The organism is Aeromonas sp. s3, assembly GCF_040907805.1.
Taxonomy (GTDB): domain Bacteria; phylum Pseudomonadota; class Gammaproteobacteria; order Enterobacterales; family Aeromonadaceae; genus Aeromonas; species Aeromonas dhakensis.
On the sequence record NZ_JBFOCQ010000033.1, the window covers coordinates 400898 to 516240 of the forward strand.

General features: G+C 62.1%; 89 protein-coding genes and 1 tRNA gene (2 of these 90 running past the window's edge). 43 read left to right on the top strand and 47 right to left on the bottom strand.

Translation table 11 applies throughout. The annotated features are described in order from the left end of the window. Window positions 1–409: the 5' portion of a lipoprotein-releasing ABC transporter permease subunit gene (locus tag AB5Y98_RS20065; protein ID WP_005301533.1), read on the bottom strand. 827 nt of this gene lie to the left of the window's left edge; only the first 409 of its 1236 coding nucleotides appear in the window; it begins with the start codon at window positions 407–409; its stop codon lies beyond the left edge, outside the window. Window positions 410–485: 76 nt separating this feature from the next. On the opposite strand from AB5Y98_RS20065, the gene AB5Y98_RS20070 reads away from it, so the two are divergent. Beyond that, window positions 486–1061 (top strand): PilZ domain-containing protein, encoded by a 576-nt coding sequence (locus AB5Y98_RS20070; protein WP_368232718.1) that lies wholly within the window; start codon window positions 486–488, stop codon window positions 1059–1061. A gap of 9 nt (window positions 1062–1070) precedes the next feature. Next, a complete protein-coding gene (gene mfd / locus AB5Y98_RS20075; RefSeq protein ID WP_368232720.1) occupies window positions 1071–4535 on the top strand; it encodes a transcription-repair coupling factor in 3465 nt (1154 codons plus the stop codon). Window positions 4536–4629: 94 nt separating this feature from the next. Here mfd and fbp read toward each other — a convergent pair whose 3' ends face one another. Beyond that, complete coding sequence (gene fbp, locus AB5Y98_RS20080) at window positions 4630–5658, bottom strand: class 1 fructose-bisphosphatase (RefSeq protein WP_005301538.1); 1029 nt, start codon at window positions 5656–5658, stop codon at window positions 4630–4632. Window positions 5659–6042: 384 nt separating this feature from the next. Between fbp and AB5Y98_RS20085 the strand changes: the two genes are divergently transcribed. Continuing rightward, complete coding sequence (locus AB5Y98_RS20085) at window positions 6043–7659, top strand: peptide ABC transporter substrate-binding protein (RefSeq protein WP_368232721.1); 1617 nt, start codon at window positions 6043–6045, stop codon at window positions 7657–7659. A 48-nt stretch (window positions 7660–7707) separates the two neighbouring features. Here AB5Y98_RS20085 and AB5Y98_RS20090 read toward each other — a convergent pair whose 3' ends face one another. The 3 genes from AB5Y98_RS20090 to sixA form a co-directional block, all read right to left on the bottom strand. Next, the gene (locus tag AB5Y98_RS20090; RefSeq protein ID WP_252600550.1) at window positions 7708–8625 is read right to left on the bottom strand and encodes a DMT family transporter; all 918 of its coding nucleotides are present in this window, start codon (window positions 8623–8625) and stop codon (window positions 7708–7710) included. Between the two features lie 201 nt (window positions 8626–8826). After that, window positions 8827–9033, bottom strand: coding sequence for a DUF1107 domain-containing protein (locus tag AB5Y98_RS20095; protein WP_005301545.1), 207 nt, complete (start codon window positions 9031–9033; stop codon window positions 8827–8829). A gap of 133 nt (window positions 9034–9166) precedes the next feature. Next, window positions 9167–9634 carry a phosphohistidine phosphatase SixA gene (gene sixA / locus AB5Y98_RS20100; protein WP_017764303.1) on the bottom strand — a complete coding sequence of 156 codons (468 nt, stop codon included), beginning with the start codon at window positions 9632–9634 and terminating at the stop codon, window positions 9167–9169. Between the two features lie 162 nt (window positions 9635–9796). Here sixA and AB5Y98_RS20105 point away from each other — a divergent pair, with 162 nt between their 5' ends. Next, on the top strand, window positions 9797–12571 hold the full coding sequence (locus tag AB5Y98_RS20105; RefSeq protein WP_368232722.1) for an insulinase family protein: 2775 nt from the start codon (window positions 9797–9799) through the stop codon (window positions 12569–12571). A 308-nt stretch (window positions 12572–12879) separates the two neighbouring features. Here AB5Y98_RS20105 and AB5Y98_RS20110 read toward each other — a convergent pair whose 3' ends face one another. Together AB5Y98_RS20110 and AB5Y98_RS20115 are read right to left on the bottom strand one after the other, a co-directional pair. Next, window positions 12880–13533 carry a thiopurine S-methyltransferase gene (locus AB5Y98_RS20110; RefSeq protein ID WP_017779648.1) on the bottom strand — a complete coding sequence of 218 codons (654 nt, stop codon included), beginning with the start codon at window positions 13531–13533 and terminating at the stop codon, window positions 12880–12882. Between the two features lie 216 nt (window positions 13534–13749). Further along, on the bottom strand, window positions 13750–15099 hold the full coding sequence (locus AB5Y98_RS20115) for a leucine-rich repeat-containing protein kinase family protein (RefSeq protein ID WP_368232723.1): 1350 nt from the start codon (window positions 15097–15099) through the stop codon (window positions 13750–13752). A gap of 315 nt (window positions 15100–15414) precedes the next feature. Between AB5Y98_RS20115 and AB5Y98_RS20120 the strand changes: the two genes are divergently transcribed. Next, a complete protein-coding gene (locus tag AB5Y98_RS20120) occupies window positions 15415–16179 on the top strand; it encodes an SDR family oxidoreductase (protein ID WP_368232725.1) in 765 nt (254 codons plus the stop codon). Between the two features lie 51 nt (window positions 16180–16230). Then, a complete protein-coding gene (locus AB5Y98_RS20125; RefSeq protein WP_368232726.1) occupies window positions 16231–17058 on the top strand; it encodes a bifunctional transcriptional activator/DNA repair enzyme AdaA in 828 nt (275 codons plus the stop codon). A gap of 109 nt (window positions 17059–17167) precedes the next feature. Here AB5Y98_RS20125 and AB5Y98_RS20130 read toward each other — a convergent pair whose 3' ends face one another. The 6 genes from AB5Y98_RS20130 to guaB all read right to left on the bottom strand — a co-directional run bounded on the left by AB5Y98_RS20130 (window position 17168) and on the right by guaB (window position 24132). Further along, entirely contained in the window at window positions 17168–18202 is a 1035-nt protein-coding gene (locus tag AB5Y98_RS20130) for a hypothetical protein (protein WP_158508566.1), read from the bottom strand. A gap of 28 nt (window positions 18203–18230) precedes the next feature. Continuing rightward, on the bottom strand, window positions 18231–18968 hold the full coding sequence (locus AB5Y98_RS20135) for a hypothetical protein (RefSeq protein ID WP_144439531.1): 738 nt from the start codon (window positions 18966–18968) through the stop codon (window positions 18231–18233). Window positions 18969–19041: 73 nt separating this feature from the next. Then, window positions 19042–19635, bottom strand: coding sequence for a YkgJ family cysteine cluster protein (locus AB5Y98_RS20140; RefSeq protein WP_368232728.1), 594 nt, complete (start codon window positions 19633–19635; stop codon window positions 19042–19044). A gap of 709 nt (window positions 19636–20344) precedes the next feature. Then, window positions 20345–20617 carry a hypothetical protein gene (locus AB5Y98_RS20145; protein ID WP_010633780.1) on the bottom strand — a complete coding sequence of 91 codons (273 nt, stop codon included), beginning with the start codon at window positions 20615–20617 and terminating at the stop codon, window positions 20345–20347. A 378-nt stretch (window positions 20618–20995) separates the two neighbouring features. Beyond that, on the bottom strand, window positions 20996–22585 hold the full coding sequence (gene guaA / locus AB5Y98_RS20150; protein WP_017781381.1) for a glutamine-hydrolyzing GMP synthase: 1590 nt from the start codon (window positions 22583–22585) through the stop codon (window positions 20996–20998). 83 nt (window positions 22586–22668) lie between these two features. Next, window positions 22669–24132: an IMP dehydrogenase gene (guaB, locus tag AB5Y98_RS20155; RefSeq protein WP_005301581.1), complete on the bottom strand. Its 1464-nt coding sequence runs from the start codon at window positions 24130–24132 to the stop codon at window positions 22669–22671. 465 nt (window positions 24133–24597) lie between these two features. Between guaB and AB5Y98_RS20160 the strand changes: the two genes are divergently transcribed. The 6 genes from AB5Y98_RS20160 (at window position 24598) to xseA (ending at window position 31221) form a co-directional block, all read left to right on the top strand. Continuing rightward, window positions 24598–26466 carry a potassium transporter Kup gene (locus AB5Y98_RS20160; RefSeq protein ID WP_368232827.1) on the top strand — a complete coding sequence of 623 codons (1869 nt, stop codon included), beginning with the start codon at window positions 24598–24600 and terminating at the stop codon, window positions 26464–26466. 235 nt (window positions 26467–26701) lie between these two features. Beyond that, window positions 26702–27505, top strand: a complete 804-nt coding sequence (locus tag AB5Y98_RS20165; RefSeq protein WP_368232729.1) for an energy transducer TonB — start codon at window positions 26702–26704, stop codon at window positions 27503–27505. Between the two features lie 2 nt (window positions 27506–27507). Next, window positions 27508–28263, top strand: coding sequence for a MotA/TolQ/ExbB proton channel family protein (locus AB5Y98_RS20170; protein WP_368232730.1), 756 nt, complete (start codon window positions 27508–27510; stop codon window positions 28261–28263). Beyond that, on the top strand, window positions 28263–28682 hold the full coding sequence (locus tag AB5Y98_RS20175) for an ExbD/TolR family protein (RefSeq protein ID WP_368232731.1): 420 nt from the start codon (window positions 28263–28265) through the stop codon (window positions 28680–28682). Before AB5Y98_RS20170 ends, AB5Y98_RS20175 begins: the two co-directional genes overlap by 1 nt. Window positions 28683–28820: 138 nt before the next feature. Then, the gene (locus tag AB5Y98_RS20180; RefSeq protein ID WP_368232732.1) at window positions 28821–29750 is read left to right on the top strand and encodes a DMT family transporter; all 930 of its coding nucleotides are present in this window, start codon (window positions 28821–28823) and stop codon (window positions 29748–29750) included. Window positions 29751–29856: 106 nt separating this feature from the next. Further along, entirely contained in the window at window positions 29857–31221 is a 1365-nt protein-coding gene (xseA, locus tag AB5Y98_RS20185; protein ID WP_368232733.1) for an exodeoxyribonuclease VII large subunit, read from the top strand. A 74-nt stretch (window positions 31222–31295) separates the two neighbouring features. On the opposite strand, the gene hutW is transcribed toward xseA, so the two are convergent. Next, complete coding sequence (gene hutW / locus AB5Y98_RS20190; protein ID WP_368232735.1) at window positions 31296–32666, bottom strand: heme anaerobic degradation radical SAM methyltransferase ChuW/HutW; 1371 nt, start codon at window positions 32664–32666, stop codon at window positions 31296–31298. A 261-nt stretch (window positions 32667–32927) separates the two neighbouring features. Here hutW and AB5Y98_RS20195 point away from each other — a divergent pair, with 261 nt between their 5' ends. Further along, entirely contained in the window at window positions 32928–34523 is a 1596-nt protein-coding gene (locus AB5Y98_RS20195; RefSeq protein ID WP_026080109.1) for a methyl-accepting chemotaxis protein, read from the top strand. A gap of 96 nt (window positions 34524–34619) precedes the next feature. Here AB5Y98_RS20195 and aroG read toward each other — a convergent pair whose 3' ends face one another. The 5 genes from aroG to AB5Y98_RS20220 all read right to left on the bottom strand — a co-directional run bounded on the left by aroG (window position 34620) and on the right by AB5Y98_RS20220 (window position 40433). Beyond that, complete coding sequence (gene aroG / locus AB5Y98_RS20200) at window positions 34620–35675, bottom strand: 3-deoxy-7-phosphoheptulonate synthase AroG (protein ID WP_279484257.1); 1056 nt, start codon at window positions 35673–35675, stop codon at window positions 34620–34622. A 213-nt stretch (window positions 35676–35888) separates the two neighbouring features. Then, complete coding sequence (gene aroA, locus AB5Y98_RS20205; RefSeq protein WP_010633771.1) at window positions 35889–37172, bottom strand: 3-phosphoshikimate 1-carboxyvinyltransferase; 1284 nt, start codon at window positions 37170–37172, stop codon at window positions 35889–35891. Window positions 37173–37344: 172 nt separating this feature from the next. Next, window positions 37345–38433 carry a 3-phosphoserine/phosphohydroxythreonine transaminase gene (gene serC / locus AB5Y98_RS20210; RefSeq protein ID WP_368232736.1) on the bottom strand — a complete coding sequence of 363 codons (1089 nt, stop codon included), beginning with the start codon at window positions 38431–38433 and terminating at the stop codon, window positions 37345–37347. A 223-nt stretch (window positions 38434–38656) separates the two neighbouring features. Then, window positions 38657–39583: an electron transfer flavoprotein subunit alpha/FixB family protein gene (locus tag AB5Y98_RS20215; protein ID WP_368232738.1), complete on the bottom strand. Its 927-nt coding sequence runs from the start codon at window positions 39581–39583 to the stop codon at window positions 38657–38659. Between the two features lie 100 nt (window positions 39584–39683). Beyond that, window positions 39684–40433 carry an electron transfer flavoprotein subunit beta/FixA family protein gene (locus AB5Y98_RS20220; RefSeq protein ID WP_042050562.1) on the bottom strand — a complete coding sequence of 250 codons (750 nt, stop codon included), beginning with the start codon at window positions 40431–40433 and terminating at the stop codon, window positions 39684–39686. 123 nt (window positions 40434–40556) lie between these two features. Here AB5Y98_RS20220 and AB5Y98_RS20225 point away from each other — a divergent pair, with 123 nt between their 5' ends. From AB5Y98_RS20225 to AB5Y98_RS20235, 3 genes are all read left to right on the top strand, one after another. Continuing rightward, window positions 40557–42200, top strand: coding sequence for an electron transfer flavoprotein-ubiquinone oxidoreductase (locus tag AB5Y98_RS20225; RefSeq protein WP_368232740.1), 1644 nt, complete (start codon window positions 40557–40559; stop codon window positions 42198–42200). Between the two features lie 550 nt (window positions 42201–42750). Further along, window positions 42751–43698 carry a magnesium/cobalt transporter CorA gene (gene corA, locus AB5Y98_RS20230; protein WP_005301617.1) on the top strand — a complete coding sequence of 316 codons (948 nt, stop codon included), beginning with the start codon at window positions 42751–42753 and terminating at the stop codon, window positions 43696–43698. Window positions 43699–43840: 142 nt separating this feature from the next. Beyond that, complete coding sequence (locus tag AB5Y98_RS20235; RefSeq protein WP_268000912.1) at window positions 43841–44302, top strand: DUF2919 domain-containing protein; 462 nt, start codon at window positions 43841–43843, stop codon at window positions 44300–44302. A 13-nt stretch (window positions 44303–44315) separates the two neighbouring features. Here AB5Y98_RS20235 and AB5Y98_RS20240 read toward each other — a convergent pair whose 3' ends face one another. Then, window positions 44316–45068: a hypothetical protein gene (locus tag AB5Y98_RS20240; RefSeq protein ID WP_368232742.1), complete on the bottom strand. Its 753-nt coding sequence runs from the start codon at window positions 45066–45068 to the stop codon at window positions 44316–44318. Window positions 45069–45319: 251 nt separating this feature from the next. On the opposite strand from AB5Y98_RS20240, the gene AB5Y98_RS20245 reads away from it, so the two are divergent. From AB5Y98_RS20245 to AB5Y98_RS20265, 5 genes are all read left to right on the top strand, one after another. Next, window positions 45320–46549 carry a siderophore amonabactin export MFS transporter gene (locus AB5Y98_RS20245; protein ID WP_054544764.1) on the top strand — a complete coding sequence of 410 codons (1230 nt, stop codon included), beginning with the start codon at window positions 45320–45322 and terminating at the stop codon, window positions 46547–46549. A 57-nt stretch (window positions 46550–46606) separates the two neighbouring features. Next, on the top strand, window positions 46607–48580 hold the full coding sequence (locus AB5Y98_RS20250; RefSeq protein ID WP_226008568.1) for a siderophore amonabactin TonB-dependent receptor: 1974 nt from the start codon (window positions 46607–46609) through the stop codon (window positions 48578–48580). 70 nt (window positions 48581–48650) lie between these two features. After that, window positions 48651–49667 carry an amonabactin ABC transporter permease subunit 2 gene (locus tag AB5Y98_RS20255; protein WP_005301628.1) on the top strand — a complete coding sequence of 339 codons (1017 nt, stop codon included), beginning with the start codon at window positions 48651–48653 and terminating at the stop codon, window positions 49665–49667. 13 nt (window positions 49668–49680) lie between these two features. Further along, a complete protein-coding gene (locus tag AB5Y98_RS20260; RefSeq protein WP_201891406.1) occupies window positions 49681–50748 on the top strand; it encodes an amonabactin ABC transporter permease subunit 1 in 1068 nt (355 codons plus the stop codon). A gap of 43 nt (window positions 50749–50791) precedes the next feature. Beyond that, window positions 50792–51595 (top strand): amonabactin ABC transporter ATP-binding protein, encoded by an 804-nt coding sequence (locus AB5Y98_RS20265; protein ID WP_016350955.1) that lies wholly within the window; start codon window positions 50792–50794, stop codon window positions 51593–51595. Between the two features lie 61 nt (window positions 51596–51656). Here AB5Y98_RS20265 and amoD read toward each other — a convergent pair whose 3' ends face one another. Then, window positions 51657–52442, bottom strand: coding sequence for an amonabactin biosynthesis phosphopantetheinyl transferase AmoD (amoD, locus tag AB5Y98_RS20270; RefSeq protein ID WP_368232744.1), 786 nt, complete (start codon window positions 52440–52442; stop codon window positions 51657–51659). A gap of 156 nt (window positions 52443–52598) precedes the next feature. On the opposite strand from amoD, the gene AB5Y98_RS20275 reads away from it, so the two are divergent. Next, entirely contained in the window at window positions 52599–53543 is a 945-nt protein-coding gene (locus AB5Y98_RS20275) for an amonabactin ABC transporter substrate-binding protein (protein WP_368232746.1), read from the top strand. A 68-nt stretch (window positions 53544–53611) separates the two neighbouring features. Here the strand turns inward: AB5Y98_RS20275 and amoH are convergent, their stop codons facing one another. The 7 genes from amoH to AB5Y98_RS20310 form a co-directional block, all read right to left on the bottom strand. After that, window positions 53612–55156: an amonabactin biosynthesis glycine adenylation protein AmoH gene (gene amoH, locus AB5Y98_RS20280; RefSeq protein WP_368232747.1), complete on the bottom strand. Its 1545-nt coding sequence runs from the start codon at window positions 55154–55156 to the stop codon at window positions 53612–53614. Beyond that, entirely contained in the window at window positions 55153–61455 is a 6303-nt protein-coding gene (gene amoG / locus AB5Y98_RS20285) for an amonabactin biosynthesis non-ribosomal peptide synthetase AmoG (RefSeq protein ID WP_368232748.1), read from the bottom strand. The genes amoH and amoG overlap by 4 nt, the downstream gene beginning before the upstream one ends. 135 nt (window positions 61456–61590) lie before the next feature. Then, on the bottom strand, window positions 61591–62340 hold the full coding sequence (amoA, locus tag AB5Y98_RS20290; protein WP_226009931.1) for an amonabactin biosynthesis protein AmoA: 750 nt from the start codon (window positions 62338–62340) through the stop codon (window positions 61591–61593). Window positions 62341–62360: 20 nt separating this feature from the next. Then, window positions 62361–65462: an amonabactin biosynthesis non-ribosomal peptide synthetase AmoF gene (amoF, locus tag AB5Y98_RS20295; RefSeq protein ID WP_368232750.1), complete on the bottom strand. Its 3102-nt coding sequence runs from the start codon at window positions 65460–65462 to the stop codon at window positions 62361–62363. Next, window positions 65459–66367 (bottom strand): amonabactin biosynthesis bifunctional protein AmoB, encoded by a 909-nt coding sequence (gene amoB, locus AB5Y98_RS20300; protein ID WP_368232752.1) that lies wholly within the window; start codon window positions 66365–66367, stop codon window positions 65459–65461. Before amoB ends, amoF begins: the two co-directional genes overlap by 4 nt. Before the next feature lie 23 nt (window positions 66368–66390). Next, entirely contained in the window at window positions 66391–68055 is a 1665-nt protein-coding gene (locus AB5Y98_RS20305) for a (2,3-dihydroxybenzoyl)adenylate synthase (protein WP_368232754.1), read from the bottom strand. A gap of 76 nt (window positions 68056–68131) precedes the next feature. Further along, the gene (locus AB5Y98_RS20310) at window positions 68132–69325 is read right to left on the bottom strand and encodes an isochorismate synthase MenF (RefSeq protein ID WP_017778916.1); all 1194 of its coding nucleotides are present in this window, start codon (window positions 69323–69325) and stop codon (window positions 68132–68134) included. A gap of 25 nt (window positions 69326–69350) precedes the next feature. On the opposite strand from AB5Y98_RS20310, the gene AB5Y98_RS20315 reads away from it, so the two are divergent. The 3 genes from AB5Y98_RS20315 (at window position 69351) to AB5Y98_RS20325 (ending at window position 72339) form a co-directional block, all read left to right on the top strand. Then, on the top strand, window positions 69351–69593 hold the full coding sequence (locus tag AB5Y98_RS20315; RefSeq protein WP_164673728.1) for a hypothetical protein: 243 nt from the start codon (window positions 69351–69353) through the stop codon (window positions 69591–69593). Between the two features lie 46 nt (window positions 69594–69639). Next, window positions 69640–70191, top strand: a complete 552-nt coding sequence (locus AB5Y98_RS20320; RefSeq protein WP_017778915.1) for a lipoprotein — start codon at window positions 69640–69642, stop codon at window positions 70189–70191. A gap of 147 nt (window positions 70192–70338) precedes the next feature. Continuing rightward, window positions 70339–72339, top strand: a complete 2001-nt coding sequence (locus AB5Y98_RS20325; RefSeq protein ID WP_368232756.1) for a hypothetical protein — start codon at window positions 70339–70341, stop codon at window positions 72337–72339. A gap of 78 nt (window positions 72340–72417) precedes the next feature. Here AB5Y98_RS20325 and glgC read toward each other — a convergent pair whose 3' ends face one another. Further along, window positions 72418–73692 carry a glucose-1-phosphate adenylyltransferase gene (gene glgC, locus AB5Y98_RS20330; protein WP_005301813.1) on the bottom strand — a complete coding sequence of 425 codons (1275 nt, stop codon included), beginning with the start codon at window positions 73690–73692 and terminating at the stop codon, window positions 72418–72420. Window positions 73693–73880: 188 nt separating this feature from the next. Here glgC and AB5Y98_RS20335 point away from each other — a divergent pair, with 188 nt between their 5' ends. Continuing rightward, window positions 73881–75521, top strand: a complete 1641-nt coding sequence (locus tag AB5Y98_RS20335) for an EAL domain-containing protein (protein WP_017765834.1) — start codon at window positions 73881–73883, stop codon at window positions 75519–75521. Here the strand turns inward: AB5Y98_RS20335 and AB5Y98_RS20340 are convergent. The 13 genes from AB5Y98_RS20340 to AB5Y98_RS20400 all read right to left on the bottom strand — a co-directional run bounded on the left by AB5Y98_RS20340 (window position 75484) and on the right by AB5Y98_RS20400 (window position 90121). Further along, window positions 75484–75978 carry a hypothetical protein gene (locus AB5Y98_RS20340; protein WP_010633746.1) on the bottom strand — a complete coding sequence of 165 codons (495 nt, stop codon included), beginning with the start codon at window positions 75976–75978 and terminating at the stop codon, window positions 75484–75486. The genes AB5Y98_RS20335 and AB5Y98_RS20340 overlap by 38 nt on opposite strands. 168 nt (window positions 75979–76146) lie before the next feature. Further along, window positions 76147–76509 (bottom strand): DUF2750 domain-containing protein, encoded by a 363-nt coding sequence (locus AB5Y98_RS20345; RefSeq protein ID WP_005301823.1) that lies wholly within the window; start codon window positions 76507–76509, stop codon window positions 76147–76149. A 188-nt stretch (window positions 76510–76697) separates the two neighbouring features. Continuing rightward, complete coding sequence (locus AB5Y98_RS20350) at window positions 76698–78002, bottom strand: inosine/guanosine kinase (protein ID WP_010633745.1); 1305 nt, start codon at window positions 78000–78002, stop codon at window positions 76698–76700. 179 nt (window positions 78003–78181) lie between these two features. Further along, window positions 78182–78574 carry an MAPEG family protein gene (locus AB5Y98_RS20355; protein WP_117403350.1) on the bottom strand — a complete coding sequence of 131 codons (393 nt, stop codon included), beginning with the start codon at window positions 78572–78574 and terminating at the stop codon, window positions 78182–78184. A 73-nt stretch (window positions 78575–78647) separates the two neighbouring features. Beyond that, window positions 78648–79622, bottom strand: a complete 975-nt coding sequence (hemH, locus tag AB5Y98_RS20360) for a ferrochelatase (RefSeq protein WP_005301832.1) — start codon at window positions 79620–79622, stop codon at window positions 78648–78650. A 114-nt stretch (window positions 79623–79736) separates the two neighbouring features. After that, window positions 79737–80381, bottom strand: a complete 645-nt coding sequence (gene adk / locus AB5Y98_RS20365; RefSeq protein ID WP_005301834.1) for an adenylate kinase — start codon at window positions 80379–80381, stop codon at window positions 79737–79739. A gap of 254 nt (window positions 80382–80635) precedes the next feature. Next, window positions 80636–82549, bottom strand: coding sequence for a molecular chaperone HtpG (htpG, locus tag AB5Y98_RS20370; protein ID WP_123246316.1), 1914 nt, complete (start codon window positions 82547–82549; stop codon window positions 80636–80638). Window positions 82550–82771: 222 nt separating this feature from the next. Beyond that, a complete protein-coding gene (gene recR, locus AB5Y98_RS20375) occupies window positions 82772–83374 on the bottom strand; it encodes a recombination mediator RecR (protein WP_010633741.1) in 603 nt (200 codons plus the stop codon). 125 nt (window positions 83375–83499) lie between these two features. Further along, complete coding sequence (gene fdhD / locus AB5Y98_RS20380) at window positions 83500–84357, bottom strand: formate dehydrogenase accessory sulfurtransferase FdhD (protein WP_368232758.1); 858 nt, start codon at window positions 84355–84357, stop codon at window positions 83500–83502. A 9-nt stretch (window positions 84358–84366) separates the two neighbouring features. Further along, window positions 84367–86496 (bottom strand): sigma 54-interacting transcriptional regulator, encoded by a 2130-nt coding sequence (locus tag AB5Y98_RS20385; protein WP_368232760.1) that lies wholly within the window; start codon window positions 86494–86496, stop codon window positions 84367–84369. A gap of 354 nt (window positions 86497–86850) precedes the next feature. Further along, window positions 86851–87249 carry a hypothetical protein gene (locus AB5Y98_RS20390; protein WP_005301849.1) on the bottom strand — a complete coding sequence of 133 codons (399 nt, stop codon included), beginning with the start codon at window positions 87247–87249 and terminating at the stop codon, window positions 86851–86853. Window positions 87250–87330: 81 nt separating this feature from the next. Then, complete coding sequence (gene fdhF, locus AB5Y98_RS20395; RefSeq protein ID WP_336291131.1) at window positions 87331–89475, bottom strand: formate dehydrogenase subunit alpha; 2145 nt, start codon at window positions 89473–89475, stop codon at window positions 87331–87333. A gap of 46 nt (window positions 89476–89521) precedes the next feature. Beyond that, on the bottom strand, window positions 89522–90121 hold the full coding sequence (locus AB5Y98_RS20400; protein ID WP_368232761.1) for a 4Fe-4S binding protein: 600 nt from the start codon (window positions 90119–90121) through the stop codon (window positions 89522–89524). 610 nt (window positions 90122–90731) lie between these two features. Between AB5Y98_RS20400 and AB5Y98_RS20405 the strand changes: the two genes are divergently transcribed. The 3 genes from AB5Y98_RS20405 (at window position 90732) to kup (ending at window position 94245) form a co-directional block, all read left to right on the top strand. Then, window positions 90732–91289: a phospholipase D family protein gene (locus AB5Y98_RS20405; RefSeq protein ID WP_368232762.1), complete on the top strand. Its 558-nt coding sequence runs from the start codon at window positions 90732–90734 to the stop codon at window positions 91287–91289. Further along, window positions 91214–91810: a hypothetical protein gene (locus AB5Y98_RS20410; protein WP_368232764.1), complete on the top strand. Its 597-nt coding sequence runs from the start codon at window positions 91214–91216 to the stop codon at window positions 91808–91810. The genes AB5Y98_RS20405 and AB5Y98_RS20410 overlap by 76 nt, the downstream gene beginning before the upstream one ends. Window positions 91811–92376: 566 nt before the next feature. After that, window positions 92377–94245, top strand: a complete 1869-nt coding sequence (gene kup / locus AB5Y98_RS20415; RefSeq protein ID WP_368232766.1) for a low affinity potassium transporter Kup — start codon at window positions 92377–92379, stop codon at window positions 94243–94245. 411 nt (window positions 94246–94656) lie between these two features. Here kup and AB5Y98_RS20420 read toward each other — a convergent pair whose 3' ends face one another. From AB5Y98_RS20420 to AB5Y98_RS20440, 5 genes are read right to left on the bottom strand one after another with little or no spacing between them, the layout of a single operon-like run. Continuing rightward, window positions 94657–95241 (bottom strand): DUF1349 domain-containing protein, encoded by a 585-nt coding sequence (locus tag AB5Y98_RS20420; RefSeq protein ID WP_368232767.1) that lies wholly within the window; start codon window positions 95239–95241, stop codon window positions 94657–94659. 21 nt (window positions 95242–95262) lie between these two features. Further along, window positions 95263–96420, bottom strand: coding sequence for an MFS transporter (locus AB5Y98_RS20425; RefSeq protein WP_368232768.1), 1158 nt, complete (start codon window positions 96418–96420; stop codon window positions 95263–95265). A gap of 43 nt (window positions 96421–96463) precedes the next feature. Continuing rightward, on the bottom strand, window positions 96464–97111 hold the full coding sequence (locus AB5Y98_RS20430) for an HAD family phosphatase (RefSeq protein WP_236660408.1): 648 nt from the start codon (window positions 97109–97111) through the stop codon (window positions 96464–96466). Window positions 97112–97113: 2 nt separating this feature from the next. After that, window positions 97114–98175: a zinc-binding dehydrogenase gene (locus AB5Y98_RS20435; RefSeq protein ID WP_368232769.1), complete on the bottom strand. Its 1062-nt coding sequence runs from the start codon at window positions 98173–98175 to the stop codon at window positions 97114–97116. Beyond that, on the bottom strand, window positions 98175–99419 hold the full coding sequence (locus AB5Y98_RS20440) for an aspartate aminotransferase family protein (protein WP_368232770.1): 1245 nt from the start codon (window positions 99417–99419) through the stop codon (window positions 98175–98177). The genes AB5Y98_RS20435 and AB5Y98_RS20440 overlap by 1 nt, the downstream gene beginning before the upstream one ends. A gap of 977 nt (window positions 99420–100396) precedes the next feature. Here AB5Y98_RS20440 and AB5Y98_RS20445 point away from each other — a divergent pair. The 14 genes from AB5Y98_RS20445 to hypD all read left to right on the top strand — a co-directional run. Continuing rightward, a complete protein-coding gene (locus AB5Y98_RS20445) occupies window positions 100397–101062 on the top strand; it encodes a 4Fe-4S dicluster domain-containing protein (protein WP_368232772.1) in 666 nt (221 codons plus the stop codon). Further along, complete coding sequence (hyfB, locus tag AB5Y98_RS20450) at window positions 101062–102945, top strand: hydrogenase 4 subunit B (protein WP_368232773.1); 1884 nt, start codon at window positions 101062–101064, stop codon at window positions 102943–102945. The genes AB5Y98_RS20445 and hyfB overlap by 1 nt, the downstream gene beginning before the upstream one ends. 1 nt (window position 102946) lies before the next feature. Beyond that, a complete protein-coding gene (locus AB5Y98_RS20455; protein ID WP_368232774.1) occupies window positions 102947–103900 on the top strand; it encodes a respiratory chain complex I subunit 1 family protein in 954 nt (317 codons plus the stop codon). 80 nt (window positions 103901–103980) lie between these two features. Then, window positions 103981–105699, top strand: a complete 1719-nt coding sequence (locus tag AB5Y98_RS20460) for an NADH-quinone oxidoreductase subunit C (protein ID WP_216972730.1) — start codon at window positions 103981–103983, stop codon at window positions 105697–105699. Between the two features lie 9 nt (window positions 105700–105708). Further along, entirely contained in the window at window positions 105709–106287 is a 579-nt protein-coding gene (locus tag AB5Y98_RS20465; protein ID WP_005333322.1) for a formate hydrogenlyase complex iron-sulfur subunit, read from the top strand. Beyond that, complete coding sequence (locus AB5Y98_RS20470) at window positions 106287–107102, top strand: NADH-quinone oxidoreductase subunit B family protein (RefSeq protein WP_010633727.1); 816 nt, start codon at window positions 106287–106289, stop codon at window positions 107100–107102. The genes AB5Y98_RS20465 and AB5Y98_RS20470 overlap by 1 nt, the downstream gene beginning before the upstream one ends. After that, complete coding sequence (locus AB5Y98_RS20475) at window positions 107095–107508, top strand: formate hydrogenlyase maturation HycH family protein (protein ID WP_011706331.1); 414 nt, start codon at window positions 107095–107097, stop codon at window positions 107506–107508. Before AB5Y98_RS20470 ends, AB5Y98_RS20475 begins: the two co-directional genes overlap by 8 nt. Beyond that, a complete protein-coding gene (gene hycI / locus AB5Y98_RS20480; protein ID WP_368232775.1) occupies window positions 107508–108017 on the top strand; it encodes a hydrogenase maturation peptidase HycI in 510 nt (169 codons plus the stop codon). Before AB5Y98_RS20475 ends, hycI begins: the two co-directional genes overlap by 1 nt. Window positions 108018–108210: 193 nt before the next feature. Beyond that, a tRNA-Sec gene (locus tag AB5Y98_RS20485) sits at window positions 108211–108302 on the top strand. Window positions 108303–108571: 269 nt separating this feature from the next. Next, on the top strand, window positions 108572–110008 hold the full coding sequence (gene selA, locus AB5Y98_RS20490) for an L-seryl-tRNA(Sec) selenium transferase (protein ID WP_368232777.1): 1437 nt from the start codon (window positions 108572–108574) through the stop codon (window positions 110006–110008). A gap of 4 nt (window positions 110009–110012) precedes the next feature. Further along, window positions 110013–111896, top strand: coding sequence for a selenocysteine-specific translation elongation factor (gene selB, locus AB5Y98_RS20495; RefSeq protein ID WP_368232779.1), 1884 nt, complete (start codon window positions 110013–110015; stop codon window positions 111894–111896). Beyond that, entirely contained in the window at window positions 111893–114331 is a 2439-nt protein-coding gene (hypF, locus tag AB5Y98_RS20500; RefSeq protein ID WP_368232780.1) for a carbamoyltransferase HypF, read from the top strand. The genes selB and hypF overlap by 4 nt, the downstream gene beginning before the upstream one ends. A gap of 5 nt (window positions 114332–114336) precedes the next feature. Then, window positions 114337–114588, top strand: coding sequence for a HypC/HybG/HupF family hydrogenase formation chaperone (locus tag AB5Y98_RS20505; protein WP_016350988.1), 252 nt, complete (start codon window positions 114337–114339; stop codon window positions 114586–114588). Next, window positions 114582–115343: the 5' portion of a hydrogenase formation protein HypD gene (hypD, locus tag AB5Y98_RS20510; RefSeq protein WP_201885960.1), read on the top strand. The gene runs 357 nt beyond the window's last position; 762 of the gene's 1119 nt are visible here — the first part of the coding sequence; its start codon is at window positions 114582–114584; its stop codon lies beyond the right edge, outside the window. Before AB5Y98_RS20505 ends, hypD begins: the two co-directional genes overlap by 7 nt.

Genomic DNA, 115343 nt, shown 5'->3' on the forward strand with positions numbered 1-115343 from the left:
TCTGGGCGTGCAGGATGTCATCCTTGGGCCACTGGGCGGGATCGATGCCCTGCACGCTCACACCGGTGAGCTGACCGGGGCTTTGCAACATGCCTTCGCTGTCGAGCATGGGGGCATGGGCGATCACGTGGGGCAACCTGGCCAAGTCCGGCAGCCCCTGCGGCGCGGCATCGATGCGCCCCGCCGGGCTGGTCACCACCACATGGGGGATCACCCCGAGGATGCGCCCCTTGAGCTGCCCTTCAAAACCGTTCATCACCGAGATGACCACCATCAGGGCTGCGACCCCGATGGCAATACCGAAAGTGGAAAACAGGGAGATAAATGACACGAAGCGATTGCTGCGTCGCGAGCCTGCGTAACGCAGGCCGATGGCCAGCGACAGTGGCTGAAAAAGTCCAGTCTTCAAGGATATCTACGTTGCCAACAAAATAAGATACCGGATAATAAAGGGAAACCGTCTATGACAACAAGGGATAGCCTCCATGCAGGAACAGTTCTTCAGTGTCACCCATGCCACGCCGGTCAATGTGATCCCCATGCCCGGCGATTTTCACCTGCCCTCACTGGAGGCACTGGAAGCCGAGCTGCCCGAACCCTTTCGCATCGCCTCCTCCATCACCTCCATCGACATGGTGACCAGTCGCCGGCTCCGCAACCAGAGTGAGTCGATGCACGATCTGGTGGAGATCATCAACCAACAGTCGCGCAAGATCGACATGATCATGGGCTATGTGCTGTCGGTGCAGGATCACCCGGAGCACCGCTTCCACACCCTGCGCTTTGGCGCCGGCCAGCTCACCTATCTGCACCCGCGCCAGGGCCACGGCGAGGCACCGCACCTGCACCAGATCGTGCGGCTCAAGATCTTCCTGCGCGAAGAGGCCTCCGCCATCTACTGCTACGGCCAGGTCAAGCAGCTGGAGCCGAGCGAGCACGGCATCCAGGTGGTGCTCGACTATGTGCGGATCCGCGAGGATGACCGCGAACTGCTGGTACGCGCCAGCCTGCATATCCAGTCCAAACAACTCAAACTTCGTGCGCAAGACCGTCAACGTTAAAAGAATCGAATGATGCCAATGAAGCTCCCCGCCTTGCCCGCCAAGGCGGGCCAAAAGTTAACGCTCGGCCAGCTGACAGGCAGCAGCCTCTCGCTGATGGCCGCCCGCCTCACCGAGGAGGCTCATCGCCCCGTCCTGCTGGTGACCGCCGATACCCCGAGTGCCCTGCGCCTCGAACAGGAACTGCAGTACCTCTTGGCCGACAAGGGCTGCCCGGTGCTGCTGTTCCCGGATTGGGAAACCCTGCCCTACGACACCTTCTCCCCCCATCAGGACATCATCTCCCAGCGGCTCGAGACCCTCTACAAGCTGCCGCAGATGAGCAGCGGCGTGTTGATCGTGCCCATCTCCACCCTGATGCTGCGCACGGCGCCCCGGGTCTATCTCGACAAATACAGCCTGATGGTGAAGAGCGGTCAGCGCCTCAACCTGCAGCAGCTGCGCGCGCGTCTCGCCGAGGCGGGCTATGTGGCGGTAGAACAGGTGCTGGAGCACGGCGAATTTGCCGCCCGCGGCTCCCTGCTCGATCTCTTCCCCATGGGCAGCAGCAGCCCCTATCGCATCGATTTTTTCGACGACGAGGTGGACTCCATCCGCCCGTTCGACCCCGAGACCCAGCGCTCCAGCGAGCCGGTCAAGAGCGTCAGCCTGTTGCCGGCCCGGGAGTTTCCCACCGATGAAGCGGCCATCGAGCTGTTTCGCGGCCAGTATCGCGAACAGTTCGAGATCTCCCGCGCCGAGGGCTCCATCTATCAGGAGGTGAGCAAGGGACGCTGGCCGGCAGGCATCGAGTACTATCTGCCGCTCTTCTTCCAGCAGACCGCCAGCCTGTTTGATCACCTGCCGGACAACACCCTGCTGCTGACCGTGGGGGAGATCTACCCTGCCGCCCAGCGCTTCTGGAACGACATCGGCCAGCGCTATGAAGACAGGCGCTGGGACAATACTCGTCCCCTGCTGCCACCCCAGCAGATCTACCTGCCGGTGGAGCAGCTGTTTGCGGCGCTCGGCCAGTACGGCGCCGTACGGCTGCAGGAGGCCCCCACCGCCGGTGATGCAGGCCAGCACGACCTGCCGATATCGGCGCTGCCGGATCTTCAGCTCGATCACAGCAAGGAGCAGCCGCTGCTGGCCCTCAGCCAGTTCCTGCAAGGTTTTACCGGCCGCACCCTGTTTGCGGTGGAGTCCGAAGGACGGCGCGAGGTGCTGGGGGATCTGCTGGCGCGCATCGCGCTGCAGCCCAAGGAGTTTGCGTCACTCGATGCCTTCATCACCAGCAAGGCTCGCCACGGCCTGCTGGTGGCACCGCTCGAGCGCGGCTTCTTGCTGCGAGAGCCGGGGCAAGAGGAGCTGGCGCTCATCACCGAGACCGAACTGCTGGGCGGCAAGATCCGCAGCAAACGGCAACGGGAGAAGAGCAAGAACTTAAGCTCGGATGCGGTGATCCGAAACTTGGGCGAGCTGACCCAGGGTCAGCCGGTGGTGCATCTCGATCACGGGGTCGGTCGCTATCTGGGGCTGGAAACCATAGACGCCGGTGGCCTGCCCACCGAGTTTCTGACCCTCGAATACGCCGGTGGCGACAAGCTGTTCGTGCCGGTCACCAGCTTGCACCTCATCAGCCGCTACACAGGATCCGACAATCCGCCCAGCCACAAGCTCGGCGGCGAGGCCTGGGTCAAGGCCCGGCGCAAGGCGGCCGAGAAGGTGCGCGACGTGGCGGCCGAGCTGCTGGATGTCTATGCCCACCGCGCGGCCCGCGCCGGCTTTGCCTTCAAGCACGACCGCGAGGCCTATCGCCAGTTTGCCGCCGGCTTCCCGTTCGAGGAGACCGACGATCAGCTCAACGCCATAAACGCCGTGCTCGGCGACATGTGCCAGGCCAAGAGCATGGACCGCCTGGTGTGCGGCGACGTGGGCTTTGGCAAGACCGAGGTGGCGATGCGGGCGGCGTTTGTGGCCGTGCACGGCGGCAAGCAGGTGGCCGTGCTGGTGCCCACCACCCTCTTGGCCCAGCAGCACTATGACAACTTCCGCGACCGCTTCGCCAACTGGCCGGTGCGGGTGGAGGTGCTGAGCCGCTTCCGCTCCGCCAAGGAGCAGAGCGCGGTGATGAAGGAGATGGCCGAGGGCAAGGTGGACATCATCATCGGCACCCACAAGCTGCTGGGCGCCGAGCTCACCTTTAAGGATCTCGGCCTGCTCATCGTCGACGAGGAGCATCGCTTCGGGGTGCGCCAGAAGGAGAAGATCAAGGCGCTGCGCGCCGACGTGGATATCCTCACCCTCACCGCGACCCCCATTCCGCGTACCCTCAACATGGCGATGTCGGGCATGCGGGATCTCTCCATCATCGCCACCCCGCCCGCCAAGCGCCTGGCCATCAAGACCTTCGTGCGCCAGCATGAGCCGGCAGTGGTGCGCGAGGCTGTGCTGCGGGAATTGAAGCGCGGCGGTCAGGTCTACTACCTGCACAACGACGTGGAGAGCATCGAGAAGTGTGCGGCGGATCTTGCCGAGCTGGTGCCGGAGGCGCGCATCGGCATAGCCCACGGCCAGATGCGCGAACGGGAGCTCGAGCGGGTGATGTCGGACTTCTACCACCAGCGCTTCAACCTGCTGGTCTGCACCACCATCATCGAGACCGGCATCGACGTGCCGAGCGCCAACACCATCATCATGGACCGGGCGGATCATCTGGGCCTGGCCCAGCTGCACCAGCTGCGGGGCCGGGTCGGCCGCTCTCACCACCAGGCCTATGCCTATCTGCTCACCCCCCATCCCAAGCTGATGACCAAGGACGCGGCCAAGCGGCTGGAGGCCATCGCGTCGCTCGAAGATCTCGGTGCCGGCTTTGCGCTGGCCACCCACGATCTGGAGATCCGCGGCGCCGGCGAGCTGCTGGGCGACGATCAAAGCGGCCAGATCGAATCGGTCGGCTTCACCCTCTACATGGAGATGCTGGAGCAGGCGGTGGAGGCGCTCAAACATGGCAAGGAGCCGTCGCTCGAACAGCTGATGAGCCAGCACACCGAGGTGGAGCTGCGCCTGCCCGCGCTTTTACCGGACGACTACATCCCGGACGTCAACATGCGGCTCTCCATGTACAAGCGGATCGCCAGCGCGGCGGACGAGCAGGAGCTGCGCGAACTCAAGGTGGAGCTCATCGACCGCTTCGGCCTGCTGCCGGAACCAACCAAGACCTTGATGGAGCTGGCCGCCTTCCGCCAGCGCGCCACGGCGCTGGGCATTCGCCGGGTGGAGATGAGCGAGCGCGGCGGCTATCTGGACTTTACCCAGGAGACCCGCGTCAACCCGGCCTATCTGGTCAAGCTGCTCTCCGAGCAGCCGCGCATCTACAAGATGGACGGGCCGACCCGGCTGCGCTTCCAGGTGCCGACCCAGGAGCGGGCCATGCGCCTCAAGCTGGTGGACGGTCTGCTGGCGGATCTCGCCAGCCACGCCAGCCCCTGAGGTGGTGGTGTGATCGAGCGGCTAGCCGCTCACCCAAATAAAACGGGAGCCATATTGGCTCCCGTTTTTTATCCCGTGATGCTGGCCGTCAAGACTACTCGGCCGGGTTCTCGTGCGCGGAGAACTCCCGCATGAAGGCCTCGGCCCGCTCCACCATCTTGGTGGACCCGACGAAGTAAGGGGTCCGTTGGTGCAGTGCGGTGGGCTGGATATCCATGATGCGGTTGAAGCCGTCGGAGGCTCTGCCACCCGCCTGCTCCACCAGAAACGCCATGGGGTTGCACTCATAGAGCAGGCGCAGCTTGCCGTTCGGCGAGTTGGTGCCGGACGGATAGATGTAGATGCCACCCTTGAGCAGGTTGCGATGGAAGTCGGAGACCAGAGAACCGATATAGCGGGAGGTGTAAGGACGGTGGGTCGCCTCGTCCCGCTCCTGGCAATATTTGAGGTACTTCTTCACCCCGTCCGGGAACTTGATGTAGTTGCCCTCGTTGATGGAGTAGATCTTGCCCTCCTCCGGAATGCGGATGTTCTCGTGGGAGAGGCAGAAACAGCCGATGGAGGGGTCGTAGGTAAAGCCGTTGACGCCAAAACCGGTGGTGTAGACCAGCATGGTGGAGGAGCCATAGACCACGTAACCGGCGGCGACCTGGCGGTTGCCCGGCTGCAGGAAGTCTTCCAGGGTGACGCCGGCACCCGGCTTGCTGACCCGGCGATAGATGGAGAAGATGGTCCCGACGGAGACGTTGACGTCGATGTTGGAGGAGCCGTCGAGGGGATCTATCAGCACCACGTACTTGGAGTGACGGGAGAGCTCGGAATCGAAGGAGACGAAATCCTCTTCTTCTTCGGAGGCCATGCCGCACACTTCGCCACGGGCTTCCAGCGCCGCCTTGAAGCGCTCGTTGGCGTAGACGTCCAGCTTCTGCTGCACCTCGCCCTGCACGTTTTCAGCACCCATGGAGCCGATGATGTCCGCCAGCCCCGCCTTGTTGATCTCCCGGTTCACCACCTTGGCAGCCAGGCGAATGGAGCTGAGCAGGGAGGTCAGCTCGCCGGTCGCAGTGGGATAATCCGCCTGCTTTTTGACGATGAACTCGCCCATGGTGATCATGTTTCGCATTATGGTTCCTTTAAGATCGTTTCCGTTGGCATTGAAAACGTTTGCAAGCATCAGCAAAAAAAGTGCCGATCCTCGGCAGCGTTGTTTTGTAACCTAATGTAACGTCTGTTTTTTGTTTTTGCAGCGAATTAAGCCGCTTGATAAATGCACATTCCCGCCATTTTTTCTGCCCGATGCTCGCCATAAACTGGTTTCAATCGGTAACTTTTCGAATGTTAATTCGTGGCAAAAAATCACGAAGATGTTGCCATGAAGGCGCCAAGATCCCCGCTCTGCCCCCTATCTGGGGCGCATGCCAAAGGAGACCGGCCTGCCTCTTGAGATCTCGCCATCAATCCCGCACACTGGCCAGGCTTTGGAAGCAAAAAAACATAAGGATATTCAATGAAAAGGACTCTCATTGCCGGCACGGTGGCCGCGCTGTTCGCACTCCCCGTCCTGGCGGCTCAGGTACCAGCCGGTACCAAGCTGTTACCCGCAGAACAGCAAACCTTCATCCGCAACATAGGTACCGAACCCGCCTCCATCGATCCCCAGATGGTGGAGGAGAGCGCGGGCAGCGAAATCGTCAACGATCTGTTCGAGGGGCTCTACACCCTGGACGGGGACGGCAAGCTGCAGCCTGCCGGCGCCCTGAGTTACCAGCTTGATCCCACCGGCACCGTCTACACCTTCAAGCTCAGACCCGATGCCAAGTGGTCCAACGGCGAGCCGGTGACGGCGGCAGACTATGTCTATGGCTGGCAGCGGGCGGCGGATCCCAAGAACGCCTCCAACTACGCCTGGTTCATCGAGCTGACCGGCGTCACCAATGCCGCCGAGGTCATCCAGGGCAAGCAGAGCCCGGATACGCTGGGCATCAAGGCGCTCGATGACCATACCCTGCAGATCACCTTGAAAAACCCGGTCCCCTTCTTCCTGAAGACCCTCTCCCACTACACCACCTTCCCGGCGCCGAAGGCGATCATCGAGAAGTTCGGTCATGAGTGGGTCAAGCCGGGCAACATCGTCTCCAACGGCGCCTTCGCGCTCAAGGAGTGGACCCCCAACGAACGCCTCATCGCCGAGCGCAACCCCCATTACTGGGACAACAAGAATACGGTGCTGAACAAGGTGTTCTATCTGGAGATCGTCTCCGACACCGCCGCCTACAACCGCTACCGCGCCGGCGAGCTGCACTACACCAGCTACCCGCTCGAGCAGTACAAGCAGCTCAAGCAGCAGAGCCCGCAGGAGCTGGTGAGCGTGCCGACCCTTGCCACCTACTACTACGTGTTCAACACCCAGCGCAAACCGTTCGATGACCCCAAGGTGCGCAAGGCGCTATCGCTTGCCATCGACCGAGACACCATCACCGAGAAGATCCTGGGACAGGGTCAGATCTCCGCCTTCAGTCTGACGCCGCCCATCGTCGACGGCTTCGAGCTCAAGCGACCGGCCAGCGAGCTGATGAGCAAGGAGGAGCGGATCAAGCAGGCCAAGGCGCTGCTCGGCGAGGCGGGCTACGGCCCGGACAAGCCGCTGACGGTGGACATCCTCTACAACACCAACGAGGGGCACAAGAAGATAGCGCTGGCCATCTCCTCCATGTGGAAGCACAACCTGGGTGTCCAGGCCAAGCTCAACAACATGGAGTGGAAAACCATGGTCTCGGCCCTCAACGAAGGGGATTTCGGGGTCAGTCGCTACTCCTGGAACGGGGACTACAACGACGCCTCCACCTTCCTCGATATCCTGACCTCCAGCAGCAGCGCCAACAGCGGCAAGTGGTTCAACAAGGAGTACGACGCCCTGCTGAGCAAGGCCCACGACTCGCAGGATGGCGCCGAGCGCAACCGCCTCTATCAACAGGCGGAAGCGGTGATCGAGGCCGACGCCCCCATCGCCCCGGTCTACTTCTACGTCAAGTCCCGCCTGCTCAAGCCCAACATCAAGGGCTACCCCTACCAGAATCCGCAGGATCTGGTCTACTCGAAGGACCTCTACCTCACCGCGCAGTGAGGCTAGCTATCCCGCATAAAAAAAGACCGCCGTTCGGCGGTCTTTTTTTCAATCCTCCCGGCAGGCGGCCAGCGCCACCCTGCGCCGGCGCAGCACCACAGGTTGCACCAGCAGCTGGGCCAGCAAGACCCCAAACAGGGTCATGCCACCGCCGATCAGGTGGTAGCTGGTGAGCCGCTCGCCGAGCCAGCTGATGGCAAGGCCCGCTGTCATCACCGGCAACAGGTTCATGAAGATGGCGGTGCGGCTTGCCCCCAGCAGGGCGATGCCCTGCATCCAGAGCCAGGGCGACAGAGCCGAGGTCGGGATCCCCGCGTAGAGGATCAGCCAGAGCGCCCGCCCGTCCGGCCAGTGCCCGTCCACCAGCAGATAAAACGGGGTGAGAAACAGCAGGCTGCAGAGCACCTGGCCGTAGAGCATGGACCAGTTGTCGAGCCCCAGATCCCACTTCTTGAGCAGCACGCTGTAGAGCGCATAGGTGCCCGCCGACAGCAGCATGTAGACGGAGCCGATGTGGATGCCCTGAGTAAAGAGGCGAGCGGGATCCCCCTGCCCCAGCAAAATGGCCAGTCCCAGAATGGAGATGACGCCGCCTAGCAGCGCCCCCCAGGTGGGACGCTCCCGCAGCAACCAGATGCTGAGCAGCACAGTCATCAACGGCGTCAGCCCCATCATCAGGCCGATCTCGGTGGCCCCCAGGGTCTGCGCCGCGTAGTAGCCGAAGGTCTGGTTGAGCACCATGCCGAGCAGGGCCAGCGCCGCCAGCTGATAGAAACCGGCTCGCAGTTTGGCCCGCACCCGCCAGGCCCGATGGGCCAGAAACGGGGTCAGCACAATGGCGGCCACCATCCAGCGTGACCAGGCCAGCGCCGCCGGCGAGAGCACCCCCACCGCCAATTTGCTGACGATGGCGTTGCCGGCCCAGATGGCCATGCAGGAGAAGGGAAACAAGAAGGCAAGGGGCATCGCTATATCCAGAAAAAGCCAGCGGGTATTTCAGGCGGGAGTATAGGGAGGCCGGCAGGATTAGCAAGCGCCACACCGTCTAGGGTAGATTGCCTGACAAAAAGGGGAACCGAACAGCGCCAAAGAGGCCGGAATGGCCCCAAAAACAATCATGCCCGCACGGTGGCGGGCATGATACGGATCAGCGAGGTGACGAAGCTATCACGCCGCATCCATGTGCAGTCTCGAGATCAACGCGTTGACCTCAACCACGGTCTGGCGGTGGGGAATGTCCGCCGACGTGGGCATCATCAGCAAGCCGGACTGGAAGTCGAAGCGTCCTCTGCCGTGGATGTAAATCCGCCCCTTGAAGAAGGTTTTGACATGTTTTGCCACCATCAGTGGCAGGTACTTCTTGAATACTCTCATCGTTTGCAACCTCTTGCAGTTGTATCCGTATGACAGCAGCTTCTGCGAAATAATTCCGTCAAATCTGTATAAAAATCCGGAAAAATCGCAACTCTCTTCCCCAAAAAACCAATCTATAACTTTTTATTAACTTTTAGCGTATTGTATGTGGTCCTTCCAACCAGAGCAAGGCCCCCTTGCCATCCTGCCACTCGATACAGGCCAGGCCCGAGGTGGCAAACATCGGGGCACCCGCCGCCGGACAGAGGCTCTGCACCAGGTATCCCACCAACGGCAGGTGGCTCACCATCAGGATGCTGTCGTGTTTGGCCGCCAGCGTGGTGAGGTAGCTCGCCACGAAGGCCGGATCGCCATAAGGGGTGATGTCACCACTCTCTTCGACGGCCCCCGCCTTGGGTAATTCACTGCATATGCTCTGCCAGGTTTGTCTGGCGCGCAGATAGTTGCTGTGGATCACCCGATCCAGCTTGCCGCCAAGCTGGGGGGCCAGCCAGCGGGCCATGTGGATGGACTCTTCGATTCCCTGCTCGGTCAGTGGACGCTGTTCATCTGTTTTCGCATTCATGCCAGCCTGGCCATGACGCATGATGTAGATTTTCATTACAACCTCGCCCAACGGGCCTGTTTTGATAGCGGGGGGATCTTACCCCGCCATGCCGGGGGAAACAATTGCGCTACCTCTCAGAAAAGGGTTTGCCTCACCGGGTAGCGGGGTCGATAATCATGTTTAAATTCAAATAAATCCAACAAGAGTCACGCGCCAATGAGCCCATATGCCAGTCCCAACGACCATCGGCAATACCACTATCTGGAGCTGGCGAACCGGCTCAGGGTCTTGTTGATTTGCGATCCCGACACCGACAAGTCCGCCGCCTCCCTGGCCGTCAACACAGGCCACTTCGACGATCCGGCGGACCGGCAGGGGATGGCTCATTTCCTTGAGCATATGCTGTTCCTTGGCACCTGCACCTATCCCAAGCCTGGTGAATACCAGCAATTTATGAGCCGTCATGGCGGCAGCAACAACGCCTGGACCGGCACCGAGTTCACCAACTTCTTCTTCGAAATTGACAACGGCTTCTTCGAGGCAGGACTGGATCGCTTCTCCCAGTTCTTCATCTGCCCCACCTTCGATCCCGAGTGGGTGGACAAGGAGCGCAACGCGGTCGACTCCGAATACCGCCTCAAGCTGCAGGACGACGTGCGCCGCAGCTACCAGGTGCACAAAGAGACGGTCAACCCGGCTCACCCCTTCGCCAAATTCTCGGTGGGCAATCTGGATACCCTGGCCGATCTGCCCGGCCGGGATCTGCGCTCCGACCTTATCCGGTTTTACGAAACCCACTACAGCGCGGATCGCATGGCGCTGGTGATGATCTCGCCAGCCACCATCGAGACCCAGCTCGGCTGGTGCGATCGCTTTTTCGCTCCCATTTTGAATCGCAATCTGGGAACGCCGACCCTCGAGATGCCCCTCTACCGGCTCGATGACCTGGGCATTAGCATCCAGATCAACCCGGTCAAGGAGACCCGCAAACTCGCGCTCACCTTCCCGTTGCCCAACGTGGATGAGTATTACGACAAGAAACCCCTCACCTTCCTGAGCCACCTCATCGGTTACGAAGGGGACGGCAGCCTGCTCTCTCTGCTGAAAGCGAAGGGCTGGGTCAACCAGCTCTCCGCCGGCGGCGGCATCAGCGGCGCCAACTTCAAGGATTTTGGCGTCAACTTCGGGCTGACCCCGCTCGGGCTCGAACACGTCAACGAGATAGTGACGGCCCTGTTCGGTTACTTGAAGCTCATCGAGCGCGGCGGAGTGGAAGCCTGGCGCTATGACGAGAAGCGCACCGTGCTCGAATCCGCCTTCCGCTTTCAGGAGCGGGGCCGGGCGCTCGACACCGTCTCCGGGCTGGTGTTGAACCTGTTCAGCTACGCCCCCGATGACCTGCTCTACGGCGACTACATGATGCGCGCATACGACGAGCCGCTCATTCGCCGCCTGCTCGCCAAGCTCACCCCCCACAACCTGCGCATGACCGTCACGGCGCCGGAGCTCGGCACGGATCGGCTGGCCCGCTGGTATCAGACCCCTTACAGCGTCTCCATCATCACCGAGGCGGAGAAGATCCGCTGGCAGCAGAGCGAACCGGATCCGGCGCTGGCCCTGCCACTGCCCAACCCCTTTATCAGCAACCGGCTCGACGTGCGCACGCCCGAGCTTGCCGCCGACATGCCCGCCTGCCTTATCGATCGGCCCGGCTTTCGGCTCTGGCACTTGCATGAGCATCAGTTCAGCGTGCCCAAGGGCAACCTCTACATCTCCATCGACAGCGAGCACGCGGTCAAGAGCCCGCGCCACATCGCCATGGCACGCCTGGCGGTGGAGCTGCTCACCGACCACCTCAACGCCCTCACCTACCCGGCGGAGCTGGCGGGGCTCGGTTATCAGATCTATGCCCACCAGGGCGGCTTTACCATCAACCTGAGCGGCTTTGCCGACAAGCAGCCGCTGCTGCTCGACATGATCCTCGGCAACCGCACCCTGGGTTATCCGGATCCGGCCCGATTTGCCGAAATCAAGGAGCAGCTCATCCGCAACTGGGACAACCAGTCCAAGGCGCGCCCCATCTCCCAGCTGTTCAACCAGCTCACCAGCCTGCTGCAGCCCAACAACCCGCCGTTCGAGCAGTTGCTGCGCCACCTGCGCAGTGTCGAGCTGGGCGAAATGCCCGCCTTCGTGGCGAGCCTCTTTGCCGAGGTACACGTAGAGACCCTGGTGCACGGCGACTGGACCGCCGCCGAGGCCCTCGAGCTTGCCGCCCTGCTGGAGCGCCACCTTGGCGTCAACAGCCAGCCCAGTGCCGAGACCCGTCGCCCGCTCATCTCTATCCAGGACAGGGGCACCCTCATTCGTGAACAGGGCTGCGAGCATGAAGACTCGGCCCTGCTGGTCTACTACCAGTCGCGCACCACCCGGGCGCGGGATCTGGCCTGCTTCACACTGGCCAACCACATCATGTCCTCCACCTTCTTTCACGAGCTGCGCACCCGTCAGCAGCTCGGTTACGTGGTGGGGGCCGGCAACCTGCCCCTCAACCGCCACCCCGGCCTCATCTTCTATATCCAGTCGCCGGTGGCCGGGCCGCAGATCCTGCTGGATGCAGTGGAGGAGTTCATCGATCTGTTTCCGCTGGCCATGCTCGAGCTCACCGCCCGTCAGTGGCAGGACAGCAAGGCGGGACTGCAGGCTCAGCTGAGCGAGCGGGATGCCAACCTGCGCAGTCGCGGCCAGCGGCTGTGGGTCAGCATCGGCAACAAGGATCTGGGCTTTGATCAGCGCGAAAGGGTGTGCGAGGAGGTGGGCAACCTGAGCCGCGCCGATCTGGTGCGCTTTATCACCCAGCTGAGATCGAGAACGTCGGATCGGCTGATCCTCTGCAGCTATGGCCAGGGGCATGAACACGACGAGCGCATCACCGGCCAGTTTATCGACGACCCGCGCGCATTCCGGCTCAACGCCGCCACCTTCGAGGCCTGATCAGGCCTCCGGTTCCCCTTCTGGCAGCCAATAAAAAGCCGACCCCTTGGGGTCGGCTGGAAAAACCATAATCAATTGCGACCAGAGCCGCCAAAAGTGAACATGAGCGTGAAAATCAGACACTGAGTTGATGGTCGGCGGGCAGTCCCAAACCAGAGCGCGCCTGCCGATGACAACAGTGATTGAGAAACAGGCTCATCTTAGGCACTCCCCTCCCTTGTCACGTTGATCTATGTCAAAGGAGGTAATAAAGAGTCAACCAGCTGCAGCTTTATGGCCAGTTTTATCGCCTCAGCTCACGCTTTTGGTCAGGCCTGTGGACGGCGCACCAGCCGGTATGCCACCTCGTCGAAGTAGGAGAGCTGGCCCGACAGCACCCTGGGGTGATCGAGCTCGGCCGCTCGCCCCAGCACCTCTACCTGGAAGTGGCGCTCGAACAGGGTGCGCACCTCCATCTCCCCCACCGAGAACGGCGGTTGGCGCTGCTGCTCCGGCTGATACTCCAGAGTCACCAGCAGGATCTGACCACCCGCCTCGATAAGCCGGCTCATCAGCTCGGCATATTGACGGCGCATGGCGGTCGGCAGGGCAATGAGGGCCGCCCTGTCGTAAGCCAGCCGATAACGGCGGCCAAGTTCGGGGGCGGCGAAAAAATCCCCCTCATAGATGCGCAGGCTGTCGTGCTGATGGCACTGATAGGGCCCCTCGGCACTCACCGTTTCACTCAGTTTGTTTTCGCTGAAAAAGCTGTTGATGGCGACGGACGAGAGCTCGAACCCGTCGACCGGATGGCCCTGCCCGCTCAACCAGAGCATGTCGCGGGACTTGCCGCACAGGGGCACCAGCACGGGCTCGCCCTGCTGCTGGGCCGACCACCAGGATTGCAGCCAGCGATTGAAATCCGCCTGATGAAAGCCGATCCGGTTCTCTTCCCAACGCTGATGCCAAAAAGCCGCTTCCATCCTGTCACCCCTGTCATGTAAAGATGCCTCAATATCACAACTTAGCCCGCTGCGCGCAAGCACCAACAGGGCGGCAGCCGTAACTTTTGCCCAAAAAAGCTCAGCAAAACAAAAAAGGGCCCCAAGGCCCCCTTTTGACATCTTTTTGTCATCCACTCCTGCTCTTGCTCGCCTGCTTTGCACCTGCTTGCCACCGCGACGGCAGGACGCGCCGGCTCAGAGCAAAACTGGCTCGGCACAGATGACCGCAGCCACGGCAGCCAGCCTGGCCGCAATCTCGGTAAAGTCGGGGCGCGCCGCCACCACCTCGGTGAAACAGTCATCCACCAGCGCATGCAGGGCATCCAGCCGGTCATCGCGGGGAGCACAGCGGGCCAGCAGCTCTTCCAGCAGGCAGCCGAAGGCTCTCACTTCCAGTCGCTCCAGCAAGCCAGCCAGCTCACCATCGGTTCGCTCATAACAGGAGGCGGCGCCGAAATCCCCGAGCAGCAGCCGGCCCTCCCTTTGTGAGGCGTACAGAATGTTGTGGGCGTAGAGATCGCCGTGCAGGATGCCGCGCCCGTGCAGATGCAGCGCGGCGCTCGCCACCCCCTGCACCATGGCCAGCAGCGCAGCCGGAGTAAAGCGGGCATCGGCCGGGTAGATGTCACGAGTGCAGGAGTCCAGGCTCGGCGGTCCCGCCAGGTTGATAAAATCGGGGTCTATCAGCGCCATCACCAGCGCCGGGATGCCGGAGGGGTGATCGCCCACCCGCCCCTCGACCCCGACCAGATGGGGATGACGGCCAGCCGCCAGCGACACCGCCAACTCGCAGCGGGGCAGCCCATCGCTGGTCACGGCCCCCTTGAAGCATTTGACCGCTACTGCCCGCGGTCCCGCCGGCGTTGCCAGCTCCGCGCGATGGATGACGCCGGAAGCCCCCTGCCCCAACAGCTCGCCCACCGTCAGCGCAGCCCACGGGATGTTGGCTACCGAGGCGCACTGGCCCAGCCGCTGCTCCTGCCTGTCGCTGAAGGGGTTGCCCGCATACGCCAGCCAGGCAAGGCGTGGCAGGCTCACCAGCCAATCCGGGAGCGCGTCGAGCCGGTTGGCGGCGATGCGCACCAGCTCCAAACGCTGGCAGTTGGCAAGGGTCGCCGGCAGCTCGCGCAGGCGGTTGCCTGAGAGCATCAACTTTTGCAGGGCCTCGCACTGACCCAGCTCATCGGGCAGCTGCTCGATGGCGTTGTCGGTCAGGATCAACCAGCGCAGCCCCACCGGCAGCGACGCGGCGGGCACAGTGACAATCTGGTTGGCCTTGAAGCCCACCATGGTGAGCGCCTGACAGCGCCCCAGCACCTCGGGCAGCTCGGTAAAGCGGTTTTCGGAGCAGAAAATGATGCGCAGCTTGCTGAACCCGGCCAGCTCGTCAGGCAGCCGACTCAACTGGTTGCCGGTAAGATCCAGCACCTCCAGCGTCTCTTTGAGACTAAAGATTTCGGGCGGGAACTCCGTCAGGTTTTCGGCAAGTTTGAGGTGGCGGGCGCCGCAGAGTTCACCTGCGCGCAGCTGTTCCAGAGTATGCATGACATCGTCTCTATCGGGGTGGCCAAGTCGCGGCCAACGGCGCTGCCGGTGATTGGCCCGGCAGTCAAACCGGCAGTCAAAAAATGAGGGGGCATTATAGAGAATGACGGCCGAAGATCCCCTGTTTTGTTGCCGCGAGGGCCGCTATCTGCGCCCAGCAACGCTGGCATGGGGGTAAAGAGAGCAAGATCCGGGTCGTGTCTACGAGGGCCGGTTGCCATAGTGGGGCTAAACCAGCGTGGAGTTAAACCCATTGAGGTTCCAACCCACTGCCAACCCCGTGCGCCCGCACAACACACCTGCGAGGGAACTGCCATGTCATTACTGTCCAACAAGGTCGCCATCATCACCGGCGCCAGCTCCGGCATCGGCCGCGCCAGCGCCATCCTGTTTGCTCGAGAAGGGGCCAGCGTGGTCGTCGGCGCCCGCCGCCAGAGCGAGCTGGATCTGCTGGTGGAGGAGATCCGCCATGAGGGGGGACAGGCGGTGAGCCTGGCGGGGGATGTGAAAAGCGAGACTTACGCCCGCACCCTGGTGGATCTCGCGCTGACCCGTTTCGGCGGGCTCGATATCGCCTTCAACAACGCCGGCACCACGGGGACACCGGGCAGCGTGCCGGCGCTTGGACTGGCGCAGTGGCAAGAGACCCTGGATACCAACCTCACCAGCGCCTTTGTGGGGGCCAAGTATCAGATCCCCGCCATGCAGGCACGCGGCGGCGGCTCGCTTATCTTTACCTCCACCTTCGTCGGCCATACCCTGGGGCTGCCCGGCATGGCGGCCTATGCCGCGAGCAAGGCCGGCATCATCGGCCTGACCCAGGTGCTGGCCGCCGAATATGGGGCACAAGGGGTGAGGGTCAACGCCCTGCTGCCGGGGGGCACCGACACCCCCATGGGACGGGCCTTTACCAATACGCCGGAGAGTCTCGCCTTTGTGCAGAATATGCATGCCCTCAAACGGCTGGCCCAACCGGAGGAGATCGCCCGCTCGGCCCTCTATCTCGCGTCCGATGCATCCAGCTTTACCACCGGCATTGCCCTGCTGGCCGATGGTGGGGTATCTATTTGTCGCACATGACCTTGTCGCACCCAAGATACTGCGGCTGCAAACCTATCGTGAGAGCGCCTTATGTCTGATTACGCCCGCATCGCCGATGCCATCCGTTTTATCGCAAGCCAGGTGGCGCGCCAGCCCACCCTGGACGAGATAGCGGCGCACGTTCACTTAAGCCCCTTTCACTTCCAGCGGCTGTTCAGCCGCTGGGCCGGGGTGACGCCCAAACGCTATCTGCAGGTACTGACCCTGGAGCGGGCCAAGGCGCTGCTGCAGGAATCACGCCCGCTGCTGGAGGTGGCCGATACCCTGGGCCTTAGCAGCGGCTCGCGGCTCTACGATCACTTTGTGCAGCTCGAAGCGGTAACGCCGGGCGAGTACAAACAGCGCGGGGCCGGGCTGGTTATCGATCACGGGGTGCACGACACCCCCTTCGGTCAGGCGTTTGTCGCCCTGACCCCGCGAGGAGTGTGCAACTTCTCGTTTCTCGATGGCCAGGCCCCAGAGGCGCCGCTGGCCGCCCTCGCCCAGAGTTGGCCAGAGGCAGAACTGAGGGAGGCGCCATCACGTACCCAGGGGGTCATCGACACCATGTTCGATGGCAGCAAGACACCGGATCGCCCCATCTCCTTGCACGTGAGCGGCACCAACTTTCAGATCAGCGTCTGGCGGGCGCTGCTGCAGATCCCCCCCGCCAAGGTGGTGAGCTACGCCCAGGTGGCAAGCGCCGTCGGCAATCCCAAGGCCGCCCGCGCCGTGGGGCTGGCGGTGGGGGCCAACCCCGTCGCCTTGATGATCCCCTGCCACAGAGTCATCCAGCAAAACGGCAAACTCGGCGGTTATCACTGGGGCGAGACCCGCAAACAGGCAATACACGCCTGGGAAGCGGCGAGGTATGAGTGAGGTAAGGCTGTGATACTCTGCCGGACAGGGGGAACACAGAGCCTGCAGGTCATAAGGCAATAGACCATCAGATATCACCGGGCAGTCGTCCGGCGATATCAAGTTTTTGTTATGCCTGTGCCGGACTTGTTTCTCTGCTTAGTTTTAAAGTGATTAAATCGCCGACAACCATGTATGTATAAACGACATAGCGATCTGCTTCTTCTTTTAACACAATTTCAGCATGAGAACCTTTTTGAGCCGCTTGAAAAATAGCATCTAATCGTTCACCAAGATATTTCATGTGAGATCCAACAATTTCTTTAAATCGTTCAGATTGCGTATTTCCTTCTACATAAGCAATTATTCTATTTATATAGGCATCTGGACCAAGTTTTATCACTCGCTCTTTACCACCAATTTTTTTCGTTATATCTTCTCTCGAAGGATATAAAACATCAGCTAAATCTTGTAAAACACGGCGACAACTATGAACGGCATTAGCCCAATCTTCAGCATTGTCAGAATCTAAATTATCATAAATGGCAGTAAATTTCTTAACTGCATTTGGAGTGAGATTCGCAATATTGGTATCTACTACAGACCTTATTCTTGAAAAACTATCTTCTGTGACCGATGAATAACGTAATTCATAATAGACATCACTCAGGTATTGGTATATATATGCTCTGCGCTGCCCTATTATTTTAGCTGTTTCACTTATCGAGCCAATTACTGTTGCTCGCTCGAAGCCATTGCCAACCACAGGCGATATGAATTGATTGGGATTGCTCGAGCTTATGGATATGTTTGGATCAACAGCAGAACGCAGACGTTCTTTAGCTGCCTGATTTTCACTTTCTAACTGTTCAATAGACTTTAATGTGGCATATTCTTTTATTTCTCCATTCTTTTTCTCTTTTATTATCCTCTTCGCTTTCATTGCTAACGACCATATTTCAGGTTGAACACCAGTTGGCTCAGAAGGATAACCACCAGCTTCAAAGAGCATAATTTGTTGCATGTCAAAATCACCGGTTATTCTAGCAATTCGGCTAGCTTTCAATGCAATTGACGTTAAAGTTGCTTCTGATAACTCGAGTTCCCGAAGTGCTTCTGATGCAATAAATAAAGCCTCTTTTAATATTTCAGATTTTGTTGCCATGATTTGGTCTCGTTGAATTATCCATCTTTTAGGGTATAACGTGCTGGCTCAGGGGCGCGCCGCTGGCGGCGCGTCCCTTAGAGCTTAGTATTAGGGCTACTTGATGACACCTGTAACCACGCCCATTACAAAAAAATGCCACGTAGATTACTGCCAGCGTCAGAAACAAGACAGGGTGCTCTTTAATGAACCGCCTTTGAATTGTAAGTATGCGGATAAATGGTTCTGCTTCCATCGGCAGTCTTGAGACTTTCTCTTCTAGTTCATCTAAGACTTTATTTGACTTCTGCATGTCTTGGCTTTCAATTGATTGTCTCAAGTCCAGAAAAATTGACTCGTAACGTCTAGGGATGACGCGCGCACCTGCTACTTGGGATTGTTTTATTGATTCCACAAGATCAAGAAGTGTTTTTGAGTAGGCATCTTTCTGTGTTGCATCAAGATGCTTGCTTCTCTGAAAGCGAAGCGATACATCTTCAAAAAGTCTTTCAATGTCGTACTCTGAGCCAATACTTGTTTCGACCTCTCTTTCAACAGAATTAAACAGTTGCTTTAGCTTTGCCGTTGTAATTGCTTCCTGAGAAACACGCATGCCTTCGATTAAATCGATAAGCCTTTCTTTTGCTTTTTGAATTCGTTCTCTTCTAATCTTGAGGCCCGAAAACCAAACCCCAATAGGTCCCAAGACAAAGAAAACGAGTCCAACGCCAAGCGAAACCATGCTGTTGGAATAGTTGTCATTCCATAATTTCGCTACTTCTTCCAATCTTTCCCCCTTTGCGCCCTAACGCCCCTATTCAACGACGAGGAGCTTTTTCCGAGTCCGTTGCAATGGTTTGTTAACTGAAAAAATCTCGAATATCAGCAACAGGCCTATTTTCATTGAGTCTTTCTGTATACCTCTTAAACTGGAATACTATTGGTATACCTTTTCCGACTTGCAAACCGTAAAGCTGATGATGTTCATGGGTACTACAGTATTTGGGGTCATCCAAAGTATGAAGTGTACGACAGTTAAATGGCCTGGTTTCGTAAATTGAACATGCATTATCCTTTAAGAAAGGACAGTCGCTATTATGGCTATTGCTAGGACGACTTACGTTTTTAGCCTTTTTCCCAGATATTTTTCCTATATATTTGGCTTCCAAAGTGGTAATTTGAACATCGTTTTTACAGCACGCGCTACAATGATTGCCACAAACACTAAATGATTTTGCGAATAGACTGAATTTGTTTAAAAACTCGTATACATACTTCAGCTTTTCAAACGGACTACCTTCATGCGAGTCAAGAATCCGCTGTGTATTCTTACAGTCAGCTACAAGCCAATCAGGAATTTCAGGTAGAGCTCGATGTTCGTTCTTATCCAGCAACTTTACTTCTATTAATGAAGCTTGCTTGTTTTTTTGAAAGAAACTCTTCAGCCAATTCAAACTTTGTCCCTCATTTCAGTTAAATGTGATTAGATGGAGGACGGTACTAATTCAATAGCTGGGCCTTCCGTGTAACTCCGCTTCATCTGCATTACCACCTCAAAAAACTCATTTTAAATTATGACATTACCAAACCATCACTGGCATCTGAACGTATTCGCTTGACTTCCTCTTTTGTCCCTATAAGCACACACTGTATACAAACACAGCTGAGGAGTCAGCCATGGGCAATGGACAGCGTCATCTCTAGCCTGACTCATAGGTGACTCCAAAGAGGCCATTTCCAAACGACTATCCTAGCGAGAGAGAGATACAAGAAAAAGAGGAAGGTGGACGTTTCCCAAACCAGATCAAGAAATTAACTCATCTTGGGGAACGTATCTGCGCATCTCATCAAAACGGTGGATATCCGGATCCATTCCCAGTACTGCTCCCGGCAAGCAAAGAAGGTATGCTCCCCCTCCCCTGTCTGGATAAACCACAGTCTGCCGTCTTGTGTGGACGTGATAGATGAGGCTCTGCCGATCGACTCGGGCACTCATCACGACAACGTTGGCAACATGGCCTCCATCCCCTGCACCAACAGCAAAATTTTCTCGCAAACAATTGGAAAATAAGAAAGACGCCCTAAGGCGTCTTTCTTATTTTCAGGATTTGGAGCAAACAGGTTGGAGGCTATTCCCTCTCCCCGCCTTGCCACGCAACCCAATTAGATCGGGGTGATGGAGGTGATATGGGCCGAGCCATCCAGGGACTGGAAGATCTGCACCACGGCTTCCCCGTGGATCGGGTTGGGCAGCGGCACCGTGGTTTTGCATTTGAAGCGGTAGTTGGTGCCGGCGACGACCTGGGTGGAGACTTCAAAGGGGGTGTACTGCACCCCGACAAATCCTTCCAGCGCCTGGTTGAATACGGCCTGATCTTTGGCGCTCAGCTTGTGGTAGGCAGTCCATCCGCCCAACAACACTGCTTGTTCTGACATAACAAACCCTCCGTGATCTCTTGTCCCTACTCGTTTGGCTGTTCGGGTTCCGCCCCGTTTATTCAAGTGGTGTCCGGACTCCACCGGGGGCCATACCAGATTTGGTATGTCCGGTGTCGACAGTGCACATAAAGGCGTTGCTGTCGTCACCCTCCCCTGCTGCCACGACCATCGCCTCACAGCATCGGTCTCAATTGGCATGGCTGAGCCTAGTGCGAGATCCATAAAACACCCCCTGTCAGATATGACAGAGGCAGGGAGGCGAGAAAGCGGCTAGCGAGGGGAAAAATGAGGCGCAAACGATTGGAAAAAGAAAAGACGCCGCAAGGGCGTCTTTTTTACATTTTTATGCTTGAAGGGTGAAAGGGCGTGCGCCGCTTATTCCCATTCGATGGTTGCGGGCGGCTTGCCAGAGACGTCGTACACCACGCGGGAGATACCGTTGATCTCGTTGATGATGCGATTCGACACGTGGCCGAGGAAGTCGTACGGCAGGTGGGCCCAGTGGGCGGTCATGAAGTCGATGGTCTCGACCGCGCGCAGGGCAATGACCCAGTCATATTTGCGGCCATCGCCCATGACGCCAACGGAGCGCACCGGCAGGAACACGGCGAACGCCTGGCTGACCTGGTTGTAGAGGTCGGCCTTGCGCAGCTCTTCGATAAAGACGGCATCGGCGCGGCGCAGAATATCGCAGTACTCTTTCTTCACTTCGCCAAGCACCCGCACGCCCAGACCCGGGCCAGGGAACGGGTGACGGTAGAGCATGTCGTAGGGCAGACCCAGCTCGAGGCCAACGCGGCGCACTTCGTCTTTGAACAGCTCGCGCAGCGGCTCCACCAGACCCATCTTCATCTCTTCCGGCAGGCCGCCGACGTTGTGGTGAGACTTGATGACGTGGGCCTTGCCGGTCTTGCTGGCAGCCGATTCGATGACGTCAGGATAGATGGTGCCTTGTGCCAGCCACTTGGCGTTTTTCAGCTTTTTCGCTTCATCGTCAAACACTTCAACGAACACGCGGCCGATGATCTTGCGCTTGGCTTCCGGTTCATCTTCACCGGCCAGGGCGGAGAGGAAGCGCTCTTCGGCATCGACCTTGACGATGTTCAGACCGAAGTGGTCACCAAACATCTCCATCACCTGGGTGCCTTCGTTCAGGCGCAGCAGACCATTGTCGACGAAGACGCAGGTCAGGCGATCGCCGATGGCGCGGTGCACCAGCATGGCAACCACGGAGGAGTCCACACCGCCGGAGAGGCCCAGGATCACCTCGTCGTCACCCACCTGCTCGCGGATGCGGGCAACGGCGTCGTCGATGATGGTGGCCGGGGTCCACAGGCATTCGCAGCCGCAGATGTCTTTGACGAAGTGCTCCAGCATGCGGGCACCCTGACGGGTGTGGGTCACTTCCGGGTGGAACTGCACGCCGTAGAAACGCTTGGCCTCGTTGGCCATGGCGGCGTGCGGGCAGGTGGCGGTCTGGGCGATGGTGGTGAAGTCGGCCGGGATGGTGGTGACCTTGTCGCCGTGGCTCATCCAGACATCCAGCAGGGCATTGCCGTTGTCGGCGATGGCATCTTCGATGTTGCGCAGCAGCGCGCTGGTCTTGCCGGCGTTGCCCAGCACTTCCACCTTGGCGTAACCGAATTCACGCTCGGTGGAGGATTGCACCTTGCCACCCAGCTGCTCGGCCATGGTCTGCATGCCGTAGCAGATGCCAAACACCGGCACGCCGGCGTTGAACACGTACTCGGGGGCGCGCGGGCTGCCCGCTTCAGTGACGGACTCGGGGCCGCCGGAGAGGATGATGCCGCTCGGATTGAATTCGCGGATCTGCTCTTCAGTCACATCCCAGGCCCACAGTTCGCAGTAGACGCCGATTTCGCGCACGCGGCGGGCGATCAGCTGGGTGTACTGGGAACCGAAGTCGAGGATAAGGATACGGTGCTGGTGAATGTCTTTAGTCATTTTATTCCTGCATCAGGCTGCTGTTGTCACAAAAAGCACGGGATAAAAAAGGGGTGGAGAAACGGGGCCGCAGCCCCGTTTTATCAGCCCATCCGGTAGTTGGGGGCTTCTTTGGTAATGGTCACGTCGTGGACGTGGGACTCTTTCATCCCGGCGCCCGAGATGCGCACGAATTCGGCCTTGGTGCGCATGTCGTCGATGGTGGCGCTACCGGTCAGCCCCATGGAGGAGCGCAGGCCGCCCATCTGCTGGTGGATGATCTCTTTGAGGCGGCCCTTGTACGGCACGCGGCCTTCGATCCCTTCCGGCACCAGCTTGTCGGCGGCGTTGTCGGTCTGGAAATAGCGGTCGCTGGAGCCCTTGGACATGGCGCCGAGGGACCCCATACCACGGTAGGATTTGAAGGAGCGACCCTGATAGAGCTCAATCTCGCCCGGTGCCTCTTCGGTACCGGCGAACATGGAGCCCACCATGACGCAGCTGGCGCCAGCGGCGATGGCCTTGGCCACGTCACCGGAGAAGCGGATGCCGCCATCGGCAATCACCGGGATGCCGGTGCCTTCCAGCGCGTCGACGGCGTCGGAGATGGCGGTGATCTGGGGCACGCCCACGCCGGTCACGATACGGGTAGTACAGATGGAGCCCGGGCCGATACCGACCTTGACGGCGTTGACGCCGGCAGCGGCCAGCGCCTTGGCGCCCGCGGCAGTCGCCACGTTGCCGCCGATGATCTGCAGATCAGGATAGGCTTCGCGGGTCGCCTTGATGCGATCCAGCACGCCCTGGGAGTGGCCGTGGGAGGAGTCGATCAGCAGCACGTCCACACCGGCTTCTACCAAGGCGGCGACGCGCTCTTCGTTGCCGGCACCGGCACCGACGGCGGCACCGACTCGCAGACGACCCTTGTCGTCTTTACAGGCGTTCGGCTTGCGCTCGGCTTTCTGGAAGTCCTTGACGGTGATCATGCCCTTGAGTTTGAAGTCGGCGTTGACCACCAGCACCTTCTCGATACGGTGCTTCTGCATCAGGCCGACCACCTCTTCACGAGGCGCCCCTTCACGCACGGTGACCAGACGATCCTTCTGGGTCATGATCTGTTCGACAGTCTGGGAGAGATCGGTCACGAAGCGCACGTCACGACCGGTGATGATGCCCACCAGCTGGTTGCCTTCGGTCACCACCGGATAGCCGGCGAAACCGTTCTTGTGGCTCAGCTCCTTGATCTGGGCGATGGTCAGGTCAGGGCGTACGGTGACGGGGTCGGTGACCACGCCGCTCTCGTACTTCTTGACCTTGCGCACTTCTGCAGCCTGCTGCTCGATGGACATGTTCTTGTGGATAAAGCCGATACCGCCTTCCTGGGCCAGTGCGATAGCCAGACGGGCTTCGGTCACTGTGTCCATGGCAGCGGAGATCATGGGGATGTTCAGGCTGATGGCAGAGGTCAGCTTGGTACGCAGATCGGCAGTATTGGGAAGAACTTCGGAGTGGGCGGGAACCAACAGTACATCGTCGAAGGTTAACGCTTCTTTGGCAATCCTGAGCATGGCAATATCTCACCGTTGAGGAAGTGGGGGTGTAAAATATTGCCGACGAAGTTTACTCACGCATTGGTCACTGGTAAAGAAGTTTTTTGAATTTTTTATGGCGTTTTGACCTTTTCAGCCGCCAAGGCGCTAAAAACCCAACAATTTTCGTCATAAAACGGCCGTTTGCAGGCAAAAGAGTTGCCTCATTGCGGTTTTATGCAAAAAAGCCCCCGTTTAATTTTTTCAGGCAGCCCCGCACCCCCTCCCTCGTTGCAGACCCGTTGGCACCTGTCGAGCGCCCTCGCAAACCGGGTCACTCGCCCCTGGCAAGTCCCTCAAAAGCTTAACCGGACAGCGCCGCATCCGGGCTGGTTTCCCCGGGCCGGTACGTTCAGGCGACGTGACCTTTTCACGGCGCGGGTTTGCTTTGAGCCGGCGCCTGCGTATCATGATTAACATTCTGAATTGAAATGGAATTTCATGATGAATCACGGACACCCGCAAGGGCGTATGGCCATAACCCTGGCGGCACTGGGGGTCGTCTATGGCGATCTCGGCACCAGCCCGCTCTATGCCCTCAAGGAGAGCTTCGCCGGACACCTGGGCCTGCAACCCACGCCGGCGGGGATCCTCTCCATCGTCTCCCTCTTCTTCTGGACCATCATGATTGTGGTCTCATTCAAATATGTGTTGCTGGTGCTTCGGGCCGACGACAAGGGAGAAGGGGGGATCCTCACCCTCGCCTCGCTGGCCTCCCGCCGCCTCCCTGCCAAGCCGCGCGCCCTGCTCATGATGCTGGGTCTGGTCGGTGTCGGGCTCTTCATCGGGGATGCGGTGATCACCCCCGCCATCTCGGTGCTCTCGGCGGTCGAAGGGTTGCAGGTGATCACCCCGGAGCTGGCGCCCTTCGTGCTGCCCATCACCCTCACCGTACTGGTGATCCTGTTTGGGGTGCAGCATTACGGCACCGCCGGCATCGGCCGCCTGTTCGGCCCGGTCATGCTGCTCTGGTTCGGGGTGCTGGCGGCGCTCGGGGCCTATGAGATCGGGCGGAATCCCGCCATCCTGCAGGCCGTCAATCCGCTCTACGCCCTCGATTTCATGGTCAGCCGACCGGGGGTCGCTTTTATCACCCTGGGGGCGGTCGTGCTCTGCGTCACCGGCACGGAGGCGCTCTATGCCGACATGGGCCACTTTGGCCGTGATGCCATCCGGCTGGCCTGGGGCTCCCTGGTGATGCCGGCCCTGCTGCTCAACTACTTCGGCCAGGGAGCCCTGCTGCTGCGCAATCCCGCCGCCATCGAAAATCCCTTCTACCTGCTCGCCCCCTCCTGGCTGGCCTTTCCCCTGTTGATCCTCGCCACCCTGGCAACCGTCATCGCCTCCCAGGCGGTGATCTCGGGCACCTACTCGGTGGTGCGCCAGGCCATTTTGCTCGGCTACCTGCCGCGCCAGGAGATCCGCCACACCTCGGAGCACGAGATAGGCCAGATCTACCTGCCGCTGGTGAACTGGCTGCTGCTGGGGGGCATTGTCATCGTCATCCTCTGGTTCCAGAGTTCAAGCAACCTGGCGGCCGCCTACGGCATCGCGGTGACCGGCACCATGGCGCTTACCACCCTGCTGCTGATGGTGGTGGCCGCCCGCCGCTGGAAGTGGTCGCACTGGCTGATTGCGCTGGTGTGCGCGCCGCTGCTGCTGGTCGATGTCACCTTCTTTGCCGCCAATACCACCAAGTTTCTGGCCGGTGGCTGGCTCCCCATCCTGTTCGCGCTGCTGGCCATCCTGGTGATGACCACCTGGAAGCGCGGACGGGAGTTGGTGCTCGACAAGCTGGAACACAAATCACTGGCGCTGAAAGGGTTTGTCGACAACATGCAGGCAGACCCGCCACTGCAGGTACCCGGCACCGCAGTGTTTCTCTCGAAATCGGTGCAGGTGGTGCCCCACGCCATGCTGCACAACCTCAAACACAACAAGATCCTGCACGAACGGGTCATTTTCCTTACCGTTCAGATCAAGGACGAGCCCTGGCTCTCCTTCAAGGAGCGCATCGAGCTCACCCACCTTGGCGAGGGGTTCTGGCAGGTGGTCGCCCACTTTGGCTACAAGGAGGTGCCCTCCATGGAGGAGATCTTCCAGGCCTGCGCCCAGGAGGATCTGAAAGTCACCATGGCCAAGACCTCCTTCTTCCTCTCCCACGAGCACCTGGTCAGCACAGATCTGCCCGGCATGGCGCGCTGGCGGGAGGGCCTGTTCGTCTGGATGAACCGCAACTCCCTCAAGGCCACCGACTTCTTTCATATTCCCGCCAACCGGGTGGTGGAGCTCGGGGTATTGCTGGAGCTGTAACCCGCTGCCACCACTCATTACCAGAAGGCGGCGTTGCAACCTGTGAGGTGGCAAAGGGGCCCAGTATCGATGCTTATCCCCAGGTTTTTCATCCTGTTACGATTAAAACACGATTGATAATAGTTATTGTTTGATGAGCTATTCGTCGGGCAAGCTTGCGGCATCGGCGCCGGTTCGGGCGCCTTCACACCAGCCGTTTGAGTATGTATATGAAGACTCGTCAGGGAGCCCAGTGATGGACGCCTGCAGCCCGAGACCAGCACTGCCCGCCAACGATCCCGACGCCGCCCGTCTCGTTTGCCTTGCCATCGCGATCGCCCTGCATCTTGCCTCCTTCTGGTGGCTCTATGCGCACCAGCCTGCGCCCATCACCCCGCCCTTGCCGCTGACCCTGTCGGCCCGCTGGGTTGGCGAGGCCGCAACCAATGACGCGCCAGCCAAGGCGGCCCCCGGCCCTGCTCCCACAGCGCAGCACGTACAAAAAGTGCAGCAAGTACAAAAAGTGCCGCAAAAAGCCAAGCCGTTGCCGACACCCAAAAAACCGCCGCTCAAGCCAGTCAAGAAAAGCGTCACGCCGGTGGTCAAACCGCTTAAACACAATCCCCCGCCGGTGCAGCCCGCCAAGGTCATGCCAATGAGCAGTCCGCAACCGCCGGTCACTGCGCCCGCCCCTGCGACGGCGGCAACGACCGCACAGATGAGCGGCGGAAGTGCCAGTCAGAGTCCTGCCCACAAGGCTGGCGGAGGCGCGGGCAACAGCGCCCCCATCGCCCGCGATGCACGGCTCAACAACCCCGAGCCCCAATACCCCTATGAGTCGAGACGACGGGGAGAAGAGGGGCGGGTCATCCTCAATGTGCGGGTGACGGCCGAGGGCACCGCCGCCTCGGTGGAGGTGGACAAGAGCAGCGGCTATCGGCGGCTGGACATGACGGCCCGCAAGACCGTCAGCCGCTGGAAATTCATTCCTGCCAAACAGAACAACGTGGCCGTCGAGGCCTCGGCAAACGTCACCATCATTTTCAAATTAAGGGCTTGAACATGGATCCTGAAATTGCAAGCAACGGCATGGGCATCGCCCACCTGCTCAGCCAGAACAGCGGTGTGGGGCTGATCCCCTTCATCCTGCTGGTATTGATGTCCCTTGGTACCTGCTACTACGCCCTGCTCAAGGGCTACCTCGCGCAGCGGGAACAACGCCTCAACGCCCGCTTCGTCGCCGATTTCTGGCAGCACGACAGCGTGCAGGAGATGGAGCGTCAGCTGGCCCACCTGCCGCCGCAGGAGGCCTATGGCCGGCTGACCGGCGCAGCGCTGGCGGCCGTGGCCCAGCTGAACCGGGCCGAGGAGCGTGCGGTCAGCTGCAAGCTGGGCTCGCCGGATGAATATCTGCTGCGCGCCATGCGCCGGGTCATCACCCAGGAGCGGGTGCGGCTGGAACAGGGGCTGGCCTTCCTCGCCTCGGTGGGCTCGGCAGCCCCCTTCATCGGGCTGTTCGGCACCGTCTGGGGTATCTACCACGCCCTGCTGGCCATCGGCGCCGCCGGTCAGAGCAGTCTGGACAAGGTCGCCGGCCCCGTGGGCGAGGCGCTGATCATGACCGGCTTCGGCCTCGCGGTCGCCCTGCCGGCCGTGCTCATCTACAACTTCTTCGTGCGGCGCAATCGCCTCAGGCTCGCGGCGCTGGAGGAATTTGGCCACGATCTGTTCACCCTGCTGGTGACCGGCTGCGAGCAGGTCGCCACCACCAAGGTCACTCCGCTGATGGAGCGGAAAACCAGAGAGGGGCGCGGCTGATGGCATTTGGCAAACTGTCGGACGAGGGGGCCGATCAACCCCTCTCCGAGATCAACATGATCCCGATGATCGACGTCATGCTGGTGCTGCTCATCGTCTTCATGATCACCGCCCCCTTGCTCACCAACGCGGTCAAGCTCGAGCTGCCAGAGGCCAGCAGCCAGCTCAACCAGCCAGACAAGCAGGACATCAACCTCGCCATCGATGGCGCCGGCAAGATCTACTGGAACGATCAGCAGGTCGATGAGACCGCCCTGCTCGCCAAGATGGAGAGCGCCGGCCAGGCCGAGGGGGAGCTGCCCGAGATCCAGCTGCGCATCGATCGCAAGGTGGAGTACGGCATCATCGCCAGGGTGATGGCCCAGGCCTCCCAGCACGGCCTGCACAAGATTGCCTTCGTGAGCCAGCCGGAGCCGTAACGCTCCCGTCACCCACACACCGGTACGCCAGGGCATGGACGCCCTGCTGCCATCCTGGCAGTTGCCAGCACAGGCACCTTGTCAGCATCATGCCGATGCAGCGCCAATATTGGCGACCATCACCTCAAGGACGACACCATGAAACCTGCCGATTATGGGCGCCTGCTCCTGCTGGCCGCCATCTGGGGCGCCAGCTTCCTGTTCATGCGCATCGCCGCACCGGCGTTTGGCTCCGTCAACACCACCTTCCTGCGGGTGCTGTTCGCCCTTATCGGGCTTGCCGTCATGCTCCTGCTGCTGCGCGCCCCCATGGGGTTTCAGGGCAAGCTCAAGTCCGCCATGCTGCTCGGCGTCATCAACTCCGCCATCCCGTTTCTGATGTACGCCATCGCCGCCCTCTGGCTGCCGGCCGGCTACTCGGCCATCCTCAACGCCACCACGCCGCTGATGGGGGCCCTCATCGGCTTTTCCTGCTTCAACGAGCGCCTTGATCGGCGCAAATGGCTGGGGGTGGTATTGGGGGTGATCGGGATCAGCCTCATCACCACCACCGGCGAGGTGAGTGCCGGTGGGCATCTGCTGCCCGGGGTGCTGGCCTGCCTGTTTGCCACCGCCTGCTACGGCCTCGCCGGCTTTCTCACCCGCAGCTGGATCACCCATCGCGGCGGACTCGATGCCAAGCTGGTGGCCTTTGGCAGCCAGCTGGGTGCCAGCCTGTTCCTGCTGCCCTTTTTCGCTTACCAGCTGGCGACCGGCCCCGCGGTCGACTGGGCCGTGCCCACAGCCTGGGCCAGCGTGCTGGCGGTCGGCGTGGTCTGCACCGCCCTCGCCTATCTGCTCTATTTTCGACTGATCGCCGATATCGGCCCGCTGCGCAGTCTCACCGTCACCTTCCTCATTCCTCCTTTTGGCATCTTGTGGGGCGCGCTGGTGCTGGGCGAGACCTTGAACCAGGGCTTCGTGCTGGGGGGCCTGGTCGCCTGCCTCTCGGTCTGGCTGGTAACCAGCCAGGCCAGCCCCCCGGCCGTTCAGGCCCGGGCGCAGCCTCAGGATCCGGACGCACGCTGAACCCGACAGGGCCAGCGCCGCTCGGCGTTCGCCCCGAACTGCGTTAAGATGGCGCCATTGTTTTATGCCCCCGCCCCAAGGCGGGGCACACAGCGCAGGACCAGCCTTGAACTACCGCAACGAACCGAGTCAAAGCAGACAACAGCAGGTCTTTACCGTCACCCGCCTCAACAGCGCCGTGCGCATGATCCTGGAGCAGGATCTGGGGCTGGTGTGGCTGACCGGCGAGCTCTCCAACCTGGCGATGCCAAGCTCCGGCCACTGGTACTTCTCCCTCAAGGACATGTCGGCCCAGGTGCGCTGTGCCATGTTCAAGGGCAACAACCGGCGGGTGGCCTTCCGCCCGCAGGACGGCATGCAGGTGCTGGTGCAGGCGCGGGTCTCGCTTTATGAGCCGCGCGGCGACTACCAGCTGATCATCGAGTCGATGCAGCCGGCGGGCGATGGCGTGCTGGCGCTGCGCTTTGAGGAGCTCAAGCGCCGCCTCGGCGCCGAGGGGCTGTTCGACGAGGGGCACAAGCGGCCGCTGCCGCGCGAACCGCGCGCCGTGGGGTTGGTCACCTCAGCCACCGGCGCCGCCCTCCACGACATGCTGACGGTGCTCAAACGCCGCGCACCGGATCTGCCGGTGTTTATCTACCCGACCCAGGTACAGGGCAGCGCCGCCATCGGCCAGATCGTCTCTGCCATTGCCCTGGCCAACCGCCGCGCCGAAGTGGATGTGCTGATCGTCGGGCGCGGCGGCGGCTCGCTTGAAGATCTCTGGTGCTTCAATGAAGAGGCGGTGGCGCGTGCCATCGCCCACTCCGCCATCCCGGTGGTGAGCGCGGTGGGCCACGAGGTGGATGTCACCATCAGCGACTTTGCCGCCGACTTGCGCGCCCCGACCCCGTCGGCGGCGGCCGAGCTGGTGGCGCCGGATCAGAGCGCCCGCGCCCTGCGCCTCGCCCATCTCAAGCAGCAACTGCTGCAGGCGATGAACCGCCAGCAGACCGCTGCCCGCCACGATTTCATCCTGCTGCAAAAGCGGCTCGACCATCAGGATCCGAAGCGGCGGCTGGAGCAGCAATCCCAGCGCCTCGACGAGCTCTCCGCCCGTTTGCAGCAGCTGATGAACCACAGACTGCATCAGGGGGAGCGGCGCCTCGCCAACCTGGAGCTGCGCCTGCAGGGCAAGAGCCCGGAGCGCTTGTTGGCCGCCGGCAAGCGCCGCCACCAGCTGGCCGAGGAGCGCCTCCATGCCCTCATCGCCAAACGCCAAGACCTTGCTAGCCACCGCCTCGCCATGCTCAGTGCCCGCCTCGACGGGGTGAGCCCGCTCGCCACCCTGGGCCGAGGCTACTCCATCACCCGCACCCAAAGCGGTGAGGTGATCAGCCGCGCCGCCCAGGCCGATGCCGGCCAGACGCTGGTCACCCAGCTTGCAGAGGGGCAGCTGCGGGTGCGGGTGGAAGAGGTCCACCAGCCATAACGAACAAGGGGGGCACATCAGGTGCCCCCCTTGTTTATCATCTCCTCATTGCACAGCCCTCTCGGCCAGCGCACTCACACCAGCGAATGGCGCACCGCCTGCGCCGGATCGGCAGGCGCCGTACCCGACCCCGCCAGCGGGTTGAGCTGCAAGTATTCAAACAACCCTGCCTGCAGATTGACGTTCCAGAAGCGCCCCGCCAGAGTGAGCTCGAGCCGCACCTCGCTCAGCGTTGCCAGCCCATGATGCTGCCAGGCCTCGAACAAGGGCTGTAGATGTGCCCGCAGCGGCGCCGGCAAACGGGCCAGCGCCAACCAGCCGCTGTCGAGCGCGCCGCGCAGCAGACCATCGAGGCGGCCATTGGGATTGCGCCCCATCACCATGCCGGGGGCCCGCTGATCCGCCGCCAGCGCCTCGTGCCAGAGCGCCAGATCCCGGCCATACATGAGGCCGTGCCCATGCACGTTGCCGCCAGCCCCGGCCCCGAAGGGGAGGATCTCGGCGCCGCGTTTGGCCATCTGGTTGTAGCGGCTCTGCTCGGCCTCGCCGCACCGCCAGTGGCTGCAGGAGAGCCGCTGCCAACCCCCCTGCTCCAGCGTCTGGGCGCCATAGGCATACATGCTGACCCGCTGCTGGCCGTCGGCGGCCCAGCCGAGCTTGCCCTTCGCCTCGGCACGGGCCAGATGGGTGCCGGCCATGGCGATGAGCTGATATAGATCCACCCCGTGCACCCCGCTCGCCATCACGTCCGCGATGTCCTGACGCCACACGGCATCATCCTGGCCCGGCAGACCGAAGATGAGATCGGCCACGATCACCGCGTCGTCGTGACGGGTCAGCTCCCCCAACCGGGTCAGCAGGGTCTCCCGGTCGTCGAAGCGGGCCGCCGCCTGGCGCACCTCGGTATCAAAGCTCTGCACCCCGAACGAGAAGCGGTTGAAGCCGCCCGCCAGCGCACTGTGCCACTTGGCATCATCAAAACCGTTGAGGCGCCCCTCCAGGGTCACCTCCGCATCCGAAGTCAAAGGAAAGCGACAGATGGCGGCGGCCAGCATCGCCAGCTCGTCGGCGCTCATGTCCGTCGGCGTGCCGCCCCCCACATAGACGGCCGAGAAGGGGCGACTCTGGGTGAAGGGGGTCTCGGCCGCCTTGGCAAGCGCGCCGCAGAGCGCGTTGACATAGCGGGTGATGCAGGCCGGGTTGGCACCATTTTCAAAGAAATTGCAGAAGCTGCAGCGCTTGCGGCAAAACGGGATGTGGATATAGAGCGCCCGCTCGTCCGCCTCGCTCTCGCGGCGCCACCAGGCTTGCCAGTCGGCATGGTCGAGGGTGAGCGGACGCATGCCGCCGCGACTGGCGTGGGCCGAGGTCTTGGCGCCAAAGGCGAACTTGAGGGGATCCGGGGTGGCAAGACCGGTCATGGTCGGGGTCAGCAGTGGTGTCATCGCAGGCAGGCTATCGAGTGAAATAATGCAAATGATAACCACTATCAATAAATGCCAAATTTGTGCTGGATCAACTCAACGACGAACAGCCCTCGTTTGCTACGCACCATTAACCTCTATCATGGATCCAGTTAACAGTTAATTTACTCAAGATGAGGTAGGGTGAGCCGATAGAGAACCATCTCCCCCGTTCTGATGAGCAAACGCGGGGAGAGTCATCAACCATTGACGATCGCTCACCTGCGCATGGACCTGCCAACGATGCAAAATCTGTCTCTGAACTGGAAAATCTTTCTCCCCCTCGCCCTGGTCATCGGCTGCACCTTCGCCCTCAGCTTCGAGCTCTCCGCCTGGCTGCAACGGGATCTCGCCATCCGGCTGGCGGGTGAAAAGGTGGAGAGCGCCGCCAACACCTACATGGATCAGCTCAACGTGCTGATGATGACGGGGGCCATCGCCAATCGCCAGATCGTGCAGACCAAGCTCAAGAGCGAGGCCGGCATCGTCGAGGCCCGTCTGATCCGCGCCCCGGCGGTGACCAGCCTGTTCGGCCCAGGCCATCCGGATCAGCAGATTGAAGACAAGCTGGACGAGCGTGCCATCAACCAAGGCGAGACCATTCTCGAGCAGCAGGGCAACCAGCTCACCCTGATCAAGCCCTTCAAGGCTTACAAGGAGTACCGCGGTACCCAGTGCACCACCTGCCATCAGGTGGCGGAAGGCACCGTCATGGGGGCGGTGCGCATCAGTTACGATCTCAGCCACACCTTTGGCGAGATCCATCGCAACAACCTGATCCTGAGCGGCAGCCTGGTGGCGGTGTTCGGGCTGGGCTTCGGCCTGCTGGGCTGGGTGCTGCAACGCTACATCAAGCGGCCGGTACGCCATCTGCAGCTGGCCATGACTCGCATGGCCAAGGAGCGGGATCTCTCTCTCCCCCTGATCAATCCCAACCGGGATGAGCTGGGCGAGATGACCCGCGCCGTCAGCGACATGGTGCAGGGGTTTCGCCACAGCCTGCAGGAGGTGGAGAGCGCCACCCACCAGCTCTATCAGGAGTCCAACCAGATCCGCCAGGTGGCGACCCAGACCGAAGGCTCGGCCCGCCAGCAGGAGAGCATGACGGTACAGGTGGCCGCCGCCGTGAGCGAGCTGGCCGCCAGCTCCCACGAGGTGCGCGAACACGCCCGCAAGAGCGCCGAGCTCTCCGCCCTCACCAACCAGGATGCGGCCAACACCAGTCGCCTTGCCCAGCACTCCATCAACGACATGGGCGAGATGTCGGCGGAGATCGAGCGGGTCGACAGGGTGATCCAGCAGCTCGACAACCGCTGCCTGGCGGTCGACGGGGTGCTGGAGGTGATCAAAGGCATTGCGGATCAGACCAACCTGCTCGCCCTCAACGCCGCCATCGAGGCGGCCCGGGCTGGCGAGCAGGGCCGCGGCTTTGCGGTGGTGGCCGACGAGGTGCGCGCCCTCTCCAACCGCAGTCGCGCCGCCAGCGAGGAGATCTCCCAGATGATCGCCGCCCTGCAGAACGAGGCCCAGAGCGCGGTGTCGGTGATCGGGGATGCCAAGGCCAAGGCGGACGAGAGCATCCACAAGACGGAGGCGACCCTGGCCGCCATGCAGAACATCATCGGCCGCATCAGCAGCATCAACGATCTCAACGCCCAGATGGCGCAGTCCGCCGAGGAGCAGGACAGGGTCTGCAGCGAGGTGGACGGCTCGGTGAGCGACATTCGCAACACCTCCAATGACACCCTGGGCCAGGCTCACGCCGCCAATCTCGCCAGCGTCCAGCTGGTGGAGCAGTGCCGCAAGCTCGAGCAGCTGCTCAAGACCTACCGCTGGTGATCATGCCTGCCGCCCGCGGCGGCCAATAAAAAAGCGCGACCCAGGGTCGCGCTTTTGTTTTGCGTCTTGTTGGGCTGGCGCGCGGCCTGGCCGAAATTAACCTGCGTTGCGGGTGGCCACCGCATCGGCCAGATTGCGCAGCAGGGTCTCGGTGTCGGCCCAGCCGATGCAGGCATCTGTGATGCTCTGACCGAAGGTGAGTTCGCACCCTTCCACCAGATCCTGACGACCCTCCACCAGGTGGCTCTCCACCATGACGCCGAACACAGCCCGGCTGCCGGCACGCAGCTGACCGGCCACGTCCTCGGCCACCAGCATCTGGTTCTTGAACTGCTTGCTGCTGTTGGCGTGGCTGAAGTCGATCATCACCTTCTGCGGCAGACCGGCCTTGTCCAGCCCCTTCACCACCTCGTCCACGTGGGCGGCGCTGTAGTTCGGCTCACGGCCGCCGCGCAGGATGATGTGGCAGTCCGGGTTGCCCCGGGTCGCGACGATGGCGGAGTGGCCATATTTGGTCACCGACAGGAAGTGGTGCGGCGCGCTGGCGGCGCCGATGGCATCGATGGCCACCTTGATGGTGCCGTCGGTGCCGTTCTTGAAGCCCACCGGGCAGGAGAGACCGGAGGCCAGCTCGCGGTGCACCTGGGATTCGGTGGTGCGGGCCCCGATGGCGCCCCAGCTCATCAGATCCGCCACGTATTGCGGGGTGATCATGTCGAGGAACTCGGAGGCGGTCGGCAGCCCCATGTCGTTGAGATCCAGCAGCAGCTTGCGACCGATGCGCAGGCCATCGTTGATCTGGCAGCTGTTGTCGAGGTAAGGGTCGTTGATCAGCCCCTTCCAGCCCACCGTGGTGCGCGGCTTCTCGAAATAGACCCGCATCACTATCTCCAGCTGGCCCTTGAGTTCGTCACGCAGCACCTTGAGGCGCTTGCCGTACTCCAGCGCGGCGGCCGGGTCGTGAATGGAACAGGGGCCGATCACCACCAGCAGGCGCTGATCTTCACCGGCCAGGATCTGATGGATGGCCTGACGGGATTCAAAGACGGTATTGGATGCGACCTCGGTGGCCGGAAACTTCTCAAGCACCGCAACCGGGGGTAATAACTCTTTGATTTCACTAATACGAACGTCGTCGGTTTGATGCTGCATGACAAGGCTTCCTGCTAGATGACTGCGATAAAGAGACTTCAATCTAGCCCGCACAAGCAGCGGTGTAAATAGAAAATTACATTATCGAATAAGGAATTTTCTTAACCTACCTTGCAAGTTTGAATAATGCTGCTAGGCGAGGATAAAGAGAGGGGGGTAGCAGAGCGGGACAGCCCAAAGAAACAGGCCCGCAGCGAGGCGGGCCTGGTTGACTCATGCACGCTGGCTGATGCTGGCCAGCTTGTCGAAGTAGTCCGGGAAGGTCTTGGAGGTACAACCCGGATCATTGATGGTGACAGCAGTATCGGACAGCGCCACCAGCGAGAAGCACATGGCGATGCGATGGTCGTTGTAGGTATCGATGGCCGCATGCTTGAGCTGCGCTGGCGGGGTGACGGTGATGAAGTCACGCCCCTCCTCCACCTCGACACCCAGCTTGCGCAGCTCGGTCGCCATGGCATGCAGGCGGTCGGTCTCCTTCACCCGCCAGTTGTAGATGTTGCGAATCGAGGTGGGTCCCTCGGCGAACAGCGCCGCCACGGCGATGGTCATGGCCGCATCGGGGATGTGGTTCATGTCCATGTCGATGCCATGCAACGGCGCCTGCTCCGCCTCGATGAAGTCATCGCCCCAGGTGATGCGGGCGCCCATCTTCTCCAGCACGTCGGCGAAGTGGATGTCGCCCTGAATGCTGTGCTTGCCGATGCCGGTGACCCGCACCTTGCCCTTGATGGCGCCCGCCGCGAGGAAGTAGGAGGCGCTGGAGGCATCCCCTTCCACCAGGAAGTCACCGGGGCTGACGTAGCTCTGGTTGCCCTTGATGTAGAACAGCTTGTAGTTGTCGTGCTCGATGACCACCCCGAACTGCTTCATGATGTGCAGGGTGATGTCGATGTAGGGCTTGGAGACCAGCTCCCCCTTGATGTGGATGCGGGTATCGCCCGCCGCCATCGGCGCCGCCATCAAAAAGGCGGTCAGGAACTGGCTGGAGACGGAGCCGTCGACATGGACATCACCGCCCCACAGCCCCTTGGCATCCACCACCAGCGGCGGATAGCCGTCTTTCTTCAGGTACTGGATATGGGCGCCCGCTTCGCGCAGGGCATCCACCAGATGGCCGATGGGACGCTCTTCCATGCGCGGTTCCCCGCCCAGGGTGTATTCGCCGGAGCCCAGACACAGGGCGGCACAGAGCGGTCGCATGGCGGTGCCAGCGTTGCCGAGGAACAGATTGACCGGCTCCTTCACTGCAAAGCTGCGGCCCAGACCGTGCACGGTGCACTCGGTCTTGTCGGCGGAGAGCTTGTACTTGACCCCGAGCTGGGTCAGCGCCGCCAGCATGTGACGAATGTCATCGCTGTCGAGCAGGTTGGTGAGCCGGGTGGTGCCACGGGCCAAGGCTGCCAACAGCAGGGCCCGGTTGGACACGCTCTTGGAGCCGGGCAGATTGACCTCACCGGCCACACGAGAAATGGGTTCCAAACGCAACGAATTCATAGACTTCCTGTACGATCTCAAAAAATTGACCTGACCGGACGTTAGCAGCCCGCGCCCTGCTCGGCAAGACTGCACGTGGCACAAAAGCGGGCCGCGGGGGCGGCCGGTCCGGCATCAGGGAAAAAACAGACGCCGGGGAGTCCCCGGCGTCGGCAATCGGGGAAAAAACGCCTCAGCCGTGGCGCTTGGCAAAGCCGTCCATAAAGCTGACCAGCGCCTTCACCCCTTCCAGCGGCATGGCGTTGTAGAGGCTGGCGCGCATGCCACCGACGATGCGGTGTCCCTTGAGCGCCAGCAGGCCGGCGGCTTCCGATTCGGCTAGGAACAGCTTGTCCAGCTCGGCATTTTTCAGCTGGAACGGGATGTTCATCCGCGAACGGCAGCTGGCATCCACCTGGTTGCCATAGAAGCTCGACTGGTCGAGATAGCCGTAGAGGAAATCGGCCTTCGCCTTGTTGCGCGCTTCCATCGCCTCGAGGCCACCCTGTTCTTTCAGCCACTCGAACACCAGCCCGGCCAGATACCAGGCGTAGGTGGGCGGGGTGTTGAACATGGAGTCGTTCTTGGCGGTGAGCTGGTAGTCAAAGATCGACGGCACATCGGCGCGGGCCTGGTTCAGCAGATCGTCGCGCACGATGGCGATGGCCAGCCCAGAGGGGCCAATGTTTTTCTGCGCGCCGGCATAGATGATGCCGAAGCGGCTCACGTCGATGGGACGGGAGAGAATGGTGGAAGAGAGATCCGCCACCAGCGGCACCTCGCCGGTGGCCGGGATGTCGAACATCTCGATGCCGTCGATGGTTTCGTTCGGGCAGTAGTGCACATAGGCCGCATCGGCGCGAAACGCCGGGGTCGGCAGCAGGTGGGAGATCCCCTGCTCGTTCTTGGCAACACCCTGGAAGGTCTGGATGTCGCCATACTTTTTGGCCTCATCCACCGCGCTCTGGGACCAGACCCCGGTCAGCAGGAAGTCGGCCTTTTTGTTGGCGTCCCCCAGCAGGTTCATGGGCACCGCGGAGAACTGGCCACGGCCGCCGCCGTGCATGAACAGCACCTTGTAGTTGTCAGGCACCGCCAGCAGCTCGCGCAGATCGGCTTCGGCCTTCTCGGCGACCGCCATGTAGGGCTTGCCACGGTGGGAGAGCTCCATGACCGAGGCTCCCAGCCCCTGGAAATTACAAAATTCGCGCTGGGCGCGCTCCATGACTTCGACCGGCAACATGGCGGGGCCGGCGCAGAAGTTGTAAATCTGTTTGCTCATGACGCTTTCCGTGAGTGGATGAGTGTGATCGGTGACTTGTCTGGTTTTACACAAGTGCAGCCCCCGGATCAAAGGCTTTTTGGGAGCTGGCTCAACCTTTTGCCGACCCGCAGCCAGAGCTCTTGGCAGAAAAAGCCCTGAACGGGTCAGGGCTTGCAGAGAACATGCATGGAAATGAGCGCCTGCCGGTGCTCAATGCCCCAGGCCCCCTTTTTTCATCAGGTTACAGCTTGGCGGTGAGCTCCGGCAGCAAGGTGAAGAGATCCCCCACCAGCCCGTAGTCGGCCACCTGGAAGATGGGGGCCTCACTGTCCTTGTTGATGGCGACGATCACCTTGGACTCTTTCATCCCCGCCAGATGCTGGATGGCGCCCGAGATGCCGACCGCGATGTAGAGCTCAGGCGCCACCACCTTGCCGGTCTGACCCACCTGCAGATCGTTGGCGACAAAGCCCGCATCCACCGCCGCCCGCGAGGCGCCCACCGCGCCGCCCAGCTTGTCGGCCAGCGCTTCGATCAGAGCGAACTGCGCCTTGGAGCCGAGCGCCCGCCCGCCGGAGACCACCACCCGCGCCGCCGCGAGCTCGGGTCTGGCGGAGCGCACGGCGCGCCGCTCGATGAGGCGGGTACGGCAAGTCACCTCGCTCACCGGCAACCGTTCTACCTCTGCCTGGCCGCCGCTCGCCGCCTTGGCGAAGGCGGTGGGCCGGATGGTGAGCACCTTGATGGGAGCACTGCTCGCCACCCGGGCCACGGCGTTGCCCGCGTAGATGGGGCGCAGGAAGGTGTCGGGCCCCTCGATGCCGGTCACCTCGGAGAGCATCTCCACTCCGAGCCTGGCCGCCACCCGCGGCAGCAGATCCTTGCCCTGGGTGCTGGCGGCCATCAGACAGTGCTGATAATCCCGCGCGATATGGGCCAGCAGCGGATCGACTCCGTCGCTCAGCCCCTCCGCCAGCATGGGGTGCTCGGCCAGCAGCACCCGGCTCACCCCCTGCAGGGCAGCGGCCTGCTCACCCGCCTCGGTCAGCCCCTGCCCCAGCAACAGCAGATGCACTTCGCCGCCCAGCTGGCCCCCAGCGGTGACCAGACGGGCCACGTTGTCGGCCAACTGGCCCTGATGATGTTCGGCAATGATCAATACGCTCATGACTGCCCCTTGCTATCGTCCGTTGATGTCCCAGCCTGTGTGCCCACCACGGCCCCGAGCTTGCTGCCGGCGGGCGGGGTTCTGTTGATTGCTGGCAGCATCAGAGTACCTTCGCTTCGTGCTTGAGTTTGTCCAGCAGCTCGTCCACCGAGCCCACCATGATGCCGGCGCTGCGGGCAGCGGGGGCCATCACCCCGAGCAACCGGGTCTGGCCGGCCGGCTCGACGCCGAGGGCGGCGAAGGGCGCGCTCTCGAGCGGCTTGCGCTTGGCCTTCATGATGTTGGGGAGCGAGGCAAAACGCGGCTCGTTGAGGCGCAGATCCACGGTCACCACCGCCGGCAGCGCCATGCCGAGGGTCTCGAGGCCGCCGTCAATCTCGCGGGTCACCTGCAATTCCCCCTCCACCAGCTTGATGGCGGAGGCGAAAGTGGCGAGCGGCCAGTCATTGAGGGCGGCGAGCATCTGGCCCACCTGGTTGTTGTCGGAATCGATGGACTGCTTGCCGAGCAGCACCAGATCGGGCTTTTCCTGCTCGCATACCTGTTGCAGGGCGCGCGCCACGGTGAGTGGCGTCAGGGTCTCGCCGGTCACATAATGGCGGGCCCGATCCGCCCCCAGCGCCAGGGCGTGACGCAGCTGTTCGGCCGCCGCCTCGGGGCCGAAGGTCACCACCACCAGCTCGGATGCCACGCCGGCTTCGCGCAGCCTGACCCCCTCCTCCACCGCAATTTCACAAAACGGGTTGATCCCCATCTTGACGTTGGCCAGCTCCACGTCTGAGCCATCGCTCTTGACCCGGACCTTGACGTTGTAATCCAGCACCCGCTTGACCGCGACCAGCAGCTTCATGACGCGCATCCCTCGCTTCTGTTGAGTGAATCCATGAAAACCCTCACATTTTTTGCTTACATTTACTTTACGTTTACGTAAACTACCAGCACTACCCTAGGCCAAGTCGAGCACAGAGGCAAGATGGAACGCGAAGCAATGGAATTTGATGTCGTCATCGTCGGTGGCGGCCCGGCGGGACTCAGTGCCGCCATCGCCCTCAAACAACACAATGCCGAGCTGTCGGTCTGCCTGCTGGAGAAGGGGGCGGAGATCGGCGCCCATCTGCTCTCCGGCGCCCTGCTGGATCCCGTCGCCCTCAAGGAGCTGCTGCCAGAGAGCTGGCAACAGGCCCCGCTCGGGGTCGAGGTCAACGACGATCAGGTGCACCTGCTGCAAAGCGACAGCCGCGCCCTGCAACTGCCCAACTGGGCGGTACCGCCGCGCATGCACAACGAGGGCAGCCGCATCATCAGCCTCGGCAACCTCTGTCGCTGGCTCGGTCAGCAGGCCGAGCAGCTGGGAGTCGAAATATACCCGGGTTTTACCGCAAGCGAACTCATCATGGAAGCGGGACGGGTCAAGGGTGTGATCACCGGCGATCTCGGGCTGGATCGGGCAGGCAATCCGAAAGCTGATCATGTGCCCGGCATGGCGCTGCTCGGTCGCTACACCCTGTTTGCCGAAGGGGCGCGCGGCCATCTCGGCAAGCAGCTGATCGCCGACTTTCATCTGGAAAACAGCGCCCAGCCGCAGCACTACGCCATCGGCTTCAAGGAGCTGTGGCAGCTCTCCCCAGGTCAGGGCAAAGCGGGCCAAGTGCTGCACGGCAGCGGCTGGCCACTCTCCGAGGGGAAGGAAGACAAGAGCCAGGGCGGCTTCTATCTCTACCATCTGGAGCAGGATCAGGTGGCGGTCGGGCTGATTGTCGATCTCAACTACCGCAACCCCTGGCTCAGCCCGTTTGACGAGTTTCAGCGCCTCAAGCACCACCCGCTCATCGCCGCGGCATTGCAGGGGGGCGAGCGCATCAGTTACGGCGCCCGCGCCATCGCCAAGGGGGGCTGGCACTCCCTGCCCCGCATGCACTTTCCCGGTGGCCTGCTCATCGGTTGCGATGCCGGCACCCTCGACTTCTCCCGCATCAAGGGGATCCACACCGCCATGAAGTCCGGCATGCTGGCGGCCAAGACAGTTGCCATGAGTCTGCGCGGCGGCGATGAAGGGGGCCGGGATCTGGCCGAATACGGCGACGCGCTGCAACAGAGCTGGCTGGCCCATGAGCTCAAAACGGCGCGCAACTTCGGCGCCGCCCTGCACCGCTGGGGCCCCTGGCTCGGTGGCGCCTTCAACTGGCTGGAGCAACACCTGTTTGCTAACTCCTCGCCGTTCACCCTGCTGGACAAGGAGCCGGACTACCGCCAGCTGCGCATGGCCAGCCGCTGCCAGCCCATCGACTACCCCAAGCCGGACGGCAGGCTCAGCTTCGACAAGCTCTCGTCTGTCTATCTGGCCAACACCAGCCACGACGAGGATCAGCCCTGCCACCTCAAGCTGCAGGATGAGACGATCCCGGTGGCGGTCAACCTTCCCACCTGGGCCGAACCGGCCCAGCGCTACTGCCCGGCCGGGGTGTTCGAGATCCTGGGCTCGGAGAGCCAGCCCCGCCTGCAGATCAACGCGGCCAACTGCATCCACTGCAAGACCTGCGACATCAAGGATCCGAGCCAGAACATCGTCTGGACGCCGCCGCAGGGAGGCTCAGGCCCCAACTATCCCAATATGTAACAAGGCCGGCCCATGCAGACCTGTGCAGACCTGTGCAGACCTGTGCAGACCTGTGCAGACAGCAAGGATGCACAGCCCAGAACATCGCCCGAACGCCGCCGCAGGGCGGCAGCGGCCCCAACTATCCCAATATGTAACAGGCTTGCCCATGCAGACCTGCGCAGATAACAAGGATGTGCAGCCCCAACACATCAAATAGAGGCGGTTTCCGGCGCGCGGCCGGGGGCTGTCGCAGGGCCACCGGGAGCCCGCCATCCCGGCCGGTGAACCCAAGTCCTCCCGCCTATCGGGGTGAATAAAGGAGGTGACGCCAGGATCGCCCGTTTCGAGGTCGGCGTGGCTGCTCCGACCTCGCTGTTTTTTTGAGCGAACAGGCTGAACCTCCGATGAATAGGCCCTGACAAGCGCGGCCCGCCCCTGTATAGTTCGCCGCATTCAGGTTTTCCATCGGCCCGTTCAGCTTGTCCACGGGATCGCTTTCTACGCGCTCTAAGGCCGCATGACCTGTGCAACCATCCCTGATTACCCATGACTTCTTAAGGGGGGACAGATGATCACCGCCTACATTCTCAATAACAAGGTACTGGACATAGTCACGCTCGGGCCTGACGACATAGTGCCTGACAACACCGTCTGGCTGGATGCCTACAAGCCGGACACGGCGGAACGAGAATGGTTGACGGGCCTGTTTCTGGAAGAGGTGCCCGACAAGGAGGAGCTGGATGATATCGAAGCATCCGCCCGTTTCTACTGGGATACCGACGGTCTGCACATTCACTCCCTGTTTCCCCAGCGGATCGGCCGTGATACCAAGGGTGTGCACGTCTCCTTTACCCTGCGCAACAATTTGCTGATCAGCATCCGCGAGGATGACATCGGCCTGGTGCGCCTGCTGCGCCACTACATGCGTCAGGACCGGCTGGAGGTCGAAGACGCCCTCGACATCCTGCTGGAGGTGCAGAACCTGAAAGTGGAGTACCTCTCCGATCTCATCGAAGATGGCTACAAGACCCTGGAAAACACCGCCGATCAGATCTTCGAGCCGGATCAGATCAATCCCATGCTCAAGGAGTTGATGGCCCAGGAAGAGGCCAACGGCCAGATCCGCCTCTCCCTGCACGATACCCGTCGCGCCCTGCGTTTCCTCAAACGCAGCCTGCGCCAACGCATGACGGGCGAGCAGAACAAGTGGATCGACGAGATGCTGCACGACGTGGAGTCCCTGCTGCCCCACACCCAGTTCCTGTTCGACAAGATCAACTTCCAGCTGGAGGCCTCCATGGGGGTCACCAACCTGGAGCAGAACAAGGTGATCAAGATCTTCTCGGTGGCGGCTGTCATCTTCCTGCCGCCAACCCTTATCGCCAGCATCTACGGCATGAACTTCGGTCGCATGCCGGAGCTCGCCTGGGAGTACGGCTATCCCCTCTCCCTGGTACTGATGGTGATGTCATCGCTCGGCACCGGTCTCTTCTTCAAGCGCAAGGGCTGGCTGTGACGCCGGCGGCTTGGCACCAAAAGAGATAAGCAGATTGGGGGGCCTGGCCCCCCGATTAATTCCCGCCCCTCGCCCGCCTTGCAAAGGGCGCCCCTTCGCCCCATATCCCCTTCATCCTTTGCACAGACGAATCCGGGCAACCATGACCCTCTACCCCGAACACAGATATGACGATCACGGCCAGCTGCGCCCCCCGCTCTGGTTCTGGCCCATCGCCCTCTTGCTGACCCGCTCGGTCTGGCTGTTTCTGATGGCCGGCGTCACCCGCGAGAGCGGCAGCGCCATCCTGACCCTCTTCTACCCGGACCGGCTCACCCTCTACATCAGCCTGCTGACCGACGTGCCCGCCATGCTGGCGCTGCTCGCCTGCGGCGGCACCTATCAGCAGACCCGCAGCCTCCGGGCCAAGCTCAGGCGCCACAGCCCCTTGCTGCTGCTCTGCTCTGCCATCAGCGGCCTGCTGATGCAACTGCACAGCCTCAATCTGCAGAAGTGGTCGTTCAGCTGGCCTACCGCCCTGGTGCTGGTCGCCACCCTCTGGTCGCTCTGGTATCTGCTGCGCAGCCGCCAGCTGCGTGAATACGCGGTGGATCAACCCCATTGAGGGGCGAGTCGGCTCACTGGCGGGTGATCCGGATCTGCAGGGTCTGGCGATCACTCTGACTACCGCCGCCCCCCTGCAACTGGGTGCCCAGGCTGCTGCCCTGCTGCGCCGAACTGGTTGAGAGCTCCCCCACCGTCAGCCACTGGCCGGGGGAGCCGCTCACCTCGGTGGCACTCTGCCCCCGGTTGATGGTGCCCTGCTCCAGCCTGGCCTGCTCGCTGCTGAGCGCTATCTGTACCCTGTCGCCGATCAGGGTGGCGGTGGCATAGAGGCCGTTCACCAGCGGCATCAGCCCCACCACCTGGCCACCACGCCACTGATAAAAGGTGACCGGCTGATAGGTGCCCATCTGCAATAGCACGGGCCGACCCGACAGACCGCGTACCTGCCAGCTGTCGTTCTGGCTGCGCTGATACTGCTGGGCATTGCCCTCCAGCAGCCACTGCCGCTTGGCGGCATCCCGGCCCAGCCCCACCCCGACCTGCTGGCTGCTGGAAGCGCCATCCACCCGCCACTCGATGAGCAGGCTCTGGGGCGGCTGGTTGAATTTGGCCAGCGCCGCTTCCGCCTCCTGCAGCTGGGCGGCGCTGCCGCTCAGCACCAGCTGGTTGCCCATGGCGCTCACCCCCAGCTCCGGATAGAGATCCTTGAGGGTCTGCACCGCCGCCTGGGTTTCGAATACCGGGATCACCTTCACCTCGGCCCGCAGCGGCAGGCAACAGAGCCCCCACAGCAGCCAGAGTCCGCACCAATTCCATCTTCTCATCTTCTCCTCCCGTCCCACTCGGCAGCCCTTCACGTCATCGGCCTGCTCATCACCTGGTCATCATGGGCCATCCCGCCCGCTTTTCAATGATTTTGCCCGTGAGCGGTGAACGCCGTGCAGGTCAGGTCCTTCATTTTTCGATGAAAAGAACGGAGATAGATCAAATAACACAAATAAAAATGATTACCATTTGTTGTCACGAAAAAATCGCTCGGATACAATTCGGTCTCATTTTTTCGAGCTTGCCGTCGATGAAGCCAGTCACCACCACCCCCGCCGCCATCCACCTTGCCCTGCTGGTCAACATGCTATCCATGGGCAGCATGATGATGGTGATGCCACTTGGGCCGGATCTGGTCATCAGTCTCGGCATGCAGCCGGAGCAGACCGGCTACTTCAGCGGCGGTGCCACCCTGGGGGCCGCCCTGATGGGCCTCATCGCCGCCCCCTGGCTCGATCGGGTCAATCGCAAGCCCGCCCTGCTGTTGCTGCTCACCCTGCGTTTTCTGCTGCTGATGGCCTGCGCCCTGGTGCAAAACAGCCAGCAGCTGCTGGTGCTGTTTGTCCTGTCGGGCTGTGTGGCCGGGCCGCTCGCCGCCATCTTGATGGCAGCCGTGCTGGATCTGGTGCCGCCGGCCGAGCGGGGCCGCCGCCTCGCCTACGTGGGCATGGCGTTTTCCCTGGCGGCCATTCTGGTGGTGCCCATCGCCCTGGTGCTGGCCCAGTGGTTTGGCTGGCAGAGCCCCTTCCTGCTGTTTGGTGTCTGCGGTCTGCTGCTGGCACTGCTGAGCAGCCGCCTGCTGCCCTCCTTGCCGGTCAACCGCGCCCCTCACGGCAGCGGCCTGCGCCAGTTGCTGGCCTCCCCGCTCTGCCAGGGCGCCCTGTTGATCCTCTGCTTGCAGATGTTCGGCCACTTCCTGCTGATCCCGCACTTTGCCAACTACTTCCAGTTCAACCTCGCCTTCCCGCGCGAGCAGATCGCCGCCCTCTATCTGTGCGGCGGCCTCGCCAGCATGGCCACCATGCGGCTGTGCGGTGGCTGGATTGATCAGGGCCGGGCCCAGGCCGCCATCCTGATCACCAGCCTGCTGCTGGCGCTGATCACTTTGCTCGGTTTCGCCATGCCGGTCGGCGTGCCCGTCTACCTGCTGTTCACCCTCTTCATGGCGCTGAGCTCGGCCCGCTCCAGTTCGACCCTCGCCATCACCGCATCCATCCCGGCCCCTCATCAGCGCGCCGCCTTCATGTCTTTTCAGGGCACGGTCACCAATGTGGCGGCCGGGCTTGGCAGCCTGCTCTCCGCCAGGTTGCTGGTGTCGGATCAGAGCGGCGCCCTGCACGGCTTTGCTGGGCTCGCCTGGATCAATATCGGCTGCGGTCTGCTGGCCTGCGGCGGTGTCTGGCTCCTGCTCAAGGGGCTGGCACAGACAAGGAACAACAATAACCCCGAGTCTGGCCCCGCCAGACAAGGAAGTCAGTGAGCCACCGGCCCCAGAGCCGGACCCCATAACCTCTGTTTTATTCATGGAGTTTTGACTATGCAGTTGCAGCCCGGCGTCTTTCGCCTGAACCCCATCCTGCTCTCCCTCGGCCTTATCGCCCTGCCGGGCCTGGCCCAGGCCGAAGCGCCCAAAGCCAACGAGACCCTGGTGGTCACCGCCACCCAGACCAAGCACACCGAGCTCTCCGCGCCGGCCAGCGTCTCCGTGGTGACCCGCGCCGATCTGGACAAGATGAACGCCAACAACATCGGCGAAGCGCTCAAGCACGTGCCGGGCGTCAACGTCATCGGCACCAACCCCACCGGCCGCAGCGAGATCAAGATCCGCGGCATGGGCGGCGACTACACCCTGCTGCTGATCAACGGCAAGCGGGTCAACGCCCGCGAGACCCTGGGCAGCTCGTTTGGCAATGACTTCGACTTGAGCTCCATCCCCATGGCTGCCATCGAGCGCATCGAGGTGATCCGCGGTCCCGTCTCCTCCCTCTATGGCGCCGACGCCCTCGGTGGCGTGGTCAACGTGATCCTGCGCCAGGCCAAGGAGCAGACCGAGGCCGCCTTCGGCTACACCCACACCATGCCCACCAAGGGTGATGGCGGTGATGCCAACCGTGGCAACGCCTTCGTCTCCGGCGCCCTGATCGACAACAAGCTGCTCGGCAGCCTGGTGGTGGAAGGCTATCAGCGCGACCGCTGGCACAGCGATCAGTCCAACAACAAGGACGCCGATGCGCTGGAGAAACGGGAAGTGGTCAACATGCTCTCCAGCCTGAAGTGGCTGGTCAGCGACAACCAGGACGTGGAGTTCGATCTGGGCTACAACCAGAACGACATGGACAGCTACTTCAACAACGTGCCGCGCGCCCCCACCGCCCCGGCCACTCCGCACAACGTGCAAAAACTCGATCGGCTGAGCCTGGGGGTCACCCACAACGGCCGTTGGGAACACTTCGACAGCCGGGCTCGCTACTACTTCGAGCAGACCGATCTGATGGATGACTCCCAGCTCAACGGCGGCGCGGCCGACGTCACCCAGACCAACCACACGGTCGACGGCCAGCTGAGCGGCTACCTCGGGGATCACCTGCTGACTTCCGGCGCGGAGTTCCGCAAAACCGAGCTGGAACACAGCCGCAGCATAACCAACGGCAGCGTGGATGCGAGCCAGAGCGCCCTCTACCTGCAAGACGAGTTCGGCTTTGGCGATCTGGCGCTGACCCTCTCCGGTCGTCTGGATCACCACGAAACCTATGGCAACGAGTTCAGCCCGCGTGCCTATGCGCTCTACAAGCTGAGCGACGAGTGGGTGATCAAGGGCGGCGCCGGCAAGGCGTTCAAGGCCCCGACCCTGGCCCAGTCCAGCGAAGGCTTCGCCACCACCGCCTGCCGCGGCGCCTGCAAGGTAGTCGGCAACCCGGATCTCAAACCGGAAACCGCCGTCAGCTACGAGCTGGGCACCGCCTATGAGGCAGAGCGCTTTGGCGCCGGCCTCACCGGCTTCCACAACGACATCGAGGATCTGATCCAAAGCGATCAGTGGGGCCCGGGCTATCGTCCGAGCGTGATGACCTACCTCAACGTCAAGAAGGCCCGGGTCAAGGGGCTGGAGCTGACCGGCTGGGTCGATGTGATGGACGACGTCAAGCTGACCGGCAACTGGACCATGCTGGACTCCGAAGACAAGAGCACCGGCGACGATCTGGCCAAGACCCCGGATCACACCGGCAACCTGAGCCTGGATTGGCAAGCCACCGAGATCGTCAGCACCAACCTGGCCTGGCAGTACGTGGGCAGCCAGTTCATCAAGGTGCCGATGCACAACTCCCAGGCGCTCAAGTCCGACAGCTACCAGACCCTGGACGTCAACACCAAGTGGAAGGTCACCCCGGCGCTCGACTTCAAGCTGGGCATCACCAACCTCACCAACACCAAGCGTGACCAGGTCGCCACCGACGCCGACTTCATTCTGGAAGGTCGTACCGTCTACGCCGGCGTGGATTACAAGCTGTAAGCCCCGCAGGGGAGTCCGTCAGGGCTCCCCTCTTTCTGCTGTTATTGCCTCGACATGAAGGAGTAGCCGGGTGCAGAGACACCAAACACACCTGTTCTGGCTGGGAGTGATCCTCCTGTTCCTGCTGATCTGTCTGTCACTGGCCACTGGCGCTGGTGTCTATGGTGGCCGCGAGGTCGCCGGTTTTCTGCTGGGCGATCCCGCCCTCGTGGCCGATGAAAAACTCGCCATGATAGTTCACACCCTGCGTCTGCCCCGCACCCTGTGTGCCCTGGTGGTGGGCGTCTCCCTGGCGCTGGCGGCCTCCATGCTGCAAAGCGCCACCCGCAATCCGCTGGCCGAACCCGGCCTGCTCGGGGTCAACGCCGGCGCCGTGTTCGCCCTGGTGATCGGCCTCACCTATTTTGGCGTCGAATCCGCCTACGGTTACCTGCTCTGGTCCGGCATGGGGGCCCTGCTCGGCAACCTCATCGTGCTCGGCCTCGGCCTGATGGTGGGGCGCTCCAACCCCCTCAAGCTCATCCTGGTGGGGGTCGCCCTCTCCGCCACCTTCGGCGGCCTCTCCAACTTCCTGCTGCTCTCCAACCAGGTGGTGCTGGAGCAGTTCCGCTTCTGGAATCTGGGGTCGCTGGCCGCCTCGGATCTCGATGCGGTGCTCACCGTGATGCCCTTTGCCCTGCTCGGCCTGCTGCTGACCCTGGCGCTCTGCCGTCAGCTCACCCTGATGCAGATGGGTGACAGCCAGGCGCTGGCGCTCGGCATCCGGCCGACCCGGGTGCGCATCGGCGTGCTCCTGGCCGCCACCCTGTTTACCGCCTGCGCCATCGCCATCGCCGGCCCCATCGGCTTCGTCGGTTTTCTCGCCGCCTACTGCGCCCGCCTAGTGGAGCCGGTGCGCCTCGCCATCCAGGTGCGCTTCTCCGCCCTGTTCGGGGTGCTGTTCCTGCTCGGTGCCGACATCCTGGCACGCTGGCTGATCCAGCCGTTCGAGCTGCCCAACGGAGTGATCCTGGCGCTGATCGGTGCCCCCGTGCTCATCCTGGTGGTGCGCAGCGGCGGCTTCCGCGCCCTGCTGGCCGTCAAATAAGGTTGCCTGCCTCATGAACAATTCCATCCATCCCTCCCCCAACACGGCGCTTCCCACCGGCACCGTCTGCCTGCGCGTTGGCAGCCGCACCCTGTTGCTGCACCGCCGTGCCTGGCTGATCACGCTGGGGCTCTTGGTGGCCCTGGTGCTGCTCTCCCTGCTGGCGCTGACCCTGGGCTCCGGCAAGCTCACCATGCTGGGGGTGATCCAGACCCTGCTTGGCGAGGGCAACCGGCTGAGCGAGGTGACCGTCTTCAAGATCCGGCTGCCGCGCATCGTCGCCGTGCTGGTGGCGGGAGCGGCCATGGGCCTCTCCGGCTGCCTGGTGCAGACCCTCATTCGCAACCGCCTCGCCACCCCGGACATGATCGGGGTCAACGAAGGGGCCTCCTTGGCCATCATCGCCTTCTCCCTCTACCTGACTCTGGGCAGCTGGCCCTGGTGGGCCGCGCCGCTGGGCGCCCTGTTTGCCGCCGCCGTGCTCTATGCCCTGTGCAACAAGCCGGGGGAGCAGGGCTACCTGTTCGTGGTGATCGGCATCGGGGTCTCCGAGCTGATGAACGCCATCGGCCAGTTTGTGATGTCCACCCAGTCGCTGGTGCACCTCACCAGCCTCTACCTGTGGAACATGGGAAACTTCGTCGGCCAGGGTTACAGCACCGTGCTGCCGGTGGGGATCCTGATCCTGCTGGTCTGCCCCTGGATCATTTATCTCTCCCGGGCCCTCGGCGTACTGCGTCTGGGCCCCGTCACCGCCCAGAGTCTGGGGGTGAACGTCAACCGGGTGCAGCTCGGCGTGCTGGCCCAGGCCATCGTCGTTGCGGCGCTCGGCACCGCCATCGGCGGCCCGGTGGTGTTCATCGCCATGGCGGCCCCGGTGCTCGCCTCCTGGCTCAGCCGGGATCGCATCGTGCCGCTGTGGATTGCCGCCCTGTGCGGCGCCCTGCTGCTGCTGGCCAGCGACACCCTGGTGCGGGTGCTGGCCAGCCCCCACGAGGTGGCCACCGGCATCATGACCCGTATTCTCGGCGGCCTGCTGCTGCTGTTCATCCTGCTCAAAGACCGCCAGAAGGCCGACTGACGATGCCATTCATCCATTTTCAAGACAGACCGAGGGCCGCCTGATGACGCTCACCATCAATCACCTGCAATTTGGCTATCAGCACAAGCCCGTCTTCAACGACATCTCCTTCACCATTCCCCAGGGCAAGCTGGTGGGGATCGTTGGCCCCAACGGCGGCGGCAAGTCCACCCTGCTCAAACTCCTGGCAGGCCAGGAGCAGCAGCAAGCCGGCGAGATCCTGCTCAAGGGCAAGCCGCTGGCCAGCTACGGCAAGAAGGCGCTGGCCCGCGAGCTCGCCTACCTGCCCCAGCGCCCGCTGGTGCCCGCCGGCATCCAGGTCGAGCAGCTGGTGCAGTATGGCCGCCACCCCCATCAGGGCTGGTTCAATCAGTGGAGCGAGGAGGATGCCCGCATGGTGCGCTGGGCCTGCGAGCGGATGCAGCTCGGCGACATTCTGCAGCAGAGCGCCAGCTCCCTCTCCGGCGGCCAGGCCCAGCGGGTGTGGCTCGCCATGGTGCTGGCCCAGGATGCGGACATCATCCTGCTGGATGAACCCACCAGCGCCCTCGACATCGGCCACCAGACCGAGGTGATGGAGGCCATTCACCAGATCACCGCCGAGGGCAAGACGGTGCTCATCGTCATCCACGATCTCGCCACCGCCGCCCGCTACTGCGACGAGCTGATCGCGCTGGGAGATGGCGGCATCCAGGCCATGGGGCCGGCCCGCGAGGTGGTGACCAAGTCCCTTATCGACCGCCTCTACCAGACCGACGTGGACATACTGCACGCCCCCGGTGACGGCGCCCCCATCATAGTGCCGCGCCGCAGACCGCACGCCTTTGCCATGCGTCAGCCGGCCTGAGCCCCATAAAAAAACCGCCGAGAGGCGGTTTTTTTATGCTTGTGTCTCGGCGCGCCACCACTCACAGCAGCAGGCTGGTGAGCACCCCGCCCGGCCGTGTTTGCCAGTGCCGTGTTTGCCAATGCAGTGCCTGCCAGTACATTGGCTGCCAGTAGAGCGTACAGCGCCAACCGGCGGGCAGTGTCGGAGTCAGCCCACCCACCAGTTCGAGGGTGAGGGTCTGCTCCGTCATGGCCAGCCAGCGGGCATCGAGAAAATCAAAATAGCGCCCCACCCTGGGGTAGAGCGCCTTGAACAGGCTCTCCTTGGCCGAAAAGATCAAGGTGAGTGCCTCAGCCCTGCTCAGGCCGATGGCAGGGGCAGCGGTCGTCAGCCGGGCCCACTCCTCCCCGCTTGCAATACCGGGCCAGAGCTCGCTCGCCTGCCCCTCTGCCAGCCAGCCCTCCAGATCCAGCCCCATCCCCGCCCGGCCCGGACGCACCGCGCACAGGGCCATGCCGCGCCCCTGCAACAGGCTGTGGCTGATGCTGCCTTCAAACCCCGCAGGCCAGCAGGGTTCGCGGGCGTTGCCGATGGCCACGGGGTGCTCCGCGAGGTTGAAGGGGCGCAGGGCTTCGCGGGCCGCAAGACGCCCCGCCAGAAACTCCCCCAGCCGCTTGGGGGCCGCACGCTGCAAGCTGGCGGGCAGCACCATGCCGGCCGCATCGTAACAGGCCGGGGTGAAGGCGGCGGGGTCAAAACAGACCCGTTGCAGCGCCAGATGCGCCGCGCCGGGCAGCGGCAGGCTGTCGGCCTGCACGATAAAGCGGTCTAGTGAGCAGGCTGGCGCGGTGGCAATGAACATCACAAAGAGCCCTTGGTGGATGAGCCAACATGGTAGCAAATTGCTCCCTCCACACACCACAAACACAAATGACAATTCTTATCATTTGAATTTGTGGTAGCATGAGTCCGCCCGTTTGGGACCCAGTGTTCCACTGATTTCACCAAGAAGGATGTAACGATGAAGATCTCCTCTCCCCTGGCTGCCGTGCTGATGTTGGCCAGCCTGGTCGGCTTCCAGGCACAGGCCGGCAGCGAGACCCGTCAGGTGACCGATGCCGACGGCAAGACCCAGGTCGTACCGGCCCAGCCCAAGCGGGTGGTGGTACTGAGCGAAATCGATCTGGACAGCGCCCTGACCCTGGGGCTGCAACCGGTCGGCACCGTCAATGGCCGCGGCCAGTCCACCCTGCCCCGCTACCTGCTGCAACAGGCGGGCAAGGAGATCGCCGTGGTCGGCGATCTGGACAACCCCAACCTGGAGAAGCTGATCGATCTCGAACCCGACCTCATCCTCACCGGCCAGACCAAGCCCGAGCTGCTGGCCCTGCTCAAGGAGATCGCTCCCACCGTGGTCACCGGCAACTGGGGTGACTCCTGGAAGGAGATCTTCAATCGCAGCGCCCACGTGCTGAACCGGGACGCCGAAGCCAAGACCTTCCTCGCCCAGTATGACGCCCGTCTGCAGGAAGCCCGCAGCAAGCTTGCCAAGCATCAGGGCGAGCGCCTGAGCATAGTGCGCTGGAACCCCAAGGGCCCGAGCTACATGCACGGCGGTACCTTCGCCAGCAGCGTGGTGGAAGAGATGGGGCTGACCCGACCGACCCACCAGATCGGTGACAAGACCCCCCACTCCCCGGCCCTGAGCCTCGAATCCCTCAATCTGCTGGACGGCGACTGGCTGGTGATCGGCACCCTGAGCGCCAGCGGCGATGCGGTGGATGCCATGAAGCAGGCCGAGCAGACCCCGGCCTTCCAGCAGCTCGGCGCCATCAAGAGCAAGCGCTTCGGCGCCGTGGACGGATCCCTGTGGACCTCCACCGGCGGCCCCCAGGCGGCCCTCAAGGTGATCGACGACGTCGAGCTGCTGCTGGCCAAACCCGATGCGGCCCCCATCACCCAATAAGCCCGCGTGATCCGCGCCCACAAAGAAGCCCGCATTTGCGGGCTTCTTTTTTATCTGCTGCGCGGCACTTACTCGGGCAAGGGCAGCGCCTTTCTGTCCAGCTTGCCGCTGCCGGTCTTGGGCAGGGCATCCAGCAGGATGAGCCGCGCCGGCACCATGTAGTGCGGCAGCATCGCCTGCAGCCCCTTGCGCAGGGCGAGGCGATTGAGGGTCACCCCGCTTTTTGCCTCCACGTAGCCCACCAGCATGGCGTCATCCCCCTCGCCCACCAGACGCACCGCCGACTCCTGCACCCCGGCCTGGCGGCGCAGCCCCGCCTCCACCTCGCCGAGCTCGATGCGAAAACCGCGCAGCTTGACCTGATCGTCGCGTCGCCCCAGATAGAGGAAGCGGTCCGCCCCCAGCCGCCGCACCCGATCGCCGGTGCGATAGAGGCGATGGGTGGCAAGGCGCAGGAAGGCGGCGCTGGTCAAGGCCGGCTTGCGCCAGTACCCCTCGCACAGGGCCGGGCTCTCGATGCAGAGCTCGCCGCACTCCCCCTCTGCCACCGGCTGCCCCGCCTCATCCAGCACCCAGTGCCGATAGCCGGGCAGGCTGTGGCTGATGGTGATCTGGCCATCAGTCGGCGGCCAGCGCACCTCGCTCACCAGGGACCAGACGGTGGCCTCGGTGGGCCCATAGCAGTTCCACAGTCGCCGGGTGCGGGCACAGAGCTGCTCGGCCAGACCTGGGTCCAGCGCCTCGCCACCGCACAGGGCGGTGAGGGTATTGCGCCCCTGCCAGCCAGCTTTGAGCAACATGCGCCAGCAGGCCGGGGTCGCCTGCAGCCAGTTGATGGAGGGGTCGCCCTCGAGCAGCGCCAGCATCCCCAGCGGATCCTTGTTGTGCTCGCCGCCGGCCACCGTCAGCCGGCCACCACCCCAGAGCGGCCCCAGCATCTCCAGCAGGGAGATGTCGAAGGCCGGGGTGGTGATGAAGAGCCAGTGGCAGCTCGGTGAAAGCCCGAGCCGCTCGCGGATCCCGTCGAGAAAGCAGAGCAGGGCCCGCCGGCTGATGACCACCCCCTTGGGCTCGCCGGTGGAGCCCGAGGTAAACATCATGTAGGCAGCCAGGGCGTCATCCACCTGGGGCCAGGAGACGGGCCCTGCCGCTGCCGGCCCATCGAGGGTGCGCAGCGGACAGCCGAAGGCGGGAGCCGGTCTGTCGCCGTCGCAGATCACCGCCGACAGGCGCGCCTGATGGGCGATCCCCTGCAGCCGCTCAACCGGAAAATCCGGCTCAAGGGGCACGAAGGTGAGGCCGAGCCGCAGGCAGGCCAGCAAGCTGGCCACCAGATCGGGGCTGCGGGAGAGATAGAGGCCGACCCGCTCCCCCACCGCCAGCCCCTGCAGGCGGGCGGCAATCTGGGCCACCCGATGATTGAGCGCGCCATAGCTGAGCCACTGCTCATCTGATCCGCCCTCACTGATGCCCTCCCCGCCCATACGAATGGCGGGGGCCAGCGGGGTGGCAGAGAGGCAAGCCGCCAGCCGCGCACCCAGATTGGCCGCCCCCTCGCGGGGCGCAGGCCGGGTTTGCACGAGCGAAGCCTTATGCTTGATGGTCACTGTCATAGCGCGGCCTCCGTTTGGCGCACCAGCCAGTGCCGATAGAGCCGGCTGGGGGATGGATGGGCCTTGAGGGTCTGCAGGGTGAGCAGCGCTCGATCCTGACCAAACGCTTCGTTGAGAGCCGCCAGCAGGGCGAGCTGCTGCACCGAATCCACCCCAAGTTCACACAGGGTCTGCTGCCAGATACCGGGCACGCCGCACTGGCGCTCCCACAGGGCCACCAGCGCGCGGGCCTCGGCCGGCGGCTGAGCCAGGCCGGGTTCAGCCCTGTTGGCGGCCACTTGTGTGGCTGCTCCTTGCGCTGGGGACGGCACGGCCGCCGCCACGCTGGCCGGCTGGCTCAGATCCGCCTGCGCCAGCCAGCCAAGCTCGGCCAGCCAGTCAGCCAGCACCGCCTCGGCCCGGGCCTCGGGGATCTGCTCGCCGTCGAACTCGAGGCGCAGCTGGAGCGTCTCGCCCCGACTGCTGACCACGAGCGACAGAGGAAGCTCCACCTTCTCCACCACGGTGCCAAAGCGCGGCACCAGCTGGTGAGGTTCGGCGGCGGCAGGGGCCGCCGGCATGGGGTAGTTCTCGAACACGAACAGGCTCTGGAACAGACGCGCCCGGCCTTTGGTCAGTGCCGCCAGCGACTGGGTGCCGTGCTCGTTGAGCGCCATAAGATCGGTCTGCAACCGGGCGACATGCTCGGCCAGGGTCAGCTCGGTGCACCACGCCAGCGCCAGCGGCAGGCTGTTGATGTAGAGCCCGACGCTCGCGGTGATCCCCTCGATGGGATAGTCCCGCCCTGGGGTCACGTTGCCCACCAGGGTGACGGCATCGCCAGAGCGGCGAGCCAGCAGACGGTGCCAGGCATATTGAGCCAACAGGCCCGCAGTCACGCCAAGCTCGCGGGCACGGTGGGCGAGCAAGGTCGCCACCTCGGCCGGCAACGCTGTGGCGCACACCGCCGGTCGCTGCTGGGTATGGCGCCCGCTTGAGCTAGCGTCCAGCGTCACCCCGAACAGGCAGGCGAGATCGTTAGGCTTGGCCAAGAGCTCGCCCCGCCCCTGCCAGTAGGCGTCGGCGCTGCGGGCTTGGCTGGCGATATGGCGGCCAAACTCGAGCCAGGCGGTATCCGGCTCGCGCTGCGGCAACAGGCCGTTCATCAGCGCCTGATAGCCGCGATGCAAGGAACCCAGCAACACGGGGCCGCTCCAGCCATCCAGCACGCCGTGATGGGCGCTGAAGACAACCTTGTGGTGATCGGGGGCCAATTTGAAGCAGGCAAGGCGCAGCAGGGGAGCCTGCTCCAGCGGGATCGGACGGGCCAGATCCTGCTCGCGATAGGCCTGGACCCGTGCCTCTCCCGCCTCATTCCCCACCTCGGACAAGTCCTCATAGTGGAATGGCAACTCGGCATGCTTGAGGATGCGCTGCAGCGCCACCCCGTCCGCCAGCACCAGTTCGCTGCGAAGGGCCGGCCAGCGGGCGATCTGCCCCTGCCAGGCCTGACGGTAGACCGCCACGTCCAGCGGCTGGTGATAGGCGATCTCGGTCTGCAGGTGATAGGCGTGATCCCGAGGCAGCAGCGCCCTGTGATGGAACATGCTCTGCTGAAGCGAGGTCATGGGCAGCAGGGTCTCCACCTCACGCCCGCTCAGCACCCGATCGAGCGCAGCTTGCGAGAGGCCAAGCCCCGGGAAGTCGCTCGGGGTATGGCGCGGAGCCTTCAGGTTGCAGCAGTGTTCCACCAGCGCCGTCAGGTTGTCCGCCAGCCGCGCCATCAGGGCATCGCTCGCCTGCTGGTTGAGGGCGCCCACCTGGCGCAGGGTGAGGCGGCCATCAAACACGCCCCCGTGCAGGCTGACCAGCTCGCGCGGCAGGTTGTCAGGGGACGTGGGTGCCCCCGGCGCCAGCGGCAGGGGTTGCCAGGGCTGAGCAGCCTCGCCCTGATGGCTGACCCCCAGGTAATTGAAGACCACCAGGGCTTCGGGCAGTGCCCAGCCACGGGGGTGGTGCAGCCGCAGGGCGTTGAAGCCCACCCCCTTGTTCGGCACGGCGCGCAGCTGCTCCTTGGTGGCGCAGACCAGCGCATCCCACGCCCCGGCATCTGCCAGCGCCAACGGGTAGGTGCTGGTGAACCAGCCCAGGGTACGGCTCACGTCCAGTTCCGCATCGATGGCCTCACGGCCGTGTCCTTCCAGCATCACGCAGTGACGGCTGCCGTAACCCTGCTCGCTCAGGGTACGAGTCAGTGCCGCCAGCAGCAGGTCGGGCACCCGGGTGAAGTAGGCCTGGTTGGCGGTGTCGATGAGCCGGGCCGTGGTCTCCTGACTCAGTTGCAGCAAGCTGGCGGCGGCGCGGCCATCGGCAGCGCGCTCAGCGATCAGCAGGTGACCCTGGCTGCCTTCCCCCTGAGCCAGCCAGAAGCCAAGCTGTTCCTCTTCCCGTTTGGCATAGGCCGCGAGCCCCTCGCCCCACTGGCGATAGCTGCTGCCCTTGGCGGGCAGTGGCTCGCCCCTGCTCACCCGTGCCAGATCCTCGGCCAGAATGCGCCAGGAGACCGCATCGATCACCAGGTGATGGAAGGCGAGGAAGAGCCCCTCCACCGTCTCGCCCTCGCGATCCCCCTCGATGGCGAGATTGCGCAGGCGGGCCCAGGCCAGGGTGTGGCCGCTGGCAGGGTCGAAATCTCCCTGCAGCTCGGTCAGGCGGGCCTGCAGCTCGACCTCATCAAGATTGGCGGCATCCAGGGTCGGCAGCGGCGGCAATGGCAGTTCGGCCAGGTAGCGCTGGCCGGTCGGGGTCACCGCCAGGCGCAGGGCATCGTGGTGCTGGCGCAGGGCATTCAGCCAGCCGCGCAGGGCCTCATCGTCCACCCCGGCCGGCAGACGCAGGATCACCCCCTGGTTCCAGTGACCGGACTTGGCAAAGCCCTGTTCGAAGAACCAGTGCTGAATGGGGTGGAGCGGGAACTCGCCGGTCAGGCTGCCCTGCTCGCTTCTGTGGCTGACGGCTTGCTGCTGGCCGAGCTGGCGGCAGAGGCGGCGCACCGTCTTGGCTTCGAACACGTCCTTCACACTGCAGTGCAGCCCCGCATCCCGCAACCGGGTAGTGAGCTGGATGCTGAGGATGGAGTCACCGCCCAACCGGAAGAAGTCATCCTCCACCCCGAGCGGTTGCTTGAGCACCCCTTGCCAGATGGCAAGCACGGTCTGCTCCAGTTCGTTTTGCGGCTCGCCCTTGCTCTGCTGCCAGACGATGGCGGGCAGGCGGCGCAAGTCCAGCTTGCCGTTGGGGGTGAGGGGCATCTCGGGCAGCCAGCACAGGCGCGCCGGCACCATGTATTCGGGCAGACACTCGCCGGCCCGCTGCAGCAGGGCATCGCCGTCGGGCTCCCTTGCCCCGGCCTGCAAACAGGCGTAAGCGAGCAGACGACCTTCCTGCACCACCACCTTGATCTGGCGAATGGCCGGGCACAATTCGGCAAGCCGGGTCTCTATCTCCCCCGGCTCGATGCGATAGCCGCGCAGCTTGATCTGCTCGTCTATCCGGCCCAGATACTGGATGTTGCCGTCGCGGCGCAGCAGGGCCCGATCGCCGGTGCGATAGAGGCGATATGTGCGTTCCTCATTCGTTGCATCAAAGGCCAGCTCGATAAAGGCCTCCTGGGTGCGCTCCGGCAGATTGAGGTAGCCGCGGGCCAGCCCCAGCCCCGCCAGGCAGAGCTCGCCGGGCACCCCCACCGGGCAGAGGTTGCCCGCCTCGTCCAGGATCAGCGCCTTCAGGTGGTTGACCGGTCGACCTATGGTGATGGGTGCCCCCGGGGTGAGCCGCGCGCAGAGCGCGGTGACGGTGCACTCGGTTGGGCCGTACATGTTGAAGAGGGCCACCCGCTCTCCCCAACGCTCCACCAGGCTGCTCGGGCACGCCTCGCCGCCAAAACCGATGGCCTTGAGGGAACCGAGATCCGCCGGTGGCAACAGATTCGCGAGCAGGGCGGTCGGCAAAATCATATGGCTGGCACCACTAGCGATTGCGGCACCGATCACCCCCTCGCCCGGCTCGCCGAAGTGCAGGGCCGCGCCGCAGTAGAGCGGCAGCAGGGTGGTCATGTTGCCCGCATCAAACGAGAGGGACATGCAGTTGAACATGGCCCCACTCTGATCAAGGGCGATGCGCTCGCCGTGATCCGCCATCAGGTTGACCAGGCTGCCCTGCTCCACCATGACCCCCTTGGGCAGGCCGGTGCTGCCGGAGGTGTAGATGATCTGGGCCAGCATGGCGGCGTCCCGAGGCAGTGCGGGCATGCTGGTTGGCATCTTGTCCAGCGCCAGCCCGTGCAGATCGTGATATTCGGCAGTCGTGCCCGCCAGCGCCTCGCCAAGCCGCGGGTCCGGCACGCCCCCCAGCACCAGGCTGATGGCTGCATCGCTCAGGATATGGGCCAGTCGCTCGGCGGGATAGGCAGGGTCGAGGGGCACATAGGCCGCCCCCGCCTTCCAGCAGGCGAGCAGGGCAACCACGAAGGCGACATCACGTCTGGCCTGGATGCCGATGGCGGCGCCCGGGGTGACCCCCTGAGCCTGCAGCCAGTGAGCCAGCCGGTTGGCACGCACCTCCAGCTCGCCATAGGTCAACGATTGCGCGCCGTCACTGACCGCCAGCGCGTCCGGCAACTGCGTGGCCCGCCGCTCGATATGACAGAGCAGAGTATCGCGGCTCGGGTAATCCCGCGGCAGGTCGGCAAGCTGCGCGGCGAGCGCGGCCTGGTCGGTGCCCGCCTCCAGCGGCAGTTGCCAGATGTCGGTCTCGGGGGCCGCCACCACGGCGCGCATCAGGTGTAGCAGGCGATCGGCGTAGGCCTGGATGGTCTCTCGTTCGAACAGGGCGGTGGCAAACAGCCAGTCCACCCGGACGGAGTCCATCAGCTCGGTCACCTTGACCGAGATGTCGGTCTTGGCCGGCAACACAGGCGAGGTCTCCTCCACCAACTGGCAGCCGGGGATGAGATCGTTGAAGTCCACCTTGGCCTGATAGACCAGCATGATCTGGAAGATGGGGTTGATGGCAGTGGTGCGATCGGCGCCGATGGCCTCGGCCAGCGCCTCGAAGCGGTAGAGCTGGTGATCGAAGGCCGCCAGATCCTCCTCCCGGCACTGCTGCAGATAGTCGACAAAGCTGGGCTTGCCGCTGAGTTGAGTGCGCAGCACCAGGGTATTGACGAAAAAGCCCACCAGCGACTCGATCTCGTGGCGCTCGCGATAGGCGAGCGGGGTACCGATCACCACCTCCTTCTCGCCGCTCTGGCGCACCATCAGCAGGGCAAACAGGGCGTGCAGACCGATGAAGTTGGAGGTGCTGTGGCGCTGACAGAGGCGCTTGAAGCTCTCCCACAGGTCGCTCTCGATGGTGGAGAAGACCAGCTCGCCACCACTGGCCTGATGGGCCGGGCGCGGCTTGTCGAGCGGCAGGCCGTGCACTTCGGGGCTGCCACCGAGCCGGTCGACCCAGAACGGCTTGAACTCGGCGTGATAATCGAGAAAACGCGGTGAGTTGAACCAGCGGGCATAGTCGATGTAGGTGAGCGGCAGCTCGCTCACCTGCAGGGGTTCGCGGTTTTGATGGGCAAGAAAGGCGCGCTTGAGATCCGCGAACATGTTCTTGACCGACCAGCCGTCGGAAATAATGTGGTGCTGGGTGATCAGCAGCACGTGTTCGCGGCTGCCCAGCCGAATAAGATGCACCCGGCTGAGATCCCCCTGGGTCAGGGAGAAGGGGCGGCCGATCTCCTCGCGCACCCGGCGGGCCACATAGGCTTCGCGCTCGGCAGCAGGCTCTGCGCTCACGTCCTCGATCTGCAGCTTGAAGGGGGTGTGGGGCAGGATCTCCTGCGCCCCCCTGCCCGCCTCGTCCTTGATGAAGCGGGTGCGCATGCTGGGGTGGCGGGCAAACAGGTGATCGAAAGCAAACTCCAGCGCCGCGGTGTCCAGCTCTCCCTTGACGCGAAAATAGACCGGCATGTTGTAGAGGTGGGAAGCCTCCTCGTACTGCTCGATAAACCAGAGCCCGCTCTGGGACGAGGAGAGCGGCCCCTGCCGGGCGCCCTCGGCATCACGTTGCGCAAGAATGGGCGCCTCGAAGGCGGCGCGGGCCGCCAGGCAGCGTACCAGCTCATCCTTGTGGGCCTTGATGGTGGCGCCGATGGCCGGCGTCACCGCCTCCTTGCTCGACTGGGAGATAAGCTGGCCCTTGTCGTTCAGCGCCAGCTTGACCCCCTGCCGTTCCAGCTGTTTCAACAGCAAAATCATATTGTTCATCTGTACCTCAGACAGCCGGCGTGGCTCGATGGGAAGAAAAACCGTCCTGCCCCTTCTCATTCAGGGCTAGCTTCACGCTCTGACCGCCCAGCCGTTTCAACAGCAAAATCATATTGTTCATCTGTTTCTCAAGCCTCAGGCACTCAGGGTGGCGCCGCCGTCGACGACCAGATCCTGCAGCGTGATGTGGCTGGCCAGATCCGAGGCCAGGAAGAGGACGGTATGGGCGATCTCCGCCGGGGTGGCGACCTTGCGCAGGGGGATGCCGAGCTTGAACTGCTCCGGCAGCCCGGCAATGGTGCGGGCCATGGCCTCCTCGCTTGGCAGCATGCCGCGCAGCATGGGGGTATCCGTCGAGCCCGGCGACACCAGGTTGGCGCGCACGCCGAAGGGGGCCAGCTCCAGCCCCACCGTCTGGGTCAGGCTGGTGACCGCCGCCTTGGAGGCGCAATAGGCCGCCATCTGCATGCGCGGCACATGGGCGGCGTTCGAACCGATGGTAACGATGGCGCCGCGCCGCTGCCCCTTGAAGTGGGGCACCAGAGCCCGCAGCAGATAGAAGACGCCGCTGGCGTTGACCGTCATGCAGTCGTGCCAGTCGTCATCGCTAAGAGTCTCGGTGGGGCCGAGGCGCAGCACCCCGGCCCCGTTCACCAGCACATCCAGCCCGCCGTCCGCCAGCAGCGCTGCGCAGCAGGCGTTGACCGCCTTCGAATCGCCGATATCGAGCAGCCGGGTGGCATAGGGGTAGTCGGCTTCGGGAAACGCCAGATCCAGCCCCACCACGGCGGCGCCGGCCGCCACAAACTGCATCGCCACCTCGCGGCCGATGCCGCGCCCGGCCCCGGTCACCCAGACCCGCTTGCCAGTGAAATCAAAGGCCATTGCTTGTTGCTCCTTGCTCATCACCACACCATCTCCACGCTCTCTTCGTCCTCGGCAAGCAGGCCGTCGAGGAAGCGGCAGAAGTCATCGAGTCGCGGGTGATCGAACACGTCGGAGACCTTGACCTGCACCCCGAACTCGGCGCCGAGCCGGTTGACTATCTGGATGGTCTGCAGGGACTGGCCCCCCAGCTCGAAGAAGTTGTCCGTGGGCGCCATGGTGGCGAGCCCCAGGATCTGCTGCCAGATGGTGCCGACCCGGTTCTCGGTTTCGCTGCCAAGGGTCAACGCCTCACCACCCGCCTGGTAGGCGGCCAGCAGGGCCTTGCGATCCAGCTTGTTGGAGCCGGTGCGGGGCAGCTGGTCATAGTGGCGATAATCGGTGGGGATCATGGCGGCAGGCAGCACCCTGGCCAGCTGCGCCTTGATGACCCGGCTGTCGCGCTCCGGCCCCGCCACGAAGGCCACCAGCCGGCGCACGCTGCCGATGCTCACCCCCTGTACGCAGGCCTCGTCCACCCCGGGCAGGGCCAGCAGCTGGGCCTCCACCTCGCCGGGCTGGATACGATAGCCGCTTATCTTGAATTCGTTGTCGCGCCGACCGAGGTAGACCAGCCGGCCGGCCACCAGGCGCACCCGATCGCCGGTGCGATAGACGGGCATCGGCTCCGCGCCAACCCGCAAGGTACCGAAGCTGCCTTGCACGCCACCCACATAGCCGTTGGCCAGCTGCGGGCCGAGCAGCACCAGCTCACCCTCGCTGGCGGGTTGCTCCCCTGCCCCCAGGATGAGCGCCTGCATGCCGGGCAGCGGCAGGCCGATGGGCAGCTGGGTCTGGCTCGGATCTTCCTGCTGCAGCTCCTGGGTGGTCACCACCACGGTCGTTTCGGTGGGGCCGTAGGTGTTGAAGAGGCGCACATCGGAGCGGCCCTGACGCTGCCACTGGGCCAGCTGCTCGGGATAGACCGCCTCGCCGCCGATGATGACGGTGGTAAGCCCGGCAGGAATGTGGGCCTGACCCGCCGTCAGCGCCACCACCCACTCGTTCCAGAACGCGGTGGGCAGGTCGAGGTGGGTGATCCCCATCTGCTCCACCCCGACCGCAAAGGCGGGCATGGATTCGAGCAGGGCGTCGGTGCGCAGCACCAGGGTGGCGCCGGCGCTCAGGGTGGCGAACACCTCCTCGATGCTGGCGTCGAAGTTGAAGGGGGCAAATTGCAGCATCCGCGCGTCTTCATCCAGGTGATAGCGGCAGCGGGCGGCGGCGGCGAAGTGATCCAGCGCGCCGTGGCTCACCGCCACCCCCTTGGGCAGACCGGTCGAGCCCGAGGTGAACATCAGGTAGGCGACGGCGCGGCCGGCGGCCGGCTGGTTGAGCCGATCGCCACTCACCAGATCCCCCGCCAGCAGCGTGCGCCCCTCAAACAGGCTGGCCAGCTTGTGGCGGTACTCGGCCTGGGTGATCAGGGTCTTGACCTCCCCCAGCCGCAGGATATGGCCCTGGCGCTCCAGCGGCTGCTCGGGATCGAGGGGCACGTAGACGGCGCCGGCCAGCAGCACCGCCAGCTGGGCGAAGATGGCCTGAGGGGTGCGGGCCAGCATGACCCCCACCTTGTCGCCGGGGGCGACGCCTGCGGCCTGCAGGGCGGCCGCCATCTGTTCGGATCTGGCCAGCAGCGCCTCGTAGCTGAAGCGGACCTCTCCCTGCTCCGTGCTCTGAATCAAGGCAATCTTGTGCGGGGTCTGGGCGGCGAAGTGGCAGAGCGCCTCCAGCACCGGCCGTGCCTTGATCACTTCATGGGCGGGGCCGGCGATCAGGGCGCTGGCTCGCTGCTCCGCCAGCCAGTCGGCCTTGAGCGTTCCCAGGGTCTGGGCGGGCTCGGCCAGCCAGCGTTCCAGCAGGGCAAACAGGGTATCGGCGATGGCCGCCAGATCCCCCTGCCGGTAACAAGCGGGGTTGGCGTCCAGATCCAGTCTGGGCTGGCCATCGACGCCGACCTGCACCTCGATGGTGAGATCCTCCACCGGGCCGGCGCTGATGTTGAGAATATGGGCAGATAGCGGCCCGAAGCGGCGAGCGTGATCGAACGGCATGATGTTGACCAGCGGGCCGAACAGGCGTTTGTCGCCCCCCACCAGGCCAAGATCGCGGCGCAGCAGCTCGTAGCGATAGTGCTGGTGTTTGCGCACCCCGCGCTTGGCCTTGGCCACGGCGCCGGCGGCTCCCGCCAGATCCAGCGTCTCATCAAGCGCAAGAGCCAAGGGGGTGATATTCATCTGCATGCAGGGCACGGTCAACGATGCCGAGCCGATGCGGTTCATCATCATCAGGCCGAGCAGGGTCTTATCCTGGCCGCTCGAAAGCGACAGCTGGGCAGAGAGGCCGGCCAGCAGCAGATCGGGCCAGCCCAGCTTGTGCTCGTCGGCAAAGCCGGTCAGGGATTGCCACAGCGCCGCCGGCAGCGGACGGCTCTCGCGGATAAATTCGGCGGCAATCGGGGCACGGGTCTCGCCAAAGGATTTTACCTCGGGCCAGCCTTGCAGCTGCTCCTGCCAGAAGGCGCGAGCGGCGGCGTTCTTGCCGCTCTGCTCACGGCTCGCCTCTTCGGCCAGCACTTCAGCCAACGAGCCGAAGGGGGATGGGGAGTTCATCTCACCAGCCAGCCCCTCTGCATAGAGCTCGGCGATGCGCTGGAACAGCAGGGTGGTGCCAAAGCCGTCGAGGGCGATGTGGTGCACGCAGCTGTAGAGGTAATCGCGGCCGGGGCCGCGCAGCAGGGCGAAGCGGCAGGGCGGCTCTTGGGTCAGCTCGAACGGGCGGCGCAGATCGGCCCAGGCCCAGGTGCGGGCCAGCGTCTCGTCATCGCGCGCGAGGGAGACCTCTTCATAGGCCAGGGGCAGCTCATGCGAGACGAAGCAGACCGCCTCGCCATCCTGCTCGAAATGGCCCTTGAGCGCCTCGCACTCCCCCACCGCCTTGGCAAGGGCCGCGGCCAGCACGGCCGCCTCCACCTTGCCGTCGAAGGCGATGCACTCGGCGGTGTTGAACATCGCCTTGTCGTCGTTGAGCAGATGTCCGGACCAAAGCCCCTGCTGGGGGATGGTCAAGGGGAAGCGGTTCATGGGGTCACCTCCAGCGCCTGGGCTGCCAGCCTGGCCTCGATGAGGCGCCACCAGCCGTTGAGGGTCGGCAGCTTGGCGAGATCCACGAAGCCGAGCTCCACCCCGGCGGCGCGCCACTCGGTGAGCAGAGCCATGATCCGCACCGAATCCAGACCGTAGTCGATGAGGTTCTCGTCGGGGTCAAACTCCCCTTCGTCCTCGTCGATGTGGCTCAGCAGCCGTGCCTTGAGCCCCTCATACGTCAGCAAGGGATTGGCCTGGGCAGCAGCAGCGGAAGCCGGGGCAAGGGCCAGCACCTCCTCGCAGCGGATCACCTTGCCGCAGCGGGTCGCCACGTAGTCGAGCGCCATCTGGTGGTCGGCCAGGGAGAAGTCCGCTACCCCGTCCGCCAGGAAGAAGGGCTGGATGTCGCGCATGAAGGCGTCGCAGGCAGTCATCATGCAACCGATATGGCCGTAGATGCCGCCGATGATCAGCTGATCCCGTCCCAGCGCTTTGAGCATCTGCTCCAGCTCGGAGCGCTGGAAGGCGCTGTAACGCCACTTGACCAGCACGGTGTCGTCACGCTCCGGGCGCAGCGCTGCTACCACCTGCTGCTGCTCGGGCCGCTTGTTGAGCCCCGGGCCCCACATGTCGTTGAGCAGGGCGCGATCCTCAGGGGATTGATCCTTGGGCTGGGCGGTGTAGAAGACCGGAATGCCGAGGGCCTTGCACTGCTTGCGCACGGCGGCCAGGCGCTCGGTGAGGGCCGCGATCAGCGGGCTGTTTTCGCCATAGAAGGCGGTGAAGTACTCCTGCATGTCGTGGATCAGCAGGGCGGCGCGTTTGGGTTCCAGGGTCCAGTCGACCTTGTTGGCCTTCCACTGGCTGGGCATGGCGTAATTGTTCAGGGTTGGGATAGCCATAACGTCATGATTCCTTTTTAGTTTTATGCTGTTGTCAGGGAATTGCCGGCGATAGCGTGTGCAATGCGCGCCCGCAGCCCCTGCTTGTCAATCTTGCCCACCGCCGTCATGGGCAGGGCATCCAGGGTTTCGAAACGGTCGGGCAGCTTGAAGTCCGCCACCCCGCGCTCACGCAGAAACTTGCGCAAGGCCAGCGGCTTGAGCCCCGGCTCGGTGGTGACGATAAAGGCGCAGCTCTTCTCCCCCATGGCGCTGTCGGGCATGGAGACCAGGGCCGCATGGGTGATGGCCGGATGGTGCAGCAGCTGGTTTTCCACCTCTTCCGCCGCGATCTTCTCGCCGCCCCGGTTGATCTGATCCTTCTGCCGCCCGACCACGGTGAGGTAACCATCGGCGTCCTGTACCACCAGATCGCCGGAGCAGTAGAAGCCCTCGGCATCGAACACCCGGGCGTTGTGGGCCGGGCTCTGGTAGTAGCCGCGGAAGGTATAGGGGCCGCGGGTGTGCAGGGCGCCAGGCTCGCCAGGGGCAACCGGATTGCCCGCCTCATCGAGGATGCGCACCTCGTCGTCCGGGCTCATGGGACGGCCCTGGGTGTGAATGACCTTCTCGTCGGGATCAGAGAGCCGGGTGTAGTTGACCAGCCCCTCCGCCATGCCGAACACCTGCTGCAGCCGGCAGCCGAGCAGCGGCCCAATCTTGCTGGCCACCGCCTCCCCCAGCTTGGCGCCGCCCACTTGCAGCAAGTCGAGGCTCGCCAGTTGGTGGCGGGCAGATGCGTCGGCCTCGGCTGCCTGCAGCCAGAGCGAGACCGCCGGCGGCACCAGCGAGGTGAGGTTGACCCGGTGGCGGGCGATCAGCGGGAAACAGCTGATGGGGCTGGGATCCGGCGCCAGCACCACGGTACCGCCCGCCTCGAACACCCCGAGGGCGCCAGGGGAACTCAGGGGGAAGTTGTGGGGCGCCGGCAGGGCGCACAGATAGCGGGTATGAGGGCCTAGGCCGCAGATCTCATTGCTGCGGCGCACGCTGTAGTAATAGTCGTCATGGGTACGGGGAATGAGCTTGGGAGTGCCGGTGCTGCCGCCGGAGAGCTGGAAGAAGGCCACCTCGTTCGCCGGAGTCGGGGCAAAGGAGAGGGATGGGGAGCTCCCCTCATCCCCCTCGCCAAGCCAATGGGTCAGCCCCAGCGCCCCTCCATCGCCATCGAGCAGCACCAGTTCGGCGCCCATGGTTGCCAGCAGCTCGCTCTCACGACCCTTGCTCGCAAACAGCGGATGGGCCAGCGAGCCGATAAAGAGGCGGGGCCGGATCTGCTCGGCGTAAGAGGCCAGCTCCAGCCGGTTGTGGCTAAAGAGCGCATTGACCGGCGCAATGCCGGCTTTGAGCAGGGCGAAGAACACCAGATAGAACTCGGCCACGTTGGGGAGCTGCACCAGCGCGGTGTCCCCCGCCCCCAGGCCATGGCGGGCCAGATTCGCGGCCAGCCGGCTCGAGACGGCATCCAGCTCGCCATAGCTGAAGCGGCGCTCGCCGCAGAGAATGGCCTCGGCGTCTGGGGCCAGCTCGCACTGACGCGCCAGCATGGTGGTCAGCGGCTCGCCGCGCCAATACCCCTTGGCGCGGTAGTACTGGGCCAATTCGTCGGGCCAGCGGGTGTAGGGCAGGAAGCGGTTGGACTGGGTCATTGCGCTACCTCCGGACTCAGGTCCAGGGCTTTCAGATTTGGCTGCCCACTCGGCCAGCCCAGATATTGAAGCTGCGTCATTGCGCCACCTCCAAATCCAGGCCCAGGGCCTTGAGCATGGTCCCCAGCTTGGTGCCGGTCTCGGCCCACTCCATGGCGGGATCCGAGCCCGCGACGATGCCGGCGCCGGCAAACAGCTCGACCTGATGGCCATCGAGCACGCCGCAGCGGATCACCACGGCCCACTCGCCATTGCCCTGGCTGTCGCACCAGCCGACGATGCCGCTGAACAGGGCGCGCCGGAAGGGCTCCTGCTCGCGGATAAACTGGCGGGCGAGTTCGGTGGGATAGCCGCACAGGGCCGGGGTGGGATGCAGCTGGCAGGCCAGGGAGAGCACCGATGCCTCGCCGCCGAGCAGCCGGCCGGCGATGGGGGTGCCCAGATGCCAGAGGGTATCCGTGCTCATCAGCGAGGGGCTGGACGGTATCGCCAGCTCGCGGCAGTGGGGGGTCAGCACCCGGCGGATCTCGTCGATCACCAACTTGTGTTCATGCTGATCCTTGCGAGAGGCCAGCAGATCCCGGGCCACCATTTCGTCTTGCGCCGGCTCGCTCGCCCGTCTGGCGGAGCCCGCCAGCGGATGGGTGAACACCTCTCCCCCGCTGACCCGCAGCAGCAGCTCCGGGCTGGCACCGAGCAGACGGCGGCCCTGGCCAAGCGGCAGGGAGAAGTGGAAGGCGTGGGGGTTCTGGGCCATCAGACGGGTCATCACCCGCTTCGGATCGGCGGGCTGGTGCAGGGTGAGTGTCAGCTTGCGCGACAACACCACCTTGGATAGCCGGCCTTGTGCAAACGCATCCAGCGCCGCGCTGACCGAGGCCTGGAATTCGCTGGCCGGCGGGGTGCTCTGTACCGAGATGACCCGGTTGGCCTCGGCGGCCTGCTCGTCCGCTGCTGCTGTCGTAGGCGCCTGCTGCGCCGAGACAGGGCGCTCGCCCCGCTTATAACGGCCGGGCACATAGAGGCAGGAGGCCTCCGCCGGGTCGAACGCAAAGGCACCGATCAGCAGCGGGTTGCTCTGGCCGGCGGCGCTGGCCGCCGCCAGCGCGTCGGCAATCTGTTGTTCCAGCAAGGGCCATTCACAGGCGGGGGTGGTGATAGGCAGGCCCAGGTCAGTGGCACTGATCGTGCCCTGCCCCGAGGTAAACAAGAAATCGGGCGGTGACGCAGCCTGGGCAGGCGCGCTATTTTCCATCACAAGAGTATCCACGTTACACCCTCAAATATGATTCAAAATGATAATGATTATCAATTTGTATTTGTGCGGCGGTAAAATACTCGCTTTGAAATCCCCCGGTCAATGGGATTTTTATGTCGATAAAACTGGAACTTATCTGTGGATATTGCCCGTCGTGGCCCGCCGTGCAGGGCCGACCCCTCTTGCCCGTATGAGCACCGCTGCCAACACCCCATATGAGGCTGCGACAAAAACCGCGGACTCACCGCCCGCGCTGGCAGCGAACGCCATTTACCCCTAAGATGGCGCCATCTTCATTACCATTGTCTCAACCCACGGGATCCTCGATGTTAAAGCACCTGCTTCTGCTCCCCCTCAGCCTGCTGCTGGCGGCCTGTTCACTCACCCAGTACAACGTCAGCGAAGGGGAGATCAACCAGTACCTCAAAGAGAGGGTCGCCTTCGAAAAACAGCTGGGGATCCCCGGCATCATGTCGAGCAAGATCCGCCTCGATGAGATGCAAAGCCGCATCGGTCGCCGCCAAGCTGACCGGGTCGAGCTGGATGCCGCCGGCGACCTGCAGGTGATGAGCCCGCTCGGCAGCCAGCAGATGAAGATCCGCTTCTCCCTGAGCGCCCGTCCCGACTACGTGGCCGAGCAGGGGGCCATCTATCTGCGCGATCTCGAGCTGCTCTCGGTCAAGACAGAGCCGGCCGACGTGGGCACCGCCCTCACCCCGCTGCTGCCCACCTTCAACCAGTCGCTCTCGCTGTTCCTCTCCCAGACCCCAGTCTACCGGCTCGATGGCAGCCGCCAGAACGAGGCGCGGATCAAGGAGAAGGTTGAAGCGCTCAAGGTAGAGCCGGGTCGACTGGTGATCCCCTTCAAACTGATGTGATGCCTGCCGCCGCGCCCCTCTTCTCTTCAACCCCAGGGGCGCGGTTTTTTCTTCTCAAGCCCCTCCCTTTGCCTCATAATGCACACCATTCTCATTTAGATTCATGAGAAGCGTCATAATAAAATCAAACATATGGTGAGAAGGGACATGAGAAAAACCGTACTGGTCCAGGCGATCGCCTGCGCGATCCTGAGCGGCGCCGCACACGCCGCCGTCAAGGTAGAAGACAAGACATTCAACACCGCCGCCAACATGCTGGCCTACACCGAATTCGAGCTCTCCGGCGAGCCGCTGGCCGAAGCCCTCGGTCTGGATCTGGATGTGCTGGACGCCAACCGCGCCGACGAGCCGACTCCGTTCGACTTCGCCGCCGGCATCGAATCCTATGAGTACTCCGAAGAGGCGATGTACGCCCTCAACTATCAATCCGGCATGGGCCCGCACCTGGTGAACGGGCCGCAAAACCTGGCTCGTGGCGGCACCATGGCCACCCTCGGCCAGCGGGTGCTGGCCATGGCCGATGCGGTCGGCTTCCCGGCCGATGAAGTGCCGCAGGGCATGTATCCCCTCTCCCTGCCCTACTCCTCTGCCAATCCGGAGTTCGCGCAAGCCGTCAACGCCACCCCGGTCAACGGCGACCAGATCACCATCAAGACCGCCAAGGGCAACGAGAAGAGCGTCAAGACCCAGGTCCCCGCCTACTTCCGCGACTACGCCACCCTGCGCTGGAGCGGCAGTGACAACCTGCTGGTACCGGCGGCCGTGGGCGGCATCCTGCTCAAAGAGGTGATGTGGTCCCAGGACTTCCTCGGCGGCATGCACGTGGCCGAGACAGATGAAGAGGTGGAAGCCGCGTCCGCCACCATGGATCAGGACGGCAAGCACAAACTGGGGGTCTCTGCCGCCGACGGCTTCAACGGCATGATGCTGACCGAGCAGTCCATCGACAAGCTGGCCATCCTGCAGGGTCAGCTCGGCTTTGACGGCAAGCAGCTGGGCGCCAGGATCACTCCGCAATACGATCCGGCCAAGGGCATCGTCTACTTCCCCCATCAGGTGAAAGTGACCGAGACTGCCAAGAACGAGGTCGGCGCCATCGGCAAGCTGGAGGTGGTGGATGGCTCCGCCCAGCTGCGCGACGCCTGGATGATGCTGTGGCCGCTCTCCGAGTTCTACGCCTTCACCGATCAGCGCAGCGCCAACACCAACCAGAACCCGGCCTTCCACGCCGTGTTTGACGGTGCCCCGTTCGCCGCTGCACCGGCCGCCAACAAGGGCAGCGATGCCGCCAAGCTGGTAGCGGGTGACGATGCCTTCTCCCTGGCGCTGAACCTCTCCAATCTGACCTTCAAGAACCTGGCCGCCCTGCACTTCGAGCCCAAGGCCGGCACCCTGATCGACAGCTGGCAGGCCGGCAAACAGGCCAAGCACGTCACCACCTTTGACGCCGCCTACAGCCTGGTCGCCCTGCAGATCTTCCAGCGCGCCCAGGATGCACTGCCGGTGGGCTACGCCGCCGGTGACAATGGCGAGCTGAATCTGAAAACCGCCCAGGGCCAGCAGGCACTGGTGCTCATTCGCCAGCAGGCCGACTTCATCCTGGCCAATCTCAAGGGCAAAAATGGGCTGGTGCACGATGGGATCACCCTGGGTGGCAAGCTCGATGCCGGCCAGTCCATCGACGCGCAGTTTGCCGCCATCCGCGGCCTGACCGCCGCCTTCCTGGCCACCTCGGATGCCAAGTACCGCACCGCGGCGCGCGAACTGTTCATCGCCGCCGACAAGGCCTACTTCAACCAGAAGGCCGGTACCTGGCTCGCTGGCAAACAGGGTGAATACACCCCCTGGACCCAGGCCGCCATCTCCGGCGCCCTGCGCTCCGCCATGCTGAACCTGCGCAACGAAGGCAGCGAGAAGGCTCCGGCGCTGGAGCTGGCCCAGCTGACCCAGCGCTACGTGAGCTGGTTCCGCGGCACCGTCAACGGCGGCATGCAGATGGCCGAGTGGATTGGCGACTCCGGCGAGAACGTCATCGAAGGGGCCGGTGGTGACACCGACGAAGATGGCGTCCCGCAAGTGACTGCCGCCGGTGGCAAGCACGGCACCGCCATGGTGATGGCCGCCAAGGCGCTGATCACCGAGAAATAATCGGCCGCCCGGCTGAACAGCAAAAGGGAGCCTTATCGGCTCCCTTTTTAATTGTGGCGTCTGGCGTTGGCAGTGACATCACCCCAGCTTGGCCAGCATCTCCTTGGTCACCAGCACGATACCCTGCTCGGAGCGATAGAAGCGGCGGCTATCCTCGTCCGCGTTCTCCCCCACCACCAGGCCATCGGGCAGCTTGCAGCCCTTGTCCACCACCACCCGCCGCAAGCGGCAGCCGGAACCTATCTCTACCCCGGGGAAGATCACCGCCTGATCCAGGGTGCAGAAGGAGTGCACCCGCACATGGGTGAACAGCACGGAGTTGAGCACGAAGGAGCCGCTGACAATCGACCCCCCCGCAAACATGGAGTTGATGGTCATGCCGTGCTGGCCGTTGCGGTCCTGCACGAACTTGGCTGGCGGCGTCATGGTCTGGCTGGTCCATATGGGCCAGTTTTCGTCATAGATGTCCAGCTCGGGCACCACGGAGGCGAGATCCATGTTGGCCTCCCAGAACGAATCCAGGGTACCCACATCCCGCCAGTAGGGTTTCAGCCCCTCCTTGGCTCCCACGCAGGACATGGTGAACGGGTGGGCAAAAGCCTTGCCCTCCCCCACGATGCGCGGGATCACGTCCATGCCGAAGTCATGCTTGGACTCCTGGTTGTGGATGTCCTCCTCCAGCAGCTGATAGAGGTACTCCGCCTCGAAGATGTAGATGCCCATGGAAGCCAGGGAGACGTGCTCGTTACCCGGCATGGCGGGCGGATTGGCCGGCTTCTCCACGAAGGCGCGGATCTTGCGCTGCTCGTCGATGTCCATCACCCCGAAGGCGGAAGCCTCCGCGCGCGGCACCTCGATGCATGCCACCGTCACCTTGGCGCCGAGGCGCACGTGATCGAGCAGCATGGCGGCATAGTCCATCTTGTAGATGTGATCCCCCGCCAGCACCACTATGTATTTGGGGCCGTAGTCACGGATGATGTCGACGTTCTGGTAGATGGCATCGGCGGTGCCGCGATACCAGTGCACCTCGTCCACCCGCTGCTGGGCAGGCAGCAGGTCGATGAACTCGTTCATCTGGTAGCGCAGGAAAGACCAGCCCGATTGCAGGTGACGCAGCAGGCTGTGGGACTTGTACTGGGTCACCACCCCCACCCGGCGAATGCCTGAGTTGATGCAGTTGGAGAGCACGAAATCGATGATGCGGAACTTGCCGCCAAAATGGACGGCAGGCTTGGCGCGGTTGTCGGTCAACTGCTTCAGGCGACTGCCCCGTCCCCCCGCGAGCACCAAGGCCATACTCTGGTTCAATAGTTGCCGTGCTTTGGCAGTATTTACGGGTTCTAACAACATAATTACCTCTGCCTTGTTTTGATCCATTCTCGATTCATCTTCGCCTGTTTCCGGCGTCATGAAAGTGGTTTCACTCACATTTAACTGATTTCAATTGGCCCTTTTCCAGGAGTTGAGCAGGATCGCATGCTTTGCGATGCGAGCTTGGTTAGAATTTCAGCATCAACGACATCATCAAGGATGACACCATGTTGAACAAGCTCGGGAGCAACCAGCTGATGGTGATGGCTCTCATCTGTGCTCCCCTGCTGATGCTGCAGGGGCTCTGGCTCGCCTTCGTGAGCACGCCGCTCACCCTGCTGCTCATCCTCGCCACCAGCCTGCTCGGCTTTGGCCTGCTGATCCGGCTGGTGATGAGGCTGCAACAGGCAGATCGGGAGAGACAGGAGCAGGTGTGGTGCCGGGCGCTGCAACTGCGCGACCCCACCTGCCTGGAGACCCCGACAGCCCAGGCCGCCCTGCAGCAACTGCTCGCCCATTTCAACGAAGCCGAGCTCGATGCCCACCGCCAGATCAATGAACTGCACCACCAGGCGACCCAGGACGAACTGACCCAGTTGCAAAACCGTCACGCCTTTCGGCGCGACATGACCGAGCTGTTGCAGCGGGATCAGGATACCCAGACCGCCACCCTGGTGCTGGTCCGCGCCACCGAGCTTGGCAAGCTCAACGCCCAGCGCGGCTTTCAGTCGGGGGATGCCTACATCAAGGATATTGCCAACCTCATCACCAGGGTGGTGAACCGCTTTCCTGGCCATCAGGTCTACCGCATCTCGGGGGCCGACTTCGCCGTGCTGGTTCGGCCAGAGGCCAACATACCGCCTCCCCTGCTCGGGCGGGATCTGAAGATCGCCTTCGATCACTACCAGCAGGAGCATGAGCTGGAGAGCGCCGCCTACTCGGGGCTGACCCGGCTCAGCAGCGGCCAGAAGGTAGAAGCCATTCTGGCCCGGGCGGATCTGGCGCTGGCCCGCGCCCAGACCGAGGCGGTCAATGGCTGGGCCATCCAGCAGGATGACAACGTGGTGGAGCTGCAGGGGCAGCATCACTGGAAGCTGGTGCTGACCGAGCTGCTGGAGCAGGAGCGGATCGACTTTACCTATCAGCCGATCCAGCCCATGCACCGCAGCATGCTGGCCTACAACGAGATCTACCCCCGCTTCAGCAGCGCCGACGGTACCGTGCTGCCCACCGACACCCTGTTTGCCATGGCCCAGCGGCTGGACATGGTGATGCGGCTGGAGCAGATGCTGGTGACCCACTTCATGCGCCAGTACCGGGCCTTTGGCTCCAACCAGAGTCGCTGGGGCATCAACCTCTCCAGCAATCTGCTGCAAAACAGCGCCTTTCTGATCTGGCTGGACCGACAGCTGCTCAACGATCCCAACACCAGCGCCAACCTGGTGTTCGAGCTGGATGAGGAGCACCTGGAGCGCAACCTGACCGGGGCCAAGCGGGTGTTCGAGCTGCTCAGACGCAACGGCAGCCGCTCCGCCATCTGCAACTTCGGCAAGGGGATCGGCTCGTTCAATCTGTTTCGCGAGCTCAAGCCCGACTACATCAAGCTGGACCCCGCTCTCATCACCGGGCTGGAGCAGGATCTCACCAATCAGCAGTTCGTGCGGATGATCGTCGATGTATCACACCGGATGGGGTGCCAGGTGATTGCGGAAGGGGTCGAGCAGCTGGGCCAGAAGCAGCTGCTGCAGGGTATGTATGTGGACGGGTTGCAGGGCTATCTCATCGCCAGGCCCCAGCCGCTTCGGCCGGACATCAGCCAGCTCGGGCTCTTTACTGAGGATGCTTCAACTTCAACAGAGTCAGAATGATGTCGTTGAGCTGGCGATAGCGCTCCAGCTCTTTCTGATCGTAGCGGGTCGCCAGAGCGGTGGGATTGTGGCGGTTCTTGAGGTAACGGTTGATCTGCAGCCGGTTGAAGCCCGCCACCTGATAGACCTGCCCCAGTAGGGCATTGAGCTCCTCGTGTTCAAGACCGGCCTTGGCGAGGTAATCCTCCTGGGCCGGGCTCTCCAGCTGGCAGCTCTGCTTGGCGATGCGGCCGGTCTCCTGCAGATAGCTGAGCCACTGCTCCAGATAGAGCGGCTTGCAGCCCGCCAGCAAGTTGAAGAAGCCCACCGCATCGCAGCGGCAGTCGGTCAGCAGCAGTACCGCCAGTCGATCGTCATCACAGTGAAAGGTGACGGGGCCGCTCTGTCCCCAGTCCAGCGCCTGGACCCGGATCTCGGCCCGCTCCCCCGCAGCGCCGGTGACGTCGAATACAAACATGGCTCCTCCCGCTCGGCAAAAGGTTGATGATGGACCATCCCTTTGGCGGGTGCAAAGGCAAATCGCCTTTTCATTCAGTATTCTGCAAGCCGGCCATAAAAAAACCGACATCCTCGCGGATATCGGTTCTCGTCACGCGGGCCAAGGCCCGGTTCAATGCAGCCTGGTTCAGGCGTCCAGTTCCACCAGCGCCTTGGCCAGCTCGATGGGTTCGAGCTCCTGCCCTTCCAGATCGGCGTTCCAGTTCGGGCCGACCAGCACGTCGTCTTCGTCCAGATCGTTGATCCAGATGTCGAGGAACTCTTCCAGCTCGATCACTTCCGGCTCGTAGTCGGCCCACTCGTCCACGCAGTGCAGACGGGCGTCCTCTTCGGCGGACCAGAGCGGCATCACGTCCGCATCTTCGAACTCGGCAGAACGGCAGACCACCCAGTCTTCACCGTAGCGCAGACCCCACACCTGACCCGACTCGCGGACTTCTTCGATGAACAGTTGGAAATTGGCGTCAAGATTGTCAGTTAACTTACTCATGGGGCTCTCTCTTTAATCGGGTGCTGCGGCCACGGCAGTGCCGAGTGGCAATGCGGTGGCCAAATGGTGTCGCAAAAGCGACATGGACTCAAGCATCTTGGGGGTTATCACACAAAAAACTGCCCGATGGCGGGCTTTACCTGACAAAACGCCTCCCGAAGGAGGCGTTTTCAGCGCAGAGGGTGGGATCAACGCTCCCAGTACACCTCTTCCAGGCTGTCTTCCTTCTCCGGCAGACCGCGCGACAGGCGCGGGCTGCTCTGGGCCAGCACCTCGTAGCTCACCCGGTTGGCGTACTTGCACACCTGGGAGAGCGAAGAGTAGGTGAGGAACTCGGCCACGTGCTTGGCGGAGTTGGGCACGGCGCTGCGGTGATAGGCGTTGGCCACCATGTCGTGCAGCACGGCGGAGAGTGCCCCGTCCCCTGCCCCGTTGGTGTTCTTGATCTTCTCCGGCCCACCCATGTAGGGGGAGATGTGGGAGTAGATGCGCTTGGGCACGCGGCAGCCGCTGCGGGTCATCGGGCGGCTGAACTCGTACATGTTGAACTCGGGGATGACACCGGGCAGCAGCGGCAGGGTGGTTTCGCGCTTGAAGTCATCTTCGGTGTAGGCGGCCATGTAGAGCCCCACCGGCCCTGCGGTGCAGAGCACCATGTCGGCCCAGTCCAGCGCCTTGTCGGCGGCGGCCAGCGGATCGGAGAAGCCGGTCAGGGCCTCGCCCTCTTCCTCGTTCATGGCAAGCACGGTGACATTCTCGCTGATGAAGTCGCGCCACCACTGGGGGTCGGACTCGATGACGAAGCGGGTGCCCAGGGTCAGCACCACTGGCACGCCGGCCTCGCGGGCATAGCGCACCGCGGCCATGGCCGCTTCCTTCATCGGAGTCCCATCTTCACCGCGCACCAGATAGGCGGTGATGACCAGGGCGGAGGACTCCTTGATGATCTCCTCGGGGATGTGGGCCACATCCAGATGGTCCATCTTGCCGGCGTTGATGCCAAAGCTGCGTTCGCCCCCTTCGGTGATGAAGGTGAAGCAGCGGCCGACCGGGCCGTCTACCGGTTGCAGGTAGTCCAGGTTGACCCGCGACGAGGTGTTGCACAGGTAGCGGTAGGCGTAGCTGCCGATGCGGATGTCCTGGCTCATGACGCCGAGCAGGATGGAGTGGGAGTCCGCCAGTACCGAGTAGTTGTGCATGGTGTTGCCGATGGTGCCACCGGCAAACTCGCTCACCACCATGTTGTTGCTCTTGAGCTCGTCGTATATCTGCTCCGCCACCTCGTCGGAGATGAGCATGGAGTGGCCGCGGCTCAGGCCATAACGCTCGAGAAACGCCAGGTCAACGTGCGCTTCGATGTCGACCAGCGTCTGGTCAATCCCGACCACATAGGCCTTGCCCCGCTCCGAGAGCTCCGCACTCTGGGAGATGAGGGGATCACGACGATCCACTGGAAAGTAGTGTTTGGACTTGCGCTGACCGGGAAATTTCATGGCAATGTTCTTGTGCTCTGGGGGAAAGAGGGGCGGGATTTTAACACAATCCGCCGCGCCGAAAAGTCGCCTGATTAAAATATGAAGTCAGTATAGACAAGGGTTGCAGAGGAAAACGTTTACCAAAACCCATCAAAAAAACCACCTCGCGAGGAGGTGGTTTTGGGGGCGGACAAGACTCAGCTGGCGGCGAGCCCGCTGGCCAGTGCCAGCACCGAGAAGAGCCCGAGCGAGAGCCAGAAGAAGAGGGTGCCGAAGAGGCGCGGCATATTCGGCGCCTTGGGGATCTGGATGCCGATGGCGTGCAGGATGCGCCCCACCAGCAACAGCACGCCGCCAAGGTGCAGCCAGAAGGCACCGACTCCCGCCAGCTCGCACAGCGCCATCAGCAGCAGGGTGAGCGGCACGTACTCGGCGAAGTTGCCGTGGGCCCGGATGGCGGCGCGCATCTCCGGCGCCTCCCCTTCCCCAATCATCACCTTGAACTGGGCGCGGCGCTTGACCACCCAGAAGGAGAGCAGCAGAAACAGCAGCCCCAAGAGGCCGGCGTAAATCAGGGTGATATGCATCATGATGACACTCCTTCTCCTTGGATAACGAACAAAACACGGCCCGCTCCGGGGTACGGCACGGGCGGCGTGTCGATCAGGCCAGCTCGCGGCAGATCAGCGACACCATCATGCGGATGTGGGCCTGATCGCTGTTGAGGGCCGGAATGTATTCAAACTGCTCGCCCCCGGCGGCCATGAAGATCTCCCGGTTCTGCACCTGGATCTCCTCCAGGGTCTCGAGGCAGTCGGCGGCAAAGGCCGGGCAGATCACATCGAGCCGCTTGATCCCGGTTGCCGGCAGGCCGCCGATGGTCACGTCGGTGTAGGGCTTGAGCCACTCCTCTTTGCCAAAACGGGACTGGAAGCTGGCGGTCCACTGGCTGGCCTCCAGCCCGAGCGCCTCGGCCAGCAGGGCTGCGGTGCGCCGGCACTGCTGACCATAGGGATCCCCTTCCCGCTCGTAGCGCTCGGGAATGCCGTGGAACGACATCAGCAGGTGCTCGCCCTGGCCGTGCTGCTCCCAGTGGCGGCGCACGCTCATGGCCAGCGCCTGGATATATTCGGGGTGAGCATGGTAATCACGAATGAGCCGCACCACCGGCAGGTTGCGCTCTTTTTTCATCGCCCGGCTCCAGCCATCGAACACCGAGGCGGTGGTGCTGACCGAATACTGGGGATAAAGCGGCAACAGGATCACCCGGTTGACCCCCTTGGCCTTGAGCGCCTGCCAGCCCTCCTCCAGCGAAGGGGAGCCGTAGGTCATGGCCAGCTCCACCGGCACCTCGACCCCTTCGCGTCTGAGCTCCTGCTCCAGCGCCGCGCGCTGCTGCTGGCTTATCACCATCAGCGGCGAGCCCTGCTCGGTCCACACCTGCTGATAGAGCTTGGCCACCTTGGGGGAGCGGGTCGGCAGGATGATGAAGTGGAGCAGCGGGCACCAGAGGTAGCGCGGCAGGTCGACGACCCGCTGATCGTGCAGAAACTGGCTGAGAAACGCCTTGACGGCGGCCGTGGTGGGCGCGGCTGGGGTACCCAGATTGACCAGCAAGATCCCGGTTTTCGTGGTCACGTTTGCTTCCTGTCTTTCTGTTGTTATGTCTTATATGCAAGAAAGGGCCCTGTCGGGCCCTTGTCTCAATGGCACATTGCCGCTGGCCCCTGGGGGACGATGGCAATGGCGGGCTTAGCCCAGGATGGTCGCCAGCTGCTTGCTGACCAGTTCCACCGGCTGGGTGCCATCAATCTTGACGTAACGGGTGTTGCCCGCTTCCGCTTCCTTGCCGTAGAAGCCGATGAGCGGTGCGGTCTGCTGATGGTACACATCCAGACGCTTGCGCACTGTGGTCTCTTCGTCGTCGGCACGGATCACCAGATCTTCACCGGTCACGTCGTCCTTGCCTTCCACTTTCGGCGGGTTGAACACCACGTGGTAGGTACGGCCGGAGCCGGAGTGAACGCGACGACCGCTCATGCGCTTGACGATCTCTTCGTCCGGCACGTCGAACTCCAGCACGAAGTCCACGGCAACACCGGCATCCTTCATGGCTTGCGCCTGGGGAATGGTGCGCGGGAAACCGTCCAGCAGGAAGCCGTTGGCGCAATCCGGTTGGGCAATACGCTCTTTGACCAGGCCGATGATGATGTCGTCAGAGACGAGCTGACCTGCGTCCATCACGGCTTTGGCCTTGAGGCCCAGCTCGGTGCCCGCCTTGATCGCGGCACGCAGCATGTCGCCGGTGGAGATCTGCGGAATACCGTGTTTTTCCATGATGAACTGAGCCTGAGTACCCTTGCCGGCACCCGGAGCCCCCAACAGAACAATGCGCATACACGCTCCTATTGATTGGTTATTCAATTCTTGAGAAGGCAAAAAACTACACGGTTTCGCTCATTTCCACAAGCTTGGCCCGTGTGAGTGACTTATTTTTCACCATTTTCCCGTCACGGCAATACGACCATTGGCGCAGATCCGTTTACGAAAAATGAGTGAAAATGCAGCAGCACTGCACGCAACTGGCGCCCGCCCCAAACGGGGCAGGCGCCAGAAAAGAAAGAGCCCACTGCACGCAGTGGGCCCAAACATCATGCCTGGAGTAACAGACGGTTGATACGGGAGACGAAGCTCGCCGGATCATTCAGCCCGCCCTGCTCGGCCAGCTGAGCCTGTTCGTGCAAGAGGGTGACCCACTCGCCGAACAGCGCCTCGTCCTGGATGGTATCGAGCTTCTTCACCAGGGCGTGGTCGGGGTTCAGTTCCAGAATGTACTTCTGCTCCGGCACCGGCTGACCGGCGGCGCGCATCAGCTTGATCATCTGGGTGCTCATGCCGTGGGCATCGGTGACGATGCAGGACGGCGAGTCGGTCAGACGGTGGGTGACGCGCACCTCTTTCACCGCCTCGCCCAGGCTCTGCTTGACCCGCTCCACCAGACCGGCGTTGGCCTTCTCGGCCTCTTCCTGTGCCTGTTTGGAGGCTTCGTCTTCCAGATCGCCGAGATCCAGCTCGCCACGGGTGACGGAGACCAGCTGCTTGCCGTCGAACTCGGTCAGGTGGCTCATCAGCCACTCGTCCACCCGCTCCCACATCAGCAGCACTTCGACGCCCTTCTTGCGGAAGATCTCGAGGTGCGGGCTGTTCTTGGCGGCAGCGTAGGAGTCGGCGGTGATGTAGTAAATCTTCTGCTGGCCTTCCTTCATGCGGCCAACGTAATCCTCCAGCGACACGGTCTGGGCTTCGCCCTCGCCGGCGGTGCTGGCAAAGCGCAAGAGCTTGGCGATCTCTTCGCGGTTGGCGTAATCCTCGGCCGGGCCTTCTTTCAGCACATTGCCGAACTCGCTCCAGAACTTGGCGTACTTCTCGGCGTCGTCCTTGGCCAGCTTGGCTAGCATGGTCAAGACGCGCTTGGAGCAGGCCTTGCGCAGGGAGACGGTCACCTTGTTGTCTTGCAGGATCTCGCGGCTGACGTTGAGCGGCAGATCGTTGGAGTCCAGCACCCCTTTGACGAAGCGCAGGTAGGTCGGCATGAACTGCTCGGCGTCATCCATGATGAAGACGCGCTGCACGTAGAGCTTCAGGCCGTGCTTCTGCTCGCGGTTGTAGAGGTCAAACGGTGCGCGGGCCGGCACGTAGAGCAGGCTGGTGTACTCCTGGGCCCCTTCCACCCGGTTGTGACCCCACAAGAGCGGATCTTCGAAGTCGTGGGCGACGTGCTTGTAGAACTCCTGATACTCCTCGTCCTTGATGTCCTTCGGGTTGCGGGTCCACAGCGCGGTGGCGCGGTTGACCTGCTCCCACTCGCCCGGGGTGCCGACGATGGTTTCACCGTCTTCTTCCCGATCCGGGGTGCCCTCTTTGTACATCTCCACCGGCACGCTGATGTGATCGGAATATTTGCTGACCACGGAGCGCAGGCGCCAGTCGTCGAGGAACTCGTCCTCTTCGGCACGCAGGTGCAGGATGACGTCAGTACCGCGACCCTCTTTGGTCACGTCGGCCACGGTGAAGGAGCCTTCCCCTTCCGATTCCCATTGCACGCCCTGGCCCGGTTCGGTACCGGCGGCGCGGGAGACCACGGTCACCTTGTCGGCGACGATGAAGGCGGAGTAGAAGCCCACCCCGAACTGACCGATCAGCTGGGAGTCGCGGCCCTGATCACCGGAGAGGTTCTTGAAGAACTCGGCGGTGCCGGATTTGGCGATGGTGCCCAGGTGCTCGATCACCTGATCCCGGGTCATACCGATCCCGTTATCGGAGATGGTCAGGGTCCGTTTTTCTTTATCAACCACCAGGCGAACGCGCAACTGGCCGTCGTTTTCGAACAAAGAGGCATCGGAAAGCGCCTTGAAGCGCAGCTTGTCCGCCGCATCGGAGGCGTTGGAAATAAGCTCGCGCAGGAATACTTCTTTGTTGGAATAGAGGCTGTGGGCCATCAGGCTCAGCAGTTGTTTGACTTCAGTCTGAAACCCGTGGGTTTCGGCATGAACGCTTTGGGTCATCGACACTATCCTCAGGCGATTCGGGTTGAACATATTCCCGATCCAAGATGGGGCCGGCGATCGCCATTTCAAGGGGACAAATACAACGAACGGTGCGAATGGCGATTTTTGCGCCAATCGAGGCCGTGGCCCCATCCTGCGCAAACAAAAAACCCGCCGAGGCGGGTTCTGGTATCGTGGGCTGAGTCGCTACGCAGATTCAGCTCAGTAACTGGCGCTGACTCAGTTGAGGGGCTGGCGCCCCATCAGGGAGTGGGAGAGCGTGGTGCCATCTACCAGCTCCAGCTCGCCGCCCACCGGCACCCCGTGGGCAATCCGGCTCACTTTGACGCCGGCGGCGCGGGCCATGTCGGCGATGTACCAGGCGGTGGCGTCCCCTTCGATGGTGGGGTTGGTGGCCAGGATCAGCTCGCTGATCGCCTCGTCTTTCAACCGTCGCTCCAGGATCTCCAGCCCCAGCTCCTCGGGCCCAATGCCGTCCAGCGGCGAGAGGTGGCCCATCAGCACGAAGTAGCGGCCGGAGAACTGGCCGGTCTGCTCGATGGCGGCCACGTCCGCCGGGCTCTCCACCACGCACAGCAGGCCGTTCTCTTCGCGCTTGGGATTGGCGCAGATCTCGCAGCGCTCGTTCTCGGTGAAGGTGCGGCAGTGGCTGCAGTGACCAATCTCGGTCAGGGCGCGAGAGAGCAGCTGGGCCAGCCGCAGGCCGCCGCTGCGCTCACGCTCGAGCAGGGTAAATGCCATGCGCTGGGCCGACTTGGGGCCGACACCCGGCAGCACCTGCAGGGCTTTCATCATCTCATCCAGCAGCGGGCTGAATTTCATGGGCTTGGTATCCTTTGACGCTGTGTCGGCCACGGCGCCCTGACGGGCAAGGAGCGCGACCGAACCTATCTTGTTGGCGCAGGACTATACCCGAGCCAACCCCGAGCGCCAATGGCCTTGTACCCTCAGCCCTCTGCCGAAACGGGAGATGACGCCGTACTCGCCAGCAGGATGCGCTGGCGGCCGCTGTAGATCTCCGCCCGCCCCGGACGGCAAAAGCCCACCAGGGTAAGCCCGGTCTGCTCGGCCCGCTCCACCGCGAGCTCGGTGGCGGCCGAGATGGCGAGCAGGATCTCCACCCCGGCGCTGGCGCACTTTTGCACCATCTCGAAGCTGGCGCGGCTGGTCACCAGGATGGCGCCATCGCGCCGGCCACTGCGCAGCAGGTGCCCCACCAGCTTGTCCAGCGCGATATGGCGCCCCACGTCCTCGCGAATGGCGAGGATGTTGCCCTCGCCGTCCACGTGCACGGCGGCATGGGTCGCCCCCGTGCTCTGCCCCAGCAGTTGGAGCGGGCGCAGCGCCGCCAGCACCTTGTCGATATGACCCACCGCAAAACGCTGGCTGTCGGGCAGCCTTGGCTGGGCGCGCACCACCTGCTCCAGGCTCTCGCTGCCGCAGATGCCGCACCCGGTGCGCCCTGCCAGGGTGCGCCGTTTCTCTTTCAGGCGATGGACGCAGCGATTGGCCAGGGTGATGTGCAGCTCGATGCCGCGGCAGGCGCTCTGCTGCTCGATGTCGTGGATATCGAGCAGGCTGTCGATGATCCCCTCGGAGAGCGAGAAGCCGATGGCGAAATCCTCGAGATCGGCGGCCGAGCACATCATCACGCTGTGGGCGATGCCGTTGTAGACCAGCGCCACCGGAGTTTCGCAGGGCAGCTGCATGGCACTGTCGGTGGTGACGCCGCGCTGATGGTAATGGACCACCTCGCGATGGGCGCTGAGCGCCTGCGGGGTATCGGGGTCGAGTTCAAGCAACATCTGGGGGCCTTAGTTGAGGGTGCGGGGATCTTTGGCCGAGATCCCGAGCCGTTTCATTTTCGACAGCAAGGTGGTGCGCTTCATGCCCAGGCGCTGAGCCGCGCCCCGCTCGCCAGCGACGATGCCGTTGCACGCCTTCAGCGCCCGGATGATGCTGACCCGCTCATCCTCACCCTGTGCCTCGTCACCCTGCGGCAAGGCGGGCTGCGGCTCGCGAAACAGCTCCCGGGCCGGCTCGTCATAGACCAGGGTCTCTATCTTGTGAAAGCCCTTGAGGGGCAGCAGCTCGTCCGGCGAGAGGTTGAGCACATGGCCGCGGGTCATCACCACTGCCCGCTCGATGATGTTTTCGAGCTCACGGATGTTGCCGTACCAGGGGAGCGACACCAGCATCTTCATGGCGTCGGCCGGAATGGAGGTGATGGTGCGGCGCATCCGCTTGGCGATCTTCTTGATGAAGAAGTTGACCAGGAGCGGTATGTCCTCGCGCCGCTCGCGCAGGGGCGGCAGCTCGATGGGAAAGACGTTGAGCCGGTAATAGAGGTCGCTGCGAAAGCGCTTGTTCTTGACCATGGAGAGCAGATCGCAGTTGGTGGCCGCCACCAGCCGCACGTCGATGGCGATGGGGTTGCTGTTGCCCACCCGCTCCAGCTCGTGCTCCTGCAGGACCCGCAACAGTTTCGGCTGCAGATCGAGCGGCATGTCCCCCACCTCGTCGAGGAACAAAGTGCCCTTGTGGGCCCGCTCGAAGCGGCCGATGCGCTGGGTCAGCGCGCCGGTGAAGGCCCCCTTCTCGTGGCCGAACAGATCGCTCTCGATAAGGCCGGTGGGAATGGCGGCGCAGTTCACCTTGACCATCTCGTGATCGTGGCGGGTACTCAGGGCGTGAATGGCCTGGGCGATCAGCTCCTTGCCGGTGCCGGTCTCCCCCAGAATGAGCACGGTGCAGTCGCTCTGGGCCACCAGCTTCACCTTCTCCAGCACCCTCTCCATCACGGCGCTCTGGTAGATGATGTTGGCAAAGTCCCCCTGCGGTGCAGGCCCGTCGACCCGAAGGGTCTTCTCCCTGGCGCCGTTGGTGTTGGAGATCTCCTGCTGCGCCTGCACGTTGTTCATGGCAATCGCCGTGCGCGCCGCCACTTGTTCGAGCAGCGAGATATCGAGGTCGGCGAAGAAATCCGCTTGTGGGTGGGAGAGGATCAGCACCCCCAGCAGATTGCCCCGATAGCGCAGCGGCAGGATGCAGGAGCTGTCGGCGTCGGGGGGCAGGATCTGGGAGGTGAAGCGGCAGCTCGACTGACAGCCGTGGCCCTGCTCGCGATAGAGGAAGAAGGGTTCGCTGTGACCGAGCGCCCCCTGCAGGCAGTTCTTCTCAAAACACGAATGGTTGATGATGCCCGGCTGTTCGCGCTGCTGCTGATTGACCAGGTAGCTCTTGAAGCTGTCAGAGGTGGCGTTGTACTCGGCCAGGCACAGACTGCTGATGCCAAAGTGGTGGTGCAGTATGGTGAACAGGCTCTGGGGCAGCTCGGCGATGCGCACTAACTTAATCACCGCGTTGGTCACGTCCACCAGGATCTTGCAGCTGTCGCGCTCAAGGCGCAGGGAGTTGGCCTGCTCCAGGGTGCGCTCCTTGTCCAGCACGTTCTCCAGCGCAATGGCGACGATGGCCGCCAGCTGGGTCAGCTTGGCCAGGGTCTCCATCGAGAAGGCATTGGCCTCGCGGCTGATGAACTCCACCCCGCCCAGGTGGCTGCGGGCAGTGGTGATGGGCAGCTGGCAGTAGGAGTGCAAACCGTCATAAACCGGGGTGCTCGCCAGCTGTTTGCAGCGGTGGCGAAAGCGGCTCGCTGGCAGCACGATGGCCTGCTCGCGGGAAAAATGGAGATCGGCCTTGCGGCAGATGAGGTGCGCCGGCCCCTGCTCCCCCAGGTAGTAGAAGACCGCCTCCTCCCCCGTCCCCAGGTTGAGAATGAGGTTGACCCGGTCCACCTGGCGAAAGCAGGGCTGGATCCGGTTCAGCTTCTTGATGAAGTCGTCCAGGGTGACGGCGGAGAGCAGGTTCTTGGAGAGGGAGAGAAAGCCGTCATCCCAGATGGGTGAGATGTCGGTCAACGGAATGGCACTCACATTCAGCATTCAGGCCTCGCATTACATCTAGATGGGTACCCTTGCCGGCCAATTGCAGCACGGCAACAACGGTAAACAATGCATCAGCCATCGCAGTCAGATGTTATAATTAATTTTTAAAAATTTAACGCTTAATTATAAAAACTAACATGCAGCGAAATAGCATCGCGCAGATTATCGCAGGATGGCTGGCATAATAAGTTAGCCCCATCCCCATTACAACCAAGCCGGCCCTGGCACATATTACAGCTCCGTCAGCGGATATTTCCCGCCGCGCCCAAATATAGCGTCACTATCGCCGTCATTCGCCGCATATCGCCGCCAACTGGCCCCTCCTCTGCCCCTGTTGCCGCTGTCGCAGGCTCATGAGGAGAGCAGCCGGTAGTTGTGCAGCTTCAGCCCGCCGAAGATGAAGGCAGCGGAAAAGAGCTGAAGTCCCAGCAATAACCCACTGATATTGTCAGCTATTTCCACCGACACCACCCGATGGGTGAGGTAGACCCCGAGCCCCAGCACGCCCGCCAGCAGGCAGTTGACCAGGGTGGTGGAGAGAAAGGCGATGAGCCAGGCCGCCTGCACGCTCAATGCCGCCAGCACGGCGCTCATGGCGATGCGCGCGGCGATAAAACAGCCGAAGAAGGCAAACCCCAGCAAAAATATCAATTCGTCGTGCCATAGAAAACACCCAATCCCTAACAACATCACCAGCAAATAAGCGGAGACATAAAAGATCCCGAACGAAAGATTTAATTCATTTTTCATGATGGACACCTGCCAGCTGAAAAAAGGATGAGCGGATCCGGGCCCTGTATACAGAGCCTGGATCCACTTTATTAACGACGATTACCCTTTGGCGGCGCTGCGCAATTTCGCCTTGAGCGCGCTGTATTCAGTCTGGACGTACACTTCCGCCCCTGGCTGATCCTCGATACGCTCAATTTTCACTGCGCAGTACTTGTACTCCGGCGTGTAGGAGACGGGGTCCACGTGCTCGATGGTGAGCTCGTTGCAGGCCCCGATCCACCACTGGTAGGTCATGTAGACCACCCCGGCGTTGACCCGCTCGTTGTAGTTGGCGCGGGTGATCACCTTGCCACGGCGCGACGAGATCCAGACCAGCGCCTGATCCTTCACCCCGAGCTTCTTGGCATCGCTCGGGTGGATCTGCACATAGCCCGGCTCATCGGCCAGGGTCTGCAGGGCCGAGCAGTTGCCGGTCATGGAGCGGCAGGAGTAGTGGCCCACTTCGCGCACGGTGGAGAGCACCAACGGGTACTCGGCACAGGGCTGCTCCAGCGGCGGCCGCCACTCGGAAGCAATCAGCTGACCCTTGCCGCTCGGGGTGGTGAACACATTCCCCTCGAACAGGGTGCTGGTGCCCGGGTGATCCTCGGTCGGACAGGGCCACTGCACGCTCTTGAGATCGGCCATCTTGTCGTAGCTGACTCCGGCGTAGAGCGGGCAGAGTCCGCGCAGTTCGTCCCAGATCTGCTCCGTATCGCGATACTCCATGGGATACCCCATGGCTGTCGCCATCAGCGAGAAGATGGCCCAGTCCGGCTTCACGTTGTCCGGCGGCGTCACCGCCTTGTAGAAGCGCTGGAAGCCGCGATCCGCCGAGCTGTAGACCCCCTCGTGCTCGCCCCAACTGGTGGCGGGCAGAATGACGTCGGCCATCTCGGCGGTCTGGGTCATGAAGATATCCTGCACGATCACCAGCTCCATCCCCGCCAGGGTACGGCGGAACTGACCGAGGTCGGCCTCGGTCTGGGCCGGATCTTCCCCAAAGATGTAGAAGGCCTTGCACTTGCCCTCCTCCACCTTGTGACCAAGCTCGGTCAGCCGATAGCCGGGTTTCTGGGACAGAGACTCCACGCCCCACGCCTTGGCAAACTTGGCGCTGATGGCAGGATCGCTCACCGACTGATAACCCGGGAACTGGTGCGGCAGCATCCCCATGTCGCAGGTGCCCTGCACGTTGTTCTGACCGCGTACCGGCCCGCAGCCGGTGCCACGGCGGCCGAAGTTGCCGGTCAGCAGCGCAATCCCCGCCAGCCCCTTGACCACGTCCACCGCCTGACCGTACTGGGTCACCCCCATGCCCCACAGGATCATGGAAGCAGGCGATGCGGCATAGGTGCGAATGGCGGCGCGGATATCGGCGGCCTTGAGGCCGGTGATCCCCTCCACGTATTCCGGGGTGTACTTGGCCACCGTGGCCTTGAAGGTGTCGAACCCTTCGGTGTAGTTGGCGACGAACTCCTTGTTGTAGAGCCCTTCATTGATCAACACATTGGCGAAGGCGTTGACCAGCGCCATGTTGGAACCGTTTTTGAGCGGCAGCCACTGATCGGCGATGCGGGCGGTCTCCACCATGCGCGGATCACACACAATCACCTTGGCCCCGTTGGCCTTCGCCTTGAGGATATGGCGGGCGACGATGGGGTGAGAGTCAGCAGCGTTGTAACCAAACACCAGCAGGCACTTGGTCTCTTGAATTTCGGGAATGGCGTTGCTCATGGCGCCGTTGCCTACAGTTGTCTCCAGACCGGAGACTGAGGGTGCGTGTCACACCCTCGCGCAGTGGTCGACGTTGTTCGTCCCAAGCACGGCGCGGGCAAATTTCTGCATCACATAGTTGGCTTCATTGCCGGGGCCACGGGCAGAGCCGGTGGTCATGATGGCGTCCGGGCCATATTTCGCCTTGATAGCGGAGAGGCGGCTGCTGGCAAAGTCGATCGCTTCGTCCCAGGAGACGGCTTCGAGCTTGCCACCGCGCTCGCGGCGGATCATCGGGCTCTTGAGGCGGGGGGTCAGCAGGTTGGTGTCGTTCAAGAAATCCCAACCGTAATAGCCCTTGAGGCAGAGCTGCCCCTCGTTGGTCCGGCCGTTGGCGCCTTCGGCCCCCACCACCTTGTCGTTTTCAACCAGCAGGTTGATTTTGCAACCGGTGCCGCAATAGGGGCACACGGTAATGACTTTTTTCATGACTCACACTCTTGTTTGTTAACGAAAAACGGCTCGGCAAGCCCGCTCACACCCGGGCCGGCATCGCCAGCAGGGCCTCGGCACTGGCCAGCTGCTTCTGCCGGTTCAGGGTGTCAAGGTGGGCCGGCGTGACCAGCCGCAGCGCCTGGGTCGGGCACACCTCGACACAGGCTGGGCCCGCCTCGCGGTGCTGGCAGAGGTCGCACTTGAGCGCCTGCGCCTTGGTCTGCGGCCGCTTGAAGAGCGAATCGGCCGTGGGGGCCACCTCTTTCACCACCACCGCCATGGCGCCGTAAGGACAGGCCACCACGCAAGACTTGCAGCCGATGCAGCGCGCCTGCAGCACCTTGACGCAGCCATCCTCGGTGACGATGGCGTTGTTGGGGCAGGCCATGGCGCAGGGCTTGTCTTCACACTGGCGGCAGAGCACCGGCGTGGTCACCTTGCTGCCCACGATCACCTTCAGGCGCGGCTGAAAATGGCTGTCCTTGGAGACCAGATGTCCATCCTCGATGGCAAGATGCAGGCCGCCCTCCCGCTCAAGGGTCCCGCTGCAGGACCCTGACTGGTGTGAAACGGCGCAGGCCACCTCACAGGTACGACACCCAATACAGAGACCGGGATCGGCAATCACGAAGCTGTTCATAGAGAGGGATCCTAAATGGTTCGTTACACCCGACCGCCCTCACCCACCTGGCAGGCGACAACGCGGTCTGCCCCCACAAAGCATTTATCAGACCAACACCGGCAGATGGCCGTCAAAAAATCACAAGCTCATGAAAATAAAGGAGTAATCTGGATAGCAAAGACGGCATTAGCCGTAACTGACGAGGGTGACGAAGGGGTGGTAAGTGTGATCGACACGACAAAAGTGACGAGGTCGACACCGGCTGACAAGCCCCTGTCCCAACCGCGTGGTGGAGCCGTTCGAAGGAGTTTTCAGCCAGGATCGACCGACCTAAACCGGGCAAGCGGAGGAACGAAATCCGGGGAGAAAAGCCATGGCGAGGGTCAAAAATGGGCCGATTATTGACTGATTTGTTGAGCCAGAGCCGGTTTTAGGCCACTGCCCCTTTAGTTTTCTATCCCTCTGGTTAATATGTGTCACTTGGCAACAAACACTATTTAGACATTTTGTACACATAGATAATCTATAACATAAGCTGGAACTCCAGTGTGATAGCCCGACTATTTTATGCTCTGCATGTTTCTGCAACATGAATATATATTTAACAAACTTATTTAAGGTCAGAAAAATGTTATTATCCAATGAAAATAATCTACAAGTAGAACATCTAAAAGATATAATTAAGAGCTGTGACGAACGAGTAGTAATTATTTCACCTTATCTTGCTGAAGATATGAAGTCATTTTTGAATAACTTTGACTTTTCATCTGTTAAAAAAGTAGAATTGATTACCACATTCAAGCCAAAAGATCTTGAGCAAATAACAAAGCCATTCCAGTTAAAAGATTTTTATCATTTTTTTCATGCTAGATATCCAAAAATAAACGTAAAGGTTCATGTAGATAACAACCTTCATGGTAAATTGTATTTTTCACTTGGTAAAACAAGAAAATTAATACTAACATCTGGAAACTTCACAAGTAATGGGCTTTTTCATAATCACGAGTGGGGAATACTAATAACTGATAATGATTTGATAGAAGAGGCTTTGAATCAGGCTTTCGATTTAATTGATTTTCCAGATGTTACAAATTTTCAAATAGAGCGAGCATGTCTATTTGCAGATGTATACTTAAAAATAACCCACAATGGCAAAAAAAAGAAGCAATTCCTTATGACATATTAGACTCTGTTTATTCAGATGTTGACTCAAACAACAACGAACCAAAATATTATCTAAAACCAGTAGGACACAAAGAGGCTCCAGTTACTTTAGAGGGCAGGCGTGATTTTTCCGAACTACATCAAAATTTACACTTTTCCAAGAAGAAACCAAAAGGAATTAAAAAAGGGGATGTAATAATTACAACGGCAGTCGGTGCTGGCTCGCTCTTATCATATTTCAAAGTCACGAGTGGTTTGCACGTTGCAACCGACGAGCAAATTAAAAGCCATCCGTGGATGGAACGATGGCCATGGTATTTAGAGGGGAAAAACAATAGCGTTAATTTTGGAGGGACATGGTGGAAACATAATTTAAGAAGACAAGATTTGCTGTCCGAATTTCATAAAAAATATCCAAATCAACCTGTAACTAATGCTGGTGGTTTAAGTCTGGGAACAATTAATATGGGTAGTGATAAAGTTCAACTCTCTAATGTTTTTGCTAAATTCTTAATTTCTAAAATTGAAGAGCATGATAATTAATGTCTTATGACATTGCATATAAAAAACAATAATATAACAAGGCGAAGTAATAATAACATATTGCATCTTGTTACTTTTTTCACATTTTCTTTAATGGTGCAATTCACTTCGTTCATTGCACCCTACTTGCTGTCTCTTGATAAATAAAGACTCCATCGCAGCCTTACCCCCTCTCTATTTACTGCCAGAGCCCCTCTTTATTGGTCAGCATTTTATCGTTTATTTCTTAGCCAGCTTGATGCAAAACGCAGGCAAAAATGGATCGCCAGCTAAAACAATCACTTGCCAGGGTCTGGACGGGGTATTTCAATCAGCGGCCAATTAATATTTTCGTTAACCCCCCCTTTTTGATTATTTATACCTGAGCATAAACCCACGACGGGTGTGTCATTATACCCTTAACGGCAGATGAACAGACTGTGTCCCATGATGAGCCTCTTTATATCCAGTTAGCTCCCTTTCCCATCGCAATCCATTAATGCGTTCCTGCGGCACCTGCCGCACGCCCGATAGACGGGGGCGGCCCGTGCTGGCCAATCGTCACCATCAAACTGACAGACAACTTCATGAACGGTAATCACAAACAAGCCCTGTCCGGCGTTACGCTGGCGGCGATCGGCGTGGTCTATGGCGACATCGGCACCAGCCCGCTCTATACCCTGCGCGAGTGCCTCTCCGGCCAGTTCGGTTTCGGGGTGGAGCCCGCCTCCATCCTGGGCTTTCTTTCACTGATCTTCTGGCTGCTGATCCTGGTGGTCTCGGTCAAGTATCTCTCCTTCGTGATGCGGGCCGACAACGCCGGCGAAGGGGGCATCCTCACCCTGATGTCGCTGGCCACCCGCAACACTCCGGCCAAGTGGACCCCCTTGCTGATCATCCTGGGGCTGATTGGCGGCAGCTTCTTCTATGGCGAGGTGGTGATCACCCCGGCCATGTCGGTGATGTCGGCCATCGAGGGCTTGAACATCGCCGCCCCCTCCCTCGACCCCTATATAGTGCCACTCTCGGTGCTGGTGCTGACCCTGCTGTTCGCCATCCAGAAACACGGCACCGCTACCGTCGGCAAGCTGTTCGCCCCCATCATGCTCACCTGGTTCATCACCCTGGCGGTGCTGGGTCTGAACAGCATCTTCCAGCACCCCGAGGTGCTGGGGGCGCTCAACCCCGTCTGGGCGCTGCGCTTCTTTGCCAAGTACCAGACTGCCTCCTTCTTTGCTCTCGGCGCCGTGGTGCTGGCCATCACCGGGGTGGAGGCGCTCTACGCCGACATGGGCCATTTTGGCAAGAGCCCGATCCGGCGCGCCTGGTTTATGGTGGTGTTACCCTCCCTGGTGCTCAACTACTTCGGCCAGGGGGCGCTGCTGCTGGCCCATCCCGAAGCCATCACCAACCCCTTCTTCCTGCTCGCACCAAAATGGGTGCTGCTGCCGCTGCTGCTGCTGGCGACCCTGGCGACGGTGATCGCCTCGCAGGCCGTTATTTCCGGGGTCTTCTCGCTCACCCGGCAGGCGGTGCGGCTCGGTTATCTCTCACCCATCCGCATCGTGCACACCTCCGAACAGGAGTCCGGCCAGATCTATATTCCGGTCATCAACTGGATGCTCTATATCTCGGTGGTGATCGTCATCATGAGCTTCGAGCACTCCAGCAACCTGGCGGCGGCCTACGGCATCGCCGTCACCGGCACCATGGTGCTCACCTCCATCCTCTCCTGCTCGGTGGCCCGCCACAGCTGGCACTGGAACAAGTACCTGGTGGCCGCCCTGTTTATCGCGCTGCTGGCCATCGACGTGCCGCTGTTTGCCGCCAACCTTGCCAAGATCTTCTCCGGCGGCTGGCTGCCGCTCACCCTGGGGGCGGTGATGTTCACCGTGATGACCAGCTGGAAGAGCGAGCGCTTTCAGCTTATTCGCCGCCTCAACGAGCACGGCAACTCGCTGGAGCCGATGATCGCCTCGCTGGAAAAATCCCCACCGACCCGGGTGGCCGGCACGGCGGTCTATATGTCGCGGGTGGTCAACGTGATCCCCCATGCGCTCCTGCACAACCTCAAGCACAACAAGGTGCTGCACGAGCGGATCATCCTGCTCACCCTGCGGGTGGAAGAGGTGCCCTACGTTCACAACGTGCGCCGGGTCTGCATCGAGCAGCTCTCCCCCACCTTCTGGCGGGTGGTGGCAAGCTACGGCTGGCGCGAGACCCCCAACGTGGAGGAGATCTTCCACCGCTGCAACGCCGAGGGGCTGAGCTGCCGGATGATGGAGACCTCATTCTTCATGGCCCATGAGTCGCTGATCATGAAGGAGCGCCCCTGGTACCTCTACCTGCGCGGCAAGCTCTTTATGCTGCTGCAGCGCAACGCCCTGCGCGCGCCGGATCAATTCGAGATCCCGCCCAACCGGGTCATCGAGCTGGGATCCCAGGTGGATATTTGATGGCGGGTTGATGGCCTCTTGATGACATAGAAAACATCAGCAAATAGAGAGGGAGGCATGGGCCTCCCTCTTTTTTGCCATTAACCCCGATTACCGCCCCCTCATCCCCGGCCCTTCTCCCGCAAGGGGAGAAGGGAGCACACCACCAAGGCCATATGCTGCAAACGGTGCAACTCACTTCGCTCTTTGCCCCCTGCTCCCGGCATGCTGCCGATATGTTTCCGTTCTCGTGCGTCCGGTTACGCTTCGCTAATCGAACCTAGGGTCTCAAAACTGGCGGTCTCAATCCGAACAGACCATCGTCGTAGCCGTAGGGTGCAACAAGCGAAGCGCCGTGCACCGCGACCATATGGCTGACGTTCCCTCATCCCCGGCCCTTCTGATGCAAACCATGGCGAACAGAGGGTGGCGTCAGCTCAAATCATGCAGTGCCTTGCCAAGCGGCGGGGAGAGGCGAATATCGGAGAAGGTGACCGCCAGCCCCTCCCGCTCCGGCGTACAGCACATGATGCCGATGAAGTGGCGGGGGCCGGCCGGGAAGGGACACAGACGCAGCAAGGGCCAGTGCAGCTTGTCGCAGGAATACTGCAGACGCAAGGCGCCGTTGACCAGGGTCAGGCGCAGCCAGAAGCGGCGGGCATCGCCCGGGAAGAGCCCGGTTGCCCAGTCGGAATGGGGATGGGTCAGCACGCTGCCTATCATGGGCTGGGCATCGTTAAACTCGATACCCGCCTTCAGCCAGTGCTGCTCGCTGTGGATCAGCATCAGACCGGCCTGGTCATACAGGGTGGTGTAATCCCCCTCCACACACACCTGAAACGTGAAGTCCCCCTCCACCTCGCAGCCGTAGACGTGGCCTGAATGGCGTTCAAAACCGTACCAGGTGCGTTGCCAAAAATCGCTCCGATGGTCGGTTACCACCCGCACGCGGTCGCCATCCAGCTGCCAGCTGGCCGGCTCGTTGAGCCAGGACCATGTATTGAGTTCCTTGTTCATAGGCGTTATCTCCTCAGCAATCTATTCGGGGCATCCACCCAGCCGGAGCCGGCGGGCACAGAGAAACAGCGCGCAAGAGAGCGCCGTGATGCAGGCAAACGCCCCCATCAATGAGAACAGGTGGGCAAGCCCCCCTATCATGGCCGGCCCCATCAGAATGCCGGAATAACCCATGGTCGATACGGCGGCCACCGCCAATGCATCCGGCATGGCCTGCTGGCGCCCCGTGGCGGTGAACAGCATGGGCGCTATGTTGGCAAGACCGAAACCTGTCAACAAGAAGGCGCAAGCCAGCCCCCATAGTGACGCACCGAGCACCAGCATGGCAAAGCCGCAGGTGGCCAAGAGGGCGCTGGCGACAAACACCCGCCGCTGCCCGAACCGGCCAATCAGGCGATCGCCGGTAAAGCGGCCAATGGTCATGGTGATGGCAAACAGGGTATACCCTATCCCCGCCTGGCTGGCATGGATATCCGGCAGGCCCAGCAGCAGGATCCCGCTCCAGTCGAGCATGGCGCCCTCCATGATGTAGGCGATAAAGCACAGGGCCCCCAGCATGATGACGCTGCCATGGGGCAGTGCAAAAAACGGGGTATCCCGCGGCTGTGACTCATTCAACAGCCTCTGCCAGGCCGACAGCATGAGTAGCAGCAACAGCGCCTGCACCATGAAGATCACATGGAGCGGCGACACCCCGGATGCCAGCAGCGCACTGGCCAGGCCGGCCCCCATAATGCCGCCCAGACTGAACAGGGCATGAAAGCCGGACATGATGGGCTTTTCGGCCCGTTTTTCCGTGATGACCGCATGAATGTTGACCACGACATCCATGGCGCCGACCCCTGCCCCGAACACGAACAGCGCCAGCGCCATCGCCAGCACCTGATCCAGCAGCACCAGCGCGGGCATGGTGAGCAGCACCACCAGCAAGGCGGAGGTAAAGACGCGCCGGCAGCCGTAGCGCGCCGCCAGCAGACCCGACAACGGCATCATCAGCAAAGAACCGAGGCCAAAAGCCAGCAAGATGGCACCCATGGCACCGTGATCGACATGGAGCCTCTCTTTGGCGAGCGGGATCAAGGGGGCCCATGTTGCCAGGCTGAAACCGGCTATGAAAAAGGCTTTTCGGGTGGCCTGGATGGGCTGCTGGATAAACACCGGCATGGTTAGTTCTGACATGATTGACTTCCTAACATGCTCCCTGCTGCCAGGGAGCAAAGATTCAGAGGGCGGGACACAGTGCGGCAAAGGGAGCAATATCGCCCAGCCGCTCGATGGTGGCGGTGGCATCCCGGTAGTGCTGCTGCTCTGACAACCCGTGGGGCCAGCCATACACGGCGGCGATCCCCGCCCGTGTTGCCGCCAGTACCCCGAGGTCGGTGTCTTCCACCACGATCACGCGATCCCCCCTCGCCTCCAGGATGTCGAGCATGGCCAGATAGGGATCGGGACTGGGCTTGGTCCGCAACACGTCATCACCGGAGATCAGCCTCGGGGGATCCTGCAAACCAAGCAGCGCGATATTGGCCAGACAGATATCCCGGGGGGCCGTCGAGACGAACCCGAACGGGATCCCGGCCACTTGCAAGGCGTCGATCAAGGCTCGGACACCGGGGCGAAGGTACGCCTCGCTCAGCTGCGCCTTGTAGGTTGCCACCGTCTTCGCCGTGATGTCGGCCTGCTGCTCCCGTGGCACCCTCATATGCTCAAGCGTCTCCTCCAGACTCAAGCCGATCAGCTGTTGCGGCTGGTAATAACAGGCATGCTCTGGCGCAAGATGGCGCAGCACATCGAAGTGAAGCTGCTCGCTGTCGACGATCACCCCGTCGATATCAAAAATAACCGTCATGGACTGCATGGTGTCTCTCATGGTCAGTGGATATCCGCAAGACGCACCAGCACTTTGCAGTTCGGTGTAACGAGCGGCACCATGGCCTGGTTGGCAATGTCACAGCCGACCGTCTTGAATGCCTGTTGATAGTCAGAGAAATCAAACACATGGCTGATCAATCCGGCGACCGGCACAGCACCATCCCGGATCATGGCGTAGGCCCGTTCAAAGCTATTGTTCAACGAGTCGATGGACCCGATCACCGACAGGCTCTTGTCTGCAATGCGCAGCACATCCAGCCTGGCCAGCTTCTCTTTCAGGGCCACGTTGAGCAATTTTCCGCCCGGAGCCAGCCGGGAGAAGACGAGCTCGGTCAGTTGTCCGGTCGTATCCACGCACAGGTCGATATTGCTCTGCTTGCTGCCATATTCCTGCTCGAGGGCCTGCTCGAAATCCTCATAGATGCTCGTCGATGGCGGCAGGTGTGCCCTCACGAACTCACTGCGCCCCGGGTTGTTTTCCACCAGAAATGGCTTGAGCCCCCGATGATGCAAGACCCATAGATAGAGCATGCCCATGGGGCCGGCACCCACCACGGCGGCACGGATATTGGTGTGGGTGATCGCCAGTTTGTCGACCCCTGTGATGGTGCAGCTCAGGGGTTCGGTCAGTGACGCCGCCTCCATGCTCACGTGGTCATCCAGCTTGCGCAGGAAGCCCTCCCTGGCCCGATATTGGTGAGCAAAGGCGCCATCATAGGAGACACCGGCTTCGGTCCCCATCTTTTGCTCGCAGTGGTTGGGATTGCCCGTTTGGCACATTCTGCACTCACCGCAGGCATAGGTCGGGTTCGCCACGACCCGATCACCGACCTGGAACCGGGTCACACCACGGCCAATCCGCCGTACCACCCCGCTGGTTTCATGCCCCAGCGTCGTCCCCGGTACCGCGACCGGATAGGCACCGCTGATGATGCCGACATCCGTCCCGCAAATACCGCACACTGCAATATCGACCACCACATCATCCGCTTCGAGACACACAAGGTCGGCGCTCTCAATCACCTCGACCTGCCATGTTTTCACATATTTCAATGCCTGCATCACGCCACCTCCTTGTCCAGGGAATAAACCCGGCGCATCTGGGTAAATGTTTCATCCAGCTTGGTGAGAATTTCCTGCAAATGTTGCTGGGTACAGATCAAGGGAGGGCGAATTTTCAATGCATTGCTCTTGCCATAACGGGCACCACGAATGATTAGACCATGGCTGGCCGCGACCTTGATTGCCTGAGCCGTATATTCCGGCGAGGGAGTATCAAATCCGAACATATAACCCAGCCCACGCACACCAGAAATATCTGGCTGGTTATCCTGCAATGCCAACAGACCATCGCGTAAAAATGCCTCATTCTGCTGCACATTGGCGAGAAGCTGTTCATCCTCAATGATATCAATGACCTCGTTCAGGGCGACTAGTGATAACGGGTTGGCCCCTGAGGTACTGGAATGTTCAAATGATTCCAGCACGTCGAGTTTTTGTTTCATCAATACACCGGCCGTGGGAATGCCGATGCCACCGGCCCCTTTGGCAAATACGATGATATCCGGGTCCAGCTCTTTGGCATAACCATTGCTGGCGAAGAAAGTACCGGTGCGACCAAATCCCGTCTGGACCTCATCGGCAATAATGACGATGCCATTCTTGTGGCAAAATTCTCGCAGAGCCCGGTAGAACGCCTGTGGAATAACGATATTGCCGCCATTGCCCATCACCGGCTCTATGATAAGGCACGCGATATTATCGTTGGATCCCAATTGCAGGATCTGCTCCAGGTCGGGATACCCTGCCAGCGAGGTTTCATCAACTTCCGTCGCCAGTACGCTCGGTGGTGTGGGGATCTTGAACGAGCCAGCAATATTTACATTGAAGTGCTTGATGCGAAAAGCATTGCCCGAGATCTGGGCCGTCGCCAGGGATTGCCCGTGGTGCGACAGGTAGAGCGAGATGACGCCCGAGCGTCTGGTGTACTTCTGAGCCATTCGGATGGCGCACTCGACGGCCCCGGAGCCGGACACATCGCGCAGCCAGATCCTGTCTATTGCTGGCGGTGTATATCTGGTCAGCTTTTCGAGAATATGTTGCGAGATCTCCCATGTATAAGCAGAGCTCAGGTGCGCACATCGATCAATCTGTTGTTTCAATTTATCGGCCAGCCGCTTGTGCGTATAACCGAGCGGCAGGTTGAAGGTGCCGGAGGCGGCATCGATGAGCTGCCGATCATCGACATACAAATAGGGGCCATCTCCCCGATATCGGGACAGACTTTTTTCAAACAAATCTTCCATTGATACACTCCTTGATTTGCATACATAAAACTTGGCGCCTTGACGGCCACGTTATATTTATCTGCAGATATATCAGACAACGAGCAGGCACAGACCATCGCAGCCGAACAGGGTCAGCAGCATGCCTTCGTGAACAATGTCATTGCGGTTCCGCTCTTGATAATTGACAAAACACTTTCATAACCAGCATCAGCCATGCACACAGTTGACCATTCGCTTATATATTGCGGGTGTTCACGCCATTACATACATCGGCAGATGATATTCGCTGGCTTATATCTCCAGGCAGGCCCTTTAAACAAAACACCATTCATAAAACAATACCGACACTCACGTGAAAATGGGGAGGACACCCCCAATAAACAGCAGCATGAATGCTCTCTGGATACTTATATATCTGCGACAGGCACGCCTTGCCATCATAAATAATCACCACCAAAAACAGTAATAATAGAAATATCCCATATGGATTCGCATGTCACCCTATGATTTCCAAGCGAACCCACGAAAGCGATTTCATCCGGCGGTGTCTGGCAATTAAAAACTTTAACTCCAGATTTAAATTCCAAAATAAAAACCAAATGCGCATATTTTTCTCAGTAAATTGGCATAAAGACAGTGCTTTGTTTCTTTTTTAAGAGGGGATGAGGAAAGTTGACCAATCCCGGCCAGACCGGCTCCGGTATCCAGGGTGCCACACCATTGGCAAGCAGCTGGTGGTAACCGGGTCTGTGGCTCAGGCTGCAAACCTTCGACAACCCGGCGCCAGCTGATGGTGACGAACCCCCTTTCCCTCTTCGTCACAAGTGACGAACGTCACGGTTCGACACCCGCACAAGTGCCACCCCGCTTCATCACCACTTTTTTATTTATTAAAAAACAATCAGTTAAGTTCTATTCAGTCACTTTTTTCAAGCTGGCCCGTATCTTGCCAACCTGCCCCTACTTTCTCCGTTCGCGACACGACAAGGTAGGCTATGAACCGCTTCGTTATCGCTGACCCCAAGCTTTGTATCGGCTGTGGCACCTGTATGGCGGCCTGCAGCGAAGTACACAAGGCGCAAGGTTTGCAGCAAGCCCCCCGTTTAACCGTTATGCGACACGAGCAGGCGACCATGCCGGTTCAGTGCCGTCACTGTGACGATGCTCCCTGCAGCAAGGTGTGCCCGGTCGAGGCAATTCGCCAGACCGGCGATTGCGTGCAACTCAACGAGTCGCTCTGCATCGGCTGCAACCTCTGCGCCGTGGCCTGTCCCTTTGGCGCCATCCAGAGCGGCGGCAGCCGTCCGGTGGCCGTGGCCACCAGTTACGACACCTATATTCCCAGCTCCATCCGCTCCAGCAACCCCTCCACCTCCGCGGGCCTCGGCTGCTTTGGCGAGGATCTGCTGAGCTGGGAGCCGGGCGTGCGCAGCATAGCTATCAAGTGCGACCTGTGCGAGTTTCGCGCCGATGGCCCGGCCTGTGTCGGTGCCTGCCCCTCCCAGGCACTGAAGCTGGTCAATGACGGCGACACCGAACGCGCCGCCCGTATCCGTCGCCAGCAAGCGGCCGACACCAACCCGCAAGGGGCCTCTGCCTTCTCGGCGCCTGCCACGGCGATCCCTGCATCCGATTTATCCACCACAGAGGGAGTTCGCTGATGTTGTCCCCCCTTGTCATGGCTACGCTCCTGCTCTTTTTGCTGGGCGCTGCCGCCGGTTTGCTGCTGCAAAAGCTGCCCGCACTGGCCAACCGCCTCAATAGCGGCTTTGCCCTGCTGGGCTCGCTCGCGGGTCTGGTCGCCGCCATCCAGATCTTTGCCCAAGGCGCGCCCGTCGACGGCCAGCTCTGGCTGCTGGGCTCGGTTCACCTCGATATGCTGGCCGCACTGATGCTGCTGGTGATTAGCACCGTCGGGGTTGCCGTCGCCCTCTACTCATTTGCCTATATCCGCGAATATCAGGGCAAGGGGGATGTGGCCATCGGCGCGCTGATGAACCTCTTCCTCTTTGCCATGGTAGGCATGGTACTGGCCGACAACGCGCTCGGTTTCTTGCTCTGCTACGAGCTGGTGACCCTCACCACCTACTGGCTGGTCAAGACCAATCCGGATGCCGCCAAACAGAGCCGTCTCTACTTGGTGATGAACCATATCGGCATGGCGCTGGTGCTGATCGCCTTCTGGCTGCTCTGCCGCGAATCTGGCTCGCTGGAGTTCGCCGCGCTGCGCGAGCACCATCTGGCGGGCGCCCTGGCATCCCTGGTGTTCCTGCTCAGCTTCTGCGGTTTTGGCCTGCGCGCCGGTTTCGTGCCGCTGCACGGCTGGCTGCCGGTGGCCGAGCCCGTTGCGCCGTCCCATATCTCAGCGCTGATGTCTGGCGTGATGGTGAAGCTGGGACTCTTTGGCATTTTGCGGGTCAGTATCGATTTTCTCGGCGCCAGCCAGCTCTGGTGGGGCTATGTGGTACTGATCTTCGGCGCCTGCTCGGCAGTGCTCGGGGTGCTGTTTGCGCTGGCCGAGCACGATCTCAAGCGGCTGCTCGCCTACCACACGGTGGAGAACATCGGCATCATCCTGATGGGGATGGGGATCGGCATGATCGGCATCGCCAACCAGCAACCGGCGCTGGTGGTGCTGGGGCTGCTCGGCGCCCTCTATCACCTGCTCAACCACGCCATCTTCAAGAGCCTGCTCTTTATGGGCACCGGCTCCGTGATGTTCCGCCTGCACACCCGCGACATGGACAAGATGGGGGGCCTCGCCAAGCTGATGCCCTGGACCGCGCTGGCGTTCCTCATCGGTGCCATGGCCATCTCAGCGCTGCCGCCGCTCAACGGCTTTGTCAGCGAGTGGTTTATCTACCAATCCCTGCTCTCCATGACCAAACTCGGCACCTCCGTCGTCGCGCCGCTCGCGGTAGTGATGCTGGCGGTGACCGGCGCCATGGCGGTGATGTGTTTCGTCAAGGTGTACGGCATCTGCTTCTGCGGCGCCCCGCGCAGCGAAAAAGCAAGTCAGGCCCGCGAAGTGCCGGGGGCCATGGTGGCAGGCACCCTGCTGCTGGCCGCGGTCTGTCTGGTGCTGGGTCTGGGCGCCCCCTGGATTGCCCCCCATATCGCCAGCTATGGTCAGGCGCTGGTTGCCAGCCAGATGAGTGTCGCCACCGGCGCGACCCTGCTGCCGCTCGATAGCAGCCAGGCGATCCTCTCCCCGCCCGTTATCGCCATCACCCTGCTGGGGCTGTTCCTCATCCCGCTGCTGGTACTGGCCATCTTCAAGGGGCCCAAGCTCGGTCGTCGTCACGCCGGCACCCCGTGGGCTTGTGGTTACGCCTATGAGGAGCGCATGAGCCTCACCTCTGGCGGTGTCACCCACACCTTGCGCCAACTCTGTGCACCACTCTATCGCAAGCAGCCGCAGCTCGATCTGGCCAGTGCCCTGCACGGGGTGAGCGATACCAGCGGCAACACCGGCAGGCTGCTGCTCTCTTTAATAAATGGCGTGGTGCTGGCGCTCTTTATCCTGATGGCTGTAGGAGTCTGATATGCCTGTTCTTGAAATGCCGAGCTGGGGCATGGTTGCCCTCGCCCTGACCCAGGCCATCGCCATGCTGGCGCTGGCGCCGCTCGCCACCGGTTTCAACCGGGTGCTGCGGGCCAGGATGCACTCCCGCCAAGGGCCGGGCCTGCTGCAGGATTACCGGGATATCGCCAAGCTCCTGCGCCGCCAGGAGGTGACCCCCGAGCCTGCCGGCATCCTCTTCAACCTGATGCCTGCGTTGCTCATTGCCGCCCTCTTGCTGGTAGGGATGGCGCTGCCGACCCTGACTCACGAGTCCCCCTTCCCCATCGCCGGGGATCTCATCACCGACATCTATCTGTTCGCCATCTTCCGCTTCTTCTTTTCGCTGGCGGGGCTCGACAGCGGCAGCATGTTTGCAGGGATCGGCGCCCGCCGCGAGCTGACCCTCGGCATTCTGGTGGAGCCCATTCTGGTGCTCGCCTGCTTCATCATGGCGATGATGGTGGGCAGCTCGGATCTGGGCAATATCAGCAGCTATGTAGCGACCCAGCCACTGGCCGCGCCGGTTGCCACCCTGCTGGCCGGCGCCGCCTGCGCCTTCGCGGTGTTTGTCGAGATGGGCAAGCTGCCCTTTGACTGCGCCGAAGCCGAGCAGGAGCTGCAGGAGGGGCCGCTCACCGAGTATTCCGGTGCGGGCCTGGCCCTGCTCAAGCTCTCCATCGGCCTCAAGCAACTGGTGGTGGTGCAGCTCTTTCTGGTGATTTTCCTGCCCTTCGGCAAGGCGGCTAACTGGAGTCTGCCTGCGCTCATCGGCGCGGCGCTGATCCTCGCCTGCAAGCTGCTGGTGGCCTTTTTGCTAGCCGGCATCATCGAAAACGCCATGGCCCGTACCCAGTTCGTGCGCACCCACAAGCTCACCCGCTACGGGTTGGGGCTGGCCCTGCTGGCGCTGCTCGCCTATCTGGTCGGGATCTGAGCCATGCCCGCCAGCACAGCAACTTTTTCCGATTTCATCATTTGTGAATGCTCATTCCCGAACATTAAAGTGAGAACTGCATGACCATCGCCATTTCGGATCGCATCGGCTGCGACTACATCCAGCAGGTGCGAGCACAACTGCCCCACGCCATCGTCGACGAGGAGTGGCAAACCGCCGATCAGGCCACCATCACCGTCAAACCCACCAGTCTGGTCGAGACCGCCAGCCTGATCTTCCACCAGCTGGGGGGCTGGCTTCCGCTCTCCTTTGCCAATGACGAGCGCAGCCTCAACGGTCACTTCGCCGTCTACCACGTCTTCTCCATGGAGGGCGACACCAAGTGCTGGATCACAGTCCGGGTGCTGGTGGATGCCGATACCCAGGAGTACCCCTCCATCACCCCGACCATTCCGGCAGCGGTGTGGGGTGAGCGGGAGATCCGCGACATGTACGGCCTGCGCGCCATCGGCCTGCCGGACGAACGCCGTCTGGTACTGCCGGATGACTGGCCGGAGGATATCCACCCGCTGCGCAAGGACGCCATGGATTATCGCCAGCGCCCGATGCCCACCACCGACACCGAGACCTACCCCTTCGTCAACGAGCTCGGCAGTGATGCCAACCGCATCGTGCCGGTCGGCCCGCTGCACATCACCTCGGACGAACCGGGGCACTTTCGTCTGTTCGTCGATGGCGAAGACATCATCGATGCCGACTACCGCCTCTTCTATGTCCATCGCGGCATGGAGAAGCTAGCGGAAACCCGGATGGGCTACAACGAAGTGGCCTTCCTGACCGACCGGGTCTGCGGCATCTGCGGCTTTACCCACAGCGTCGCCTACACCACCTCGGTGGAGAACGCCATGGGTATTCCGGTGCCGGAGCGGGCCAAGATGATCCGCGCCGTGCTGCTGGAGGTGGAGCGCCTGCACAGCCATATCCTCAACATCGGCCTGTCGAGCCACTTCACCGGTTTCGACACCGGCTTCATGCAGTTCTTCCGGGTGCGGGAGAAATCCATGACCCTGGCCGAGCTGCTGACCGGCGCCCGCAAGACCTATGGCCTCAACCTGATTGGCGGGGTACGCCGCGATATCTTCAAGGAAGATCGCATCAAGGGTGCCCAGTTGGTGCGCGAGCTGCGTGATGAGCTCAAACCCCTGGTGGCCATGCTGCTGGATACCGCCAACATCTCCTCCCGCCTCATCGGTATCGGCAAGCTCGACCCGCAAATTGCCCGCGATTTCAGCTGCGTCGGCCCCATGGTGCGGGCGAGCGGCTTCAAACGTGACGTGCGCCGGGTCCACGACTTTGCCGGCTACCGCGAGCTGCCGATGGAGATCCAGACCAAGGCGGGTTGCGACGTGCAATCCCGGGTACTGGTACGCATCCACGAGCTCTACGACTCCCTCGACATGATTGAGTTTGGCCTGGAGCACCTGCCGGAGGGGCCACTGCTCACCGAAGGCTTCACCTACCAGCCGGGCAAGTTTGCGCTGGGCTTTACCGAAGCGCCCCGCGGCGAGAACGTCCACTGGAGCATGACGGGAGATAACCAGAAGCTGTTCCGCTGGCGCTGCCGCGCCGCTACCTACGCCAACTGGCCCGCCCTGCGCTACATGCTGCGCGGCAATACCGTGGCGGATGCGCCGCTCATCATCGGCAGTCTGGATCCCTGCTACTCCTGTACCGACCGGGTCACCCTGGTCGACCCCAAGAAGGGCAAATCCACCGTGGTCTCCTACAAGGAGATCGAGCGCTACGGCATCGATCGCAAGCACTCTCCGCTGAAATAAGGGGTCATCATGATCAAGCTGTTCAAGACCATCCTCAAGGCTGGCACCCCGACCGCCAAATACCCCTTTGCCCCTTATGAGGTGAACCGGGATTTTCGCGGCAAACCGAAATATCAGGCGGATCAGTGCATCGCCTGCGCCGCCTGCACCAAGGCCTGCCCGGCCAACGCGCTGGTGATGGAAGTGGACATGGAGACCGGCGAACGGCGTTGGGAGATCTCCATGGCGCGCTGCATCTTCTGCGGCCGCTGCGAGGAGGTCTGCCCGACCCGCGCCATCGCCCTCTCCCCCGAGTTCGAACTGGCGGTAACCAACAAGGCGGATCTCTATGAGGAAGCCCGCTTCGCGCTGGCCCCCTGCACCCTGTGCGGCACCTACTTTGCCCCGAGCAAGCTGGTGGCGCTGGTGGAGGACACCCTCAAGCAGGCTGGCACGCCGCTCGCTCGCGATGCCAAGCCGCTGGCTCCGCCAGAGCGGCTGCACCACTGCCCCGACTGCAAACGAAAACAGAGCATGCTGAGCCAGCCTGACTCGGCCCTGATCACACCGATAGCCACACCGATGGCCGCACAAAAGGAGTGGATGTGATGAGCAAGATCAAAGGCATAGAACCGGTTGTCGGCCATGCCCATACCCGCGCCGTGCCGCTGGCACAGGATCCCGAGATCACCAAACTCAAGAAGACCCTGCTCAAGGACATTCGTCGCTCGGCCTATGTCTACCGGGTCGATTGCGGCGGCTGCAACGCCTGCGAAATCGAGATCTTCGCCACCATCACCCCGCTGTTCGATGCCGAGCGTTTCGGCATCAAGGTGGTCGCCTCCCCCCGTCACGCCGACATCCTGCTCTTTACCGGCGCGGTGACCCGGGCGATGCGGGTTCCGGCCCTGCGCGCCTACGAGGCGGCGCCCGATCCCAAGATCTGTATCGCCTACGGCGCCTGCGGCTGTGACGGCGGCATCTTCCACGACCTCTACTGCGTCTGGGGCGGCACCGACAAGATCGTGCCGGTGGATGTCTATATCCCCGGCTGCCCCCCCACTCCGGCAGCCACCATCTACGGCTTTGCGGTGGCGCTCGGTCTGCTTGAGCAGAAACTCAAAGCCACCAGCCACGAGGTGCAACCGGGTGAGCGGGTCGAGCTGCGCCACACCGGCATCCCCAATGAAATCCGGGTGATGATCGAGCGCGAAGCGCGCCGCATGGCAGGTTATCGGCAGGGGCGGATCATCGCCGACGAGTTCATGGCCCTGCTCGAAGGGGCGACCCAGCAGGATGTGGATCTGCGCATCCAGAGCTACCTCGATCAGCACGAGGATCCGCGCCTGGCGGAGATCGTCAACAACCTCGCAAACGCCTGCCTCAACCGGGCGGCCGGCAAGGGAGAGGCGGTGCATGGCTGACGAGGTTTTCTTCTACCGCCTCTCGCGCAAGTTCGTCGACGAGCAGTTCGACGTCCCCGAGGAAGCCAAAGAGGTGATGTACTACAGCCTCGCCATCGGCCATCACCTCGGCATCGTCGATTGCCTGCGAGCAGACCTGGTCTGCTCGCTGACCGGTTATCGCGACTGGGTAGCCAAGCTGCCAGAGGGGAGCGAGGCGCGCCGCAAGATGGAGGGATTTCTCACCTTTGGCGAGATCACCATCTATCGCGAGCACTGCCATATGCTGGCCTGCGCCTTCGACCGACTGCGCAAAGCCGACAATCTGCTCGATGAGCAGGAGCTGGGCTGGACCAATACCTTTATGGATCAGCTCACCGCCCTCTTTAACGACCCCCATATGTACCTGATGGTAAGGAGCCGCTGATGGGCTGTAATCTCGTGTTGACCGTGGGCAATGCCATGATGGGGGACGACGGTGCCGGCCCCTATCTCGCCGACAAGCTGCAAGCCGCCCCCCTGCCCGACTGGATCCATATCGACGGCGGCATCACGCCGGAAAATGTGGTCTACAAGGTGCGGGAGCTGCAACCGGAGCGGGTGGTGCTGGTGGATGCCGCCGAGATCGGCGAGAAGGCGGGAACCCTGCAGGTGATCCCCCCTGAGACCATCGCCGAGATGTTTATCTTCTCGACCCACAATATGCCGCTCAATTTTCTGATCGACGAGCTCAAGACCTTTGTCCCCGAGGTGATCTTTGTCGGGGTACAACCGGCCATCGTGGCGTTCTCCTTCCCGATGACCGAGATGGTGAGCGGGGCCATGGATTATCTTTACGATCATCTGGAAGAGGCCAAAGATAGCGAGTTGTTAATAAACCGGCTGGCCCAGTGGAATATCACCAATGCGGCCACCTATTATTTGCCAGCTTGTTAACGGCAGCAGTCTGCGCTCCTTCTAAAGGCATATGTAAATGCCCGATGTTAAATTAAAAACATCGGGCTAATTGCCATGAAATTGATATAAATCAACGCGCGGACATTTTTAAGAAAATCGGCCAACTCGCTATTTTTAAACATAAAAAAGCGTTGCCAGTCACGGAAAATTGCCACAAAATGGTTGCCATTGCGGAAGCTGATGGGGTCTGGTGGCCTCCTCGGTCTTCAAAACCGATGAGAGCCGAGAAGGCTTTGGCAGGTTCGATTCCTGCCTCTTCCGCCAAATTTCATATATTGGAGAGAAACCGTCAATTACGTTTCAGGCTGGTTGGCGACTGTTTCACACATTGTTCTAACAAGGCGCCTGTCGCATTGCCAATATAATCTGAATGCGCTCCGACACGCTTATTTTCCTGCTCAAACATTAATTTATCCATTCGCCTTTTTTATTAATTCATGAATGGTGGACAGCAGCAAATAAGCAGCGTCGCAGCGGCCTTCCTCCGGCAAGGCGGCGTGCATGTCACTCCCACGCACAGCCCGGGTCATCCCATGCCAACTCCGTCTAACGTATCCTCCCTCGCCCCCAGCGCCTCTTATGCCGCGACTCCAGCAAACCAGCGCCGCTTGCCACAAGTGGAACAGCTGCTGCAGCAACCTTTTCTCGCTGGGTTTATCGAGGCGCTGAGCCGCCCGCTGGTGACCCAGGCGGTGCGCGACACTCTGAGTGAACTGCGCCAAAGCGAGACATTTCGCCAGCACGGCGTTGCCCCCGAGCAGATCGAGGCGCTGATTGTCAGACGCTGCCAGCAGCAGCTGCGCCAGCGTCAGACCCGGGTGATCAACGCCACCGGCACCCTGGTGCATACCAATCTGGGACGTTCGCCGTTAAGTGCCGATCTGTGGGACGAGGTGCGCGACCTCAACACCGGTTACAACAATCTGGAGCTGGACCTCGCCACCGGCAAGCGCGGCGGGCGCAAGGGGCTGATCGCCCCCCTGCTCCGTTGCCTCACCCAGGCCGAGGATTCGCTGGTGGTCAACAACAACGCCGCCTCCCTCTTTTTGCTGCTGCAGGAGGTGGCCAAGGGGCGCGAGGTGATCGTCTCGCGCGGCGAGCAGATCCAGATTGGCGGCGGCTTTCGCATCCCCGACATTCTGGCCCTCTCCGGCGCCAAACTGGTGGAGGTGGGTACCACCAATATCACTACCGCCAAAGACTACCTCGATGCCATCACGGATCAGACCGCGCTGGTGCTGATGGTGCACAGATCCAATTTCGCCATTCGCGGCTTTACCGAATCCCCCGATATCGGCGAGGTGGCCCGCGCCCTGCCCGAGCAGGTGGTGCTGGCGGTGGATCAGGGCTCGGGCTTGACCACGGAGGAGTTTGCACCGGACGAAACCTCGGTGCGCCAGTACATCAAGGCGGGGGCGGATCTGGTCTGCTACTCCGGCGACAAGCTGATGGGCGGGCCCCAGTGCGGCATCATCAGCGGCCGCGCGGACCTTATCAAGCGGCTGGAAAAACACCCCATGATGCGCACCTTCCGCTCAAGCCGCATCATTCACTCCCTGCTGGAACGCCTGCTCATCCACAAGCTTAACAAGTCCCCCATCGGCGAGGGTATAGCCCAGCGCACCTTGAGCAACCCGGCCGCCATGCAGGCGAAAGCCTCCCAGCTGATGACCGCCCTGCCCGGCTGCTTTGTGCCGGTTCCCGCCCAGCTGGTGGTGGGCGGCGGCACCTTGCCGGACGAGTTTTATCCAGCCCCTGCGCTGGAGTGCACCGACCAGCGTCCGGCCCAGCAACTGCTGGATACCCTGCGCGAACTGCCAGTACCGGTCATCGCCACCGTACGCCAGCAGAAGGTGCTGCTCAATATGGCCACCCTGCTCGACGAGGACATGGAGCTGCTGATTACCCAGCTCAAAGCGCTGCTGTTGCCCGCCCCGTTCAATGCAACAAATGCGACCGAGGAGCCCTGATCCCATGACCCCCTATCGCGCCGTTATCGGCCTTGCCGGCCACGTGGATCACGGCAAAACCCAGCTTATCAAGGCCCTCACCGGCATCACCACCGCCCGTGCCCATGAGCAGGCCATCGGCATGACTCAGGATCTTGGCTTTGCCCACTTCGACGACGGTCAGGGCAACACCATAGGCGTCATCGACGTGCCCGGCCACGAGCGCTATATCCGCAACATGGTGGCTGGGCTCTGGAGTCTGGATCTGGTGCTGCTGGTGATTGCCGCCGACGAGGGATGGATGCCGATGACCGGCGATCACCTGCGCCTGCTCAAGGCGATGGGGGTGCCGCGCCTGCTGGTCTGCATCAACAAGAGCGATCTGATCTCCCCCGACGAGCTTTTACTGCTTGAAGAGAGCCTGCTGGAGCGGGTGATGGACGAGAGCGGCATGGTGCCCGACATCGTCAGCGTCAGCGCCAAGACCGGTGCCAATATGGCCGCCCTGCACACCGCCATCGTGCGCCAGCTGGGGGATATGGCCGAGCATCATGCCCCCCGCGAACAGGCTGCCCCGCGCCTCTATGTAGACAGGGTCTTTACCGCCAACGGCACCGGCACAGTGCTCACCGGCACCCTGCAACAGGGCCGCCTCAAGGTGGGGGACAAGCTGCGCCTCTACCCCGCCGATCGGGAAGTGCAGGTGCGCTCCCTGCAGGCCTATCACCAGAGCGTCGACGAAATCGGCGCCGTCTGCCGGGTAGCGGTGGGCCTTAAAAAAGTGCCCCACAAGGAGGTGGCCCGCGGTCACTGTCTTACCAGCACTGTCGGCCAGTGCGAGGCGGCCACCCACCTTATCGTGCGGCTAAATGAGGTCGGCGGCAGCATCCGGGAACAGCGCAACCGCGAGGTCGAAGTGGCCCTCGGCAGCTGGCATGGCCGGGCCCGTTTCGTGCCCATCAAGGATACCCGGCTGGCACGGCTGATCTTTACCAGCCCCATTCCCTGCTTCTTCGGCCAGCCGCTTGCCATCATTCGCCACGGCAGCAGCGAACTACTGCACGGCGCCCGCATCGTCTGGTGCGGTGACATCCACCCCGCCAGACGCAAGGCGTTGCACACCCTGCTGGGCGAGCTGCCTGATGACTTGGAACACTACAACCCCGCAACCCTGCAGCTGGGGCTCAACGGCTATGTGCTGGCCAGCCGCTTTGACCAGCGGCCCGAGCAGGTCACCCCCCTCGCTGACTGGCTGCTGGATAGCTGCTGGCTGGCCCAGAGCCGCGATCAACTGCTGGCCACACTGAAAAGTGAACCCCTTAGTGCCGCCGAGCTGGCAACCCGCTTTGGTATCGCCCTGCCGGTCACTCAGGCCCTGCTCCAGCAGCTCAAAAGTGAGCAGCTAGTTCGTCTGCACCATGACAAGTGGCAGCCGGGCAGCGGCGAGTCGGAAGACGATCTGGGGGAAGAGGCGCTGCTGGTGCTCAAGGTGGTGCGAGATCAAGGCAAGGAGGGGTACGAGCCCGGTAAACTGGGCCCCGGCGGCGTGGAGCTGGATCCCTTTATCACCCGCAAGCTGCCCGCGGCCCTGCAGCAGGGCTTGTTACAAAAAGGCGCGTTGCAAAAGCAGCTGCGCAATCTGGCGCGACTCAAGTATCTGGTGCAGCTCGATGGCCCCATCTACTACGACGCCGCCCTTTACAACCAGATGGTCGCCGCCGTGCTGGCGGGCCAGCAGGTGGGAGATCTGATCGACATGGCATCCCTCAAGGAGATCACCGGTTTGTCGCGCAAATACGCCATTCCGTTCTGCCTGCGCATGGAGATGGATGGCTGGGTGAGGCGCGAGGAGAACGAGCGCCGGGTGCTGCGTTTGCCGCAGACTCAAGATGAGATGGACCCGGCATGAGCGCCACCATCGCCCCCTCTATCTCCCCAAATCCTGTGGCCAGCCGACTGCGCCGCGAATTTCATATCGACGGTATCGTGCAGGGGGTCGGCTTTCGCCCCTTCGTCTATGGGCTGGCGCTGCGCCACGGACTTGCCGGTTATGTCTTGAACGATGCCAACGGCGTCACTATTGGCGCCGAAGGATCGCCTGAGCAGCTCGCCAGCTTTGCCCGCGAACTGCGGGAATTGGCGCCGCCACTTAGCCGTATCGATCACTTCAGCGAGCGGGAACTGCCCCTCGCTCATGATCCCGACTTCGATGGCCAATTTCATGGCCAGTTTCGAATTAAAGCCAGCCAGCAGCAGAGCGCCGCCACGGTCGCCATCTCGCCGGATCAGGGAATGTGCGAGGCGTGCGCCAACGATGTGGCCAACCCTGCGGATCGCCACCATCACTACCCCTTTACCAACTGTACCCACTGTGGCCCGCGCTACACCATCATTCGCCGCCTCCCCTACGATCGGCTCCACACCGCCATGGCCGGTTTTGCCATGTGTCCGCGCTGTGCGGCGGCCTATGAAGACCCGCTGGACAGACGCTACCACGCCCAGCCGGTGAGCTGCCCCGAGTGCGGGCCCCATCTGACCTGGCGCAGCGGCCACGGCGATGCGCTGGCCGAGCGCGAGGATGCACTGCTCGAAGCCGCCCGCGCCCTGCAAGCGGGGGCGCTGATTGCGGTCAAGGGAATGGGGGGTTATCACCTGATGTGTGATGCCCGCAATGAACAGAGTGTCGCCAGATTGCGAACGCTCAAGCGGCGCGCGCGCAAGCCGCTGGCGGTGATGATGGGCTCCCTTGCCGAGGCCAAATTGCATGTCACCGGCAGCGAGGAGGAGTGGCAACTGCTCGCCTCTCAGGCCAGGCCCATCACCTTGCTGCGCAAGCGCATTAACGATGATCGGCTCTCAGAATCCCGACAGTCAGCCGCGCCGCTGGCCGAGGGGATCGCCCCCGGCATCCCCTACCTTGGCATCATGCTCCCCTACACCCCGCTGCACCAGTTGTTGCTGGATGCCTGCGCCATGCCGCTGGTGGCCACCAGCGCCAATGGTCGCGGCAGCCCGATCCTCATCGAATGCGATACTGTGGTCAGGGAGCTCGGGGGCGAGATTGACGGCATCCTGGATCACAACCGCCCCATACTGCACCCGTGCGACGACAGTCTGGTGCAGTGGGCAGGCGGGCGACGCCAGACGTTGCGACTGGCCCGGGGTTATGCCCCCTGCACCCCCAGCCTGCAAGAGGCGGTCAAGGTGCCGCTGCTGGCGGTCGGGGCGCAGCAGAAGAACCAGCTGGCGCTCGCCTTTGGCCGCCAGCGCATCTACAGCCCCTATATCGGCGATCTGCACAGCCTGCCGATGCAGGAGCACTTCGAGCAGACCCTGGCCACCTTTCGCGATCTCTACGATCTCAAACCCGAAGTTCTGGTCTCGGATCGCCACCCCGGCTACCTCAGCCACCAGTGGGCCAAGGACTATTGCCACCATCAGGGTGCAACCCATCTCGAGGTGCAGCACCATCACGCCCACCTGCTGGGGGTGATGGCCGAGCACGACATCAGGGGCCCGGTGCTGGGTGTTGCCTTCGACGGCACCGGCCTTGGCGATGACGGCACCCTCTGGGGCGGCGAGCTGCTGCTGGCCGATGTGAAGGGCTTTACGCGGGTTGCCCACCTCAAACCCTTCAAGCTTATTGGCGGTGAGGCGGCCATTCGCGAGCCGGTGCGCCAGTTGCTGGGGCTGCTGTTTGAATCGCACAGCCCTGAGCAGATCAGCGCTCTCGATATTCCGCTGATCAACACGTTGCCACTTGAGCGGATCCGCAACCTGCACCAGCTCTGGCAGCTGGGTCGCAACGCCCCCCATACCAGCTCCATCGGCCGTCTGTTCGATGCCGTGGCGGCGCTCTTGGGGGTGATCGATACCCCCGATTACGAGGGCGAGGCCGGGCTCCTGCTGGAGGCAGCCGCCTTGCAGCTGGCCCCCGATGAAGCGCCCTTCCCCCTCGCCTTTGATCTCAGCCAATCAACGGAGGGGTCACTGCACATAGAGTGGGCCGAGCTCATCAATACCCTTGTCAGCGAGCGGCGCCAAGGCACCTCAACCGCCCGCCTGGCCACCGGTTTTATCCGCGCCATCAGCAATCTGGTCATCGCCCTGGCCGAGCGCTTCCCCGGCCATCCGGTGGCGCTCGGGGGCGGCGTCTTTCAAAACCGGGTACTGATGGACCAGCTGGTGCCCGCTCTCGAAGCGGCCGGCCGGCAAGTATTGACCAGCGAAACCCTGCCGCTCAATGACGGTGGCATCGCCGCCGGTCAGCTCTGGTTTGCCATCCACCATCTTGCCACGCACCAGCCTGTCATCACCGGTTGTGCCACCTTGTCGGAGTCCTGAAATTCATGTGTCTATCCATCCCCTCTCAGGTGGTGCAACTGCACCCCGAAGATAACTGCGTCACCGTTGATACCCTGGGGGTGCAGCGACGCGTCAGCTGCATGCTGCTCGAAGAGCCCCTCCAGGTGGGCGACTATGTGCTGCTCCATATCGGCTTTGTGATGAGCAAGATTGACCAGGAGGAGGCGCAGGCCAGCCTCGAGAGCTTCCGCCAGATGGTGGCCCTGATGCCCAACCAGGATATCTTGCCATGCTGACCTTGAATGATCTCTTTCAGGGCTTTCGCCAGCCCGAGGTGATCCGCGCCCTCGCCGCCCAGATCACCGAACTGGCCAAAGATCTGCCCGAACCGCTGCGGGTGATGGAGGTGTGCGGCGGCCATACCCACACCATCATGAAGTACGGCCTGCACCAGCTGCTGCCAGCCAGCATCGAGTTTGTCCACGGCCCCGGCTGTCCGGTCTGCATCATGCCGAAAGAACGCATCGATCAGGCCATCGAGCTGGCTAGCCAGCCCAGCGTCATTCTGGTCACCCTGGGGGACATGATCCGGGTGCCGGGCTCCAAAGGCACGCTGGCCCAGCAGCGCGCCAAGGGGAGCGATATCCGCCCGGTCTATGACCCCCTCGATGCGCTGCGCATCGCCCGTGAGAACCCGGAGAAAACCGTGGTCTTCTTCGCCATCGGTTTCGAGACCTCCACCCCCATGACCGCCGCCTTGCTGGCTGCCGCTGAAGAGCAAGGGGTCGAGAATCTCTTGTTTCATATCAACCATGTGCTGGTGCCGCCCGCCATTCATGCGGTGATGGCCGACGGGGTGGCCAAGGTGAACGCCTTTATCGGCCCCTCCCACGTCAGCGTCATCACAGGCGCCGATATCTACCTGCCCATCGTCGATCGCTATCAGGTGCCGGTGGTGGTGAGCGGCTTTGAGCCAGTGGATGTGATGGAGGCGCTGCTGATGATGGTGCGCCAGAAGGTGGAGGGTCGCTACGCCCTGGAGGTGCAGTAC

Excerpts from the sequence above, each read along its gene's own strand:
- guaB (WP_005301581.1), bottom strand. The coding sequence starts at position 24,132 with ATGCTCAGGATTGCCAAAGAAGCGTTAACCTTCGACGATGTACTGTTG.
- AB5Y98_RS20440 (WP_368232770.1), bottom strand. The coding sequence starts at position 99,419 with ATGGAAGATTTGTTTGAAAAAAGTCTGTCCCGATATCGGGGAGATGGC.
- AB5Y98_RS20090 (WP_252600550.1), bottom strand. The coding sequence starts at position 8,625 with ATGCCCCTTGCCTTCTTGTTTCCCTTCTCCTGCATGGCCATCTGGGCC.
- AB5Y98_RS20355 (WP_117403350.1), bottom strand. The coding sequence starts at position 78,574 with ATGATGCATATCACCCTGATTTACGCCGGCCTCTTGGGGCTGCTGTTT.
- AB5Y98_RS20085 (WP_368232721.1), top strand. The coding sequence starts at position 6,043 with ATGAAAAGGACTCTCATTGCCGGCACGGTGGCCGCGCTGTTCGCACTC.
- AB5Y98_RS20220 (WP_042050562.1), bottom strand. The coding sequence starts at position 40,433 with ATGAAGCTGCTGGTCGCGGTCAAGCGGGTGCTGGATTACAACGTCAAG.
- AB5Y98_RS20095 (WP_005301545.1), bottom strand. The coding sequence starts at position 9,033 with ATGAGAGTATTCAAGAAGTACCTGCCACTGATGGTGGCAAAACATGTC.
- AB5Y98_RS20305 (WP_368232754.1), bottom strand. The coding sequence starts at position 68,055 with ATGACCCAGTCCAACCGCTTCCTGCCCTACACCCGCTGGCCCGACGAA.
- AB5Y98_RS20245 (WP_054544764.1), top strand. The coding sequence starts at position 45,320 with ATGAAGCCAGTCACCACCACCCCCGCCGCCATCCACCTTGCCCTGCTG.
- AB5Y98_RS20340 (WP_010633746.1), bottom strand. The coding sequence starts at position 75,978 with ATGTTTGTATTCGACGTCACCGGCGCTGCGGGGGAGCGGGCCGAGATC.
- AB5Y98_RS20250 (WP_226008568.1), top strand. The coding sequence starts at position 46,607 with ATGCAGTTGCAGCCCGGCGTCTTTCGCCTGAACCCCATCCTGCTCTCC.
- serC (WP_368232736.1), bottom strand. The coding sequence starts at position 38,433 with ATGAGCAAACAGATTTACAACTTCTGCGCCGGCCCCGCCATGTTGCCG.
- AB5Y98_RS20165 (WP_368232729.1), top strand. The coding sequence starts at position 26,702 with ATGGACGCCTGCAGCCCGAGACCAGCACTGCCCGCCAACGATCCCGAC.
- AB5Y98_RS20320 (WP_017778915.1), top strand. The coding sequence starts at position 69,640 with ATGTTAAAGCACCTGCTTCTGCTCCCCCTCAGCCTGCTGCTGGCGGCC.
- fbp (WP_005301538.1), bottom strand. The coding sequence starts at position 5,658 with ATGCGAAACATGATCACCATGGGCGAGTTCATCGTCAAAAAGCAGGCG.
- amoB (WP_368232752.1), bottom strand. The coding sequence starts at position 66,367 with ATGGCTATCCCAACCCTGAACAATTACGCCATGCCCAGCCAGTGGAAG.
- AB5Y98_RS20325 (WP_368232756.1), top strand. The coding sequence starts at position 70,339 with ATGAGAAAAACCGTACTGGTCCAGGCGATCGCCTGCGCGATCCTGAGC.
- AB5Y98_RS20385 (WP_368232760.1), bottom strand. The coding sequence starts at position 86,496 with ATGCTGAATGTGAGTGCCATTCCGTTGACCGACATCTCACCCATCTGG.
- AB5Y98_RS20115 (WP_368232723.1), bottom strand. The coding sequence starts at position 15,099 with ATGCATACTCTGGAACAGCTGCGCGCAGGTGAACTCTGCGGCGCCCGC.
- AB5Y98_RS20175 (WP_368232731.1), top strand. The coding sequence starts at position 28,263 with ATGGCATTTGGCAAACTGTCGGACGAGGGGGCCGATCAACCCCTCTCC.
- aroG (WP_279484257.1), bottom strand. The coding sequence starts at position 35,675 with ATGCAGCATCAAACCGACGACGTTCGTATTAGTGAAATCAAAGAGTTA.
- hypF (WP_368232780.1), top strand. The coding sequence starts at position 111,893 with ATGAGCGCCACCATCGCCCCCTCTATCTCCCCAAATCCTGTGGCCAGC.
- AB5Y98_RS20410 (WP_368232764.1), top strand. The coding sequence starts at position 91,214 with ATGTCTATTTGCAGATGTATACTTAAAAATAACCCACAATGGCAAAAA.
- AB5Y98_RS20460 (WP_216972730.1), top strand. The coding sequence starts at position 103,981 with ATGACCATCGCCATTTCGGATCGCATCGGCTGCGACTACATCCAGCAG.
- selA (WP_368232777.1), top strand. The coding sequence starts at position 108,572 with ATGCCAACTCCGTCTAACGTATCCTCCCTCGCCCCCAGCGCCTCTTAT.
- AB5Y98_RS20455 (WP_368232774.1), top strand. The coding sequence starts at position 102,947 with ATGCCTGTTCTTGAAATGCCGAGCTGGGGCATGGTTGCCCTCGCCCTG.
- AB5Y98_RS20180 (WP_368232732.1), top strand. The coding sequence starts at position 28,821 with ATGAAACCTGCCGATTATGGGCGCCTGCTCCTGCTGGCCGCCATCTGG.
- AB5Y98_RS20430 (WP_236660408.1), bottom strand. The coding sequence starts at position 97,111 with ATGAGAGACACCATGCAGTCCATGACGGTTATTTTTGATATCGACGGG.
- AB5Y98_RS20335 (WP_017765834.1), top strand. The coding sequence starts at position 73,881 with ATGTTGAACAAGCTCGGGAGCAACCAGCTGATGGTGATGGCTCTCATC.
- amoA (WP_226009931.1), bottom strand. The coding sequence starts at position 62,340 with ATGGCCTTTGATTTCACTGGCAAGCGGGTCTGGGTGACCGGGGCCGGG.
- AB5Y98_RS20260 (WP_201891406.1), top strand. The coding sequence starts at position 49,681 with ATGAACAATTCCATCCATCCCTCCCCCAACACGGCGCTTCCCACCGGC.
- kup (WP_368232766.1), top strand. The coding sequence starts at position 92,377 with ATGAACGGTAATCACAAACAAGCCCTGTCCGGCGTTACGCTGGCGGCG.
- AB5Y98_RS20235 (WP_268000912.1), top strand. The coding sequence starts at position 43,841 with ATGACCCTCTACCCCGAACACAGATATGACGATCACGGCCAGCTGCGC.
- AB5Y98_RS20350 (WP_010633745.1), bottom strand. The coding sequence starts at position 78,002 with ATGAAATTTCCCGGTCAGCGCAAGTCCAAACACTACTTTCCAGTGGAT.
- AB5Y98_RS20070 (WP_368232718.1), top strand. The coding sequence starts at position 486 with ATGCAGGAACAGTTCTTCAGTGTCACCCATGCCACGCCGGTCAATGTG.
- fdhD (WP_368232758.1), bottom strand. The coding sequence starts at position 84,357 with ATGTTGCTTGAACTCGACCCCGATACCCCGCAGGCGCTCAGCGCCCAT.
- AB5Y98_RS20240 (WP_368232742.1), bottom strand. The coding sequence starts at position 45,068 with ATGAGAAGATGGAATTGGTGCGGACTCTGGCTGCTGTGGGGGCTCTGT.
- AB5Y98_RS20130 (WP_158508566.1), bottom strand. The coding sequence starts at position 18,202 with ATGGCAACAAAATCTGAAATATTAAAAGAGGCTTTATTTATTGCATCA.
- AB5Y98_RS20445 (WP_368232772.1), top strand. The coding sequence starts at position 100,397 with ATGAACCGCTTCGTTATCGCTGACCCCAAGCTTTGTATCGGCTGTGGC.
- adk (WP_005301834.1), bottom strand. The coding sequence starts at position 80,381 with ATGCGCATTGTTCTGTTGGGGGCTCCGGGTGCCGGCAAGGGTACTCAG.
- AB5Y98_RS20195 (WP_026080109.1), top strand. The coding sequence starts at position 32,928 with ATGCAAAATCTGTCTCTGAACTGGAAAATCTTTCTCCCCCTCGCCCTG.
- sixA (WP_017764303.1), bottom strand. The coding sequence starts at position 9,634 with ATGAAAATCTACATCATGCGTCATGGCCAGGCTGGCATGAATGCGAAA.
- hyfB (WP_368232773.1), top strand. The coding sequence starts at position 101,062 with ATGTTGTCCCCCCTTGTCATGGCTACGCTCCTGCTCTTTTTGCTGGGC.
- AB5Y98_RS20105 (WP_368232722.1), top strand. The coding sequence starts at position 9,797 with ATGAGCCCATATGCCAGTCCCAACGACCATCGGCAATACCACTATCTG.
- htpG (WP_123246316.1), bottom strand. The coding sequence starts at position 82,549 with ATGACCCAAAGCGTTCATGCCGAAACCCACGGGTTTCAGACTGAAGTC.
- AB5Y98_RS20275 (WP_368232746.1), top strand. The coding sequence starts at position 52,599 with ATGAAGATCTCCTCTCCCCTGGCTGCCGTGCTGATGTTGGCCAGCCTG.
- hycI (WP_368232775.1), top strand. The coding sequence starts at position 107,508 with ATGGGCTGTAATCTCGTGTTGACCGTGGGCAATGCCATGATGGGGGAC.
- amoH (WP_368232747.1), bottom strand. The coding sequence starts at position 55,156 with ATGACAGTGACCATCAAGCATAAGGCTTCGCTCGTGCAAACCCGGCCT.
- amoF (WP_368232750.1), bottom strand. The coding sequence starts at position 65,462 with ATGAACCGCTTCCCCTTGACCATCCCCCAGCAGGGGCTTTGGTCCGGA.
- AB5Y98_RS20405 (WP_368232762.1), top strand. The coding sequence starts at position 90,732 with ATGTTATTATCCAATGAAAATAATCTACAAGTAGAACATCTAAAAGAT.
- hutW (WP_368232735.1), bottom strand. The coding sequence starts at position 32,666 with ATGACACCACTGCTGACCCCGACCATGACCGGTCTTGCCACCCCGGAT.
- AB5Y98_RS20425 (WP_368232768.1), bottom strand. The coding sequence starts at position 96,420 with ATGTCAGAACTAACCATGCCGGTGTTTATCCAGCAGCCCATCCAGGCC.
- glgC (WP_005301813.1), bottom strand. The coding sequence starts at position 73,692 with ATGTTGTTAGAACCCGTAAATACTGCCAAAGCACGGCAACTATTGAAC.
- AB5Y98_RS20435 (WP_368232769.1), bottom strand. The coding sequence starts at position 98,175 with ATGCAGGCATTGAAATATGTGAAAACATGGCAGGTCGAGGTGATTGAG.
- corA (WP_005301617.1), top strand. The coding sequence starts at position 42,751 with ATGATCACCGCCTACATTCTCAATAACAAGGTACTGGACATAGTCACG.
- AB5Y98_RS20315 (WP_164673728.1), top strand. The coding sequence starts at position 69,351 with ATGATAATGATTATCAATTTGTATTTGTGCGGCGGTAAAATACTCGCT.
- AB5Y98_RS20160 (WP_368232827.1), top strand. The coding sequence starts at position 24,598 with ATGAATCACGGACACCCGCAAGGGCGTATGGCCATAACCCTGGCGGCA.
- AB5Y98_RS20505 (WP_016350988.1), top strand. The coding sequence starts at position 114,337 with ATGTGTCTATCCATCCCCTCTCAGGTGGTGCAACTGCACCCCGAAGAT.
- AB5Y98_RS20125 (WP_368232726.1), top strand. The coding sequence starts at position 16,231 with ATGTCTGATTACGCCCGCATCGCCGATGCCATCCGTTTTATCGCAAGC.
- AB5Y98_RS20110 (WP_017779648.1), bottom strand. The coding sequence starts at position 13,533 with ATGGAAGCGGCTTTTTGGCATCAGCGTTGGGAAGAGAACCGGATCGGC.
- mfd (WP_368232720.1), top strand. The coding sequence starts at position 1,071 with ATGATGCCAATGAAGCTCCCCGCCTTGCCCGCCAAGGCGGGCCAAAAG.
- AB5Y98_RS20170 (WP_368232730.1), top strand. The coding sequence starts at position 27,508 with ATGGATCCTGAAATTGCAAGCAACGGCATGGGCATCGCCCACCTGCTC.
- AB5Y98_RS20475 (WP_011706331.1), top strand. The coding sequence starts at position 107,095 with ATGGCTGACGAGGTTTTCTTCTACCGCCTCTCGCGCAAGTTCGTCGAC.
- AB5Y98_RS20215 (WP_368232738.1), bottom strand. The coding sequence starts at position 39,583 with ATGAGCGTATTGATCATTGCCGAACATCATCAGGGCCAGTTGGCCGAC.
- guaA (WP_017781381.1), bottom strand. The coding sequence starts at position 22,585 with ATGACTAAAGACATTCACCAGCACCGTATCCTTATCCTCGACTTCGGT.
- AB5Y98_RS20465 (WP_005333322.1), top strand. The coding sequence starts at position 105,709 with ATGATCAAGCTGTTCAAGACCATCCTCAAGGCTGGCACCCCGACCGCC.
- AB5Y98_RS20345 (WP_005301823.1), bottom strand. The coding sequence starts at position 76,509 with ATGAGTAAGTTAACTGACAATCTTGACGCCAATTTCCAACTGTTCATC.
- AB5Y98_RS20145 (WP_010633780.1), bottom strand. The coding sequence starts at position 20,617 with ATGTCAGAACAAGCAGTGTTGTTGGGCGGATGGACTGCCTACCACAAG.
- AB5Y98_RS20470 (WP_010633727.1), top strand. The coding sequence starts at position 106,287 with ATGAGCAAGATCAAAGGCATAGAACCGGTTGTCGGCCATGCCCATACC.
- AB5Y98_RS20225 (WP_368232740.1), top strand. The coding sequence starts at position 40,557 with ATGGAACGCGAAGCAATGGAATTTGATGTCGTCATCGTCGGTGGCGGC.
- AB5Y98_RS20265 (WP_016350955.1), top strand. The coding sequence starts at position 50,792 with ATGACGCTCACCATCAATCACCTGCAATTTGGCTATCAGCACAAGCCC.
- amoG (WP_368232748.1), bottom strand. The coding sequence starts at position 61,455 with ATGAACAATATGATTTTGCTGTTGAAACAGCTGGAACGGCAGGGGGTC.
- selB (WP_368232779.1), top strand. The coding sequence starts at position 110,013 with ATGACCCCCTATCGCGCCGTTATCGGCCTTGCCGGCCACGTGGATCAC.
- recR (WP_010633741.1), bottom strand. The coding sequence starts at position 83,374 with ATGAAATTCAGCCCGCTGCTGGATGAGATGATGAAAGCCCTGCAGGTG.
- aroA (WP_010633771.1), bottom strand. The coding sequence starts at position 37,172 with ATGAATTCGTTGCGTTTGGAACCCATTTCTCGTGTGGCCGGTGAGGTC.
- AB5Y98_RS20120 (WP_368232725.1), top strand. The coding sequence starts at position 15,415 with ATGTCATTACTGTCCAACAAGGTCGCCATCATCACCGGCGCCAGCTCC.
- AB5Y98_RS20420 (WP_368232767.1), bottom strand. The coding sequence starts at position 95,241 with ATGAACAAGGAACTCAATACATGGTCCTGGCTCAACGAGCCGGCCAGC.
- AB5Y98_RS20400 (WP_368232761.1), bottom strand. The coding sequence starts at position 90,121 with ATGAACAGCTTCGTGATTGCCGATCCCGGTCTCTGTATTGGGTGTCGT.
- AB5Y98_RS20390 (WP_005301849.1), bottom strand. The coding sequence starts at position 87,249 with ATGAAAAATGAATTAAATCTTTCGTTCGGGATCTTTTATGTCTCCGCT.